Annotated in this window: 80 protein-coding genes and 2 riboswitches (1 of these 82 running past the window's edge); of the genes, 47 read left to right on the top strand and 33 right to left on the bottom strand. The window is 44.3% G+C overall.

Going from position 1 to position 115,343, the window contains the following annotated elements:
* From AC07NA_RS14915 to AC07NA_RS14905, 3 genes are all read left to right on the top strand, one after another.
* Positions 1–1,153, top strand: the 3' portion of a protein-coding gene (locus AC07NA_RS14915; protein WP_494898365.1) for a MutS-related protein. Its footprint begins 173 nt before the window's first position; only the last 1,153 of its 1,326 coding nucleotides appear in the window; the start codon falls outside the window, past its left edge; it ends in the stop codon at positions 1,151–1,153.
* A gap of 36 nt (positions 1,154–1,189) precedes the next feature.
* Positions 1,190–3,991, top strand: a complete 2,802-nt coding sequence (locus AC07NA_RS14910; RefSeq protein WP_494898364.1) for a M16 family metallopeptidase — start codon at positions 1,190–1,192, stop codon at positions 3,989–3,991.
* Positions 3,992–4,621: 630 nt separating this feature from the next.
* Complete coding sequence (locus AC07NA_RS14905) at positions 4,622–7,399, top strand: PAS domain S-box protein (protein WP_494898363.1); 2,778 nt, start codon at positions 4,622–4,624, stop codon at positions 7,397–7,399.
* 190 nt (positions 7,400–7,589) lie between these two features.
* On the opposite strand, the gene AC07NA_RS14900 is transcribed toward AC07NA_RS14905, so the two are convergent.
* Entirely contained in the window at positions 7,590–8,552 is a 963-nt protein-coding gene (locus AC07NA_RS14900) for a GlxA family transcriptional regulator (protein ID WP_494898362.1), read from the bottom strand.
* A gap of 110 nt (positions 8,553–8,662) precedes the next feature.
* On the opposite strand from AC07NA_RS14900, the gene AC07NA_RS14895 reads away from it, so the two are divergent.
* Positions 8,663–9,274 (top strand): DinB family protein, encoded by a 612-nt coding sequence (locus AC07NA_RS14895; RefSeq protein WP_494898361.1) that lies wholly within the window; start codon positions 8,663–8,665, stop codon positions 9,272–9,274.
* 126 nt (positions 9,275–9,400) lie between these two features.
* Here the strand turns inward: AC07NA_RS14895 and AC07NA_RS14890 are convergent, their stop codons facing one another.
* Positions 9,401–11,785, bottom strand: coding sequence for an alpha-L-rhamnosidase-related protein (locus tag AC07NA_RS14890; RefSeq protein ID WP_494898360.1), 2,385 nt, complete (start codon positions 11,783–11,785; stop codon positions 9,401–9,403).
* A 357-nt stretch (positions 11,786–12,142) separates the two neighbouring features.
* Between AC07NA_RS14890 and AC07NA_RS14885 the strand changes: the two genes are divergently transcribed.
* From AC07NA_RS14885 to AC07NA_RS14860, 6 genes are all read left to right on the top strand, one after another.
* On the top strand, positions 12,143–12,742 hold the full coding sequence (locus AC07NA_RS14885; protein ID WP_494898359.1) for an RNA polymerase sigma factor: 600 nt from the start codon (positions 12,143–12,145) through the stop codon (positions 12,740–12,742).
* Positions 12,743–12,814: 72 nt separating this feature from the next.
* Entirely contained in the window at positions 12,815–13,750 is a 936-nt protein-coding gene (locus tag AC07NA_RS14880; RefSeq protein WP_494898358.1) for a FecR family protein, read from the top strand.
* 157 nt (positions 13,751–13,907) lie between these two features.
* Positions 13,908–17,216 (top strand): SusC/RagA family TonB-linked outer membrane protein, encoded by a 3,309-nt coding sequence (locus AC07NA_RS14875; protein ID WP_494898356.1) that lies wholly within the window; start codon positions 13,908–13,910, stop codon positions 17,214–17,216.
* Between the two features lie 24 nt (positions 17,217–17,240).
* Entirely contained in the window at positions 17,241–18,779 is a 1,539-nt protein-coding gene (locus AC07NA_RS14870) for a RagB/SusD family nutrient uptake outer membrane protein (RefSeq protein WP_494898355.1), read from the top strand.
* 71 nt (positions 18,780–18,850) lie between these two features.
* Positions 18,851–19,903, top strand: a complete 1,053-nt coding sequence (locus AC07NA_RS14865) for a metallophosphoesterase (protein ID WP_494898354.1) — start codon at positions 18,851–18,853, stop codon at positions 19,901–19,903.
* Positions 19,904–19,918: 15 nt separating this feature from the next.
* A complete protein-coding gene (locus AC07NA_RS14860) occupies positions 19,919–21,283 on the top strand; it encodes an alkaline phosphatase family protein (RefSeq protein WP_494898353.1) in 1,365 nt (454 codons plus the stop codon).
* Between the two features lie 189 nt (positions 21,284–21,472).
* On the opposite strand, the gene AC07NA_RS14855 is transcribed toward AC07NA_RS14860, so the two are convergent.
* From AC07NA_RS14855 to AC07NA_RS14840, 4 genes are read right to left on the bottom strand one after another with little or no spacing between them, the layout of a single operon-like run.
* Positions 21,473–22,564, bottom strand: coding sequence for a sensor histidine kinase (locus AC07NA_RS14855; RefSeq protein WP_494898352.1), 1,092 nt, complete (start codon positions 22,562–22,564; stop codon positions 21,473–21,475).
* Positions 22,565–22,591: 27 nt separating this feature from the next.
* Positions 22,592–24,748, bottom strand: a complete 2,157-nt coding sequence (locus AC07NA_RS14850; RefSeq protein ID WP_494898351.1) for a sensor histidine kinase — start codon at positions 24,746–24,748, stop codon at positions 22,592–22,594.
* Between the two features lie 57 nt (positions 24,749–24,805).
* Positions 24,806–25,915: an Rv1355c family protein gene (locus AC07NA_RS14845; protein WP_494898349.1), complete on the bottom strand. Its 1,110-nt coding sequence runs from the start codon at positions 25,913–25,915 to the stop codon at positions 24,806–24,808.
* Positions 25,916–25,917: 2 nt separating this feature from the next.
* On the bottom strand, positions 25,918–26,718 hold the full coding sequence (locus tag AC07NA_RS14840) for a hypothetical protein (RefSeq protein WP_494898347.1): 801 nt from the start codon (positions 26,716–26,718) through the stop codon (positions 25,918–25,920).
* A gap of 176 nt (positions 26,719–26,894) precedes the next feature.
* Between AC07NA_RS14840 and AC07NA_RS14835 the strand changes: the two genes are divergently transcribed.
* Entirely contained in the window at positions 26,895–27,359 is a 465-nt protein-coding gene (locus AC07NA_RS14835) for a response regulator (protein WP_494898345.1), read from the top strand.
* Positions 27,360–27,476: 117 nt separating this feature from the next.
* Here the strand turns inward: AC07NA_RS14835 and AC07NA_RS14830 are convergent, their stop codons facing one another.
* From AC07NA_RS14830 to AC07NA_RS14795, 8 genes are all read right to left on the bottom strand, one after another.
* Complete coding sequence (locus AC07NA_RS14830; protein WP_494898343.1) at positions 27,477–28,601, bottom strand: FAD-dependent monooxygenase; 1,125 nt, start codon at positions 28,599–28,601, stop codon at positions 27,477–27,479.
* Between the two features lie 60 nt (positions 28,602–28,661).
* Positions 28,662–29,519: a helix-turn-helix domain-containing protein gene (locus AC07NA_RS14825; protein ID WP_494898341.1), complete on the bottom strand. Its 858-nt coding sequence runs from the start codon at positions 29,517–29,519 to the stop codon at positions 28,662–28,664.
* 295 nt (positions 29,520–29,814) lie between these two features.
* The gene (locus tag AC07NA_RS14820; RefSeq protein WP_494898339.1) at positions 29,815–30,990 is read right to left on the bottom strand and encodes a carboxymuconolactone decarboxylase family protein; all 1,176 of its coding nucleotides are present in this window, start codon (positions 30,988–30,990) and stop codon (positions 29,815–29,817) included.
* On the bottom strand, positions 30,990–31,565 hold the full coding sequence (locus tag AC07NA_RS14815) for a flavodoxin family protein (protein WP_494898337.1): 576 nt from the start codon (positions 31,563–31,565) through the stop codon (positions 30,990–30,992). The genes AC07NA_RS14820 and AC07NA_RS14815 overlap by 1 nt, the downstream gene beginning before the upstream one ends.
* 123 nt (positions 31,566–31,688) lie before the next feature.
* Positions 31,689–32,195: a nuclear transport factor 2 family protein gene (locus AC07NA_RS14810; protein ID WP_494898336.1), complete on the bottom strand. Its 507-nt coding sequence runs from the start codon at positions 32,193–32,195 to the stop codon at positions 31,689–31,691.
* Between the two features lie 59 nt (positions 32,196–32,254).
* On the bottom strand, positions 32,255–33,238 hold the full coding sequence (locus tag AC07NA_RS14805) for an aldo/keto reductase (RefSeq protein WP_494898335.1): 984 nt from the start codon (positions 33,236–33,238) through the stop codon (positions 32,255–32,257).
* A 10-nt stretch (positions 33,239–33,248) separates the two neighbouring features.
* Positions 33,249–33,644 carry a (R)-mandelonitrile lyase gene (locus AC07NA_RS14800; protein ID WP_494898334.1) on the bottom strand — a complete coding sequence of 132 codons (396 nt, stop codon included), beginning with the start codon at positions 33,642–33,644 and terminating at the stop codon, positions 33,249–33,251.
* 12 nt (positions 33,645–33,656) lie between these two features.
* The gene (locus AC07NA_RS14795; protein ID WP_494898332.1) at positions 33,657–34,508 is read right to left on the bottom strand and encodes an aldo/keto reductase; all 852 of its coding nucleotides are present in this window, start codon (positions 34,506–34,508) and stop codon (positions 33,657–33,659) included.
* Positions 34,509–34,658: 150 nt separating this feature from the next.
* Here AC07NA_RS14795 and AC07NA_RS14790 point away from each other — a divergent pair, with 150 nt between their 5' ends.
* The 24 genes from AC07NA_RS14790 (at position 34,659) to AC07NA_RS14675 (ending at position 69,047) form a co-directional block, all read left to right on the top strand.
* Positions 34,659–35,555 carry a helix-turn-helix domain-containing protein gene (locus AC07NA_RS14790; protein ID WP_494898331.1) on the top strand — a complete coding sequence of 299 codons (897 nt, stop codon included), beginning with the start codon at positions 34,659–34,661 and terminating at the stop codon, positions 35,553–35,555.
* Positions 35,556–35,654: 99 nt separating this feature from the next.
* Complete coding sequence (locus AC07NA_RS14785; RefSeq protein WP_494898330.1) at positions 35,655–36,128, top strand: (2Fe-2S)-binding protein; 474 nt, start codon at positions 35,655–35,657, stop codon at positions 36,126–36,128.
* Positions 36,125–36,760, top strand: a complete 636-nt coding sequence (locus AC07NA_RS14780) for a cytochrome c family protein (RefSeq protein WP_494898329.1) — start codon at positions 36,125–36,127, stop codon at positions 36,758–36,760. Before AC07NA_RS14785 ends, AC07NA_RS14780 begins: the two co-directional genes overlap by 4 nt.
* Positions 36,761–36,794: 34 nt before the next feature.
* Positions 36,795–38,966, top strand: coding sequence for a xanthine dehydrogenase family protein molybdopterin-binding subunit (locus AC07NA_RS14775; protein ID WP_494898327.1), 2,172 nt, complete (start codon positions 36,795–36,797; stop codon positions 38,964–38,966).
* 10 nt (positions 38,967–38,976) lie between these two features.
* Complete coding sequence (locus AC07NA_RS14770; protein ID WP_494898325.1) at positions 38,977–40,113, top strand: XdhC family protein; 1,137 nt, start codon at positions 38,977–38,979, stop codon at positions 40,111–40,113.
* A 3-nt stretch (positions 40,114–40,116) separates the two neighbouring features.
* A complete protein-coding gene (locus tag AC07NA_RS14765; protein WP_494898324.1) occupies positions 40,117–40,692 on the top strand; it encodes a nucleotidyltransferase family protein in 576 nt (191 codons plus the stop codon).
* 97 nt (positions 40,693–40,789) lie between these two features.
* Positions 40,790–44,074 (top strand): glycosyl hydrolase, encoded by a 3,285-nt coding sequence (locus tag AC07NA_RS14760; RefSeq protein ID WP_494898322.1) that lies wholly within the window; start codon positions 40,790–40,792, stop codon positions 44,072–44,074.
* 415 nt (positions 44,075–44,489) lie between these two features.
* Entirely contained in the window at positions 44,490–44,819 is a 330-nt protein-coding gene (locus AC07NA_RS14755) for a transcriptional repressor (RefSeq protein ID WP_494898320.1), read from the top strand.
* Between the two features lie 120 nt (positions 44,820–44,939).
* A complete protein-coding gene (locus AC07NA_RS14750; protein WP_494898319.1) occupies positions 44,940–45,860 on the top strand; it encodes a M28 family peptidase in 921 nt (306 codons plus the stop codon).
* 123 nt (positions 45,861–45,983) lie between these two features.
* Positions 45,984–46,871 (top strand): bestrophin family protein, encoded by an 888-nt coding sequence (locus AC07NA_RS14745; protein WP_494898317.1) that lies wholly within the window; start codon positions 45,984–45,986, stop codon positions 46,869–46,871.
* A 485-nt stretch (positions 46,872–47,356) separates the two neighbouring features.
* A complete protein-coding gene (locus AC07NA_RS14740; RefSeq protein WP_494898316.1) occupies positions 47,357–47,956 on the top strand; it encodes an RNA polymerase sigma factor in 600 nt (199 codons plus the stop codon).
* Between the two features lie 95 nt (positions 47,957–48,051).
* Positions 48,052–49,305 carry a FecR family protein gene (locus tag AC07NA_RS14735; protein ID WP_494898315.1) on the top strand — a complete coding sequence of 418 codons (1,254 nt, stop codon included), beginning with the start codon at positions 48,052–48,054 and terminating at the stop codon, positions 49,303–49,305.
* A gap of 534 nt (positions 49,306–49,839) precedes the next feature.
* Positions 49,840–53,226, top strand: coding sequence for a TonB-dependent receptor (locus AC07NA_RS14730; protein ID WP_494898314.1), 3,387 nt, complete (start codon positions 49,840–49,842; stop codon positions 53,224–53,226).
* A gap of 49 nt (positions 53,227–53,275) precedes the next feature.
* Positions 53,276–55,165, top strand: a complete 1,890-nt coding sequence (locus AC07NA_RS14725) for a RagB/SusD family nutrient uptake outer membrane protein (RefSeq protein WP_494898313.1) — start codon at positions 53,276–53,278, stop codon at positions 55,163–55,165.
* Positions 55,166–55,202: 37 nt separating this feature from the next.
* Entirely contained in the window at positions 55,203–56,387 is a 1,185-nt protein-coding gene (locus AC07NA_RS14720) for a DUF5000 domain-containing lipoprotein (protein ID WP_494898312.1), read from the top strand.
* Between the two features lie 30 nt (positions 56,388–56,417).
* The gene (locus AC07NA_RS14715) at positions 56,418–57,533 is read left to right on the top strand and encodes a DUF4998 domain-containing protein (RefSeq protein WP_494898311.1); all 1,116 of its coding nucleotides are present in this window, start codon (positions 56,418–56,420) and stop codon (positions 57,531–57,533) included.
* Between the two features lie 165 nt (positions 57,534–57,698).
* A riboswitch (SAM riboswitch) is annotated at positions 57,699–57,812 on the top strand.
* Positions 57,813–57,908: 96 nt separating this feature from the next.
* Positions 57,909–58,355, top strand: coding sequence for a protein-disulfide reductase DsbD N-terminal domain-containing protein (locus AC07NA_RS14710; protein WP_494898309.1), 447 nt, complete (start codon positions 57,909–57,911; stop codon positions 58,353–58,355).
* A gap of 538 nt (positions 58,356–58,893) precedes the next feature.
* A riboswitch (SAM riboswitch) is annotated at positions 58,894–59,009 on the top strand.
* 249 nt (positions 59,010–59,258) lie between these two features.
* On the top strand, positions 59,259–60,581 hold the full coding sequence (locus tag AC07NA_RS14705) for a peroxiredoxin family protein (RefSeq protein WP_494898307.1): 1,323 nt from the start codon (positions 59,259–59,261) through the stop codon (positions 60,579–60,581).
* Positions 60,582–60,608: 27 nt separating this feature from the next.
* Complete coding sequence (locus AC07NA_RS14700; RefSeq protein ID WP_345209059.1) at positions 60,609–61,928, top strand: peroxiredoxin family protein; 1,320 nt, start codon at positions 60,609–60,611, stop codon at positions 61,926–61,928.
* 81 nt (positions 61,929–62,009) lie between these two features.
* Positions 62,010–62,675 (top strand): YceI family protein, encoded by a 666-nt coding sequence (locus AC07NA_RS14695; protein WP_494898305.1) that lies wholly within the window; start codon positions 62,010–62,012, stop codon positions 62,673–62,675.
* Between the two features lie 147 nt (positions 62,676–62,822).
* Entirely contained in the window at positions 62,823–63,788 is a 966-nt protein-coding gene (locus AC07NA_RS14690) for a cytochrome-c peroxidase (protein WP_494898303.1), read from the top strand.
* A gap of 99 nt (positions 63,789–63,887) precedes the next feature.
* Positions 63,888–66,656, top strand: a complete 2,769-nt coding sequence (locus AC07NA_RS14685; RefSeq protein WP_494898302.1) for a TonB-dependent receptor — start codon at positions 63,888–63,890, stop codon at positions 66,654–66,656.
* A gap of 20 nt (positions 66,657–66,676) precedes the next feature.
* Entirely contained in the window at positions 66,677–67,582 is a 906-nt protein-coding gene (locus AC07NA_RS14680; RefSeq protein ID WP_494898301.1) for a hypothetical protein, read from the top strand.
* A gap of 106 nt (positions 67,583–67,688) precedes the next feature.
* A complete protein-coding gene (locus AC07NA_RS14675; protein WP_494898300.1) occupies positions 67,689–69,047 on the top strand; it encodes a hypothetical protein in 1,359 nt (452 codons plus the stop codon).
* A gap of 68 nt (positions 69,048–69,115) precedes the next feature.
* Here AC07NA_RS14675 and AC07NA_RS14670 read toward each other — a convergent pair whose 3' ends face one another.
* Positions 69,116–69,808 carry an OmpW/AlkL family protein gene (locus tag AC07NA_RS14670; RefSeq protein ID WP_494898299.1) on the bottom strand — a complete coding sequence of 231 codons (693 nt, stop codon included), beginning with the start codon at positions 69,806–69,808 and terminating at the stop codon, positions 69,116–69,118.
* A 240-nt stretch (positions 69,809–70,048) separates the two neighbouring features.
* Between AC07NA_RS14670 and queD the strand changes: the two genes are divergently transcribed.
* Positions 70,049–70,420: a 6-carboxytetrahydropterin synthase QueD gene (queD, locus tag AC07NA_RS14665; protein ID WP_494898298.1), complete on the top strand. Its 372-nt coding sequence runs from the start codon at positions 70,049–70,051 to the stop codon at positions 70,418–70,420.
* Between the two features lie 151 nt (positions 70,421–70,571).
* Here the strand turns inward: queD and AC07NA_RS14660 are convergent, their stop codons facing one another.
* The 11 genes from AC07NA_RS14660 to AC07NA_RS14610 all read right to left on the bottom strand — a co-directional run bounded on the left by AC07NA_RS14660 (position 70,572) and on the right by AC07NA_RS14610 (position 89,502).
* Positions 70,572–71,885, bottom strand: a complete 1,314-nt coding sequence (locus tag AC07NA_RS14660) for a DUF4302 domain-containing protein (RefSeq protein WP_494898297.1) — start codon at positions 71,883–71,885, stop codon at positions 70,572–70,574.
* Positions 71,886–71,902: 17 nt separating this feature from the next.
* Positions 71,903–73,252 carry a zinc-binding metallopeptidase gene (locus AC07NA_RS14655; RefSeq protein ID WP_494898295.1) on the bottom strand — a complete coding sequence of 450 codons (1,350 nt, stop codon included), beginning with the start codon at positions 73,250–73,252 and terminating at the stop codon, positions 71,903–71,905.
* Between the two features lie 20 nt (positions 73,253–73,272).
* Positions 73,273–74,745: a RagB/SusD family nutrient uptake outer membrane protein gene (locus tag AC07NA_RS14650; RefSeq protein WP_345211349.1), complete on the bottom strand. Its 1,473-nt coding sequence runs from the start codon at positions 74,743–74,745 to the stop codon at positions 73,273–73,275.
* Between the two features lie 12 nt (positions 74,746–74,757).
* The gene (locus AC07NA_RS14645) at positions 74,758–78,339 is read right to left on the bottom strand and encodes a SusC/RagA family TonB-linked outer membrane protein (protein ID WP_494898293.1); all 3,582 of its coding nucleotides are present in this window, start codon (positions 78,337–78,339) and stop codon (positions 74,758–74,760) included.
* Between the two features lie 110 nt (positions 78,340–78,449).
* Entirely contained in the window at positions 78,450–79,436 is a 987-nt protein-coding gene (locus AC07NA_RS14640; RefSeq protein WP_494898291.1) for a FecR family protein, read from the bottom strand.
* A 156-nt stretch (positions 79,437–79,592) separates the two neighbouring features.
* Positions 79,593–80,186, bottom strand: coding sequence for an RNA polymerase sigma-70 factor (locus tag AC07NA_RS14635; protein ID WP_494898289.1), 594 nt, complete (start codon positions 80,184–80,186; stop codon positions 79,593–79,595).
* Between the two features lie 144 nt (positions 80,187–80,330).
* Positions 80,331–82,325: a TlpA family protein disulfide reductase gene (locus tag AC07NA_RS14630; protein ID WP_494898288.1), complete on the bottom strand. Its 1,995-nt coding sequence runs from the start codon at positions 82,323–82,325 to the stop codon at positions 80,331–80,333.
* A 212-nt stretch (positions 82,326–82,537) separates the two neighbouring features.
* Positions 82,538–84,880, bottom strand: coding sequence for a M56 family metallopeptidase (locus AC07NA_RS14625; RefSeq protein ID WP_494898287.1), 2,343 nt, complete (start codon positions 84,878–84,880; stop codon positions 82,538–82,540).
* Positions 84,880–85,239 (bottom strand): BlaI/MecI/CopY family transcriptional regulator, encoded by a 360-nt coding sequence (locus AC07NA_RS14620; RefSeq protein ID WP_494898285.1) that lies wholly within the window; start codon positions 85,237–85,239, stop codon positions 84,880–84,882. Before AC07NA_RS14620 ends, AC07NA_RS14625 begins: the two co-directional genes overlap by 1 nt.
* Positions 85,240–85,414: 175 nt before the next feature.
* On the bottom strand, positions 85,415–87,358 hold the full coding sequence (locus AC07NA_RS14615; protein WP_494898284.1) for a sigma 54-interacting transcriptional regulator: 1,944 nt from the start codon (positions 87,356–87,358) through the stop codon (positions 85,415–85,417).
* Between the two features lie 20 nt (positions 87,359–87,378).
* Entirely contained in the window at positions 87,379–89,502 is a 2,124-nt protein-coding gene (locus tag AC07NA_RS14610; RefSeq protein WP_494898283.1) for a histidine kinase dimerization/phosphoacceptor domain -containing protein, read from the bottom strand.
* 313 nt (positions 89,503–89,815) lie between these two features.
* On the opposite strand from AC07NA_RS14610, the gene AC07NA_RS14605 reads away from it, so the two are divergent.
* Complete coding sequence (locus tag AC07NA_RS14605) at positions 89,816–90,619, top strand: alpha/beta hydrolase (protein ID WP_494898282.1); 804 nt, start codon at positions 89,816–89,818, stop codon at positions 90,617–90,619.
* Between the two features lie 66 nt (positions 90,620–90,685).
* On the top strand, positions 90,686–91,618 hold the full coding sequence (locus tag AC07NA_RS14600; RefSeq protein WP_494898281.1) for an alpha/beta fold hydrolase: 933 nt from the start codon (positions 90,686–90,688) through the stop codon (positions 91,616–91,618).
* A 71-nt stretch (positions 91,619–91,689) separates the two neighbouring features.
* On the opposite strand, the gene AC07NA_RS14595 is transcribed toward AC07NA_RS14600, so the two are convergent.
* Genes AC07NA_RS14595 through AC07NA_RS14585 form a run of 3 tightly spaced genes read right to left on the bottom strand, consistent with a single transcriptional unit; the run spans position 91,690 to position 96,957 of the window.
* Positions 91,690–93,048: a hypothetical protein gene (locus tag AC07NA_RS14595; RefSeq protein WP_494898280.1), complete on the bottom strand. Its 1,359-nt coding sequence runs from the start codon at positions 93,046–93,048 to the stop codon at positions 91,690–91,692.
* A 23-nt stretch (positions 93,049–93,071) separates the two neighbouring features.
* Positions 93,072–94,976: a hypothetical protein gene (locus AC07NA_RS14590; protein ID WP_494898279.1), complete on the bottom strand. Its 1,905-nt coding sequence runs from the start codon at positions 94,974–94,976 to the stop codon at positions 93,072–93,074.
* A 10-nt stretch (positions 94,977–94,986) separates the two neighbouring features.
* Complete coding sequence (locus AC07NA_RS14585) at positions 94,987–96,957, bottom strand: hypothetical protein (protein WP_494898278.1); 1,971 nt, start codon at positions 96,955–96,957, stop codon at positions 94,987–94,989.
* A 165-nt stretch (positions 96,958–97,122) separates the two neighbouring features.
* Here AC07NA_RS14585 and AC07NA_RS14580 point away from each other — a divergent pair, with 165 nt between their 5' ends.
* The 8 genes from AC07NA_RS14580 (at position 97,123) to AC07NA_RS14545 (ending at position 108,632) form a co-directional block, all read left to right on the top strand.
* A complete protein-coding gene (locus AC07NA_RS14580; RefSeq protein WP_494898277.1) occupies positions 97,123–99,081 on the top strand; it encodes a tetratricopeptide repeat protein in 1,959 nt (652 codons plus the stop codon).
* Between the two features lie 2 nt (positions 99,082–99,083).
* Entirely contained in the window at positions 99,084–99,704 is a 621-nt protein-coding gene (locus AC07NA_RS14575) for a response regulator (RefSeq protein WP_494898276.1), read from the top strand.
* A gap of 357 nt (positions 99,705–100,061) precedes the next feature.
* Entirely contained in the window at positions 100,062–101,072 is a 1,011-nt protein-coding gene (locus AC07NA_RS14570) for a sensor histidine kinase (RefSeq protein WP_494898275.1), read from the top strand.
* Entirely contained in the window at positions 101,069–101,830 is a 762-nt protein-coding gene (locus AC07NA_RS14565) for a LytR/AlgR family response regulator transcription factor (protein ID WP_494898274.1), read from the top strand. The genes AC07NA_RS14570 and AC07NA_RS14565 overlap by 4 nt, the downstream gene beginning before the upstream one ends.
* Before the next feature lie 159 nt (positions 101,831–101,989).
* Complete coding sequence (locus AC07NA_RS14560) at positions 101,990–103,324, top strand: TolC family protein (RefSeq protein ID WP_494898273.1); 1,335 nt, start codon at positions 101,990–101,992, stop codon at positions 103,322–103,324.
* A 3-nt stretch (positions 103,325–103,327) separates the two neighbouring features.
* On the top strand, positions 103,328–104,386 hold the full coding sequence (locus tag AC07NA_RS14555) for an efflux RND transporter periplasmic adaptor subunit (protein ID WP_494898272.1): 1,059 nt from the start codon (positions 103,328–103,330) through the stop codon (positions 104,384–104,386).
* 10 nt (positions 104,387–104,396) lie between these two features.
* Positions 104,397–107,525, top strand: coding sequence for an efflux RND transporter permease subunit (locus AC07NA_RS14550; protein WP_494898270.1), 3,129 nt, complete (start codon positions 104,397–104,399; stop codon positions 107,523–107,525).
* A 189-nt stretch (positions 107,526–107,714) separates the two neighbouring features.
* Positions 107,715–108,632, top strand: a complete 918-nt coding sequence (locus tag AC07NA_RS14545; RefSeq protein ID WP_494898269.1) for a hypothetical protein — start codon at positions 107,715–107,717, stop codon at positions 108,630–108,632.
* Positions 108,633–108,889: 257 nt separating this feature from the next.
* Here the strand turns inward: AC07NA_RS14545 and AC07NA_RS14540 are convergent, their stop codons facing one another.
* From AC07NA_RS14540 to AC07NA_RS14525, 4 genes are read right to left on the bottom strand one after another with little or no spacing between them, the layout of a single operon-like run.
* Positions 108,890–109,852, bottom strand: coding sequence for a helix-turn-helix transcriptional regulator (locus tag AC07NA_RS14540; RefSeq protein ID WP_345211270.1), 963 nt, complete (start codon positions 109,850–109,852; stop codon positions 108,890–108,892).
* Positions 109,853–109,857: 5 nt separating this feature from the next.
* Positions 109,858–110,658, bottom strand: a complete 801-nt coding sequence (locus tag AC07NA_RS14535) for a heme ABC transporter ATP-binding protein (RefSeq protein WP_494898268.1) — start codon at positions 110,656–110,658, stop codon at positions 109,858–109,860.
* On the bottom strand, positions 110,658–111,695 hold the full coding sequence (locus AC07NA_RS14530) for a FecCD family ABC transporter permease (protein ID WP_494898267.1): 1,038 nt from the start codon (positions 111,693–111,695) through the stop codon (positions 110,658–110,660). Before AC07NA_RS14530 ends, AC07NA_RS14535 begins: the two co-directional genes overlap by 1 nt.
* On the bottom strand, positions 111,695–112,528 hold the full coding sequence (locus AC07NA_RS14525) for a heme/hemin ABC transporter substrate-binding protein (RefSeq protein ID WP_494898266.1): 834 nt from the start codon (positions 112,526–112,528) through the stop codon (positions 111,695–111,697). The genes AC07NA_RS14530 and AC07NA_RS14525 overlap by 1 nt, the downstream gene beginning before the upstream one ends.
* A 400-nt stretch (positions 112,529–112,928) precedes the next feature.
* Between AC07NA_RS14525 and AC07NA_RS14520 the strand changes: the two genes are divergently transcribed.
* On the top strand, positions 112,929–115,271 hold the full coding sequence (locus tag AC07NA_RS14520; RefSeq protein ID WP_494898265.1) for a TonB-dependent receptor: 2,343 nt from the start codon (positions 112,929–112,931) through the stop codon (positions 115,269–115,271).
* The last annotated feature ends 72 nt before the right edge of the window (positions 115,272–115,343 follow it).

Here is a 115,343-nt window from a genome sequence, read left to right as displayed (position 1 = left end):
CGAAACCTTTCAATATTTTCAAAGCAGGCATACCGCTTTTCCGTTCAGCAATGAGCAGTTCGGCGCTATGGAAAATTACCTTAGCGGCACCAGCGGTAAATATTTTCCGGGGATATTGCTTTCCCTTGCCTATAAAAAAATGCTGGCCACCATAGTAAGAGATGAAGAGTATCCAAAGATACAAAGCGGCTTAAAGCAAACGATAGCCGTGCTTTACCAATGCAAAACATTCATCAGCCAATTGGAAGAAGCACAACAGCAGCATCCCTTTTATGATGAATTGCAAACCGTAAAAAATATATTGAACCAGCCTAAACTGCAATGGCTGGAAAAAGCGCAAATTGGCAACGCCCCATATTCCATTCAAATAACAGCGAGGTATAATCACCTGTTGCAGTATACGCTGCGTTCAGCATTGCAAACGGTAATGAATACATTTTATATGTTGGATGTGTATCTGGCTGTAGCTAATTTGGCAAAAGATAAAAGTTTTAGTTATGCAAAGGCTTTGCCCAATGCAGCCAACATCTTCTCTGCAACCGGCCTCAGGCACCCTAATATTAATAAAGCAGTAGCCAACCCGGTATCATTTCATAAAGATAGCAACCTCATTTTTTTAACCGGGGCGAACATGGCAGGCAAATCCACCTTCATGAAAGCCTTTGGTATCAACCTTTATCTGGCGCACATGGGGTTCCCTGTGGCGGCAAGCGATATGGAATTTTCAGTTAAACAAGGGATTTATACATCCATTAATGTGCCTGATAACCTTGATATGGGTTTAAGTCATTTTTATGCAGAAGTATTAAGGGTAAAAAAGGTGGCTGAAGAGGTGAGCAACGGGAAGGACTTGGTGATCATATTCGACGAGTTGTTTAAGGGGACTAATGTAAAGGATGCTTATGATGCCACACTGGCGGTAACGGCTGCCTTCAGCGAATATCGAAATTGCTTATTCATTGTATCTACCCATATTATTGAAGCCGGAGAAATATTAAAACAGCAAAGCAATATTCAGTCGCTTTACCTGCCTACCATAATGAACGGTTCTGTTCCTACTTACACTTATCAATTGCAACCGGGCATTTCCGCCGACCGTCATGGTATGATGATCATTGAAAATGAGGGGATTTTGGAGCTGCTTGAAAACTAATTTATTACCTAACGTCCTGATTAAATTAAAATAATTATGCCTTTAAAATTTAATAATAAGCCTTATATGCTGGCGCTTACATGTATTTTATTTTCTTCATTACATACAAATGCGCAAACCATTCCCTTTGATGCCGCGGTGCGCACGGGTAAACTGCCCAACGGCTTTACCTATTACATCCGGCATAACGAGGAACCTAAAAACCGGGTAACTTTTTACTTGGCAAACAAGGTAGGTTCGCTGCTGGAAACCGACGACCAGCAAGGATTGGCTCACTTTATGGAACACATGAGCTTTAATGGTACGGTGCATTTTCCTAAAAACGAACTGGTGAATTACCTCCAAAAAGCAGGTGTACGCTTTGGCGCCGATATAAACGCTTATACCGGTTTTGATGAAACGGTGTACCAGTTGCCATTGCCGTCAGATGATCCTGCAATATTGAAGAACGGTATCGAAATTATGCACGACTGGGCACATGGCGCAACGCTGGATGTAGCCGAGATCAATAAGGAACGCGGCGTGGTGCTGGAAGAAAAGCGTTTAGGCAAAGGTGCCGGCGACCGCATGCGCACCAAATATTTCCCGGTTATACTCAACAATTCGAGGTATGCCAACCGCCTCCCGATAGGAACGGAAGAGGTATTGAAGAATTTTAAACCCGAAGCTATTAAACGTTATTACCGGGATTGGTACCGCCCTAATCTGCAAGCACTCATTATAGTGGGCGATATTGACGTAGCTAAGATGGAGCAGCTGATTAAAGCGAAATTTGCCGACCTGAAAAATCCGCTTAAAGAAAAACCCCGAACCAAATATACCGTTCCCCTTACCGGGAAGAACCAGTTCATCGCGGTAACTGATGCTGAAATGCCGGTGACAAGTTTGGAACTGATGATCAAACAACCTGAACTTCCACTGCATACGGTTGCGCAGTACCGGCAAAATATCGTTCGTCAATTATTCAACACAATGCTTGGCGAACGTTACGGTGAGTTAACACGCCAGGCAGATCCACCTTTTTTAAACGGCGGCGCGGGCATCAATAGCTTTATTGGCGGGCTCGACGCGTACAGCATATCGGTAACCGCTAAACCCGGCGAACTGGAAAAAGGCTTTAAGGCCGTTTGGCGCGAGAACGAACGTATAAAACGTTTTGGTTTTACAGCTACTGAACTGGAACGCGCCAAAACCAGCTATTACAATCAGGTTGAATCGATACAAAAGGAAAAGAATAAAACACCATCAGACAGTTACGTGAACGAGTACCTGCAATACTTTTTGCATGGCACCGCCGCACCGGGTATTGATTACGAATTTAACCTCGTGAAAAAGGAGCTGGCAGGCATCACACTTACCGAACTGAACAGCCTGGCAAAAACCGTATCTAAAACAACCGACCGTGATATCTTATTGATGGCACCGGAAAAAGATAAAGCAAGCTTGCCAACAGAAGCAACTGTAAAAAACTGGATGAAGGATATTCAGAACGAGGGAATTACAGCTTACAAAGATGAAACCAGCACCGAAAGCATATTAAAGAACGAACCGGTAGCAGGTAAGATCGTGAGCAAGCAAAGGGACGGTAAATCAGGTATTACCACCCTCATGCTGAGCAATGGCATCAGGGTTTTGTTAAAGCCGACTGATTTTAAGAACAACGAAATATCTTTCAGTGGTTTCGCACCGGGCGGCACATCCTTGTACAAGGATGCCGATTATCAGTCGGCTTCCGCTGCCAACATGATTCCGTCTTACGGCGTGGGTAATTACAATACTACGGCCATGGAAAAATACCTGTCGGGAAAGCAACTGGGGGTTCAGGTATTTGTTACTGAATGCACACAAAGCATAAACGGTGGCAGTGTTAATAATGACCTGGAGGCGGCGCTGCAATTAATGTACGGCTACATCACCGAGCCACGCAAAGATTCGCTGATGTTCCAGGGGATGATAGCACGTTCAAAGGCAAGCCTGGCTAATCGCCAAAACGACCCGAACAGTGTTTTCCAGGATACCATTAGCGCGGTATTGGGTAATTACAGTGTACGCCGAACCGCGCCTTCTATCGAAAAGATCAGCCAGATGAACCTGGACAGGGCATATGCCATATACAAAGAGCGTTTTGCCAGTGAGCGTGGTTTTACGTTTGTATTTGTAGGCAGTATTGATACCGTAACTATTATGCCCTTGTTAGAGAAATATATTGGCGGTCTGCCGGCCACAGGTAACGTGGAAGAGGCTAAGGATCTGAACATCAACATCCCGGCAGGGAAAATAGAAAAGATAGTGTACAAGGGTACCGAGCCAAAAGCTTCAGTTAATCTCGTATTCTCGGGTGCGTTCGATTACAGTTTTGCCGGCAAACTGAAAATGGATGCCCTTAAGGAAACCTTACAGATACGGCTGTTGGAGCGCCTGCGTGAAGATGAAGGCGGCGTGTATTCGCCGGGCGTACGTTTGAATACAACTAAATTGCCGCAAGGCAGGTTCAGCATGACCGTAAGCTTCGGTTGCGCGCCAGAAAATGTGGATAAGCTGATCGCTTCATCTTTAGATGAGATAGAGAAGATAAAAACAGCAGGCCCGGCACAAGTGAATGTAGATAAGTTTAAGGCTGAAACGCAGCGTTCTATAGAAACTGCGATAAAAACAAATGGCTTTTGGCTGGGTTATTTGAGCAGCCAATTACAGAACAAGGAGGATCTGAACCAAATAGACACCTATATTCAACAGTTAAACACGATTACCCCTGCGGATGTAAAAGATGTGGCAGGCAAATACCTGAACGGAAAAAACTATATCAAGCTGGTGTTACTACCTCAAAAAAGACAATAAATACCAATTTAAACCTCTTCGTTCTTTATATCAGTTAATAACTACAGTTAATTACCATTAAGTGCCCCCGACTGAGAAACGAGGGCGCTTTTTTTATGAATAGAAAATTTGAGGCTAACTTATCCTTTTGGGCACTTTTAAGAGCCGTTAATTGTCATGAGAGTGGATGCGCTTTCTACCACCCTTTTATCGCTCGGTTGTTGAAGGTCTTAATGGCGGTCTGATTCACTTCTTCTGATTGGTAAGCTTTCACAAATTTCTTCACCTTTTCTTCGTTCTTATTATTCTCAAGGGAGCGTTGAGCCCAACCAGTGTGGCAAAGGTGACGTTAATAATAGCTATCGTTATATTTTGGTCGTCCAAAGCATGCGGCAATTGGGGGGCTTGATACATGTTTGCTACAAAAAAATGTTCTTTGTCGCCCGGCCTTAATTTTATAAGATTCGCAGATCAGCATCCAGTGCTCGTATTTACTTACGCAAATAGTAGTCAATATCCTTGCCGAAATTCGGGTAGGAGGGATAAGGTTATTCAAAACTGAGTGACGTCGTAATTGCTCAGGTAGCATACCTTTAAACAAAACCATAATTTTTTGGTTATTTTGCTGACTTAATAACTGCTACGCCGCCTATGCAATTAACCGATGGAGAAGACTTACGCAATATCGTGCTCAATGCGCCTATCGGTATTTGCATAATTGATGCAGATACCCTGATCGCGGAGATCGTCAACGATAAATTTCTGGAAGTGGCCGGCAAACCTTACGAGGCCATATTCGGCAAATTCTATTGGGACGCTTTCGCTGAAGCGCGTACAGATTATGAGGCTGCGATGGCCGGAGTTATTGAAACAGGTGAAGCCTACCATGCTAATGAGGTGGAACTGATGCTGATTCGCCGGGGCCGTGAGGAGAAGGTGTTTGTTACATTTGTTTATGCGCCGGTGATTAACGCGGCCAATAAGGTGACTAAGGTTGCTGTATGGGTGATGGAAAACACAAGGCAGGTGAATGAAAGGCGAACTCTTACCGCACACGAAGAGCGCCTGCGCGCGTTGGTTACCGCTACATCTGATGTGATATATAGCTTAAGCGCGGATTGGGAAGTGATGCGGGAACTGGATGGGCGCGGTTTTTTAAAAGATACCGATAAGCCTATAACAGGATGGCGCAAGCAAAACGTGCACCCTGATGACCTGGAAAAGGTAAACGCGAACATCAAAGAGGCTATCCGTACTAAAAAGATATTTCAGTTAGAGCACAGGGTTTTACGTGCCGATGGTTCCCCGGGCTGGACATTTTCGCGGGCGGTTCCTATTTTGGATAATCGGGGCGAAATTGTTGAATGGTTCGGTATGGCCAGCGATATTACCGAGCGTAAGCAAATTGAAGAAGATTTGCAGGCAGTTAGGGAGCAAACCGATCAGCAAAAACGGGTTTACGAAACGATAACTTCCGGCACGCCCGACCTGATGTATGTATGGGATTTGGATTACCGTTTTACTTACGCCAACAGCGCTTTGCTGACCATGTGGGGAAAAACATGGGATACTGCCATTGGAAAAGGCTTGCGTGAAAACGGTTATGAAGAGTGGCATGCCGCGATGCACGAAAGGGAGATTGACCAGGTTAAGGAAACGAAGCAGTCTGTACGCGGGGAAGTTTCTTTTCCGCATGCAGTATTGGGCAGACGTATCTATGATTATATTTTAATACCAGTACTCAACGATAAAGGTGAGGTGGAAGCTGTAGCCGGTACCACCCGCGATGTTACCGAGCGAAAACAGATGGAACAGGCTTTGGCGCAAAGCACCGAAGAATTACAGGCCATCAATGAAGAAATGGTTGCTACCAACGAGGAGCAAGCCGCATCTAACGAAGAACTGACCGCGACCAACAATGAACTCGCTATTGTTAACCAACAACTGCGGGAGGCCCGGCAAAAGATTGAGGAAAGCGAAATTGCCTTACGTTTAGCCATTGATGCCGCCAATTTTGGCACCTGGTTTATCAATTCGGGCACTCGTGAATTTATTACCGATGCCCGTTTGAAAGAGTTATTCGGCTATTATCCTCATGAGGAACTTTCGATAGAACAAGCCATAGCACAGATCACCGAAGAATACCGCAGCTATGTGGCAAATAAACTGGAGAATGCTATCTATCATAACGGCGACTATGATGTTACTTATCCTGTAATTGGTTTGCACGATAACAGGTTGCGCTGGTTACGTGCCATAGGAAACCTGAAGGCCGATCCTTCAGGTGCTTTCTCAGCGTTTACGGGTGTAGTAATGGATATTACCGAGCAACACCTGGCCGCGCAAAAAATAGAAGAAAGTGAAAAGCATTTCCGTTACCTGGCCGACCTGGTGCCCGCCAAGATCAGTAACGCGCTGCCCAGCGGTGAGCTTACTTTTTTTAATAAGCAATGGCTGGATTATGCAGGTATGAGTTTTGAAGACCTGCGTGATTTTGGTTATCTCCAAATGATGCATCCTGATGAGATTCCGCTTTTTCAGGTACAACTAACTGAAGCCGCGGCAAAAGGTATGGCGCTTGAAAGCGAAATGCGGTTTAAAGATATAAACGGTAATTACCGCTGGCACCTCAATATCGCTTCACCTATACTGAACGAAAAAGGGGAGATCACTATGTGGGTTGGCTCAACAACCGATATACAGCGTATTAAAGAGGAAGACCAGCGCAAGAATGATTTTATAGGAATGGTGAGTCACGAGCTAAAAACACCACTAACCTCACTCAGTGCTTACATCCAGGTAATGCAGGCCAAGTTAGGTAAGTCAGAGGATCAGTTTAGCCAACGCTCATTGGAACAATCTATGAAGCAGGTGAAAAAGATGACCTCGATGATCAACGGTTTTCTTAACGTTTCAAGGCTGGAGTCGGGCCAAATCCCTATTACCAAGACTTATTTTGATGTACAGGAGCTTTTTACCGAGACAGCAGCCGAAGTTGGCCCGATGAATACGACACACCGTATCGAATTTACCTGTAACACATCCACGCAGTTATTTGCCGACCGGGATAAAATTGGTCAGGTGCTGAATAATTTGATCAGTAACGCGGTAAAATACTCCGTTTCGGGCTCAAAAATTTCCGTGAATTGCAGTGCCGAAAAAAATCAGGTAATTATTGCGGTAAGCGATGAGGGGATAGGCATTAAACCTGATGACATGAAGCATGTGTTTGACCGGTATTTCCGAGCAGAAATTCAGGGACATATTTCCGGTTTTGGAATCGGTCTGTACCTCTGTGCCGAGATCATCAAACGCCATGAAGGGAAAATATGGGCTGAAAGCGAACCCGGGCAAGGTTCTACCTTTTATTTTAGCTTGCCGGTGACTGTTGGACATACCGAAGTGATTGATCGCCTTACTCAAAAATAGCGCGCAATTTGTTTCATAACACGTTAACCATATCAGGTATTTGATACGCAATTGGCATTTCTAAAAAGAATGATATTAAGCGATGCCATGTAGTTCTTCGAATTACATGGTTAGGTTTTCCGGAATATCAAACTAGCCGTATTACAGGAGCAGGCTCTCAGCTATGGCAAACGAAAAGAGGATTTTCTTTTTAAACAGCGTCTTTATTATAGCGATTACGGTATTCCAATGGTGAAAGTCCGGTGATCTTCCTAAATACTTCTCTAAAAGCTTTCAGGTCGGTATAACCAACTTCGTACATAACTTCATGGATGGTTTTGCGGCTGGTTTCAAAAGCTTTTTTGGCAGCCTCTATTTTTACACGTTGCGCGTATTCAGTAGGAGTGTTACCAGTGGCTTTAATGAAACGGCGGTCGAAGTTGCGTCTTCCAATGGCCAATGTATTGGCCAGGTGCTCGGTGGAAACCCTTTCCTGAATACTGTTCTCGATCAAACCCTGCGCTTTTTTGATCAGTTCATCGTTATGCGTTTTTTGTCCTTTAAAAACAATGAAGGAAGACTGGCTGTTGCGGTCAATTTCTATTTGGAAAACTTTGGCGCAATAGATAGCGGTTTCACGGTCGTAATATTTTTCTACCAGGTATATAACGAGGTTTAGGAATGAGTATGCGCCGCCGTTGGTGTAAATGCCCTGCTCATCGGTGATGAGCTGATCGGTTTGCAGATTGATTTTAGGGTATAATATTTTTAAGCGATCAGCTGCCGACCAGTGCGTAGAACACCTTTTACCATCAAGTAAGCCCGCTGCCGCCAGTAAATAAGCGCCGGTACAGATACTTGCTACCGCCGCACCCTGCTTGTACTGTTGATCGATCCAGGCTATCAATTCGCCATTAACGGCAGTAGATTGCTCATAATTATGGTTCAGCGAGGGAATGATAACGAGATCCGTTTTTTTGATCTCGGAGATATGCTTATGAGGCTTTGCCGTGAACAGCCCACCGTAAAAATCTACACTTGCTGAAATACCGGCCAGTTCGACCTGGAAAACCGGTTTACGATAGGCATTGGCCCGGCTGAATATTTTATAAGCGCCTACAATACTGCTCAGATTATTTTCGCCGTTGGGCACCAGGATGGTCAGGTGTTTCATAATAAACTTGTTAATCGTATAAAGATAAGGTGTTTATAATGTCCAAATCAACCCGTTAGAATGTCTAAATACCACCCTGTCTGTATGTTTTATGGTCGGTACATTTGGTTATGAAAAAGATAACCATCTGTTTACTATATGCATTAATACACTTTAATGCCAGGGCGCAGCAAAAAATAACCACTATGCTTACCTCACAAGAAAGGGAAAAGGCAATCCTATTATTGACACAGACCGACTCTGCCGTTTTTGATGCGGTGAAGGGATTGAGCGAAACGCAACTAAACTATAAACCGGCTGCCGATAAGTGGAGCGTGGCCGAATGTATCAAACACATTGCCGCAGCTGAAAAAGAACTTTGGGCCATGGCCGAACCGATATTAACACAGGCACCCAATCCCGGGAAACGGATCGATATTAAATTTAGTGATGATGAGCTGATTAAGGCCGTGGAAGACCGCACCCATAAATCAAAAACCTTTACCGCGTTGGAGCCCGCTAATTCGCCCTATAAAACCGTTGCGGAGGCTTTAACCGCATTTAAGGCCAACCGTGCAAAATTGATCGCTTTTGTAAAAAACACAAAGATTGATCTGCGCAATCACGTGGTGGTGCTGCCTGTTGGTACTTATGATAGTTATCAGTTTATTTTACTAATTGCTGCGCACAGTGATCGCCATAGGCAGCAAATAGAAGAAATAAAAGCAAATGGTGGGTTTTAAAGCTTATGGCACAAGTTTATTGACTATATACAGCGTTTTAAAATCCTATCAGGCGTTAATTGCTTTTTTTGAGACGAAAAAACTTTGCTGCGTTGTTATAGAAAAACTTGGCAATGTAGCCTTTACTCAAATCGTAAACGTGTTTTTGCCGGCTTTTAACTGATGCTTTTTCCCCTTCCAGATAAATGTCCCGGACGTCTCTTCAGGAAGGCAGATCTTGATCTCCCATTTACTTTCTTTCATTGTATAAAACACATCTATTTTACCATTCGGATGTGGCATTGAACCGCTAATGTTTTTTATTTCACCTAAATGCGGCGTTATCCGGATGCTTTGAAAGCCGGGAGAATCGCTGTCAATTCCAAGGATTGTGCGATAAACTTCAATGTTTGGACTGGCTCCCCAGGCATGACAATCTGATCGGCTAACCTGTGGATCGGGTTCTTCAGCCCAGGTGCTCAAGCCAAGTTTCATATCATCCCGCCACACGTCAAGCCAGGAAAGGTATTGGTCTCCTAAGCCTGCTTTCGCTAAAGCGAGGTGCAAATAATATTTAAAGTAGATGGAACATTGGGCAAGTGTGGTATCATGCAGCATTTTATTTGCTAATACAGCCCAACTTTTTTCAGGTGCAGCGCCGGTTAATATAGCCAGGCTATTGGCATGCTGGGAAAATGAGTTTTTCGCCGACGTTTCTGCAAAAAGTTGTTTCTGTTCGTCCCAATATTTTTTTCGGATGGTTTGTGTGAGTTGCTCCGCTTTTTTATGGTATTGATCAGCATAGGCTGGCATACCCAGTTTAGCTTCCATTTGCGCGGCCCACTGGTAGGCCCATAAAAACTGTAAATCTAATACCGAAGAACAGCCGTCGGTTCCTTTGGGCGCGTTACCACCGTCCCATCCATGGCCGTTTACCCAATCAGCATATGTCCAGAAGGGTACATCTTTTAGTGATCCGTCTGCCTGCTGGTATTGTTCAAAGAAACCGAGAACAGCCCGTTCCCCGGCAAGCTTGCTTTTGATGAAATTTTCATCGTTACGGTACATCCAGTAATCATGCAACATACCAATATACCACAATGAAAAACCCGGTATTATCTGGTTGCCATTGCTTGGCCATCGGCTTTGTGTTATGCCTTCGGGTAAACGGGAATTATCGATCTGATTGATGGCATTGCGGGCAAGTGTATCGTTACCTGCATTGTAATAGGATACCATGGCCTGTATGCGTGTATCACCAATGTATTGCAACTGTTCATAGTAAGGGCAGTCAAAATAAGTTTCCCCTGCGCATAAACGGGCTGTACGCCAGCCTATACTCAAAATCTCTTTTAATTCTTTATCATCAGTGTTTAATGTAGCTTTCAATTTAAAAGGATACCCGGTAAAGGTTCCATAAATATCATCGATAGTTAGGGGTGTATTGCCGGTTCTGATAGTCACCTGAAGATAGCGGAAGGTACGCCAGTTTAGCGTTGTATACGTTTGCCCGGCCTCGCCGTTAGAGATAAGACTGTCTGCACGACCGGAGAAGTCTTTTCCCTCTACTTCATTCCGGTTGCCTTTCCGTCTTCGGCCTGTTGTACGCTTTTCATATAATGTTTCCGCATACCTCACTGTAATACTTGCGGCTTTACCTTCGCTAAAAGCAAGGTTCAGGTAGGCATTAGTTAATGTATCCTGATCCAATAGTAACCTAACAACTGTATTCGCCGGAATGGTCAGCGGAACTTTCACTTTAGGAAATCCGGAAGGTACTTCCATACCGGTTGCCTTTCGCAAGGTCGAAATTCGCTGATTAATCAGTTCCATCTGCGGTAATGGCGAAGGTACCAGCATCCAGCCAAATCCATCACCGCGGCCTTTGGGCTGCGCCTCAAAAAGCTCTTCGGGGGTACTCCATTTACTGTCATCAAAGTCAGCTGTTTTCCAGGCCGTGATGAGCTTGTTCATATCTACTATTTCGCCTTTGCTGGCAGCAATCGGGAACCAGCCCGGGAACGGCTGGTAGGCTTTTTCCTGTATACATTTCCAGGTTTTATTGGTATTAATAATATCTTCGTTCTTACCTTCTCCCTGAACCATAAAGGCACTTCGGAAACTGATTTGCGCTACCGGGCGAAATTGTGCTTCATTGAAAACCAGCGCAGCAACCGTGTTCTTCCCCTGTTTAAGGTAAGGTGCCAGGTCAACTGTTTCATAATTCCATGAGTACATGTCACCACGGGTTGGCCCCAGTGAAACCAGTTTTTCGTTAACATACAATTTGTATCGGTTGTCGGCAGAAACATATACCTTAAAAGTGGCGGGCCTTGAATCTAAGGTGATATTTTTGCGGAAGTAGTAAATGCCATACTCTGTTCCCGTGTTGCCAGCCACCGCTATCCAGTTTGCCGACCACGCATGAGCCGGATAAGTTGGAATCTGCGCATTTGATTTCACTGTAAGCAAAATAAACAACAGTGCGATCATCCCTAAACGGAGATATGATCTGTTAAATAAATTTGACATATGGATTTTTCTATTGCAATGATAACTTCTTTTATTACCAAATCTGCAATAACTGATCTTTAAATAGTGTTCAGGCTGGCCTGAGCATGCTGATTATGTTATTAAGAATTTCCTGTAGGATGCGAAAAATGATCAGGTTGTGTCTCTTGATTTTTCTCCGACAGGAAAATATCTTCAACTTTGCAGGAAATGTATAATCACTAATTCCGCATTTACGGGTTTGGGTTGACATGAAGTTCTTTCGGTATTTTTTACGTTCCGCGTCCTGATTTTAAGCGGACAGACGTTAAACCGCCCGAACAATATGTGTATTTCTTAAAATTAACTTAACATTGGCGTGGTAAATTTGGCGTTGATATGTTTCAGGAGCCACAATCAGATACTACATTATTATACTTGATTAAGGATGGCGACCACGCTGCATTCGATCTCCTGTTTGATCGCTATTGGGAACGGCTGTATAACGCTGCCTTTGCGCGTGTTGGCGATGATGCTGTAGCCCAGGATATTGTGCAGGAGCTCTTTATTAATATATGGCAACGCAGAGATGTTTTAACTGTACAACTTTCGCTGGAAAGTTATTTGTTTAGCGCGGTGCGCTTAAGTGTGATCAGCCACTTTCGCTCACGTAAGGTTAACGAGGTAAGGCTTGAAGATGCCATGCACCGTGTAGAATACCTCGAAAGCGCTGTAGACACTACAGCTGATTATCTTGAACTGGAAAAGACCCTTGCCGAAGCAGTTGACCGCATGCCCGAAATGTTACAGAAAGTATACAGCCTGCGCAGCGAAAATAAAACGGTAAAAGCTATAGCCGGCGAATTGGGCATAGCCGAACAAACTGTAAAAAACTACACGGCCGAAGTATCCCGCAGGTTGCGGAAAACGATCATCGAAAGGCATCCCGAAAAGCAGGCTACTTATTTGGCCATCATTATTGCTCTGCTTCACAATTAATTAATATAAGTTTAACGGTAATTATAAGTACTTCCGGCGGTTTTCAGCGACATGTAACTGAAACACCACAGGATGAACATAGATAATTTTAAAGAAAAACTGCAAAGATATGAAGCCGGTACAGCCAGCGAGGCCGACCGCGCGATCATTGAAGCGTGGTACCGCTCCTATCAGCCCGAAGAAAACCAGGTAAGTGACCCGGTAAAATCAGCTGCCATAAAACAGGCTATTCAGCTAAATATACACAAGCAAACCGCTGCAAAAACCATACGCCTAAACTTCTTCTACCGTATTGCCGCAAGCGTTGTGCTCCTTATCGGCGCGGCATGGCTGGGTTATTCGGTTTTTAAACCGGCGGCTCCCGAAAAATTCAACATGGTAAAAACGGGCACAGGCGAACTGAAAGAAGTAATGCTTCCGGATAGTTCGGTGATGTGGGTAAATGCTATGAGCCGCGTAAGGATAAGCGAAGACTTTAGCGGCCGTTTCCGTAAAGTATATATTGATAACGGCGAAGCATTTTTCAAAGTAAAACATGATGTGCAACGCCCCTTTAGGGTTTATGTACCCGGCTTGCAGGTTCAGGTATTAGGTACGTCCTTTAATATCAGTGCCTATTCGGGTATGCCCGAGGTGCGGGTAGGGGTGGCCACCGGTAAGGTAGCGGTAATGTTTAACGATAGTACCATTGCTATGCTCACACCCGCTAAAGAACTTTCGTTCAACCGCGACAACCATATTTACAATCAACACAATGCCGACGTTGGCCAAAGCCAGGGCTGGCGCGATGGCCGTACTTACCTTAACCAGGCCAGCTTTGCCGAGCTGGCGGTTGTGGTGAGCAATCTTTATAATATCAAATTAAAGCCCGCCAATCAAAAAGTAAATCATTACCAGTTTACGCTTCGCTTACAACGCGGTATGCAAACAAGCGAGGTGCTCAATGCCATCAGCATTATTCATAACACGCATTTCAGAAAGGAGGGGAATGAAGTAGTGCTCTATTAAGAGAATTAACCGGCTTCCGTTGCTCCGGAAACCGGTATTAAAATTTACGCAGGTACAGGTTTGCCGACCTTGCCTGCAATGCTTAGCAACTCATTTAGTATTAATTACAAAGCCATTCAAAAATATGATTTTTTATACAAAAACGTGGAGACAGTTTATGCGTATCACCTGTTTATTACTTTCCATATCTATAACAGCGCTGCTATCCGTAAGGGCAACCGACCTTAGTGCCCAGGGCGTTAAACAACGTGTGGATATCTCCGTTCAAAACGAGAACCTGTTATCTGTTATTAAAAAACTGGAGAATAAAACCGGTTTAACCTTTGCTTATGACAACAATTACCTGAAGCTGTCTGAAATACCGGCAAACCCGAGGAATTACAGTAACCAATCGCTCGAAACCATTTTGTCGGCCATATTTAGCGGACATAACATTGGCTTTAAAGAACAGGCCGGTAACATACTGTTGTTCAAACAGGAATCGGGCAAGGTAACCGGTAAGGTGACCGACGAAAACGGGTTATCGCTGCCCGGTGCATCGGTAAAATTAAAGGGTACCACTTACGGTATAAGTACTGATGTTAACGGAAACTTCAGCCTTACCGTGCCCGAGGGCGAATACACAGTCACAGCAAGCTTTATTGGTTATAATCCAAGCGAGAGCCGCATAACCGTTAAGGGCAACCAAACCACCGTTGTAAACCTGAGGCTGAACGCAGGCAACCAGTTAAAAGAAGTAACCGTAAGTTACGGTAAGCAACGCGCACGTGAAGTAACCGGCTCCATCGCGCAGCTGGACTCCCGTCAGTTAGAGGACATGCCTGTTAACCAGTTCGCGCAGCAATTACAAGGCAAAATTGCGGGCGTACACGTGGCGCAAACCAGCGGACAGCCCGGCCGTGGTGTAGAATTCAGGATACGTGGCGCGGCATCATTTTATGCCAGTAATCAGCCGCTTTTTGTGGTAGATGGTAACCCTATAACAGGGAGTATCAATAACATCAATCCGTCTGAAATTGAAAGCTACAGTGTACTGAAAGATGCTTCTGCAACAGCGCTTTATGGCTCACGTGCGGCAAACGGTGTTATTTTGATCACCACTAAACGCGCTAAACCCGGCGATGCCAAGATAGAATTTAACGCCAACTACGGCGTGCAGAAAATACCGTCAGAACGTGTACCAAAAATGATGGATGCCCAGGGTTTTGCTCAATACATGAAAGAGAAATTTGAGGATGCCCGCAAATATGAAACCAATTATACCACCCCAACTCCGGAAGAATATCTTAACCCAGAACAATATGGCAAGGGTACAGATTGGTATAAACTGCTCACACGTACGGCACCTATCCAAAACTATGATCTTACTGTGCGTTCGGCAGGTGAGCGCTCTTCAACATCGGTTATATTGGGTTACCAGGAGCAGCAGGGTGTTTTGATCAACACGGGCACCAAGCTGTATTCGCTGCGCATCAATCACGATCTTAGCCTTGCCAATAACAAAATGAAGGTGGGCTTTAACGTTGCGCCAAGCTATCGCCTTGATCATAACAACCGCCTGAATACCGATGGTGTAGGTGGTTTGTTCGAGCGTATATTTGAGGCAAGTCCTCTAAAAACGCCGTATAATGAAGATGGTACTTATAACCGCGATACTTACTCACCGGGTATGGTGGCCTACATTAACCCGCTGGCGCAGTTCAATCTTACGCAAGATGATTATAAAACTACCCGTATTTTAGGTAACGCGTACCTTAATTACGAGTTTTTGAAAGGCCTTAGCCTTAAAACCAATTTTGCTGTTGATAAGGGTGCCGAAACACGTAAGTACTTTCAATCGGGCGTGGTAACATCTACACCGGGTAAAGCTACCGGCACAAGCAGTTCAATTGATAACGGTTCGTACACTGCGGAAGGAAACCTTGTATATAACAGAAGCTTTGGCGATCATAACCTCGAAGCGCTGGCAGGTTATTCGGTACAAAAATTCAGTAGCAGCAGCAACTCGCTAACCGGTGAAGGTTTTCCGGATGATGAGATCCCTTACCTTTCTGCCGCCTCAACCATCACCGCGGGTACAAGCGGCTATACTGCCTATTCCTTGTTATCAAGCATAGCCCGTATCAACTACAATTATAAAGGCCGTTACTTATTGCAGGGAGCTGTTCGCCGCGATGGTTCTTCGCGCTTTGGCGATAATCAAAAATATGGCACATTCCCATCGGTATCAGCGGGCTGGATTGTTAGCGATGAGAACTTTATGAAAGATTACTCTTTTATCGACTTGTTTAAAATTCGCGCCAGCTATGGTATAACTGGTAACAACTTCTTTGGCAACTACGAGGCGCAGGCTACCATTGGTAAATATTACTATGTAAACGGCGGTTCATCTGTTCAGGGGCAAACCATCAACCGTTTGCAAAATACCGAGCTAAGCTGGGAACGCAATAAGCAGTTCGATATAGGTTTTGACTTATCACTGTTAAAAGATCGCCTGCATATTACGTATGATTACTACCGCAAAACCTCGGACGACCTGATCATGAACCGTCCGATACCAAAGGCATCGGGCTTTGTAAGTATACTGGATAATGTTGGTGTGATCTCGTTATGGGGCCATGAGATATCAGTAAACAGTACCAACCTTACCGGTGAACTGAAATGGACCAGCAGTTTCAATATTTCTTTCGACAGGAACATCATCAAAAAATTGGTTAACCCAGGCTTTATCCGCCGTAACAACACGGTATCGTCTGATTATTTCCGCCAGCAGGAAGGTCATCACCTCGGTGAGTTTTATGGCTTCGTGTTTGAGGGATTATATAAAGACGCGGAAGACCTGGCCAACTCGCCGAAATATGGTACAGCATCTGATGTGGGCACTATCAAAGTTAAAGACATTAACGGCGATGGTAAAATTGATGATGTGAACGACCGTACTTTTATCGGCGACCCTACGCCAACTTTCACCGGCGGTTTTACCAATAACTTCGTTTACAAAAATTTCGATCTGAATATTCATACTTCGTTTTCGGTAGGCAGCAAAATATTAAATGCAGCCAAATGGGCGTACCAAACCAATATGGATGGCTCACGTGTAATGCTGGCCGCCGCAGCCGACAGATGGCGTTCGCCTGAAGACCCGGGTTCGGGTATTTATCCGCGTACCAAAACAGGTACTACCGCTATGGGGCGCCAGGTGAATTCGCAATGGGTTGAAAATGGTTCGTACTTCACCATTAAAAATATATCGCTGGGCTACCGCTTTAATATGAATAATTCGGTATTAAGCAGCTTGCGTGTTTATGGTTCGGTACAACAGGCATTTGTGTTTACCAGTTACAGCGGTTTAAACCCCGAGATCAACTTCGCGGGCCAGGATCCAACGCTGGGTATAGGTATTGATGAAAACGCTTACCCTATTCCCAGAACCCTGTCGTTCGGTTTAACAGCAACTTTTAAATAACAGCCACCTAATTAAACATACAACATGAAAAAAGTATATATACTGCTCGCGACGCTTGTAATATCGGTTTCGTCATGCAAAAAGGATTTCATTAACCTAACCCCCGAAGATTCGTACAACGGCAATACATTTTATAAAACTGAAGACCAGTTTAAGCAAGCGGTAATAGCCGCGTATGCGCCGTTACGTAACGTGTTGCTGAACGACTACTTCACCTCCGAAATGCACTCGGATAATACCATTTACCAGCCATACCCAAGCAACCGTGGTACTGCTTATTTGCAGCGCGAAAACCTGTCGGACTTTACCAATAACTCAAGTAATGACTATGCAAACGCCGTTTGGGAACATTGCTACAATGGTATTTCACGTACCAATATCGTTATTGAAAGATTAGCGCCTATGAGCTTTGACCCGGCCGTGAAAGCGCCTATAGACGGTGAGGCCAAATTTTTACGTGCGCTGTATTATTTCAAATTGGTACGTTTGTTTGGCGCGTTGCCGCTGTTTTTGAAGGAGGTTAAAAGTCCGGAAGAGGCTTTTATTAACCGCACGCCTGTTGACGCGGTTTACCAGCAGATAATTGCAGATGCTACCGACGCTATCAATGAATTAGCAGCACCGGCTAAGTTTCCGCAAACAGGCGCGGCCACTAAAGGCTCGGCTACTATGCTGCTGGCTGAAGTATATGCTACGCAGAAGAAATGGGCCGAAGCCGAAAAACTGCTTAACACACTGGCCGGTATGGGTTATGACCTGAACGAAAAATACGCCGATGCCTTCTCACCGACCAATAAAAACAGCAAGGAATCGTTATTTGAAGTGCAATATTTGCAGGGTAACGCGCTGGGTACTACACCAAACCCGCTTACTGCGCAGTTTTTGCCACGTACTACCAATGCCTCCGTGTTAACCGGCATTACTGTTAACAACAGCGGCAACGCAGGCTGGAACACCCCCACCCAAGACCTTATTGATAGTTACGAGGCCGGTGACCAACGCCTGGATGCCTCTATAGGCATAGTTGAAGGCACGTACACCGCCAGTAACCTCTTTACCTATTCGGCTAATAAAAGCGTGGTTAACTATGTGCCTACAGCCGGTAAGGTTGGCGTGCCTTATATCAAAAAATATTTGCACGCGCCGCTCCTTACTTCTGATGGTTCAAACGATAATTTCCCGATCTACCGCTATTCCGACGCGTTGTTATTATTGGCCGAAGCGCAGAACGAGCAAGGCAAATCGCCAATGGAAGCATTGAGCAAGGTACGCCGCAGGGCCGGGCTTGATCCGGTGACAACTACAGGTCAGGCCGCGCTTCGCGATGCCATCATCCACGAACGCCGTGTTGAACTGGCATTTGAAAACCACCGCTGGCACGATCTGGTACGCACAGATAAAGCGATAAGCGTTATCAATGCCTTCGGCGCGAAGCTGAAACAACAGGTATCGTACCTTTCGTCTGACGCTTACAATGTACAGCCATATATGCTGATACTACCATTGCCGCAGTACGAAGTAGAGCTTAACCCATCGGGCATTATCCAAAACCCGGGTTACTAATTTATTTTTCCCTCTGATCCGGCAGGAGCGTTTTCCTGCCGGATTACCATACACTGCCTCAAAACATGGATATGAAAAATATTAAAAGAACATTATTAGCAGGCGTAAGCGGCGCATTAATGATAGCCAACGCGCATGCCGCCGCAATACATATCGACAGGGCAGATCATTCCTTTGTGTTTATCGATACGGTTTTAAATACACCGGGGAAACCCGCCGTGGTTAAACCGGGCGACTTTAGCATAGCGGTGATACCCGATACGCAATACTACCTGGCACAGGCGCAATTGGGCGGTAACTTTGATATGTTTAAAGCACAGATAGCCTGGATCCAAAAAAATCAGGTGAAGGAGAACATTGCTTATGTAGCCCACATGGGCGATATCACCGAACATGGCGATAACCCGGTTACGGCACGTTCGGAATGGTATTTGGCCAAGACCGCGTTATACGGACTTGAAAACCCGGTGAGCATCCCTTATGGTTTAGCGGTTGGTAATCATGATCAGCATCCTTCGCAATACCCGGTTAAAGGCACTACCAATTTTTACAATAAATATTTTGGCGTGCCGCATTTTGAAGGTCGCCCTTATTATGGTGGTCATTACGGTAATAACAACGACAGCCATTACGACCTGTTTAGCGCAGGCGGCGTAGATTTTATCGTTGTGTTTTTGGAGTATGATGTATTCAACGAAGATCAGGCCGGTATGTATGCCTGGGCTAATGAAATACTAAAAAAAAATGCCAACCGCAAGGCCATTGTGGTAAGCCATTCCATACTGCATTTTAACCCGGTTAAGGGGAGTAATGAGTCACCTGCGCCGTTTAACAGCTCGGGCAAAGCCATTTATGAGGCTTTGAAGGGTAATGCTAATTTGTTTATGATGCTGTGCGGCCACGTGGGCGATAACGGCGAAGGCTACCGTACCGATGTATATAACGGACATACCATAAAAACTTTTTTAAACGATTACCAAAGCCGTCCCAATGGCGGTAACGGGTTGATGCGTTTATATAAATTCTCGATAAAAAAGAATGAACTAAGCGTAAAAACCTTTTCGGCCTACACCAACGAAAACGAAACAGATGGCGACAGCCAGTTTACCGTACCGCTATTTTAATAAAACATATACATAATGAAAAGAATATTTAAAAGCCTTGCTATCATTTGCCTGTTGACCACTTCAATGGCCAAAGCGCAGGAAAAACATGTAGTATTGATCAGTATTGACGGCCTTCGCCCGGAGTTTTACCTCGACCCGGCATGGGGAATGGTGAACATTCGCCAGGGCATGCATACGGGTGCTTATGCCGAGGGTGTCCGCGGAAGTTTCCCTACAGTAACATACCCCTCACATACCACCATTATAAGCGGGGTGTTACCTGCCAAACATGGTATTTATTACAATACCCCGGTTGAGCCTTTAGGTATTACGGGCAAATGGTTTTGGTATTATAAGGATATCAAAGTACCTACCTTATGGACAGCTGCTAAAGATGCCGGTTTAACTACAGCCGGTGTAAGTTGGCCGGTTACCGTTGGTGCACCGATAGATTATAACCTGCCCGAATATGTCATTCTGCCAAAAAATAAGGGTGAAAAGAAAGACGAGATTAAGGCGCTGTACGATGAATCGAACCCCAAATCGTTATTTGATGAAGTGCAGGAAAATGCCATAGGCAAAATCAGCGAATATGGCGCGGCGCTTAACGATTATACTAACGACCAGAACAAGGCACGCATGGCTGCTTACATTCTGCGTAAATACAAACCCGCGTTTTTGGCCATCCATATCGGGCTTACCGATCATTTTCAGCACGAACAGGGTCGCGATGGCGATAAAGTTCGTTCGGCGGTGGTTGGTGTTGATGTGGCTGTTAAAACCATTATGGATGCCGTAGAAATGGCCGGATTAAACGATAATACCACTTTTATCATTACCGGCGACCATGGATTTGTTGATATCCATACACAGTTTAACCCTAATGTAATGCTGGCGAAGCTGGGGCTGTATGATAATGCGAACAAAGATGGCTGGAAAGCCTACTTCCAGGCCAGCGGCGGCTCGGCATTTTTGCACCTGCGCGACCCTAAAGACAAAGCAACGCTTGAAAAAGTTAACAAAGCTTTAAATGAGTTGCCTTTATCTGTAAAAAAATTATTTCACGTTGTTGACAAGAAAGCACTTACCGAAGCTCAAGGCGACCCCAACGCGGCACTGGCACTTGCAGCTTACCAGGGTATTAGCTTTGGCGCTACAGCCGGTGGCGAATTATTAACCGCGGCAAAAGGCGGTACACATGGCTATATGCCTACCGACTTTAAAGAGATACAAACCGGTTTTGTAGCTTTCGGCAAGGGTATTAAACAAGGTGTTGTATTACCACTGATAGGCCAGGAAGATGTAGCGCCTTTGATCTCGCACTTGTTAGGTCTTAACCTGAAAGCCGATGGCGTATTATATCCCGGTATATTGATACCTGTGAAGGCGGGCAAATAGTAGTGAGAGAAGGATTATAATAGTTTTAAAATATTGAACAGGAGGGCCTGGGTTTTGAACTTGGCCTTTCTGTTTTTTTAGCCCGGTTATCAGGGATTAATGATGGCGTACATCGCTTTGCACAGTAGATGGGGGCACGAGCCTGAATGAATTTCTACAAACAACTTACCTGTTAGGTCTTATCACCCTCTAAGACCCAATTGATGGAATAGTTACCACGAAAGTGGAACCTTGTTCTAAAACAGAATCTACCTCTATTTTTCCGTTTAGTTTTACCAATGCGCTTTTAACGTTGTATAAACCCAGACCCGATCCAACCTCCAGTGAATTAGATCTGTAGAACAGTTTAAATATTTCAGTAACGTGGTTGGATATGATGCCTATCCCGGTATCTTTTATAGAAATTTTCGCGACATTATTGTTCACCTCGATGATCACCTCTACAGATTTATGGTTACTGTTCCTGTCCTGGTACTTAAAGGCATTGGATAGCAGGTTACTAAAGATAAGCCTCAACAACGCATAATCGCTTCTGAATACCTCACATATTTTGGTTGTGATTGTAAAGCTTACGCCGTTTACTTTCGCCAATACCGAGTAGATCGCGTTTAGTTCGCCGACGATCTGGTCAAAATCGATAGCTGTTATCTTTAACTCGCCACGTTGCAGGCTATAATAATCGTGCATGCTTAATACATAAGCCTCCATTTTATTAACCGATTTTTTCACCAGCGAAAGCATTTCCCTGATCTCGGTGATATCGTCTATCTCATTAGCCAAGTCTATGGCCCCGATAATGCCGGATAAGGGGCCCCTGATATCGTGACTAACACTATAGGCAAACTTGTTTAGTTCGGTATACGCCCGCTGTAGTTCTTTGTTTTTAAGAATGAGCATGGAGTTGGCCAGGTAAAACTTGTCGGCCTCGGCAATGGCGCCGCGGATATCCGTTTCTGTCCATGGCTTTTTTACAAACCTGAATATGTTTCCTTTATTTATCGCGCCTATAATGGCCTCTACATCGGTAAATGCCGTCAGCATGATGCGTACGGGCAGGGGATACTTTATCCTGATCTCCTCAAAAAAGTCGACCCCGGTAAAGCCGGGCATCCGTTGGTCGCAAAAAACAACACGTATTTCCGGATGGTTTTCCAAATGTTCCAAAGCACCGGGCATGTCTACGGCAGTCAGTATCTGGTAATCCAGCCTGAAAGATGCTTTGAAGCCCATAAGATTATTAGGCTCATCATCGAGGTAAAGGATAGTTATTTTTTCCGGCACGTTATTAAATTAAAAAAGTGTTATCAACTATTGGTTTATTGGTACTGGTCCAGAAAAAATGGGGATTTCCAGGATAAATTCGGTGCCTTCACCTATAGTACTGGAAACACTGATTTTTCCATTGTGTTTTTTTATAATATTGTATACGATAGACATGCCCAAACCGGTTCCTTCACCAACCTCTTTTGTGGTGAAAAACGGTTCAAAAACTTTCTGTTGTGTTGCCGCGTCCATTCCCACTCCGTTATCTTTTATAGCTATCTGTATATAATCGTTATTAACGGCGGTAGTGATGGTTATTTCACCGCCATCCTGATCGCCGAATCTTTTTTGAATAGCATAAATGGCGTTGGAAATGATATTGAGGAAAGCCTGGTTCAATTTACCCGGGTAGCATTCGGCATTAGGCAGTTCGCCGTAAACCTTAACTATCTTTATTTTGTTGTGCAACAGGTGTTTGGCCAAGAATATGGTAGAATCCAAGCCCTCGTTAATATCCGCGCTCTTAAAATCATCCTCATCCAGCCGCGAAAAAAAGCGCAGCCCTTTCACGATCTCCGCGGTTCGTTGCGCGCCTTCGTTGATACCATTGATCAGGTGTTTGATCTCCTCGGTTAAGTAATCAAGATCAAGCTCTTCTTTATAGGCCTTGATCTTTTTTTCCTTCTCGGCAGATGTCAGGTCCGACAGGCCTACCGATTCAATGGTTATCAACGCGTCCATCATCATATCGATATCCCGTTTTAAAGGGTTTACGTTTGATGTGACGAAATTGATAGGGTTATTGATCTCATGCGCGATACCCGCGGTCAACTGGCCAAGCGATGCCATTTTTTCGGCTTCTACCAGTTGAGCTTGTGTTTGCTTCAGGTCTTTAAGTGTGCTGTTCAATTCCAGGTTCGCTTTGCTTAAAGCGGTTGTACGTTCGGTTACTTTTAGTTCCAAAACTACATTTTGCTCCCGTACTATCTGCTCATTGTGCTGAACCACCCGGAGAACTTCGGCCTGGGTTTTTTCTTTTTCAGCCTTCAGTATATTTATCCTGTCGGCAAGAGCTAACGACAGCAGGATCACTTCCATCGCAGCACCTATAGGCATGGTGTAATTGGTATAACTGTTATAAGGCAGTACACCCAGGTTACGCATTACAAACAGTACCACGCCGGTAAAAAACATCGTCCAGGCCAGTAAAAAGAATTTTGCGGGCCTGTAGCCTTTGAACGAAAGCCTGATGATTACGATATAAATGCTTACCGTTACAACCAGGGCGCTCACATCCGTCATCCGGTAACTAATGAGGGAGTAACCCATCAACCGCACTACAATGGTGGCCGCGTATAACAAGGCAATGAATATAAATACATTAGCCATTCGCGGCATCTTTTCTTTTATCCCCAAAAATGACTGCGCAAACAACGCAAAGCTGATACCACCCAAAGCGTTGAAAACGATAATGCCCATGTTAAATAGGGCAGGAGAATTTGGAAAGAGGAAACGGTAGGTATAGCCCGAAAGGGAAGTTTGCGTTAACGCGATAAAAAAGGCGTAAAGCACATAATACAGGTAACTAATGTCTTTTGTAGAAATAAAAACAAAAGTGTTGTAAAAGATCATCACCAGCAATACCCCTACAAGCAGGCCCCAAAGCAAGTCGCGTGTTAATTTGGTTTCGGCTATATGCTGTGGTGTACCTAACACAAGCGGCAACACCATCTGTTCGTTACTCCTCACTTTTAGATAGAATGTAGCGGTGCTGTCTTTTGGGATATGGATATCGAAAATGAAATCCTGGTGCTTATATTTTCGTTGGTCAAATCTATTTCTGTCGCTCAACGCGGTAATGCCAAAGCCGTCTTTCAACGGATAATAAAACTCGCATACTTCGAGGGTAGGGTACTCCAAACTGAGCAGTAATTGTTTTGCATCGCTTTCGTTCTTAATAGTAAACCGCAGCCAAAACACCGATGTGCTGAGCTGCATATTAGGAACTTGCGTTTGCGATTGAATGAATTTGGATGAGCCGCGTACCAATTTAAGATCCATACGCCCGGTACTATCTTCTAAAATGGATACCTGTTTTCCGATTACCTCATTTTCTCCTTTAAAAACTATGGTTTGCTGTGCTATTGCCTGGTGCAGGCATATCATAGGAAGAAATAACAGGCAAAGCCAGAACTTAGTCATAATTGCAGAACTTTAGGTATTACAAGGTTTAAACGGGTAGCGGGTGCCTTAGGTTGGCTATTGATCGCTTATTATTTCATCAAGGTCGATATAGTACCTGCCTGAATCGTGGAATTGGTTAAGCAGGATACGTCTGCTAACGTCGGTTGTAGCTGCACCACCCAGTGTAACGGATGATGCTAACTGCGGCCAGGTATTTATGGTTTTTCTGATCTCCAGCATAGATGATTTCAGCCGGGCCGACATCGTATCGGCACCTACTATTTTCAACACATAAGGAATTTTTTCCTGGTTGCTGAGGTTTTTAATGCTTTCAGGATCAAGACCATCGGCAAGCCCGTGCAATACGGCCCTATTCGGTTCCAAATCAAAACGCTCAATATCCAGCATGCCCCGGTCGTTCGTATCCATAATTACCGGTATCTGCAAATCACGGGCTTTATAACGACTGATTATTTTAATATCCAGGCCGTCGCAAACCTCCACGAAAAGATCCAATTTTCCGCCTCCCAGAAAAAAGTCATCCATGTTATCTTCCTGTAAACCATCGCTGAAGATCTTCACATTAAAAAATGGATCCAACTCCAGTATCTCCCTTGCCGCTATAACGGTTTTATTCACACCCAGATGATGGGTGCCTGTCCTGATGCGGTTAAGGTTACTCAATTCGGCGGTATCGAAATCTGCCAGCCTGAGCTCTCCACAGGTACGTTCCATGGCAATAGTTAAAGCTATCGACTGGCCTACTGACAAGCCTACAATACCGATCTTTTTTGTTTTGAGGATGTTCTGCTCCTCTGAGGTGATCTTATTCCGGTTGCGGTTGGTGCGCACTTCAATAAATTCGTCTTCATCTAACAGGTGCACCAGCCTGCGGCTCCAGGGGTAATACACCCAAACGCCGTATTCCGATATGTCTTTTCCGGATAGGTGCTGATTGATCAACGCCGGGTATTCTTCATCGCTGATCATTAAAGAAGGATTCTTGCTTTTTACCAGTTCCTGAAGCTGCCCGTAAATTTCGTCGCAAACAAAATAAACCGATTGATTTTCGAACAACAGATCGAAGTTTTGCTTATCAAGAGGATCGCCCAACCTGAATAGGAGCGGTTGATAATCGTTCTTTGTATCCTTGAACGTCTTCAAAAAATCTGGTATATTGTTCATGTTTATCCTTGGTTAATAACGGCTCCGAAATGTGATGTAGCCCCTATGGCCGATTCAATGGCCCAGGCTAAATTCCATTGATCAAGTTTAGGGATTTGAATTTTAAAATCAATACTGATTTCCCGATTTTTTAATTCGTTTATGCTTAGGTTATTGGGGCCAATTCTGAGTCTTTCTATCATCTCTCGATCCTCCTGCTGTGCCTTACGCAGGTCATTCGTATCTTTCAGGATCATCGCGGTAGCTATCAAATCCAATTTTGGATAATAAAAGGTACCCCTGTTGCCAATGCTTTCAACCAGTTCCATCCCGCAGTTCACTACAGGTTTAACGGTATACGGCGCGCACAATGCAAAGAGCGAACGGATACCCAGTTGTGAGGCCATCGCTATCAGTGTTCTGATCAGTAAAGGTGTGCCTATACCGTAGCCGGCCAGCGTTTGTGAATTCCACAAACCGCATATTTCCCCGGTGCCATGAAGCGCCTGTTTTTTAACCAGTTCGTAAATACTTGGGTCCATTGCACCTGTGGCCTGTTCAATGGGTAAAGCCTCCGTACCACCGGCTACCTGCACTCTTCCGCCGCCGAATACCTCACTGCCGTCCAAAGATTCAACGATGATGACAAATGAATTTGGATTTATAGCCCAGGCGTTTTTAGAGGAGGTAACTTTGGTAACACCAATGCTGGTTAAAACCTGGGTATGGCCGGTGATAAACCGTTCGCAGGTTTCCGGTTCGTCAATTGCCCTGAATGCCCTGATCCTTACGTTGGGGCCTTGTTTTGTTCCTTTATCTGTCATTAATAAACGTTCAATGGATATCTTAAATAACTGCAAAATTATCCATTATGGCAAAGCTACGGGGTAATGAGTACAAAAAACAACTTTACAGTAACAATACGGTAAAAATAAGACGACACGCTGACCAAATAACTTACAATGCTTAACTTTACAGCAAGTAAAATGAACGATGCCGTATGACAGAAAAGAAGATCACTGTGCTTTATGTGGATGATGAGGAGAATAACCTCTTTTCTTTTAAAGCGACGTTCCGGATCAAATACAATGTACTAACCGCGTTGAGCGGAGATGAGGCGCTAAAAATACTTGCCGAAAAAGCCGTAGATATTGTGATTACCGACCAACGCATGCCGGAAATGACAGGCGTAGAGTTTTTAGAAAAAGTGCTTCAACAGTTTCCGGACCCTATGCGGATACTGCTTACCGGGTATGCCGACATGACCGCCGTGATAGATGCGGTAAACAAAGGGAAAATATTTCATTACCTGGCCAAACCATGGAATGAAGCAGAACTTGACGAAACCATCAACTCGGCATATGCCAAATACCTCGAAAAGGCCGAGCTTAAAGACATCAACGAAAAACTGGAAGTATCAAATGATCAGCTTGAATTTTTGTTGAGGCAAAAATTGCTTTCCTGAACGGTTGTTTCTGCTTGTGCTTGTTTGTAAGCACAACATCCACAAAACTAAAATATATGAAGAGGAAAACCCTGAAAGGAGTTTTCCTCTTCATATATTTTATTCACTACCTGGGATTTAAAAACCAAACCCATCTTTATATCTTTTAAGAATGACTTCTTCCGTTTTCGGAATCAACATATCTATGCCGAAATTTACCACACTGGCCTGCACTTCTTCAACAAAAGGGCGGAAACTCTTGTTATATTCATCGAACGCCAATTCATAGTCGCCATTACATTTCTCAAAAGCATCGGCAAGAGCGGCTGCCCCGTCTATGGCCAATGAGCCACCACGACCGGCGGCCGGCGACGGACAATACCCGGCATCGCCTACAAGTGCTACTCTGCCTTTTGTCCAGGATGGCATCTTTATCTGGCAGAGCTTATCAAAGTAAAACCCGGTGGTTTGCTGAACTTCTTCCAGCAATTCAGGGGTTCGCCAGCCGGTTCCCTTAAACTGATTCAAAATGATATCCCGCATCTGTTGTTCGTTACGGTAGTCATAAGGAAATTCCTTTTCCGAAGAAAAGGCGAGGCAGATATCAGTTTTGTTATTGTAGGCGTTCAGCATTACCGTTTTACCCGGTTCGCTGTACATTTGGGTAGTGTTCTCCGCAATCAGCAGCTTATTTACAATGCTGATAGAAAAATAGGCTTGAAGAAAATGAGAGAACTCAGCTTCATCTCCAAACCAATGCTTCCTTACGGCAGAATGAATACCATCACAGCCGAATACAAGGTCAAAGGTCTGTGTTGAACCGTTTTTAAAGCTGACCTCTACATGGTTAGTTGCTTCCTTCAAGCCGGTGATGCTGTCGCCGAAAACGAACGTAGTATGGTCTTTAACCGAATCGTACAAAAGATGCAGGAGAAAATCGCGTTCTACTTCATATTCTATTTCACCACGCTCAACTTGATTTTTTTGATGATAATCAATTCGTTCTGTTATATCGTCCGCGTTTTTTAACGACATGCATTCCATGGTTAGTTTATTGGCCACTATCTGATCTAACAGCCCCATGCGTTTTACTATGTCGATAGTGTTTTCAAGGATATTTACCGGCGTACCACCTTTTTTAAGACCGGCGGCAATTTCAACTATGGTAACCTGATACCCTAACCTGTTCATCCAGTAAGCGGTACATAGCCCGGCGAAGCTGGCACCGGATATCAGTATTTTTTTGTGATTCGCTGTTTTCATTGATACAAAGTAACAGCGAATACAGAGGAGAGGGTAGGCTGTAACAATGTAAGTATTGCACTAATCGCGGTTTTTATGCCGGAAAACCAAAGGCGATACACCCGCCACTTTGGTGAACAACCGGGAGAAATAAGGGTAATCATCATAACCTAACGCAGCAGCGATCTCTTTAAGCGATTGGTTGGAATGGTAAAGTAAACGTTTAGCTTCTAAAATAACGCGTTGCTGGATATGATGAGAAACCGGGTGCCCGGTAGTTTTTTTAACACATTCGTTCAGGTAAGCGGCGGATAGATGCAGTTTTTCGGCATATTCTACAGGCCTTTTAAGCCGGGTATAATGCTGCTCCAAATGCTCCCGAAAGGCCTTTGTTACAAGTTCTGACCGGGATAGCTTGTCTGCCGGTTTGGTTTGCTCCACATAGGTTGCCAGGATCAAACCAACGAGGGCATTGCCATGATCTCGCAGCAGGGATGTGTAAAGTTGGTCTTTTTTTCGTTCGGCCATTTTAATGCAAAGTGCCGCCGATTCGCACAGTAGTCCGAATATTTCCGGGTTTAGTTGTATCGGGGCGGCAGGGCTGATGCTTTCAAGCAAGGTTATGTAATCGGGCTTCAGAACTTCATTAGTAATGGCCCAGGCACTAACGGTCACATTATCATAGCCGATAATGCGGTGTACCTGATCGGGGTGCATATAAATAGCAGCCGGCGACAGGATCTGATAACGTTCAAAATCGATTTCCATAGTTACGCTTCCTTTTTCAAGGAGGAAAAAAGAATGACGGTCATGGCGCTCCGGTTGTTGCCACTCGCCAAGATCAGGAAGGTTTTCAAAAGCCAGCTTTTCAATGCTAAAACCCGAGCCTGTTTCGTCGCCGAACTGATTGACTGGTATAGGGGCTGTTTTTCTGGGCATTGTTCCGGATATTACGGAGTAAGATAGTTTTTTTAATTTAATCAGGCAGTGTGCAGGCTATGCTGATGAAATTAGTTGATGCAATCTGTATACAAGATCTATATTCAAGTAGAATAATAATAGTCGCTTTCTGCCGTATAATCTTGAACGGCTCGCAATATTTTTCACTTCATAAATGCATTGACCAGCGCGTTCCGTGCGTTTCAGATCATCGATTTTTGTAATCAGATTCCATGCTCATTTTATTAAGTTAATAAATTGGACTGGTCAGTGTGTAGTAACAAACTACTTTACACTATTTTGGAACGCTGTGGTCAATGACACCTGAATTTCCGGCGTACTCTTCGTCTGTCACTTTCTCCAGCCAAACTACCGGACCCTTTCCGTTATTGGGGCCCAGGGTGATATGCGACATCGAACTATCCGGCGATGCGCCGTGCCAATGAGCAACATTAGCCGGGCATTTGATCACGTCACCTTTGCGGATCAATCGAACAGGCTGGCCTTTTTCCTGGTAATAGCCTGTACCATCTGTAATTAATAGTATTTGTCCTGATGGATGTTTGTGCCAGTTTGAGCGTGCTTTGGGAGCGAAAGTTACATTACCGACTGAGGTGCTGGTGGCGGTATCAACGCTCGTTAGCATATTTACCCATACCTCACCCGCAAAATTATTGCCCGAAACTTTATTTCCCTTTGAAAAAGTAGGCTCATGAATTTTAGTTTGTGTGGAAGATACCATGTCTGTTTTCACGGTACCAAACATGGCATCGATGAAACGTGTAGCAGCATGCCCGGCATCCAAACTGATAACGGTTGACAATTGGGTAGCTATGCCCCGCAACTGGCTTTCAGTTAAACCAGTATGTCGCCCCACACCTAAATGACTCCGAAGCTGGTTTTCGGCGCCGCCTATTGTGGCCAATATTGAAATGGTTGCTATTTCGCGGCTTTGATAGTCAATATTATCCCTCCCAAAAATATCGCCGAACAGATGTTCCTTTAAAAAGGTATCAATTACCGGAACAAACTCCTGCGTAGAGTTGGCCGACCTCCCGGTAAGTTTCGCCTGCACATCTTTGCCAAACCGGTATTTATTGCCATTGTAGTTTATTTTTGCAGGCACCTTACCTGTTATATCGGTTTTGCCTGATAGCTTCCGGTCGTTAACAACGGTTTGAAAGGTACTTATGGCGTTCAGGCTTCTTGGAAAACCTGCATAAGCGTATAACTGTACCAAAATTTCCTTGATCTCGTTAACGGCCAATCCTTCGTCAAGCCCCTTAGCCAAGGCTGCTTTCAAACCAACCTGATCGCCTTTGGCGGCGTATGCGGAAATTGTAACGATGGCTTCCTGTTTGGGCGATAACTGTAGTTCGCCTTCATTTATCTGCTGGCCATATACTATTGACCCCATGTTTACAGCCAATGCCAGGCAAATGGAAACGATTGTTTTTATGATGGTGTTCATTACTTAATAATTTTTAACTTTTTTAACCATGTTTTAACCTCTTCCTGTGCCTGTTTTTCTTTAGCGCCATTAATTGCGAGGAGAATACCATCTCTTTCTACGCCACCTTTTGTGGTATAGCCATCAAGCACGGTGCTATTTGGGCAAAGCTGTTTTACGGTTTCAAAACTACTGCCAACTCCATAGCCTGCATTGGTATTAAAAGGAATAACTGTTTTGCCACTGAGGTTATATTGCTTTAAAAAGCTTTTCATTGGCGGCGGCAGCTGCATTCCCCAGGTTGGAAAACCAACAAATATTATATCATATTTTTCTATGCTATCGATCTTTGTTTTTAATGGCGGGGAAAAACCTGTTTCATTTTCATGGGCTACCTGTGCTACAATGGCCTGGTAATTTTCGGGGTAAGGCTTAACCAATTCCAAAGCCACCAGCTTACCGCCAACCTCTTTTTGAATAATCTGTGCGATTACCTGCGTGTTTTTGGTTCTGCTTAAATAAACGATCAGCACGTTTTTTTGCGGGGTAAGTAATGGTTGAGCTTTTGAGTATCCTGCTATGATACTAAACGCCATCGTTATGAGTAGATAACAAGCTGCTTTTCTTTTCATAATGGTTTCAATGATAACTTAAGTAAGCTGTATGTTTGGGCGTAATTGTCACGCTCGATTTTCATTATTACTCAGCAAATTTTAACGTTAATGTTGCGGAGTTTGAGGGATGTTAGTTTTCATTTTAACCGGCCGGGTCAATGTTGAAAAGGTGAGGGAGCCCATTTTCCATTTGCCGTTTTCTTTAAGGTAGACTTCTGTTACCATAAAGGCATGCACAACCTCGTTACCGCCCACTACCGCCAGCAAATCAATGTCATTTAGCAGAATGGCAGTATTACCGAACATGTTTACCGATGCGCCGTAAACTTCCGCTTTTTTATACCAGATGAAGCCACCTTTTATCGTGTTCAGTTCCTGCGTTTTCCCCCAGCTGCCGCCCATGTGGACAAATACACAATTTTCGGCAAACAGTCCGCTTAATGAATCTACATTCTTATCTGCCATCCATGTCCATTTCGTTTTAGAGAGGTTGAGTATTTCCTGCTCTTCTTTGTTTGTGCTTGTTGTTGAGGCTGTAGGTAACTTAGCCTGGGCATAAGATATTTGAGCGCAAACTATGCACAGGAACATTCCGATAATTGCTTTTTTCATAACATTGATTTAAGGTATACGTTGGGGAATTATTAACACGATGGTATAGCCCATCCGGATTAACGGTTGATCATTTTTTGTGCTTGTTCAGAGTAACGATGGCCCTGAATTTCGATATGAGCCAGTCCGTCTCTGATCTGTTTCAGGTCTTGCTCAGATAGCTGAACATCGGCAGCGCCCGCGTTTTCTTCCAGCCGGTGCAGTTTTGTTGTGCCCGGTATTGGTACTATCCACGGTTTTTGCGAAAGCAACCAGGCCAGCGCTATTTGCGCGGGTGTAGCGTTTTTATCAGCGGCAATTTGCCCAAGTACATCCACTAATGCCTGGTTGGCTTTCCGGTTCTCTTCAGAAAAACGCGGAACGGTATTGCGGAAATCTGAACTGTCGAACTTGGTATCTTCATTTATGGCTCCGGTTAAAAACCCCTTACCTAACGGACTGAAAGGTACAAACCCGATGCCCAGCTCTTCCAGTGTAGGCAGTATATCCTGTTCGGGCTCTCTCCACCACAAAGAGTATTCACTTTGTAATGCGGCTACCGGTTGTACTGCGTGCGCTTTACGGATTGAGCCTGCACCGGCTTCTGAAAGGCCGAAGTGTTTCACTTTTCCTTCACTTATGAGGTCTTTAACCGTGCCTGCTACATCTTCTATCGGTACGTTAGGATCAACACGGTGCTGATAGAATAGGTCTATGCGATCTGTTCTCAATCGCTTTAATGCTGCTTCTGCAACCTCACGTATGCGCTCCGGGCGGCTGTCTGTACCAAGCGGCGTTTTGCCCTCTTTAAACCCAAACTTAGTAGCTATCACTACCTCGTTACGAAACGGCTCCAAAGCCTCTCCTAATAGCTCTTCATTGGTAAATGGTCCGTAAGCTTCGGCAGTATCAAAAAAAGTAATGCCGCGCTCAAACGCCGCCCTTATCAGTTTAATGGCATCTTGTTTTTCGGTAGCCGGTCCGTAACCAAAGCTCAAGCCCATACAACCTAAACCCAATGCTGATACTTCCAGTCCGCTATTTCCTAATCGTCTCTTGTTCATGTTTTAATGTTTAACTGTTGTATTGTTCATCAGTAACCTGCTCCATCCAATCTACAGGGGAGCCATTTTCTTTTTCCTGTACGGCAATATGGCTCATGGCGGTGGTAGCCGTTGCGCCGTGCCAGTGTTTTTCATTCGGTTCAAAATAAACCACGTCGCCGGGGAATATATTTTCTTTGCTGTCACCTTCACGCTGTACCCAACCTGCTCCGGCTGTAACAATGAGTGTTTGCCCGTACGGGTGCGTATGCCAGGCTGTGCGGGCGCCCGGTTCAAAGGTGACCAATGCCATGGCTACCCGTGCGGGTGCAGGCGGTTCGTTCAACGGGTCAATTCTTACAGTGCCTGTAAAATATTCGGCAGGCCCTTTTCCCGAAGGACGTAAGCCAATACGGTGAATTTTCATAGTGTTTGATGTTTAACTGTTTAATTTTCGTTCGCCAAGCCATTTCACCATCACCGGATCGCGGTGATCAAAAAAGCTGCTGGCATTGGTATCAAGCGTTTTAATTTTCTCCATCTCTTCGCTGGTCAGTTCAAAATCAAGGCTGTTCAGGTTCTCGGCCATCCGTTCTTTACGTACCGATTTAGGAATGGCGACAACTCCTCTTTGTGTAAGCCAGCGCAGTACTACCTGGGCAATTGATTTACCGTATTTATCACCGATAGATTGCAGCAACCCGTTCTTAAACATATCATTCTTACCTTCAGCAAATGGCCCCCACGATTCTATCTGTACGTTGTTATCTGCCATAAATTGCTGCGTTTCAATTTGCTGATGAAAAGGGTGCGTTTCAATTTGGTTAACAGCCGGAACTATCTCGTTATGAATGATGAGGTCGATCAGGCGGTCGGGGTGAAAATTACTTACGCCGATAGCCCTTACTTTTCCTTCTTTATACAATTCTTCCATTGCCCGCCATTCACCGTAAACATCACCATAAGGCTGGTGAATCAGGTACAAGTCAAGATATTCCAGTTGCAGTTTCTTTAACGAAGCTTCAAAAGCTTTCTTTGTTCCTTTATAACCGTCAGATTGTATCCAAAGTTTGGTGGTAACAAAAAGCTCTTCCCTGGCTATGCCGCTCCGTTTTATCGCCTTGCCTACGGCTTCTTCGTTCATGTATGATTGTGCGGTATCTATCAGCCTGTAACCGGTTGCTATGGCATCCGCTACACTTCTTTCACATTCTGCCAAATCGGTCACCTGGAATACGCCGAAACCTAAAACAGGCATCTCAACACCGTTATTTAATTTTACTGTTTGCATTATTCTTTTATTAAACAATACAAAGGTCATACCCATGAGTTTTTAAAACAGTATACATATTACGGATGTTTCTACCATTATTACTGATTTGGCTGTACTTATTAACTACGCGTGATTTATTAGTGTAAATTAGATTTAAAAGGAAGATTTATGGATACCATGCACCGCTTTAACACCATCAGTGAATACAACGCGTTTAATAATAATGAAACCAAACACCCATTGGTAAGTGTGGTCGATCTTTCAAAGGCCGACCCAAGACAAGGTTCGCAAATGTACTTTGGCTTTTATGTGGTTTTTTTAAAGGATGTTAAGTGCGGCGATCTTGTATATGGCAGAAACGTGTATGATTACCAGGAAGGGACTTTGGTAATGATGGCACCCGGCCAGGTAGCAGGTGTAAGAGGCAATGGCGATTACTATCAACCCAAAGGTTACGCGCTTGTATTTCACCCCGACCTGATACATGGTACATCGCTTGGTCGCCGTATTCAGGAATATTCTTTTTTCGGTTACCAGTCAAACGAGGCGTTACACTTATCTGAACGGGAGAGGAGTATCGTTCTGGACTGCCTCGCCAAGATCGAGTATGAACTGGACCGCGGTATCGATAAGCATAGCAAAGGCCTCATTGTATCCAACATCGAACTTTTTTTAGATTACAGTGTTCGTTTCTATGAAAGGCAGTTCATCACCCGCGATCATGTATTGCAGGGCGTTTTAGAGCGGTTTGAGAATTTACTGAACAAATATTTTGAGTCGGATAAACCGCAGACCATTGGATTGCCATCTGTTAACTATTGCGCGGAACAATTGAATTTATCTGCCAATTACTTTGGCGATCTGATTAAGAAGGAAACAGGCAAATCGGCTCAGGAGTATATACAAGCCAAGTTGATAGATGTGGCCAAAGAGAAAGTTTTTGACGAAAGCAAGTCTATCAATCAAATTGCTTTAGAACTGGGGTTTAAATACCCTCAGCATTTTACACGGGTTTTTAAAAAGCGGGTTGGGCACACGCCTAATGAGTACCGTTCTTTAAATTAATATTTGGCACGAACAGGTTCCGGTTGAATCCGTTCTAAATATCACATAACATAAATAAGAATTAACATTAAGCAAACAGAACCACCAAAGCATAAAAATATGATTTCACTAAATGTTAATGAAAAAGTCTACAATGTCGATGCCGATCCCAACATGCCATTGTTGTGGGTTATTCGCGACATTATAGGCCTTACCGGCACTAAGTACGGTTGCGGCGTAGCCCAATGCGGTGCCTGTACCGTGCATGTGAACGGCGAAGCGGTACGGTCATGTGTAACTAAGGTGAGCCGCGCCGAAGGACAAAAAGTAGTAACCATTGAAGGGCTGTCGCAGAACAATAATCACCCTGCTCAAATTGCCTGGAACGAGGCAGATGTGCCGCAATGCGGTTACTGCCATTCCGGGCAGATCATGTCTGCTGCGGTATTGCTGCGCGAAAATCCAAACCCTAACGATGCTGATATCGATTCGGCCATGGCGGGTAATATTTGTCGTTGCGGTACATATCAGCGCATCCGCAAAGCTATCCACTTAGCTGCCGAATTGCAGAGGAAGGAGAGCGCCAGTAAATGAAACAGCAAATAAAAATTCCGGTAAAGGCACTGGCTGTAATTACGGTATTGCTAACTATGGTTGGCATTATGGCGTTTACCGTCAACAGCGATAATTATAAAAAGGAGCGTATCACAGAATCGCCTTTGACGGTGGTGAAGAAAGACAGCGTAGCATCTGTAAAAGCATTTAAGCAGGTTTATTCGGTGTTGATGAGCCCCCGCTGCATGAACTGCCACCCATCCGGCGATGTGCCGTTACAGGGTGACGATAGCCACTTGCACACCATGTCGCCAAAAAGGGGTGTTGATGGCAAAGGGATTTACGCCATGAAATGTGCTAACTGCCATCAGCCAACTAACACACCCGGATTACACACCCCTCCGGGCAACCCCAACTGGCATTTGCCGCCTGCTGATATGAAAATGGTTTTCCAGGGCAAAACGCCGCGCCAGTTAGCCCAGCAGCTAATCGACCCGAAACGCAACGGGCATAAAGATTTGAAGAAGCTGATAGAGCATGCCGATGACGGCCTGGTACTATCCGGCTGGAACCCGGGCGAGGGGCGTAAACAACCTCCGATGAGCCATGCCGCTTTCAAAAAAGCCTGGCTAACCTGGTTAAACACGGGGGCTTATGCGCCAAAAAAATAAGTTTAAAGTTCAATTGATGCTTAAAAAATAAAATATGTCAGTATCTGAAGAAGTTGAGAGTCTTTCGAGGAGAAGTTTTCTCAGGATAGCGGGCTTGGGCAGTACCGCTCTTTGCCTGGGCTTGTACATGTCGGGCAATGCAGAAGCGAAAGTGATTAATGCGACACAAGAAGTTGCAGGGGACGAAAGTATTGAACTGGCGGCCTGGATCATTATCAATACCGATGGTAAGGTAACACTCATTAGTCACCGCTCGGAGATGGGGCAGGGCGTATACCATTCTGTGGCGCAGATTATAGCCGAAGAACTTGAGGTAGACCTGTATGGCGTAGATATTAAATTTGCGCAGGGCGATGAAAAAAAATACGGCAGCCAGCTTACCGGTGGTAGTTCAACTATCAGGGGTAGTTATAAAAACCTGTTAAAACTAAGTGCTACCGCGCGTGAGGTTTTGATAATGGCCGCTGCTGCCCGCTGGAATGTACCGGCAACCGAGTGCCATGCCGAATTAGGGCATGTGATTCATAACACATCCGGTAAGAAATTTCATTACGGCGAACTGGTAGTGGAGGCTTCTAAAATAGCCGCGCCAAAGGATATCAAAATCAAACCCCGCTCGGCCTATAAGGTGATCGGAAAGCCGCTTCACCGCCGCGATTCACCCTTGAAAACCAATGGTGAAGCCATCTTCGGAATCGATAAGCGGATCCCTAACCTGCATTTTGCCGCTGTGGAGCGCAACCCGCGCCTGCGTGGTAAGGTTAAAAGTTTTGATGCTTCGGCTGCCTTAAAAGTTCCGGGTGTGAGCCATGTGTTTAAGGTGGTGATGGGCATTTGGGAAACCGACCGCGAAGGTGTGGCTGTTGTGGCCAATTCAACCTGGGCTGCCATGCAGGGTAAAAAAGCGTTACGTGTAGAGTGGGACGATACCGGCTTTGAGCATGTAAATACACCTGAAATATATAGTCGTCAGCGCGAACTATTGCAAACCAGCGAGGGCTTGTCGTTAAAAACTCAAGGCGACCCTACGGGTATTATCGCGCAGGCGAAAGATAAGTTAGATGTGATCTACGAAACGCCCTATCAATCGCATAGCTGCATGGAGCCGGTAAACTGCGTTGCTCATTTTCAGGGCGATAAGGTGGAGATATGGGGGCCTGTACAGGCACCCAACTGGATACAGGATTACCTGAGTAAAAAAATGGGACTGGCAAAGGAGAATGTCATCGTTAACATGACTTTTTTAGGCGGTGGGTTCGGCCGTAAAGCCATGCCCGATTATCCGCATGAGGCCGCGGTGATCTCCAAAGAAATTGGCGCTCCGGTGCAGGTGGTTTGGTCGCGGGAGGATGATGCCACGCAAGGCCCTTACCGTCCCGGTATTTCATACCGTTGCGAAGGCGTTATAGAGAACGGCGGTATCAGCGCGGTTAAGTTCCGGATGGCCGGCCAAAACAATGATCACTGGCGGGGCGGCGATAATGGCAGGCCGAACCGCAGCACTTCGGAAGGTTTTTTAAAGCCTTATTACGATACCATCAAGAACCTCAGTTTTGCCGATGTGCCGTTTAAAACACCAATACCAACCAGTTTTTGGCGCTCGGTTTATGCATCAACCAATGGTTTTGCCTACGAAAGTTTTTTAGATGAACTGGCCCATAAAGCCGTGAAAGACCCGCTCGACTTCAGAAGACAATATTTGACAGATGAACGCAGCCGTAAGCTGATTGACAAGATGGAAGAAGTTTCCGGCTGGAAAAGCAGGCAGAAGAACCAGGGCTATGGCGTAGCCATCACCGAGTGTTTTGCCAGTACTGTTGGGCATATTGTTAAAGTATCTAAAAAACCTGCCGGGGGCATTCACATCGATAAGGTTTGGGTTGTGGTTGATTGCGGCTGGTACGTAAACCCCGATATTATTAAAGCGCAGGTAGAAGGCAGTGTGCTGATGGCCTTGGGGGCTGCAACAGTACATGAGATCACCTTTAAAGATGGCATGGTAGAGCAGCGGAACTTTTACGATTATAAAATGCCGAGGATAACCGATATGCCGCTCACCGAAGTGCACATTATGGATAATGACGAAGACGCAGGCGGCATGGGTGAACCGGGTTTACCGGCATTTGCCCCGGCATTAACCAACGCCATATTTGACCTGACCGGAAAACGGATAAGGAAGTTGCCTTTTGATTTGGCCACCGTTTAAATTAAACCATTTGAAAGAGCTCAATGAAATTGTAAAAGCTTACGAACTTGCGGTAAGTGCCGGAAAGCAAACGGCATTGGCCACAGTAGTACATGTCGAAGGCTCTTCGTATCGCAGGGCCGGTGCCCGTATGCTGATTACGGAAGACGGACAGCTAACCGGTGCTATCAGCGGCGGCTGCCTGGAAGGTGATGCCCTGCGAAAAGCACGCCTGGTAATGGCAGAGCGAAAAACTATGCTGGTTACCTATGATACCACCGATGAGGACGATGCGAAACTTGGTGTAGGTCTGGGCTGCAACGGTATTATTCAGATCTTGATAGAACCGATCATTGCTGAGCATCCGGCCAATCCTATCAATTTATTCCGCTCCTTTTTAAGCAAGCGTGATGCTGCCGTGTTGATCACCCTATTTAATATGGACGACCGGCAAAGGGAACAGTATGGTACCTGCATGCTGATTGAAAAAAACGGACAATACACCGGCAAATTAGCCGATGAAATTATTGCTGAAGAGATAGTGACCGACGCGTTACAGGTGCTTGAACACGGTAACCGCGATAATAAAAAGTACCTCTACCAAAACGGGTATACCTGTTTTATAGAACTGCTTGAACCTGCAATAGCATTGGTTATTGCAGGTGCCGGAAACGATGCGCTGCCACTGGTGCAGATGGCCGGTGTACTGGGATGGCACATCACGCTTGTTGACGGGCGGGCCAACTATGTTACAACAGAACGGTTCCCTTTAGCCCACAAACGGATTGTTGCACGCCCGGATGAAGTGTTGAACCACCTCACTCCCGATGCCCGCACGGTGTTTATGTTGATGACGCATAATTATAACTACGATAACGCGCTGTTGAAAAACCTGTTGCCGCTACAATTACTATACATCGGGGTATTAGGCCCCAAAAAGCGCCTCAACCGGATGCTTGAAGAATTTGAAGGTATAGAGCGTTTCTTGCTTGATCCTGAAATTTTACACGGCCCGGCCGGGTTGGATATCGGGTCAGAAAATGCCGAAGAGATCGCGTTAGCGATACTTGCCGAAATACAGGCGGTTATAAAGCAACGCGACGGCAAACCTTTAAAAGATAAAACGGTAGTTCATGAACGGAACCATATTGTAAGGGCATTATCCTGAGCGATGATAACAGTAGTGATACTGGCCGCGGGTTCATCAAGCAGGATGGGCAGGCCCAAACAAAACCTGGCAGTAAACGGAAAAACATTGCTGCAACAGGCTATAACTGATGCGCAAAATATTACCGAACATGTTGTAGTAGTGCTGGGGGCAAACATTGATGTTGTTGAGCCTACAGTTAGCGGGCTTGGGGTTACTATTTTACATAACGTAGAATGGAATGAAGGGATGGCTTCGTCCATAAGAAAAGCCATCGTTCATATCCATAAAAATAAAACCATAAATAAAGCCCTATTTATGGTTTGCGACCAGCCTTTCGCCGGGAAGCAAATACATCTGTTAGATGAAACGGCAACGGCATCAGCCCATGGCATTATCGCGAGCGGGTACAGCGGAACATTTGGTGTGCCAATGGTTTTCGAAAGGCGATACTTTGAACAATTAAGCAGTCTGACGGGAAACGAAGGCGCAAAAAAGATAGCGGCCGCCAACCCAGATGATCTGCTCATTGTTCCATTTCCTGAAGGGAGTATTGATATCGATACCGAACAGGATTACCGGTCATTTACTGAAAATTGATTGCATTTATTGCAGCCTGTGCTTAATACTGCACAATAAGGACAGATAGGGATGGTTAGGTAATAATTTATGATAGCTTTGGCAAAAACCTGAAGTAATGAGCCTGAAAAATCTATTCGTCCGTATTTGGGCCGGATGTGCCTTGTTAGCTATAAATACTTTTTCGTTGCTGGCTCAAACTGCACCTATTGTGCCTCCGCATGATGAATTGAGCCGCAGCTTTGGCGATTACGATAAAACAGCCTTCGCGTCGCCTGCTAAGGTATATTATCCCGAAACCTGGTTCCATTTGATTGGCGGTAATGTTTCTAAAGCAGGTCTGACGGCTGATCTCGAAGCCATTCAGCGTTCGGGTATCTCGGGTATACAGCTTTTTCACGGGCAGTTTGGCGGACCATGGCCGGGTGTTACGCCCCAAATAGCCTGTCTTAGTCCGCTATGGGAAGATGCCATACACCATGCTGCCGAAGAATGCAAGCGTTTAGGTTTACGATTTACTATGCAAAATTGCCCGGGCTGGGCTATGTCGGGCGGGCCATGGATCACTCCGGCTAATGCCATGCGACATTTGGCCTGGAGTCGTACCGATGTAAGCGGCGGCAAAGTGATCAGCATTCATCTGGAAAAACCACAGCCCAGCAACGAGCCCTGGCGCGATTATAAAGATGTTACCGTACTTGCTTTCCCTACACTTGCGGGCGATTCTGGCAAACCGCTTATGCCACAGGCTGCTAAAGGCAGCGGCAACATCGCCTGGGCCGATGTGTTAACCAGTAGTACCGAAAAACCTGTACGGCTTGCAGCGGCTACAAGTGGCGCACCCTATTTGGCCGAAGCCACATTTGCCGACACCGTAACTATACGTACCATCGAGTTGCCCAGTGTAAACAGCATGAGCCACGCCTGGAACTACGAGCCCGGTGTAAAAATAAGGGTAGAGGCACTTTTGGCAAACGGCAAAACAAAAGAGATACTGAATACCAATGTGCCGGCAGCAAACTTTCAGGACGGGCAACCGGTTACGCTGGCATGCCCGGAAACCAAGGGCGTAAAAAGCATTAAGCTATGGATAGAAAATAAGCACGATATGACGCTTCGTTATATCCGTTTCTATTCGGCGGCACGCAAAAACAATTGGGAGGCCGAAGCCGGGTGGACACTGCGCAATATTGACCGAGCCGGTGTAAAATATGATCAGTCGAAAAACGCGTCTATCGACCCCGCGCAGATAGTTGATATCACTAAAATGACCGATGCCGATGGCAACCTGAAATGGAAAGCCCCGGCAGGCCGGTGGACAATTTTGCGCATAGGCCATGTTAACAGTGGCAAGCAAAATGGTCCGGCTCCGCCGGAAGGTACCGGCTGGGAATGTAATAAACTATCAGAAGCAGGTGCCGATGCGCACTTTGCTGGCTATATCGGTCGCCTTTCGGGGGCCAATGGCGTAGTAGGTGGCGGCTTATTAAAAGGTATGCTGATGGATAGCTGGGAATGTGAAACACAAACCTGGACAGACAATATGGAAGCCGAGTTCGGCCGTGTATCGGGCTACCCGCTGCGCAAGTGGCTGCCTGCTATTTTCGGTTATGTGTTAAAAGACCAGGAAACCACCTTCCGCTTTTTGCACGACTGGCGGTATACTATTAATGATCTGTACACCAATAAATTTTATGGACGCATGGCTCAGCTGGCCAAAGCGAACAACTTAGCGGTATCTTACGAAACAGCAGCAGGGGATGTTTTTCCGGCTGATATTTTAGAGTATTACAAATTTGCCGATGTACCGATGTGCGAATTCTGGCAGCCGTTTAACAACTATTTTGTGGGTTCATTAAATTTTAAGCCGATAAAACCGGCGGCATCGGCAGCGCGCCTGTATGGCAAACCACGCTTAGGGGCCGAAGCGTTTACCTCTTTCGAGCTTACGTGGGATGAACAATGGCCCATGCTTAAAGAAGTGGCTAACCTCAATATGGTTGAAGGCGTAACGCATTTGGTATACCATACGTACACGCACAATCCCAAAGCCGATTCGCTGAAACCCGGAACTTCCTTCGGCTCCAACATTGGTACGCCATTTTTGAGGCAGCAAACCTGGTGGCAACATATGCCGCAGCTAAACGGTTACTTTGCCCGGTGCAGCTATATGCAGGAGAGGGGCAAACCCGTATCGGATGTACTTTGGTACCTGGGCGACGAGATAGGCCACAAGCCCGATCAAAACGCGCCATTTCCCGAAGGGTTTAAATATGATTACTGTAACCCCGATGTTTTGCTGCACAGGCTAACGATAGATAACGGCATGTTAGTTACTCCCGAAGGGATACAATACCGGGTATTGTGGCTGCCCGAAACCACGCACATGCTGCCTCAAACTCTTGAAAAGCTAAATGCGCTGATCCGTGCCGGGGCTACGGTTATTGGCAACGCGCCAAAAGAATTGGTTACGCTTAGCGGCGGTACTAACGCGCAGCTGCGTTTTAATGCAGCTGTGAAAAACATTTGGGGCAATACAGCAACAACCGGTATGCGCAAACTTGGTAAAGGTGTTTTATTATCGGGTATCAGTTTAAATGATGCCTTAACAAAACTCCAAATAGCCCCTGATGTTACCGGCGGCAACGCGCTTTGGACACACCGCCGCGCCAATGGTGCCGACTGGTATTTTGTTACCGCGGCCAAAGGCGGCCCGTTCAATGGCACTCTTGATTTTAGGAATACCGGTAATATCGAAATTTGGGATCCGGTTACAGGTAAGGTAACGCCTGTAGCAGGCACAACCAATGGCAACCGTACATCACTGCAATTCAATTTGCCGCAGGCAGGCTCGTGCTTTGTGGTATTTAATCATAACAAAAAAACAGGCGGGCCTATCAAAACATTGCAGGTGGCTTCGGTGATTAACCTTACCACTCCGTGGAATCTTGCTTTCCCCGAAGGATGGGGCGCGCCGAAGACTATGCAGATCAACGAACTTAAACCGTGGAAGGACCTGGATATGCCTGCCGAAGCAAAAGCTTTTTCGGGTACGGCTACTTACACTACGACTTTCACTGTTGATAAGGCTCAGCCGGATACGCGTTATTTACTTAACCTGGGTACGGTAAGCATGATAGCCAAGGTAACGCTTAACGGAAAAGAGGTAGGTACAGTATGGTGCGCGCCTTACCAGGTAGATATAAGCAACGCGGTTGTTGCCGGCAGTAATGCATTGAAAATAGAAACTACTGGTACCTGGTTCAACAGGTTAGTATATGATGCCGGGCAGCCCGAAGATCAGCGAAAAACCTGGACAATAGCAGGGCCACCAAAAGAAGTCCCCTTGCGGAACAGTGGTTTGCTTGGGCCGGTAACGGTATCAGTTCAAAAAGAGCTGTAGCGCCCCCATTTTCTGTGAGCTTTGGGAAAACTACGTGTCATCTCGAAATGAAGTGAGAGATCTTCTTCGCCCTGCATATTTTCGATTTGCTTGATGAAGAAGATTTCTCCTCGTACCTCGTTCGAAATGACAAAAAATGGCCTGCACTGTGACTTTACCGGGTGTACCTGCTGTTTATGTAAATAACTAAAGTGTTAAGCGATCAACATGGAACCATCGTCAACTTCGATTTCATCAGGAAAAATTGAAAATTAATAGAAAACACAGATTTCCTACAGAATTGAAAACGAATTTAGTCTGCAAAATTGGTTTCATTTTATGTCATTTGATATTATCCCGCTAAAAATCGTCGCTATTCAAGCCCAAACATATTGTCCTTTGTATTGATGCCCTTTGCAACCTCTATCACAAATAAATGAAAAACACGGTTTCAAAAGCAGGCAGCAAGCAAGATCTGAAAAATGAAATTTTAACTGGTCTGCTAAAAGAAGGGTTAATCAAAGCACATAGTAAGCACAGCTTTATTGCCGAGCGGATAGTAAAAGTATATAAAGAGCTTAAATCATTCAATGATTACATCAGCGCCGATGATCTTTGGGCAAAGCTCCATAAGCGTGGCAATGCTTTTTCAATAGCCACAGTATACAAGTATTTAAACTTCCTTACCTTACTGGGTTATGTAGAACGTACAAGGAATTCCTATAAGCCTGATCTGTTTCGAATGATAGCCAATATTAACCCTTAGCCTGCCCCAATTTTCGGTTCTATCAGCTTAAACTATTTGTAATGTAATTGCGTAAATTGCAACAGGCTGTGTTCAATATACATGGCCGGATTCTTCGCTTGCAATTTATTAGCTAATTTGATGAGGATAAAAAAGATCGTATCTGTCTTATGGTTTACGCTCGTAACGTATGGTTGTTTTGCGGCTTCAACGGTGGATACGGCAATAATAAGATCGCACTTAAAAGCCATTTCAAAAACCGGGCAATACCGTACGCATAAAAATATTGATCAGCTTAACAGTACGGCCGCGTATATTAAAACGATATTTGAGCAATACGCAGATAGTGTTAACCTGCAAGAGTACACAGTAGATGGAAAGACCTACAAAAATGTGATCTGTTCCTTCGGTACCAACCATCAAAAGAGAATAATTGTAGGTGCGCATTACGATGTTTGCGGTAATCAGGAAGGCGCGGATGACAATGCCAGCGGCGTAGTTGGTTTATTGGAGCTGGCCCGGCTTTTAAAAGGGCAAAAACTGAATCACCGTATTGATCTGGTAGCGTATACACTGGAGGAACCTCCGTACTTTCGTACCGAATATATGGGCAGCTACATCCATGCAAAATCACTTGCCGATAGCGGTGTCGCCGTCTATGGCATGATCTCGTTGGAAATGATAGGTTATTTCAAGGATGAAAAAAAGTCGCAAAGTTATCCTTTGGGTCCGCTCTCCCTATTTTATGGTAGTAAGGGAAACTATATAACGCTGGTTAAGAAGTTTGGAGCAGGAAAATTCGTTAATGAATTTTGCAAAACGTTCAAGTCATCCAAAACTATTTTAACCAAAAAGTTCAGCGGTCCGCCGTCATTGCCGGGGATTGACTTTTCAGACCATCTTAATTACTGGAAGTTCGGTTTTAGCGCGTTAATGATCACTGATACCTCTTTTTACAGAAACAAGAACTATCATCAACTTACCGATACGATGGAGACTTTAGATATATTTAGAATGGCAAAGGTAATTGACGGTGTTTTCCGAACATTAGTTATGCTATGATCAATCAATTGCTGTTAATGCGGTCTTTTACTGAAGGGTAAAACTTTCTGATACACTTGTTGTTTCACTATCGTTTTGGCATATATTTAGAATGCCGGATTAACCCTTATAAAATTTGATACTATGCTGCTTGCTAAACAAATTTCCATTGTCTATTTCTTAAAATTAATAAAGTGGGATGTGTTGGCCGTGTTTTTATACGCCTGTTTAGTAGGGGCAATGGATTACCTTACATTTTTTAAGGAACTCTCTATTCCACTAAGCGTTTCCGCCATGATTGGAACGCTGTTATCTCTGCTGTTAGCTTTTCGTACTTCGCAATCATACGAACGGTGGTGGGAAGCCCGCGTTGTTTGGGGGGCTATTGTTAATGATAGTCGCACGCTGATCAGGCAGTTAGTACAGTTTCTGCCAAATGACGATCAAAAGGCAGGTTATATTAAAGATTTCGCGGTAAGGCAGTCAGTTTGGTGTTTTGCCCTGGCAGAGGGGTTAAGGAAATGTCCGGCTACACAAAAAGTTGAAGAATATATGCAGCAACTTGGTGCCGATAGTGATAACAGACCCAATTTATTGCTTTCAAAACATGCGGAACAACTGGCCTTATTGAGCGACCGCTACGATCTTAACCCAAACAAACAGGTACAGCTGGATAGTACAATTCAGCGGTTAACAGATTCTATGGGTAGGTGCGAACGCATTAAGAATACCGTGTTCCCGCGTTCTTACAGCGTTTTGATCCACTTTTTAATATACGTGCTAACTACTATATTCCCTTTTGGGCTTGATGACCACCATTGGGCAATTGAAATATGTTTGGCTACCATGGTGCCTGTTTTGTTCATTGCCATTGAACGGACCGCTATTTTAATGCAGGATCCTTTCGAAAATAAGCCGACAGATACCCCCATGACCGCGCTTTCTAAAACAATAGAACGTAACCTGATGGAAATGGCTAATATGCCGGCACCGGTACAAGCAAGCCCAAAAGCTACATTCTACCTGATGTAAACACGTCATGCCTTTCAAAGTAAAACGATGCTGACCACCTATAATCAGCATTGGGCATTATTTGATTACCTGAAGGGGATACCCCCATCGGGAAAACACAGCTATGTTTTTTAATACACTATAACCAATACAATACGGATTACTGCACTCGCAGTAAACAAGTTGGCAGCAAGAGGGTTCAGGAGGGTTGTTAAAAAAAATAAAATGATTTTTGAAATAACCAATTAAAATTAACCATTGTAAAGAACAGCTTCATTAATAACCATATGAAGTTGTTACCTGTAAGGGGTTCTTAGTTTTGTGCAAATACGGGCATTACGTAAGTAATGGCAGGCGCTTTAATTGGTAAATATTGTTATCGCATTTATTTAAGTTTCATTAACCAATTAATAATTAACCTATCAACAAAAGATGGACCCATTAGTTGCCACCACCGCAATTTGTAAGCAAGATCAGCTAATTCACCATATTTAAATGTTTGGCCAATGATGATCTCTTGTAACAGCAAATCTGATTTCGAACTGACCGACTTAATGAAGCAGGGCAATGTGCTTGCTTTTACCCTGCTTTACAAAAAGTACAGTGGTAAAATGTATGCCAATATGTTTAAAATGGTTAAAGACGAGCAAGTGGTAGAAGAAATGATACAGATTCTGTTTTCGCGAATCTGGCAGCAACGGGCAACCATCTCTTATGAAACTGATTTTTCAGCTTACCTTTACCGTGCGGCATCAAATTTGGTTTGCGATTTTTACCGGAGGCTGGAGAGCGACAAGAAAATGCGTGCCCATTTTAAATCAACCATTACCGAAGAATACTCGCATATAGAAGAATCAATTTACTATCGTGAAAGTAAAGACCTCTTAGAACAAGCCCTTGCATGCTTATCGCCGCAACAACGGCACGTTTACCAGTTATGCAAAATTGATGGCTGTAGCTATAAAGAAACAGCGGCCCAACTGGGCATTTCTCCCTATACGGTTAAAGAATATCTTTGCAAGGCAAAATACCTGGTTAAAGCCTTCATGTCGAAAAAAATGGAATCAGTTGCCAGTTTAATTGTTTTCATTCTATATTTATATTAGCTAAAGCGATGCCGGCCAGGTAACAAAAATGATGGATACGGACAAGCATCCCCCCATATTGCTTAGCCGTACGTCTTTAGGTAAAGCATTGATGAATGAACGACCAGGAACTATCTGCATTATTTGAAAAACTGTTAAAAAACGAATGTTCGGAAGAAGAAGCTGACCGTATTTTAGCCCTTTTTGCAGATAAGGATCTCGATAACGATCTGAAATCCTTAATTATAACCCAGTTACAGAAACAGCCTGCCGCGAATTTAAAAAACGCTGTGAGCGATGATGTGCAAAAATCGCTCGATTTAGGGTTAGATGAAATCTTAAGATCAAACCCTTCTCAAATTCCGCCCAAACGCAATATATTATTCACCAAACGCATATTGTATGCCGCTGCTGTTACATTCGTATTTATTTCGGTGGTGTTTTATTATTTCACAAAACAAACGCATAACCCAACACTTGCTGCCAAGCCCCAAAAGCAATTGATAGTACCCGGCAGCAATAAGGCTATTTTAACTTTAAGCAACGGGGTACAGATAAACCTGGCAGATGCCTCAAACGGTGAAATTGCCAAACAAGCCGACATCTCCATTAAAAAAACGAAAAGCGGGGTACTTGTTTACGAGGATAGAGTAAAAGCGGATGGTAAAACGGTTAATACTGCCGGGCCGCTGCTTAATACCATTACCACCCCTAAAGGTGGCCAATATGAACTTGTATTGCCCGATGGATCAAAGGTTTGGCTCAACGCGGCATCATCACTTAAATATCCCGCGCAATTTACCGGTAATGAACGCGTAGTTGAATTAAATGGCGAAGGCTACTTTGAAATTATGTCTATTCAGCGGCTAAATACCAAATCGGGTAAGGCAGAGAAAATGCCTTTTATAGTGATGAACAACAACCAACGGATCGAGGTTGTGGGCACAAAGTTTAATGTAAACGCCTATACCGACGAAGAGGATATTAAAACAACTTTGCTTACAGGGGCGGTAAAAGTGAGTGTTTTACAACAGGGTGAAAAACGGGAGGGAAATGCACCTGTAATGTTATCACCCGGTCAGCAATCAACAGTGGCAGATAATAATCTTAACATAAAGGCAGTTAACACCGAACTTGCCGTGGCCTGGAAAAACGGAGTTTTTCAATTTGATAATGAAGACATAAAAACTGTAATGCGAAAGATTGCACGGTGGTACGATGTTGAGGTGACCTACCAGGGTAATATGGACGGCAAAGTGTTTTCAGGTACCATATCCAAATATAAAAACGTAAATGATGTGCTAAAGATGCTCCAATTTACCGGCAGCGTTTCCTTCACCATAAAAGACCGAAAGATCATCGTATTCTAACCGCTGTATCCGCAGCCCGAATTAATAATTAAACCGTCAGTTCGGTATCGGAAAAATCCCCTCCAGCTCGTATCGTAGAATTGGTTTTAACCTCTAATTACCATCGCGTTACAGCAGTATGCCATAAAATGATGGTATTGATACTTATTATTTAAAAATATTAAATAAAGTTCGGCAATTACTCCCCCCGTTTTTTTCTGTCAACCGTCTTTATAATAACCGTGCCTAAATAATACGAGCCCGGCTGTGGTTTGCCATGCTTAAGCTATGGCAAAAGAACATAGCCCGTTGCTCTGTTTATAATATGAACCGAAATAATACTTGTTTTTAAATAATAAAAAGGAGAGATGCTTATGGCTTAAATATTACTTACTCAGCTTCAGTAAAAACAAAACCAGGAGCGGTTGCGACGCCCCTGGCCAATGCTGGCTTACACAAGTCATCACGTTACTTCAACAGTTATCACTTCATAAACCAAACACTCAAATGTATAAAACTTATACGGCATTTTGTTGTGGCCTAAATTCCCGCGTAATGCTCAAATCCATCAAGATAATGAAGCTTACCATTATTTTATTAATTGCTACACTTTTACAGGCCAGCGCTGCCAGTTACGGGCAAAAGGTGAGCCTTACGGTAAAGGAGGCGAAGCTCGAAAGTATTTTGAAAGAAATTAAAGCGCAAACCGGCTTTAATATTCTTTACAACCCAAATTCGCTGAAGGGGGCCAAGCTCATCAGCCTCGATATTAAAAACGCCTCTGTTGATTACGCTTTGCAAAAGTGTTTTGAGGGGCAGCCGGTTACTTACCTTGTTGAGGAACAAACCATTATTGTTAAAAAGAAGCCCGCGCCTGTAGTGGCGAAAGATTTGAGGGCGCCCATTCAAAAAATTACCATAACGGGTACTGTACGAGATTCTATAGGTACGCTGCCAAGTGTAAGCGTGGTTATTAAAGGTACCGTAATCGGTACAAAAACCGATGATAACGGAAAGTTCGTTTTGGATGTGCCCAATGAGAACGCGGTGCTGGTGTTTTCTTTTCTTAGCTATGTTACGCAGGAGGTACCTGTAAAAGGGCGAACTGTTATAGATGTGGTTTTGAAACCCGATAATAAGGTTTTAACAGAGGTAGTTGTTGTGGGTTTCGGTACACAAAAACGTACGGACCTGGTTGGTTCGGTAACTTCTATTAAAACATCCGACCTGAAAATCCCATCAAGTAACCTTACAACGGCTTTGGCGGGTCGTGCCGCGGGGCTTATCGCTTTTCAACGTGGCGGTGAGCCGGGGCGTGACAATGCCGATTTCTTTATTCGCGGGGTTACCACATTTGGTTACAAAAACAATCCGCTCATATTGATCGACGGTATGGAACTAAGCACCACCGACCTTGCCCGTTTACAGCCCGACGATATCGCCAGTTTTTCTATCCTGAAAGATGCCACCTCAACCGCGGTATATGGCGCGCGCGGAGCGAATGGCGTAATATTGGTAACCACCAAACAAGGTAAGGTAGGCAAAGCGCAAATTTCAGTGCGTTTAGAAAACTCTGTATCGGCACCGGTAAGAGACATTGAAATGGCGGATCCGGTTACTTACATGCGCCAATCAAACGAAGCCATATTAACCCGTAACCCGCTGGGGCAAACACTATATAGCGACGAGAAGATAGCCAATACCGCAGCAGGAGCAAATCCGATCATTTTCCCGGCGAACAACTGGAAGAAGCAAATTTTTAAGGATTATACCCTGAACCAGCGTGCAAACTTAAATGTAAGTGGGGGCGGTGAAGTTGCAAAGTACTTTATATCGGGCGCTATCAACCGGGATAACGGTATGCTAAAGGTAGATCACCGCAATAATTTCAACAACAATATCGATCTGAAAAGCTATTCTCTTCGCTCAAACATTACTGTAAACCTAACCAAATCAACAGAAATGATCGTCCGTTTAAGCGGAAACTTTGACGATTATACAGGGCCTTTAGATGGTGGTGCCGAAATGTACCGCAAAGTAATGCGCTCAAACCCGGTACTGTTTCCGCAGGCTTACCCGGTAGATGCTAATCACGCCTTTGTAAAACACATTATGTACGGCAATTTTGACCAGGGCCAGTATACCAACCCTTATGCCGATATGACACGGGGGTACATGAACTATTCCAGATCGTTGATGCTGGCGCAGTTAGAGGCCAAGCAAGATCTGTCGGGTTTGGTGAAGGGGCTTAATTTGAGTGCCATGATGAATGTTAACCGTACCTCATTCTTTGATGTAAGGCGGGCATACAACCCATACTTTTATACGCTTACCGGGTACGATCCGCAGGATAATGCCTATTTCATAAAAAACATTAACGAAACCACGGCGACAGAATATCTGGATTATAACCAGAACCCCAACAACAGGCAGCTGAACTCTACTTTTTACACACAAGCCATGTTAAACTACAGCAACCAGTTTGGCAAGCATGGGTTTAGCGGTTTGCTTGTATACATGATGCAAAATAACATCAACGCCAGCGCTACCGATCTTCAGCAATCGCTGCCGTTCAGAAACGTGGGCTTATCAGGCAGGGCGACCTACAATTATGATAGCCGCTATTTTATTGAGTATAACTTTGGTTATAATGGTTCGGAGCGGTTTGCTCAGAAAAACCGTTTCGGCTATTTCCCGTCTGCCGGTATCGCGTGGAGCATATTTAACGAGAAGTTTTTTGCAGATCTGAAACCAATTATCAATAACCTGCGCTTACGTGCTACTTACGGTTTTATCGGTAACGATGCGATAGGCTCACCAGCCGACAGGTTCTTTTACCTCTCAAATGTTAATATGAACGCGGGTAACAGGGGCGCTACCTTTGGTAATGGTCAGGGTGGTTCAACATTTTTAAATGGTGTTGATATTACCCGTTATGCCAACGAAGATATAACCTGGGAAAGATCTGCAAAGACCAATCTGGCATTGGAGATCGGGCTTTTCAATAAGTTTAAGATGACTGCCGAGGTATATACCGAAAAGCGCAAGAACATCCTGATGTCGCGTGCCTCTATTCCCGTTACCATGGGTTTAACGGCAGATGTACGGTCGAATGTGGGTGAAGCTTCCGGAAAAGGGGTGGATATTTCTATGGAATACCTGCAAAATATCACTAAAGACTTTTGGTTCCAGGCAACCGGTAACTTTACTTATGCCCGCAGCAAGTTTACCGTGTACGAAGAACCTGTGTACAAAGAGGCCTATCGCAGCCGTATAGGTAACCCCATTTTTCAGGAATACGGATACCTTGCCGAGCGTTTATTTGTTGACGATGCCGAAGCTGCCAACTCACCAAAACAAAATTTTGGCCCGTATGGCGGTGGCGATATAAAGTATACCGATGTAAACCGCGACGGGCAGATCACTGAGGCCGACCGCGTACCGATCGGTAACCCGCGCTTACCGGAAATTGTTTACGGATTTGGATTTTCAAGCGGTTACAAAAACTTCGATTTTTCTGCTTTCTTCCAGGGCCTGTCAAACGAATCTTTCTGGATCGATGCCAACAGCACTTCACCGTTTAACAACCAAACCCAGTTATTAAAGGCCTATGCCGATAGTCACTGGTCGGAAGATTCGCGTAATGTTTACGCGCTTTGGCCAAGGTTAAGCCCGGATATCAATAATAACAATAACCAAACAAGTACATGGTTTATGCGCGATGGTTCCTTTTTGCGGTTGAAGCAAGTTGAACTGGGCTACAGGATTCCGCAAGCTGTACAAAAGGCATTGCACCTGTCAAGCTTCCGCATTTACGTAAACGCGAGTAACCTGCTCAACTTCAGCAATTTTAAGCTATGGGATGTTGAAATGGGTGGCGATGGCCTTGGTTATCCTATTCAGCGGGTGTTCAACCTTGGTTTAAATGTGTCAATAAGGTAATTGTTAGAGGCAAAAATTTATATCTGATAAATTCATAAACATACATATTATGAGAAAATATATTAAGATCGGAGCTTTCGCATTGTGCTGCTTGCTGGCAGTATTAACTTCTTGCAGGAAGTTTCTTGATGTGGTTCCTGATAACGTGGCTACTATAGATAACGCCTTTACAATGCGTACCCAGGCCATGAAATTTTTATTTACCTGTTATTCCTTTATGCCCCGTAACGGACAATTAGGAGATGACCCGGCTATGGTAGGCGGCGATGAACTGTGGGAAATACCGGAGCGAGGAGCCTATTTGGATATGGCCAAAGGCTTTCAAAGTAAAGTTGGCCCGTTAGGCGATAGGTTTCAGTCGATGTACCAGGGCATCAGGGATTGTAATATTTTCCTCGAAAACATTGCGAAAGTGCCTGATATGCAGGAAGAGGAAAAGATCCGCTGGATCTCTGAAGTGAAATTTCTTAAGGCCTACTATCATTTTATATTGGTAAGAATGTACGGCCCTATTCCTGTTATCAAAAACAACCTGCCAATTTCGGCCGATGTTAACCAGGTAAAGGTGGTGCGCGATCCGGTGGATTCTTGCTTTCATTATATAGCGCAACTGCTTAACGAGGCAGCGCCGGGCTTGCCATTAAATATTATTAGTCCTGCTACCGAAGCCGGTCGTATTACCCGCCCTATAGCTTTATCATTAAGGGCAAAGGTGTTGGTTACAGCAGCCAGCCCTTTATTTAATGGAAATACAGATCAGGGTAGTTTGAAAAACCACGATGGAACGCAGCTGTTTAACACTACTTTTTCAAAAACTAAATGGGATACGGCAGCTACGGCTTGTAAAAGGGCTATAGATGTTTGTGATGAGGCCGGTATAAAATTGTATATATACAACCCGGCATTTCAGCAATATAAGCTTACCGATACTATTAATACGCAGCTAAGTATCAGAAACGCTGTAGCCGAAAAGTGGAACAGCGAGATCATTTGGGCGAATACACAATCTAACACCGCCGATCTGCAAAGGCTGATCTCCAATTGGTGGGATCCTCGCTACCTTGACGGTGTAATTACGAGGGGCGAACTATCGCCGCCTTTAAAAATTGCTGAGATGTTTTACACCGGCCATGGTGTGCCAATCAATGAAGATAAAACCTGGAATTATAGCGGGCGTTATGCCTTACGCACCGCAGAGGAGGCTGATAAATTGTATATACGTAAAGGCTATACCACGGTAGGGCTACACTTTGACAGGGAGCCGAGATTTTACGCCGATCTTGGTTTTGATGGTGCCGTTTATTACGGGCAGGGACGCTTTGATGACAGCAAAAACCTTGATCTGTTTTACCTCGAAGGCAAATTTAAACAACGCAATGGTAAAGGTAAATACGGTTATAATACCGTAACCGGGTATAATCTTAAAAAGCTGATCAATTTCCAAAATACCATTAACTCCAATAATGATTATTCTGTTGTTGACTACCCGTACCCAATAATGCGTCTGGCCGATCTTTATTTATTATATGCCGAAGCGGTGAACGAATCGGCAGGGCCGTCGGCTGAAGCGAATAAGTATATCGATTTGGTTAGGAAACGTGCAGGCTTAGGCACTGTAGCGTCATCTTGGACAAATTTTTCTACCAACCCGGTGAAATATCTTAACCAGGACGGTTTGCGCGAGATCATTCAACAGGAACGCCTGATTGAGCTGTCTTTCGAATCGCAGCGATTGTGGGATCTTCGCCGCTGGAAAAAATCGGCAGATGTGTTAAATGACCAGATCAGGGGTTGGGATATGTCGCAAACCACGCCCGAATCCTATTATCGTATCACGGTACTCTACAACCAAACATTTGGTATAAAAGATTATTTCTGGCCAATTTCTGAAGGCAACATGACAGCTAATACAAACCTGGTTCAAAACTTAGGCTGGTAGCCCGTCATCTCAATTGATCAATAATTAAAGAGCAAAAATGAAAAAGATATATTTTATAGGAGGATTGATAGCCGCGCTGATATGGTACGGTTGTTCAAAAGAAGGCAGGTTAGATTTTGTTGATGCCGATTTGCCTGCTCCGGGCCAGGTAGTTGACGTAAAGGTTAATGCAACCCCGGGTGGTGGTATATTAACTTATAAACTCCCGGCAGATGCCAACTTATCATACGTTAAAGCCATATATGAAATACAGCCCGGTGTATTCAGGGAAGCGAAATCATCGAGGTATACAGATACATTAAAACTGGTAGGCTTCGGCGATTCGTTAACACATGCCGTAAAGATATACAGCGTAGGCAGCAACGAAAAGGAATCGGAGCCGCTTTTGGTGAATGTTACCCCCAAAACACCGCCGGTTAAGTCGGTACTTAAGGCTGCGGTTTTTGAAGAAACTTTCGGCGGTGTAAGCATCGCTTTTAAAAACCCGAACAAGGCCGACTTTTCCGTGGTGATACTGCGCGATACTACCGGCAACAACGACTGGGTAACCGTACGTACTTTTTATACAGCAGCTGTTACCGGCAACTTTGCAGCCCGTGGTTTCGAATCTAAGCCTCAAAAGTTCGCGGTGTTTTTCCGCGACCGCTGGAATAATAAGTCGGATACTTTAATCAAAACACTTACACCTAAGTTTGAAATTGAAATCCCTAAAAATACCTTCAGCAAACTGGTGCTCCCTACAGATCAGACCCAACTTGCCGATCCGGGTTATAATATCGAGAATATTTGGAATGGCTTGGCCGACAGGAGACTTTACGCGTCGTCAAACGCTTCATCACTTCCGCAATGGATCACTATTGATCTGGGTAAAAAGGTGCTGTTGAGCCGGTTTAAGCAATGGATGGAATCAAACGACCATTGTTATACAGGTTCAGGTTTAAAGATCTTCGAGTTATGGGGCTCAAATTCTCCCGACCCCGATGGAGGTTGGACACAATGGACCTTGCTGGGTAAATTTGAAACCTTAAAACCATCGGGCCTGCCACTGGGGCAAAAAACGAGTGAAGATGTCAACTATGCAACCAACCTTGGCTGCGATTTTAACTTTGATATTCAACCGCCTGCTGTACGGTACCTCCGCTTAAAATCATTAGAAACGTATAGCAGTCCCGGCCAGGTGGTAATAATGGAGATGGCTTTCTTTGGCCAAATTGTACAATAGCTATTTAATTAATTATCATAAAATAATATTATGAAAAGGATATTCTATGTCGGGATCATACTGATCTTTACGATGTGCATTGTTTCAGCTTGCCGTAAAATGGAAGAAAGCTACAAGCAATATGTAGTTCCGGGAGGGTTAACTTATGCCGGGAAAGCGACCTCACCTAAGGCCTATTCGGGCTTGAACAGGGTAAAGATAGCCTGGCTCAGAGGGTCTGATCCATCTGTAATAAAGGCTAAAGTTTACTGGAACAATTTTGCTGATTCCCTGTCTGTTGATATTCCGCCATCGGGCGATACCATAAGTGTTACTATTGAAAATCTGCTTGAAAAAAAGTATACATTCACAATTCGTACTTACGACGGTAAAGGCAATTCATCAATACCGGTTGAAGTAGTAGGCGGATCGTATGGCGAAAAGTACCAGGCACAATTGCTGACAAGGCCCGTAAACTCTAATGTGTTAAACGCTAACGGAACGCTTACCATTGGTTGGGGCGGTGCAGATGAATCCAACGGGGCTTATGCATCAGAAGTTAAATACACGGATGTATCCGGTAAGGAACAACACAAAATATTTTCGGTGAAATCTTTAGTTTCAGAAATACCGGACATGAAACCCAATACCAATTACCAGTTCAGAACCATATTCAGGCCTGATACGTTGAGTATCGATAATTTTTACACTTCATATACCGATGGCAGCGGCCTGTTTTCCTTCAACAAAAAAAGCTGGAAAATAATCAGTTACTCAACCCAGCATTCTGATGGTGATAACGCGGTGATCAATTTTATTGACGGGAACGAAGCAACCCGCTGGCATACATGCGCAGGCTGTTCAAGCTACCCGCACTTTGCTACCATAGATATGGGGGTAGAACGAACCATTACCCAGTTTGGCGTTTGGCGCACCACATTTGAAACAGGCGGAGACGACCGCGGGCCGGATAAATTTGATTTTTTAACCAGTGTGGATAATGTAACATGGGTAAACCAGGGTTCATTCAATTTTAACCGTTTAATAAATGGCGAACAAAAATATTTACTTCCTAATAAACCAAAGGCAAGGTACTTTAAGTTTGTAGGCACCCAAGGCCCGCAAAGCTATATGGTGATGGGGGAGATAAGCACTTACGGATTGTAACACCACTTAAAAATTAGCATAAAAAGCTCCGCTGAGATTCTTCTTCGCGGGGCTTTTTTTATTGGTTATTATGTGCTTTTGATATTAATTATAAAAAATTCTATAAATTCTATGGATATTATAGTTTATATCATATATTTGTATCAGATAACACGTTCTTTATAGTACTTATCCAGAAAGACAGAGGGAAAGGCCCTATGATGTCTTAGCAACCTGTACATCCTCATATATGTAAAAGGTGCTAACTCCTGCTTCGCGATATGCGGAGATAGATAAGATAAAAAGATTTCCAGATACATAGCTGTCTCTTTTTGCCTCTCAGGATAAGTCAAATACCAGGAACATTAATTTGACATACAAAGCAGCTATACAAGCATGAAAAAAATATACTTATTATCATTTATACTCTTACTAAGCTTTGGCGCTTACAGCCAGATACAGGAACCTGTTAAATGGGCTTACGCAGCGAAAAAAACGGGCAATAACGAGGCCGTAATATTTGTTAAGGCTACTATTGATAAAGGCTGGCACATTTACTCGCAAAACATTGCCGAAGGCGGGCCAACTAAAACAGAACTGAAGTTCGCCGCGTCGGCAGATATTTCGCTGGTAGGTAAACCATCCGAGCCAAAACCCATTAAAAAGTTTGAAAAGTACTTTGGGGTGAACGTTGCCTATTTTGAAAAGCAGGTAATATTTCAGCAAAAAATAAAGCTTAATAAAAGTAACCCGGTAGTAAAAGGCACTATCACATTTTTAGCGTGCAGCAATAAAGAGTGCCTGCCGCCTGAGGATATTGAATTTACCGTAGCGGTAAAATAATACACCCGTAATAAAAAAAAATACTGCTATAATAATTATAGCTAAACCTTACACATATATCAATATACCACCGATTGATTTATAAATAGGAGGGAACAGTGCAACACCCGTGAAGCTGACCGAACAGGAAAGGCAGTGGGTTTAAATCTGATCCTGACAAACTGAAATTAAATTTATAAAGAAATGAAGAACGGTATTTTTGATGGCCAAACCGCATTGCGCAACTTAAACAGCTATTGCTTAGCAGTTTTACCCGGTTGCTGCTGTTGTAATTAAAGATTTTTTACCTGTCTGTTAACCCGGATACCGCCTTGAAAAACAAGACCGGCATCCTGGCTGTAAAGAGGTATTGCTTTATGCAATGGTGGTAATTTCATTCAGCTTGCTTTTCCGAACAGTCCAGGATGCCAGTCATCCATATTTAAACAATATATCAAACTAAATAAAAATAAATACTACTAATTCTATAGATAAACTTGTATTATTGATTTTTATTGTTACCTTTACGCCATCTAATTAACCCCACCATTAATTAGTTGATTTATAAAGAAGAAGGGAGAGGAAGTCTCGATGATCTTCTAGCAACTTTTCATTCAGTAATGAAATAAGTGCTTTACTTTTTTCCGAAGGGATGTTCCTCCGGAAATATAAATTAACTAGTGTTATGCAAAATTTGAATTATCTCTTTTTAGCCAAACAATCAAGCGCAACCACCGTGCGATGTTGTTGTATGTGCATGTAGTTCCCCGGGGTTTCTCCGCATAAAATTTATCGGAATTATTTACCGTGAGCTGTAGCTGTTTAGCTGCGGGTAAGGGATTGCTTATGCCTCAAATTTAAGCACACTACTTAATGTTCAATTAAGCAGTAAACAAAATTTAACAACTATAAATCACACAAAAAATGAACTTCAAAAATTATCTATCTAAAGCAAAATACCTTTCATTGGGATTGTTGCTAAGTGGCGCAGCGTTAGCCGGCGATAAAAATCCGCCTGCAAAATTTATTAAAGAAGGTGTTTGGCGCGGTGTATTCACCGTGAGCGAATCGCAAGTGCCCTTCAACTTCGAGCTGAAAGGTAAAGATGCCGAGCATGCCGTATTTACCTTGTTAAACGGTTCACGCCGCGATAACTTCCACGTGCAGCTGCTGGGTAAAGATTCGGTATTTATCAAAATGAATACTTATGACGCGGCCCTCGTTGCCAAAATAAATGATGACGGTACCTTAAGCGGCGAATACCGCAGCCTGGTGCCTAACTTCCGTGGTAACGCGTTGCCTTTTACAGCCGAGCATGGTAAAACTTATCGCTTTGTAGAGCCAGGTAAAGATGTAGCCCCTACAGCAGATCTTACCGGTAAATGGGAGCTTAAATTATACAGTAAAGAGGCTGTACCTGCTTCAATAGCCCTGTTAAAACAAAAAGGCAACAAACTTACCGGTGTGGTAATGACGGTGGTAGGCGATAGCCGCGAAATTGAAGGTACTATACAAGGTAACGAGTTCGCGCTATCGGGCTTTACCGGCCCAAGCCCTTTTATTATTAAAGGAAAAATAAACGATGACGGTACATTATCTGGCGAAGAAGGCTTCGGGATATACAAAAACCTGAAGTTTGACGCTACCAAAAACAACGATGTTGAACTGCCCGATCCTTATAAACTTACTTTTTTAAAAGAAGGCTACAAAAAGCTTGATTTTACCTTCCCCGATCTGAACGGTAAGCAGGTATCGTTAAGCGATAATAAATACAAAGGCAAGGTAGTGATTGTTGAAATTATTGGCACCTGGTGCCCTAACTGTACAGATCAAACCGTGTTTTTGTCGCCATGGTTCAACAAAAATAAAAAACGTGGTGTAGAAGCTATCGCTATCGGCTTTGAGCAAAAAGACAGCCTGGAGTATGCAAAATATACTTTAGGTAAGCTGCGCGATAAGTACAATATCGGTTACGATATTCTGTTTGGTGGCCTGGCCGATAAAAAACTGGTAGCTCAAAAACTGCCTGCGCTTAACAAATTCATCGCTTTCCCTACCACAATAATTATTGACCGTAAGGGCGATGTACGTGAAATATACACAGGCTACACCGGCACGGTAACAGGCAAATACTTTGACGATTACGAAAAGAAATTCAACAAAGTACTGGATGCCTTAATAGCCGAACCGGCACCGGAAAACGCGGCCAATACGCAGGATGCAGGTAACACAGTACAAGGTAAATAACAAACCGACCTCATATAAACAACCATTATGAAAACAATTAAATTTTTAAAAGGCACCGCGCTGCTGTCGGCAGGTTTACTGTTCAGCGGGGCTGTACTGGCCGGTGACAAGGAACCGGCTGCAAAAGTGATTAAGGAAGGTGTATGGCGGGGCGTATTTAACGTGAGCGAAACACAGGTGCCCTTCAACTTCGAGTTTAAGGGGAAAGATCTGGAGCACGGCACTTTCACGTTGCTGAACGGTACCCGTCGTGATGATTTTCATGTGCAGCGCCTGGGTAAAGATTCGGTATTCATCAAAATGAATACTTATGATGCCGCCCTGGTAGCTAAAATTGAAGACAACGGTACCCTGAACGGCGAATACCGTAGCTTGGTACCCGGCAAACGCGGCAACGCTTTGCCTTTTACAGCCGAGTATGGCAAAAAATACCGCTTTGTTGAACCGGGTAAAGATGTTGCCCCTGCTGCCAATTTAAGCGGTAAATGGGAGCTTAAGTTTTACTCAAAGGAGCAGGTGCCTAACAAAGTAGCTATCCTTAAACAGAACGGTAACAAACTAACCGGCGTAATTATGCAGGTAACAGGCGATAGCCGCGAACTGGAAGGTACCGTACAGGGAGATGAATTTGTGCTGTCGGGCTTTACCGGCCCAAGCCCTAAGATCTACAAAGGCAAGATCAATGCCGACGGTACTTTAAGCGGCGTAACCTCACAAGGTATTTATGATAATACCAAGTTTGATGGCGTAAAAGATGATAAAGCCGAACTGCCCGATCCCTACAAGCTTACCTATTTAAAAGAAGGCTACAAAAAGCTCGATTTCACTTTCCCTGACCTTACCGGCAAAGCGGTATCGTTAAGCGATGATAAGTACAAGGGCAAAGTAGTAATTATTGAAATTGTAGGTACCTGGTGCCCTAACTGTACAGACCAAACCGTATTCCTGTCACCATGGTTCAATAAAAACCAAAAGCGCGGTGTTGAAGCCATTGCCATTGGTTTTGAGCAAAAGGACAGCTTAGCTTATGCCCAATACACTTTAGGTAAGCTGCGCGATAAATACAATATCAAATACGATATTCTGTTTGGTGGCCTGGCCGATAAAAAACTGGTTTCGCAAAAGCTGCCGGCCTTAAACAAGTTTGTTGCTTTCCCTACCACCATTATTATCGACCGTAAAGGTGATGTACGTGAAATATACACCGGCTACACCGGCACCGTAACAGGTAAATACTACAAAGACTACGAAAAGAAATTTAATACCCTGCTCGATCAGCTTTTGGCTGAAGAGGCACCTTCAACCGCGGCTGTAAAAACAGATGAGCCTGCGCAAAAAGGCAAATAAATAATAAACTAAACCAACTCATTCCGGTGCGGACTAAGGTTCGTGCCGGAAATTTTAACCACAAAAAAACAAACCACGATCATGAAATTCACATTAGCGCTTTCAGTTATTACAGTAGCATCATTAGCGGCATTTACAGGCCCTCTAACCATTCCGAAACCACACGCTAAAAAAGCTGATGTAGCCAAAGCGGCATCAAACTACACCGGTGTATCAAAACCGCAGGTATTTAAGGTTGATAACGAGGGCAGTAAGCTAACCTGGCTGGCTAAAAAAGCGACAGGCGAGCACAGCGGAAATGTTAAGGTAAGCGACGGTAACTTTACTGTTGACAACAACACACTTAAAGCCGGTTCATTTGATATTGATACCCGCACCATTACCGATGTTGATATTACCGACGAAGCTTCGAACGCCAAACTGGTAGGTCACCTTAAAAGCGACGACTTTTTCAGCTCGGAGAAATTTCCGAAAGCGAACTTTGTGATCACATCGGCCACAAAAGCTACCGGTAACCAATACAATGTAAAAGGCAAGCTTACCATTAAAGGCATTACCAACGAGGTTGAGTTTCCGGCTACCGTAGCGGTAAGCGGCAAAAAACTAACAGCCAACGCCAAAATCACTATCGACCGTACAAAATACGATATCAAATTCCGCTCGAAAAATTTCTTTGAAAACCTGGGCGACAAGGTGATATACGATGATTTTGACATTAACGTAGCCCTGGTAGCCAACGCTCAATAAGCGCGAAAAAAGAAAAAAGTTTTAGTAGGTGTAATCAATATAACTGTCCCTGTTCGGGGGCGGACAGGGCAGTTATTATCTTTTTTATCGCCCCTGATACTAACAGAACAGCAGTGTTAATAGCTTGATAGCTGCATGGATATGGTCATGAAAAAAAGCAACGTTATAATTGTACTTACAGGTTTAATTGCCTTATTGGTAACCCAGCAAAGCTTTGTTGGCGGTAGCGATGAGGTACAAACCAAAGAGCAGCTGGGTAGTAAACTGTTTTTCGATAATATTTTATCAAAAGACCGCACTATCAATTGCTCATCATGCCACAAGCCCGAATTTGCCTTTGCCGATACAGCAACATTCAGTAAAGGAATTGATAACAAACTCACCGCGCGTAACTCGCCGGGCCTCACCAATCTATCCGGCCGCACCCAGTTTTTTTGGGATGGCCGTGCCGCCTCACTGGAGGAACAGGCCCTTGGGCCAATCACATCGCCTGATGAAATGGGCCTAACCATTGAAGAGGCGGTTAAACGACTTAACGACGATGAATTTTATGCAACCGCTTTTAAAAAAATATATAAAACAGCGCCGAATAAAGATAATTTGTTGAAAGCACTCGCGGCTTTTGAACGGACGCTTGAAACCAATAACAGCCCTTATGACCGTTATATTAACGGCGATGATAACGCGCTTTCGGCAGCGGCCGCGCGTGGCAGGTTGTTATTTATAGGCCGTGGCAATTGTAATAATTGCCACTCCGGAGAGGATTTTACGGCAGACAGATTCAAGAGTATTGGCCTTTATAATGGTAAAAACCTTAACGACCAGGGCCGTTTCAAAATTACAAAGGACAGTACCGTACTCGGCGAATTTAAAATACCCGGTTTGCGCAACGTGGCTGTAACAGCGCCATACATGCACAACGGGCAATTTAAAACATTACGCCAGGTGGTTGAATATTACAATAACCCATCGGCGGTGGTAAGTGATGGCATTAACCGCGACCTATCATTAGATAAGCCGCTGAATTTATCAACCCAGGATATTGACGATATAGTGGTCTTTTTAAAAGCGCTTACCGATGATCGTTTTGCCGGTAACATACCTAAAAACTGATCCTTTAATTAAATAATCCTTACAGCATTTTATACTACGTGGTGCAGGCCGTTTTGGCCCGCAGGCAATCCCCTTGTGTTTAAACTAAACTCGACAACAATGAAAAAAATTATACAATTAGTACTATTGCTGAGCCTCTTTCTGGGGCAAAGCCTTTATGCCCAAAAGCGGGTAATAACGGGCGTGGTCACGTCGGCAGATGATAACCAGCCTGTACCGGGCGTATCGGTACGCGTAAAAGGCCTTAACGAAGGCGCGGTTACCAAAAGCGACGGCTCTTATGAAATTAGCATCCGCAACGGTAAATACCTTGTTTTTTCTTTTGTAGGTTACGAAAATCAGGAAGAATTTGTTGATGGCAAAACCAAGATCAACGTAAGCCTTAAACCTTCAACCGGTTTATTGAATGAAGTGAGCATAGTAGGTTCGCACAATGCCAACCGTACCAAGCTAAACTCGGCCAACCCGGTAGATATCATTGATATTAAAGCCTTGCAGGAAACTACTCCGCAGGTGAGCGTTACCCAGTTATTGCAATATGTATCACCATCATTTCACTCCTCTGTATCAGGTGGTGGTGATGCGGCTTCGGCTACGTCAACAGCGCAGTTGCGTGGTTTAGGGGTAGATCAGTTGCTGGTGCTCATCAACGGTAAGCGCAGGCACAAAAGCTCCAACATCAGCTGGGGCGGTTTGGGCAACGGCGCTACCGGGTACGATCTGAACTCCATCCCGACAGGTTCAATTGAACGTATCGAGATACTGCGTGACGGCGCGGCGGCGCAATATGGTTCGGACGCGATAGCGGGTGTGATAAACATCGTACTAAAGAAAAATACCGACCAATTATCACTTACCTCAACAGCCAGCACCCGCAGGCGTGGCGATGGTTTAACTACCCGTACCAGCAGCAATTACGGTGTTAAACTGGGCGAAAAAGGCGGTTATTTAAACGTAACCGGTGAATTTGCCACACAGGCGGTATCCTTGCCAACAGGTAATGACGATGCCGGTTTATACATTGGTCCGGCTTATGGCGGCGGTGCCAATACCCGTGGGTTCGACCAGATTTACACCAAAGAAATTGACGATGCCATTATTAAAAGCCGTGGTATTGATCGCCATTACTTTGATCAGCGTGGCAGTACCAATAAGGCTATCGATGGTTTGCTGTTTTTTAACGCCGGTGTGCCGTTAAAGCAGGATGTTGAGCTGTATGCCTTTGGTGGTATCAGTCACCGTAACTCACAGTTTACCGCGGTATACCGTTTACCGGGATGGACAGAGCGTAACAACACCTTCATTTATCCCGACGGTTTTTTACCAGCCATGGATAATATCATCACCGATAAATCATTCGCTGTAGGTTTAAAAGCCAAAGTGAAAAACTGGAACGTTGATATATCAAATGTGTATGGTACCAACGGTTTCGGTAACGAGATCAGTAATTCGCTTAACGCCAGCTATGGCCAGCGTACCCCGCGTAAGTTTAACGCAGGTAGCTACAATGCAAGCCAAAACACCGGGAGCATAGATTTTAGCCGGTATTTTGACAAGGTACTTAAAGGTATCAACGTGGCATTTGGTGGTCAGTACCGTGTAGAAACCTACCAGATAATAGCAGGAGAGGAGGCATCGTATGCTAAGGCAGATCTGCGGGCTATTTACGGGGTGGATACTACATCGGGTGGTATACCTTATACCACTTCATTGGGTTACACGCCGCTTAATGGCTTATCACCGGGTTCGCAAATCCACGCGGGTTTCAGGCCATCTAACGAGGTTGATGTAAACAGGGCAATCTCTGCCGCTTATGCCGATGTGGAGTTGAACGTAACGTCAAAATGGTTATTATCAGGTGCGTTAAGGGTGGAGCATTATTCTGATTTTGGAAGTGTGTTTACCTACAAGGGCGCTACACGATATAGCTTTGCCGATTGGCTGGGTGTAAGGGGATCTATCAATACCGGTTTCCGCGCGCCCGATCTGGCACAGTTCTATTATACCGAAACTTCAACAACCTTTCAAAACGGTGTAGCTATTGACCAGGTAACGGCCAATAACGTAAACCCGGCTACCAAAGCGCTGGGCATACCAAGCTTAACGCCCGAGCGGTCAAAAGGATATACTGCCGGTTTAACCTCATCGCCAATACCTAACGTGGAGTTTACGGTAGATGCTTACCAGATTGATATTAAGGATAGGGTAGGTAATACAGGTCGTTTTTCGGCTACGGATACCAACCTGCCGGCAGACGTAAGAGCTTTGTTTGTGCAAACCGGGACAGTACAGGCAAAGTTCTTTTACAACTCTTTTAGCACCACTACAAAAGGTATAGAGTTTACGGGCAGCTACAGGTTCTTGTTCGAAAATGGCGCTAATGCGACATTCCTGGCAGGCGGTAACTTCTTAGAAACCAAGCTGACCAAGGTAAACACCCCGAAAGGTTTGGAAGCGTACCGTTACATCATCTTTGATGAGTCGGAGAAAACAAGGGTAACCAGCAACATCCCGTCGAAAAAGATCACCTTGCAGGGTACTTATAACATCAACAAGTTCAACTTTTTACTGCGCACGGTATACTTTGGTTCGGTTACGCTGGCTACACAGCTGAATGCCACCTTCCCAAAACCTGATTATTACTATCAAACATTTAGCCCTATTTGGGTAACTGATATAGCCGCCGGTTATAAAATAACACCAAACATACAAGCTACAGTAGGTGCCAACAACCTGTTCAATATATTGGGCGATTATACCATACCTGCACCGGGCAGCAACATTACCCGCAACCCGGGACCGGGTGCTACACAGGCAGGTACAACAACAGGCGTACAGCCATTTGTAAGATTTACAGCTAAGTTTTAATGTTAAAAAATAAAAAGATCATGAAAATATTCTATCATAAAACCACGCAGCTTATTTTTAACACAAAGCTATCGAGGTATCAATACTTACTATTCGCAGGTTTACTGGCTATAGGCTTCACTTCCTGCAAAAAGACCGATTATTTAGACACCGACAATGCCGATCGTCCGCCGCTAAGCGCGAAGGTAAAGCTGGTTAACGCGTTATCAATAACAGCCCCTGTAAACTTTTTAGATTTTACCAGGCAAATAAACGCCGCTATTGTAACCCATAACGTAGCTACCGATTACCTGGATACGCAATATGGTAAAGTACAGTACAATACTACCGAGGGCAATAACACCAGCTACAAATCATCTTATGTATTTGGCGGCAGCGCCACCTTTGCGCAGGAGAATGATAAAGCATCATTCGCAGGGCCTAACGGACCGATAGCAAGTTATTACCATACCTTATTTACCGTGGCTAAACGCAAGCCAAGTAAAGCAAACCCCGGTAACAGGGACAGCCTGATATTGGTGTATGACGATTTGGAAGCGCCTGCGGCAGGTAAAGCCAAGGTAAGGTTCGCTAATTTTTCGCCCGATGCACCTGATTTGAGTTTTGGATTGGCAGGCGGATCGGCTGTATTCACCAATGTGGCTTATGGCAACTTCGCAGGCCAAACCGTTATCACTTATGATGCCAACGGCAAAGCACCTGCCACTATTGAAGGCTTAACCTGGAAAACATTAGGCCCATTCAAAGAAATTGATGCCGCAAGCGCAAAAGATTTTACTATACGCAATGCGGCAACCAATACCGTTATCCCGGTAAACGGCTTAAGCAATATCAGCTTTGAGGCCGGTAAAATATATACCGTATTTATAAACGGTACAGTAAGTGGCTCAACCATCACTGCAACAGTGATCAGTCACGCTAAATAATATAAGTACGAATGGTGGTTATTTGTGCTTTAAGGAGCCAACCCGGTTTAGGCCGGGTGGCTTCTTTTTTTTAACATTTTTTTCTGCCAATACCTCACACTTTACAATGACAACTATAAACCATCAGCCATTTACCAAATGGAAGCCTTATGAAAAGATAGTATTACGCACCTTTTTTATATACGCCGCCATTACAATTATCCCTTTAACGGTTTCTTTTTACAAGCAAGATTTTGATGCCGGGTTCTCGGTTAAAAATTACCCCTTCCGCTGGCTGGATGTGGTAAGCCAAAACAATCCATGGTTTTTTAGCAGCCAGGGCGGTAAAAACTATCTGGGCTGGGCAATTACCTTGCTGGCAAGTTTTGTGGCAGGCCTTGTATGGACTTTAATAGCCACGCAAATAAACAAGAACAAAAATATACTGGAAGAAAACGGCGAAGCCGACAACAAACTCTATAACTGGTTCTTCATATTGGTGAGGTACCAGATAGCCTTGCGGATGTCGTGGTTTGCCATTGCCAAGGTATTTCCGGTGCAGATGCCTTTCCCTACCATCAGCCAGTTAAATACCAACCTGGGCGATTTTACTCCCGGAAAATTATATTGGTTAACAACGGGCGTATCGCCATTTTTTGAAGTATTCGCCGGGATATTTGAACTGGTCGCAACTATCCTCATTTTGTTCAGGCGTACAGCTACGCTTGGCGCGTTGATGATGATCGCTATTTTGCTGCCTATTTGGTTTGTAAATATAGGGTACGATGCCGGGGTAGAACTGGCCAGTTTACATTTGCTATTGTTATCGTTACTGTTGTTAGCCAGGGATGCCGGTAAGTTTTACGATATCCTCATTAAACACCAGCAGGCAGCCATCAGTTATATAGCCGCTCCGGCTTTTAAGCAGCGCTGGCAACGCATAGCGCGTTTGGCATTAAAGGTTGCATTTATATTTCTGTTTTTGCTATACCGTGGATACCAGTACGGGCAGCTTTATGCCAATGGCAAAACATTTAAATTACCATTAGATAATGGTGTGCAAAGCTTTGCCGGTTTTTATAATGTAGAAGAGTTTAGGCTCAACAACAAGGTTATTCCGTATTCACCTACAGATACCCTGCGCTGGCAAAATGTGGTGTTCGAAAAATTTAATACCATCAGTATCCGGGTGGCAAAACCATTTGTAGCCAACACCAAAAACAACATTCGCACTACTGAATATTATGGTAACATAGGCAGGTTGTTTTATGGCTATGAGGCAGATACGATAAAGCACCGGTTCAATTTAGCTAACCGTGCAGATACATCGGCCAAAATAATACTCAACTATAGCCGCCCTAACGATTCTACCTTTATTGTGACAGGCATTAATGAGCATAAAGATTCGGTTTATGCAGTATTAACCAAAATAAACAAGAAATATCCGCTCCAACTGAAACGGAAAAGCAGCACTGCTTCAGAGTAGTTTCATCATAAAAGTATTTTCCTTCGCGGCATAAACAAATAGTTACGTCCGCGAAGGAAAGTATTTTTTTACTTAATGCGATAACCAATACCAATACCCACCACCCATGGGTTTAGCTTAACATCGGCATTAATGTTTTGTAATACCGGGGCAAGTGCCGGGCTGCCGGCCGGTGTTAAATTAGCCGCGTTTACTGTAGCGGTGGTAGATAACAACAGCTTTTTAAGATCGATGTTGATGAATACTGTTTTACTGATATCATAATCTATCCCCGCCTGGGCAGCAAACGCGAATTTGTTTTTATACTTAATGTCCTGTACAACCGGACCCTGATCGGCACTGTAAAAAATGGTATAGTTAACGCCTGCTCCTAAATAAGGTTTAAATGCGGTGCCGGTAGGTAAATGATATTGCATGGTAAGCGTTGGCGGCAATAGCCATACTTTACCAAGGTCAACATCTGCCGCGGCGCTGCCGCCAATAGCTGTTAGGTTTGATCCCTGTGTTTTTACCTTGTGTTTTGAGGTCCCCAATATCAATTCGGCAGAAAAGTTTTTGGCGAAGAAATAGGTAATATCCAGCTCGGGCACGTACGCGTTGCTTATATTAACATCGCCGCCGATAACACCTATGGCAGCGCTTTCCTTGGGTAATATGCCTATAGCGCGTAAACGAATATTCCATTCGTTTTTTTGTTGGGCAAAGCTGTTAAAGCCACTGAACAAGCATAAGGCCAATACATAAAGTTTTAAATTTTTCATATTCTGTTGTTTTAATATGCATCAAATGTATTGGCAGTTACGGCCCGCTTCCGTGACGATAGGCAGGACGATTATTGATATGTATCATTGCGCAGGCAGTACAAAAGCATAAAATTTCAATGCGGTTTACAAAGCGTAATTACTACCCACAAACAATGCTAAAAGCCGCAAATAACATTGATAGTGATCATTTTTAAACAGGGTAGAATCGCTTAAACTTGGCGATTAAAATAGGGCAGGATGCCCGCTACTATTATGATCATCTATCAACACTTTACGTTCGACTCGGCTCATTTTCTGCCGCATGTACCCGAAGGCCACAAATGCCGAAACCTGCATGGGCACACTTATCATCTTACCATACATATTTCGGGCAAAGTGCAAGAACCGGAAGGATGGATACTGGATTTTTCGGACCTCAAAACTATAATGACACCGGTACTGCACCTGCTTGATCACCGGCTGCTAAATGAAATAGATGGATTGGAAAACCCAACTGCCGAAAACCTGACCGTATGGCTGTGGCGGAAAGTAAAGCCGCTATTACCCGGGCTAACCAGGATAGAGCTGAAAGAAACACCCGGAACGGGAGTGGTATATGAGGGGGAATGAGATCATTGTTTTCTTCCCAAAATGTTAAACAACAAAACCGGGGGAAATAATTGGTATTACAAAACCGCTGTATTTATTTGCCTGTAAAAGCAAAACGGGACTGCCTTTAAGACAGCCCCGCTTGCTAATTAACTATATAAATAAAGGAGTTTTAGTTTAACGTTCCTGTAAATGTAAATTCAGGATGTTCAACACTTTTAAACTGGCCTAATACCTGGCCACTTGCCGAATCAAAGAAATAATCTAACGTAAACGTATCTACACTCAGGCGTTGCGTGGTAAGCGGTGCCATATTATCACGTATCAATGAGGCATTGCCCGATAAATTACCTGCTGTGAATTTGTATACGCCATCAGCTGTTTTGCTGTAGGTGTATGGGAAATCGGCAAGGAATTTATTACCACCCTGGTAAATATCGGCGGTGATGGTAAGCCTGCTGCTTAATACATCAAACTGGAACTGCATTCTATCCAAACGTAAACCATAAGGGCCTGCCAGCATAGTGGCCGCGGCTGCCGCACGCCTGCTCACAAAATCTGCCGACCAACCCGGATAGCTGCTTGCGTAAGGTACAATTATATTTGAGTAGCTAACGCCGATGAGTAAATGCAATGGCAATATTGGGGTAGGCGATACCTGCACAATTACCTTTTCGCCGCCTACCGTGGTGTATAACTGCTTATTGGCAGCATCCCAGGTAAGTTCGGTGATCTGCTTGCCTTCGTACTCAACAGGTTCTTTCAACACAATCCCCGTTAACGTAAACGCGAATGCCGATGAACTGGTTGATATTACATTATCTTTTAACCAGTTAAGGGTGAAAATTTTGTTAGAAGCATTAATGGTAGCCTGTACCTGCGTGGCATCGCCTAAGTTTACAAACAGGTACTGGTTTTCGGCAGTATAGCCTAATATATCGTTTACGAGTGTGTTTAGGCCTTTATTGCTATACGATTCTGCTTGCGCGGCGGTGGCTTTTATTAGTATCAGTTTACTATCAAGCAAGTTACCGCGCAGGGTAATGGTATCGCCGGATACCTTATCAAACGAAAACTCAAAATCAGAGTACAATCCCCAACCGGCCACGCCTCCGTTTACTTCGGGGGCAGGGTCGGCGAGTATGTGCATATAGTTATAGGTATCAAACAAAAGTGAAGGTGCCAGTACCGATTTTAGGCGATAGCTGCTCTCGTGCACGTCCTGGGTTGATTGCTCGCTGATATCAGCCAGCATGGTCACCCTGTTATTGGTAGAAAATTTCATGTAGAACGAAAACCCGCTGCCGCCATCAGGGTACAGGTAAGCTACCCAGCCATTGGTACTGCCGGTAAGCGCATCGTTATATTCTTTTAGTTTTGCTTCCGTGCGTTCCTCGGGCCTTTCGCCCGGTGCCGGGTCAACGCCTTTTTTACAGCTGGCTAACAAGCCTACCGAAAGCAGGGTATATATGATATATTTTTTCATGTTTTGCTTGTTGTGTATTAATTCAATGTTCCGATCATATACGAGCTGTTATCGTCAATTTTGTAAAACGCGCCGAATGCACCCTTGGCACCTTTTGAACCCGGTACCAGGTTTGGCGCCCAGTCAAACCTGAACTCGTTGTTTTTAATATAGTTGTCAACAGCGGTCATGCTGGCTTTTATAAAGTCCATATTGCCGTAGGTAACGCCGCTTGGTTGCGGGTTAAGCGGTACCAGTTTAACACGACCAATATCGATAGGGTCAAAATTCATCTGGTAATCGGTATCGGCATAATAGGTAGTGGTACCACGGATGAAGTAATAACGCAGCGTCATTTTGTTATTGGCCGTGAAGAACATGTCGTAACTGTCGAGCGTAAAACCCTGTCCATTCAACGCGGTTTTAGCGGTATTCCATACCCCTAAAAAATCGGCCGACTGCGGCGTTTCTGTTGTAGGGCTGGCGCTAAATGAGCTGTAAGTGTTGTTTGGCCCTATTGAGTTGGTTAAAATAACCGGGGCTGTTTTATCAACAGCATCAGCAACGGCTTGTTGCAGGGCGTAGAAGTCGATATTCCAGGCGGTTTTAAAATACTCAACTACCAGTTGCTCTTTTTTACGCAGTTTGGTACGCGGGTCAATCGGCAAAGCGTTTACAATATTATTGTATTCGTAGCTGCCCATCATCAGCATGTTTGATACCATTTCGGCAAAATCCTCAATAGGATTACTGCGCGAGTACTGGGTAATAAAGCCCAGTGAACGCGCTTCATCCAGCGATGGAATGTTCCAGTTAGCGGTGTAGTCTGATTTGGTTACCAGTATAAAAGCCTGATCGAACGCTATTTTTTGATTTAAAATGTGCGTAAACTCATGCTGTATAACCTGAATCATTTGCTTTACATTCTGCGTGTTGGTTTTGTTGAAATTATTGATCACGTAGAGCACAATTTTACGGCCGCCTTCGGCTGTACCCAAAGTAATGGTGCCATCGCCGTTAAACTGCGGACTGCCCACCAGTACAAACTGTTTCGGGGTGTTGATCTTCATAAAATCGGCACCGCCTACTACTTCGTAAGGCTTTATCCATACATCGGTTACCGTTTGCATGGCAGGTATTACCTTGCTTTCTTCGGGCGGGGTCATATCTTTTGAAAGGTTAAGCTCAAAAGCGTCCCAACGGTATTTTACCTCGATGTTGTAGGGGGTAACAAAATTGTCGTCAATCCACCTGTCCAGATCGGTTTTGGCAGTCTGGTTCCTGTCAATGGCATCGAGGTTGGCATTTAAGGTGCCTTCTTTTTTACACGCGCTTGTTGCCGCTAAAAGCAGTACAATAAGCAGGTTTATAAAATATCTCTTTTTCATGTGTTAATGTTTAGGTTCAATTATCTTGGATTTAATGGCACGCCCGATAATGCTACCTCTGATGGCAACTGGAATAATCTTCGCGGATCATCTGCCGGTAGGGTAACATAGGTATCGGTGTTGTTAACTGCTTTAATGTTATGCACAACAGGTATCTTCAACCTGATGAGGTCGAACCATCTTAAACCTTCCTGTATAAACTCTGATTTTTTAAAGTCGAGCGCTGTTTGAATTAACCCGGCTTCCGGGTCATCGGTTCCGTAAAAATCTGCCACTTTTGCAAGGGTGATGCTTTGCGATGCAGCGTCGTAATTTCTGATCCGGGTGCTGGCAAACGTATTCAGATCGGCAAGCGCTTCGGTGTATTTGCCGGTACTGGCATAAGCTTCAGCTCTGTTCAGTAACAACTCATCAGCAGTAAATTGCGGCATAATGGTGTAGGGGATACCAATGTTAGCATTAGGGCTCGAGCGGATGAACAACTCTTTAAACTTAAGGTAGCTGTAGTTTGGCACACCATAATTGTACATTTTACGGCCGCTAAAAGTAGTACCGGTTACGTTAGGCTGCGATTGCTCAGTGTTTAAATATAAACCCATCGCGTAGCGAAAGAAAGAATAGTTACGTGCCCAGCCCGATGGTGCTTCTGTTAACAGCAGGTTTGAATTTTCGGCTGCCTGGGTAAACATAATTTCCATTTCGTTGGCCGATGCATCATAATACTTGGTGCTCCATGGCCTGATGTTGGCTGCAAAGCTGTTACCCGGAAACGCGGAAGTAGCGTACTGAATCACTTTATCATACTGTTGTTTAAAAAGGTAGAAACGTGCCGCGAAAGCGTAAGCCGCTGCCTGGTTAAAATGGTACTTAGGTACACGGTAAACGCTGTTTTTAATAAGCGGCAGGCCTTCGAGCAGGTCTTTCTCTATTTTTTCGTAGGTAGATGCCACTGTACCACGGTCGTATTGTTGAAATACAACTTTTTCGGGCGTAGTAACATACGGTATCCCCGGCGAATCGTTAGCGCCGTTAGGCTCATATACCTTGGCATACAGTAAGGCCAGCATAAAGTGCGCGTAAGCACGGGCTACCAAAGCTTCGCCTTTGTAAGGTAAGTATGGGGTTTGATCGGGTGCTTTAGCGATGGCATCAAGGGCTGCATTAGCGGCGGCTATAGCTGCATAACTGGCATTCCAAAAGAAGGTTGGCGTACCGGTATCGCGGCTGTCCACATCCTGCCACTGGTATGGGTTTTGGTTGGTAGGGTTAAGGTTACCTACGTTTACGCCCTTGTCTTCAGCATTATCTGATGCAGCCTCGGTAAAAGTAGCATAATCTGCCTGGGTGTAAGCTGTAGCTAAAATTTCGCTCACCTTTTCAACTGTATTCAGTTGGGTTCGCTGATCGGGCACCTGTTCCAGGAACTTCTTACACGATGAAGAAGAAAGTACAAGGAGGGCCGATGTGAATATGATAGTGTATTTTTTTGTCATGACGTGGAGAAATTAAAATCCGACCTTAAGTGAAAGTGTGAATTGGCGCGGGATTGGCAAAGCGACACCACCCGATCCGAAAAATTCAGGATCTTGTCCGTTCAGTGCTTTATCCGAGTAGATCAGCCAAACGTTGTTGGCAACCATGGTAAGGGAAGCGTTTTTGAAACCGAATTTCTTCACGAAATCCTGCGACAGAAAATACCCGAACGATACTTGTTTCAACCGCACAAAACCACCATCGGCAACACGGGCTGATGAGTAATTGTAATTGTTATACGGATAGCCGTCTAACTGGCCAACTTCACGCGCACTTAAAATAGAAGGTACATTGGTCCTGGTTTCATCGCCCGGCATTACCCACCTGTTTAAAAAGGTTGATGATACGGCATCCATATCGCTGTAGCTTGATTTAAATACAGGGTTTAACCTAACCTTGTTACCTGCGCTGTAAGTAATTAATGCCGATAGGGTGAAGTTTTTAAACTTAACCGAGTTAAAGTAACCGCCATTGATGGTAGGGTCAACAGGGCCTTCGTATTTTAGGTATTTGGTTACATCGCTTTGCAGGTATACATTGGTGCTTCTTTCGCCATTTTCGTTGGTAAAGTAAGGCACGCCTGTGTTGTGGTCTAAGCCCACAAAATCAATGGAGAACAAGCCACGCTGCGGATAACCTTCCTGCGCGCCGCCATCGGGATTTACCAGGTTGAATATCAGTGGCTGATTTTTCAGGTTGGTAATTTTGCTGGTATTGTGGGCGAAGGTAAGTTGGGTGGTCCAGGTCCAGTCTTTCTTTTTAATGATAGACGCGCCAAGGGTAACCTCAATACCTTTCGAGCGCATATCGGCATAGTTGGCTACTTTGGTTTCTTCGCCGCCTATACCCGAGGTTCTGATCAAACCTATCAGGTCAAATCCGCGCCTGTCGTAAACATCTACTGTTAAAGTGATCCTGTTGTTCAGGAATGCCAGATCGGCGCCAATGTTCAGCTCTTTTTGTTTTTCAAATGTTAGTTCTGAGTTCTCTAAACCGGCTATATATAGTACGGTTTCTTTTTCGGTAGCGTAAGGCCTGTTGGTATTACGTGCCTGTAAAAACAAGCTGGAGTTGGTTGCAGGGCCCATGCTGGCCGTTAAGCCGTAGGTAGCACGCAACGTAGCACGACTTAATATTTTGCTGATGGCATTGTTCTGCATAAACTCTTCGGTATCGATATTCCACGCGCCCGATACGTTCCAGGTAGGTAACCATCTGGCCGTGCGCGATTCACCTAATAAGTTTGAGCCATCATAACGGCCGGTTGCGTTAAAGCTATACTTGCCTTTGTAGGAGTAGGCCGCGCGCATCTGGTAGTTAAGATAGCGCTCGTAGCTATAGTTCATGCTGTAATAGTTGAAGTTTGATTCAACGTTTTGCTTAACTATGTTAGGATCAATAAATGGCACGCCACCCTGATCATACTGATAACCGTAGCCATCAAATGTTTTGTGCTGGCGGTTAATGTAACGCAACTCTTGTGCCGCGTAAATATTTACAAGGTGATCCTGGTTAATGGTTTTGTTCCACTCCAACGCGTTACGGAAGTAGTAGTTGGTAATATTGTCATCAACCGTATTATAAAAACCACCATAAGGCAATACCGATACCGGCAGCGCGTTCGGGTCATCCGGGTTACGGTACAAGAACCTGTTTGAATTAATGATGGTAGAATTTTGCTCGGCAATACCTGCCCTGTAGGCCATGGCCTGGTTCGAGTTTTCAGTTACCTTATGCTCCTGGTTGGTTTTGGCAAAGCGGTAAGCGCCGTCAAATGAGTATTGCAAAGCTGGTGTTATTTTATATTTCACACCCGCCTGGCCTTTAAAATCAATCTGGGTTAAACCCAAAGTATTGTTTTGCAACTCATGAATGATGTTGAAAGGAGCGTAATCCCTGTTAAAGTATTCGAGATTGCCATTGGCATCATACGGAGTAAGCACACGGCTGGTATTGATGGCGTAGCTGAAAGGGTTAATGTCGAAATCCCTGTCGTACTGACCAAAAACCGGGTTACTGATACGGCCCAAAGTACCCGGGGCCACCTGGTCGCGAACCGATCCCTGGGTTAAGAGTTCGAAAGATAGTTTATCGCTTATCTTGAATGTTCCTCTTAAGTTACCGGTAAAGCGTTTTACGTTATCGCCTATGGTCCAGCCGTTATCCTGCAAAAAGCTGGTTGAAGCATAGTACTGCGATTTTTCGGTACCTGATGATACGCTTAGCGAGTGCTCCATCATCAGCGAATTTTTGAACAATACGTCAAACCAATCGGTGTTTGCATTGGCATAGCGTTGCAGGTAAGCTTTTTGGCTTGGTACGTTGTTGGTTAACGCGTAAGTTTGAGTGGCAGGGTCAAACTTGTACATTTCGTTATACATTTTGGTAAACACGCCGCCACTTGGGTTATTAGCTGTAGATGAGTGGTTTAACCAGCCCTTATTCTGCATTTCGAGGTACACGTTCATCTGGTCGGCCGAATTTAAAATGTCGTAATTGCTGTACGACGGTTTTAAATAGCTGGAGAAGTTACCCGTATACGATACGATAGGCGCGCCCGATGTGTTTTTACCCTTTTTGGTGGTTACTACTACCACACCGTTCATGGCGCGTGCACCATACTGGGCTGTTGCAGCAGCATCTTTCAGGATAACGAAGCTCTCAATGTCATCAGGGTTTAAACCCGCTACCGATGAACCTACCAGTGTATTAGGATCACCTGTTGATAGCTGCTCGTTTGATATGTTTACCACATCTTCAAGTATCACACCATCAACAACCCATAGCGGCTTGTTATCACCATTAATAGAGGTAGCGCCACGTACACGTATTTTAGGCGCGGCACCAAACGTACCTGATACGTTTTGTACCGATACACCCGCTACGCGGCCTTCCAGCATACGGCTTACGTCGGTAATACCATCTCGCTTTACATCTGATGCCTTTAAGGTGGTAGCGGCACCGGTAAATAATTTACGGTCGAGATTTTGGTAACCTGTGGCTACTACGCTCACTTCGTTAAGGGCTGTGCTTTCTGCCTCGAGGGTAATGTTGATGGTAGTATTGGCAGGTGATACAGTGATCTCCTGGGCTTTATAACCCATCATGCTGAAAACCAATACCGCGTTTTGCTTAACCCTGATGGTGAAGTCGCCTTTTGCATCGGTTGATACGCCATTTTTTGTGCCTTTTTCAAATACGTTTACACCCGGCAAAGCCTCAACGCTGTTGTTTTCCTTTGATGTTACATGGCCCTTTACGGTAATGTATTCATCGGCTTTTTTAACAGCGGCTGTTTTTTTCAGGATGATGTTGTTGCCTACAATGGTATAGCTGATGCCGGCCTTGGCAGGCAGTTCTTCCAAAGCATCTTTTAACGATGATGGCTTGGTGTTGGCGGCAACAACCTGGCCTTTGTTAATTTCGGCAGCATCATAAATAAAGTTTACGTGGTAGGCATCTTCCAGTTTTTTAAGGTAGGGTTCCAGCTTTACATTGCCGGGGGTTAAGCTTTGTGCAACCAAGTCGGCTCTTGCATTTATTGCAAGGCACATACCGGTCAAAAAAACTTTGCAGAACGTTAAAGTTCGCTTTTTGTAGAAATTTTTGATCATACGTGTCAGTTAGTTAAAGAAAAGATGAGGGGTTTATGGGTTTGTTTTTGTTATTTTTTTCGGATGATGAGCCTGTCTGCCTTGTGCGATATTTTGATAGGGTAGGTTTGTTCAAGCACGGCAATTACTTCATCAATATTGTTATTAATAAAGCTGGCGTTCAGTTTACCCAGGCGCGAGAGGTTGCTGTCCAGGTCAATATTGATCTTGTAGTGTTGTTCCAGTTTCTTCACCACATCGGCCATCGGCTCATCAACAAAATGCAACTGACCGGTTAGCCAGGCATCACTGTTTTGATTTATGCTGGCATAAGTAGTTAGCTTATTGGTACTCAGGTTATAGTTGGCGGCAGTGCCCGCGGTAAGTATGCCTTTGGTTTCCCGGTTGGCAATAAACATTACGCGGCCGGTTTTTACATCGATATTGATGTGATAGGTTGTTTTGTTGATGTTGAACGAGGTACCCAGTACACGCACCGCTGTATTATCCATGTGGATAAAGAAAGGCTTTGAGGCATCTTTAGCTATTTTAAAAAATGCATTGCCCGATACGAAGTAGATAGGCCTTGTATCGCCACTGAATTTTTCGGGGTACCTCACGGTAGAATGCGCATCAAGATAAACTTTTGAGCCGTCTGCCAGTAAAACAGAATCCTTTGCAGCCAATGTGGTTTTGGTGATGTACGCCGGCTTTTGCGGCTGCATATAATTATATACCAAAACAGCGATAGTCAGCATGGCTGCCACACCCGCGGCCCATTTAAGTGCCCTGAAGCGGGAGCGTAACGGAATAACTTCAGCTTCTGCCGGGTTATACCCGATTTTGGCTGAAAGTTTATCTACAGCTATGGCTACATTAACCTGCTCAAGCGGCGCGCTTTCAGCAGCCCGCTGCCATATTTTATAAATGTCCTGATAGTATCTTTCGTTCTCTGAGTTTAATAAACGCCATTCGTTAATGGTGTTTTCGAGCGCCTTGTCTTCAGGATTATTTAGAAATAGAATTATTTGTTGTAGGTAGAGGTCTTTTTCGGCCATCTGTTTTCGTTTATTTATGTATTAGACAAACGAAAATGGTATTTACCCCTAATAGATTTTAAAGTATTTTTAAAAAATTAAAACTTTTTTTGATAATAGAGTATTTTAAATGGTTAAACCATTTACTTAGGCTGTTTTGTGTGTTCGTAATACGGCCTAATTTAGTCCAAAAGCAAATATTATGGCTTTGTATTTTAATAAATCTATCCCGAGTTCGTTTTTTATAGCATAAAGTCGCTTTCTGAGGGTTTTTAACGCGTTAGAAATGTGGTTTTCCACTGTTCTTTCGCTAATGTTTAACATTTCAGCTATCTCCCGGTACTTTAGCCCTTCAAAGCGGTTCATTTTAAAAACCCGTTTACATTGTTCGGGCAGCAGTTCTATTTCTTTGTAAAGTATAACTTTTAATTCGGTTTCGTGCAGTTTGGCGTAAGCATCCTGTTCGGTAATTTCCTGGCCTATTTGGTCGTGGTGGCGTTGTATATTCTTTTCGCGCTTGAGGTAATTGAGCGAGTTATTAATAACAATTTTGCCGAAGTACGATTTGATAGCCTGCGGGTTATCCATATTAAAAGGCGCTTCCCAAAACTTTATAAATACATCCTGTACTATGTCCTCGGCCACGTCGGTATCTTTAACATACTGAAATGCCAGCAGGGTATAAGTTTGAAAATGCCGGGCGTAAAACTCAGTAAACGCCTTCTTTTCAATTGGTGCCGTGTTAAATATATCGAAGTCGGTAGACTGCATTATTAAAAATGGGGTACTTTTTAATTAGGTCGCGACAATATAGTGTGTTATTTTCAAACAAACTATTTTCTTAAAATTAACATTTAGGCTTTATAAAATAATATAAGGAATTTAATGTGCCGAAAAATAACTGATGGTTATTTATTAGTTAAGCAGGTTTTTAATGTCGTTCATCAAGCCGGTTTTGTCGCTCGGGCGTTTCGCGTTCGCGTCAACTATTTTACCTTCTTTATTCATCAACATATAACGTGGTATACCCGTAATTTGAAATTTGCTTTTTAAAACAGTATACTCATCTTTACTTAACAGGTAATGCTCGCCTGCAATGCCATTGAGTTTAATCGTCTTGCTCCACGAGTCCTCTTTGCAATCCACACCTAAGTAAAGAAATACCACATCTTTATCCGCGAGTTCTTTTCTCATAATTTCGCTGTCGGGCATCTCGCCCATGCAAGGTCCGCACCACGGTGCCCAAAAATCTACATAAACAATTTTTCCATAGTATTTTTGAGCCAGTGTTTCCAGTAAATCATCATGCGGATGATTAATGCGATCAATTACATGCGAGCCTTTAGGCAAATTACCTTTGCTTTTGGCCAGCAGATCGTCATTCGCTTTTTTTAGTTCTTTTAAAAGCTCGGGGTGCTTAATAATGGCAGTAGAATTTTCAAATGCTGCCGAATCAATCCCCTTGCTTTCATTCACCTTATTGTAAACCTCTTTTGCCTGTAATATGTCGGCACCAAGTGTGTTGTTAAATTTAATGCGTTCAAATAACCGTTGCCTGCTTTTTTCCTTTTGCTGATCTATCGCCTTGCGTGCGCCTGCAAAAAGTGCTTCGCTTATTGCATTTGATATACTGTCTGATTCGCTGATAAATGTAGTTTGATAAGAAAGCGAATCGGGACCGTTTGCCGTAAATACGATATTGTTTTTGATGAATTCTTCCTGATCGGGTGTAAACTTATAATTGCTTTCTTTAGCAAATTTCAAAACTTCTTGAATACCAGGTGATTTTATTTCGGAATCGCCGCCTGAAGGTAAAACAGATAGTTCGTATAGCGTACTCGCGTATTCTTTTGTTACTGCGCTTACTTCATTATTAAAGTCGAGCGAAGCAAGAAAGTCAAAGTAGCCGATGCTCAGTTTTTTTCGACCGTTAAGCCATCCGTACCTAAGCAGTTCGTTCGCCGTACCGAATTTGATAGTCTGCTCAAAGTATTGCCTGAATCTTGAACCCGTATTATGCTGTTTACTGTAGCTTGAAAGTGTATCAAGCATGGTTTGCGCTATTGCAAGCCGGTATGTTTTGTAAGCCGTCGGATCGAGCTTTGTTTGGTTATCGTAGTTATGCGATGAATAAAGTATGTGCCTCAGCCTGAAATTAAAATCATTGAAGGCCGTGTTTAACAGTGCATCCTCACCCATAAAAATAATTTTCGGGCGACTTGTCATGTACGCTATGGCGTCCTCCATTGTTGCCAGTTTGTTCTCGCGGTTTAGCTCTATGCATAAGGTAGTATGGTGGCCGGGGATAGCAAAAAACTCAGCCATTTCTTCCCCAAATCTTATTAAAATCTCATGAGGGGTATTTAGCTCTAAATCAAGGCTAAAACGGCCAAGGCTATCAACCTCAATGGCCTGCGTTTTTTGCGATGGTGAAATTAACGTCTCATAGTTTACATCTATGTAACGGTAGTTGTCGCGTTTTCTGTCGTAATCTTTTAATATGCCTTTCAAATGCGTAATTCCGTCCTTTATCAGCGGTGCTTGAAACCCGGCATCGTCATGCCTACCGTAATTAGAATGCTCATTGAATTTTGCACTGTATTTAACCTGCGAGTTGGTTTTGTAACCTATTTTGGCGGTATTTTCGTCAATAGGGGTAACATATAATGTTTTCTTTAAGCCGCTGTTTTGTTCAAGCGCTAATTGATATTGCTTGTTTTTGGCGCTTATAATTTTATAGTTCCAATAGCTGCCGTTAGTAAATACGTATTTATTTGTAATGCCAAATACCCATTCATTAGTGTTTGGTGCGAGCCAGTTGCGGAGTAGGGTAGGCGTAAGTTTTTGTTGAGCCGCGACTTTTAGTACCGATAGTATAATGATTGTTAAAAGGAATAATTGCTTTTTCATTTGTAGTGTAAGGTGGTTGATGGTTTTTTGTAACGCGTTTTAACAAGCTGGATATATGAAAAAACGTTTTACCAATTTATATAAATGCTTTGTTATTTTACAAGGTTTATTGGGATAACACGCTTTGTTTTAAACTGAAATATTCTGCGGAGCAAAAAAACAAGAAGATGCTTAAGCCTGAAAGGAAAGGGCATCTTCTTGTTATATAAATATTATTGGTCGTCGGTTGGCTTTTGTTTGTACGGCGTATTTAAGCCGTCGCTTAATTTTTTCATGTAAAGTTCAAATTGCTCACGTTCTTCATCACTCATGTTTTGAACTTTAGCTAAAAATGCGGGACTTGCAGCATAGGCGGTAATTTTTTCAAGTATTTCAGCAAATGCCATGTACTCCTTTTTAATGTTAGGATATTCGTCAAACTCGGTTTTGGTTGTTTTTAGCTTTTTGAGCAAATCGGGGTTGTAAGTAAGTTTGGCCTTTGCCAGTTTTTTGTCGAGCAAAACCAGGTCGGGCTTTATAGCAGGGTCGCCAAACTTGAGGTTATGGAAAATTGGCCTTAAAATAATGGCATGTTTTTCCAACTGCTTGTATAGTTTTTCAATCTGCGCGTCGCGTACCCTATCGCTTACCGCTACGCTTGGCTGTCCGCCGCTCAATGATTGTATTTTATCGGCAGATAATCCTTTATAGTTATTCAAGCCTTTAACGTATGAAGAGGTAACTCCCGTATTGATAAACTTTTGAAGCGCGTTAACTGATAGATCTTTGTAACCGATATCCATAAATCCTTTAATATATGATGGAGTTACTCCCCACGAACTAAAGGCTTGCAGGGTAGGTAACGACACATCTTTGTAACCGATGTTTTTAAAGCCATTGATATAATCGGGCGTTATATTCCATGAGGTTAATGCTTGCAGGGTTGGTAAAGAAACATCATAATTGATATCCTGTAAGCTTTTAATATACGACGGCGTTATATTCCATGAGGTTAGTGCCTGCAAAGTAGGTAATGACACATCATATTTGATATCCTTTATGGCTTGAATGTATGATGGCGTTATATTCCATGAGGTTAACGCCTGTAAGGTAGGTAAGGAGGTATCGTATTTGATATCCTGTAAGCTTTTAATGTACGATGGCGTTATGCTCCAAGATGTTAATGACTGTAAGGTTGGTAATGATACATCGTATTTGATATCCATCAAAGATTTAACATATCCCGGAGTTATACCCCATGAGCTAAGTGCCTGTAAATCATTTACGCTTAAATTTTTATAGCCAATATCTTTAAATCCTTTTACATAACCGGCAGTTATGCCCCATCCTGCAAAGGCCTGTAATGTTTGGGGTGACAGATCAGCGTAGCCGATATCAGTAAAGCTTTTTATATAAGCCGGTGTAATTTCAATAGGCTCTGTATCTACAGGTTTTTCGGGCGTTATTTTAGCTGCTAATTGCACTTCACTTTCTTGTGCATCTGCCGCTTTCTTTTTTATAATGGTATCTTTTTTAAGATTGATCACCGGGGCAGTGCGCGGCAAAGCAATGGCATCACGTTTTGTGTGCTTACTTAGCGGACTGCTGGTGGCAGCCTGTTCGTTTAAACCGCACACCAGTATTACCAATACAGGTACCAGCATAAAGTACTTCCAGCTGGTGTGGATGTTTGATCGTTTAGCGTTCATCATAAGTATACGTTTTTTAAGGAGTGATTGATTATAGTTGGTAGTAACATGCATTGAATAGTTTGGCACCGATACCTTCAGAAGGCTCATCTGGTAACTTTCGGGCTCTACTTTATATTTGTTAACGAGGGCATCATCAGTTAAAAACTCAATATTGGTTTCCACCTCTTTGCGGTAAAGCCAGGCAAAGGGGTTAAACCACTGCATCACCAGCATCAGCTCGGCTGCTATCAAATCAAAACTATGGCCTTGTTGTATATGCACTTTTTCGTGCATCAGTATTTGCTTGTAAGTTTCCCAATCGTATTTGGCAGGGTTTATAAAAATGTTATTCCCGAACGAGCAAGGGGCTTTATCGCCATCAAGTTCCACTATCCTGTAAAAGCCATCGAGGATAACCGGTTTTCTGTAGGCCTGGTAAAGCAGCACAATAAGCTGCAATAAAAAGTTAGCCCCAAACACAGCTACCCCGCACCAGTATAGCCAAATTACCCATTTGATAACGTTATCCCGGTTAATGCTGTAAGCGCTTTCTGACTCGGCAACAGGTACAGTGTTTTGTATTTTGGCAGTATTCTGCTTTAAGTTTTTTGGCGGAGCCGGGAGAGGTATGGTGTTTATTATCTTACTCTCTTTTGCTAATTCGTTACCGATAGGCGTTACAGCTACAGTATTATTTGCAGCAGGCGCTTTTCTTAACGACAGGCTTTGCGGCACCGAAATAAAGGGCAATGCAAAGGCCATCCCTAAACAAGCCAACAGCACCACGCGGTTTAAGTTATAGTAGGTTTCCTTTTGTAATAGCAGTTTATAAAACAACAGGCAAACGGCCAGCAGCAGGGCTACATGTAAACTATATGGTATCATTAGTTTTGTTTTTTAATGATGTTCAGGATGTCGTTAAGCTCTTGCTCGGTCAGTTTTTGCTCTTTGGCAAAAAAAGCGAGCATATTGGGGTAAGAGTTATCAAAATACTGGCTCACAATATCTTTCATGGCATGTTTTTGATACTCTTCTTTTGATATCAGCGGGAAATACTGATAGATATTACCTACCGCTTCGTGGCCCAAAAATCCTTTATCTTCCAGTATTTTAACCATGGTTGCCAATGAGTTATAATGGGGTTTAGGATCGGGCATTGCAGGCATTACCTCCTTGATAAAGGCGCGTTCCATCGTCCAGAATACCTGCATAATTTGTTCTTCTCGTTTTGCCAGCTTTTGCATAATTGTGATTTATAAATCTAACATACTACTAATTGATTAGTATTTAAACTAATTTATTAGTATTTTTTATATAGTACTGATTATAAGTATATTAATTATTGACTGTATAAAAGAAAAGCGCCAAATTACTGTTGCTTGTAATTTGGCGCCCTGTAAAAGAGAATAATGTAACCGCTTAGTCTGTCGCGTGCTTGCGGGTAATGCCCAGCCGTTTCATTTTTGAATTTAAGGTAGTTGAGGGAACGTCGAGCAGTTCGGCCGCGCCGCCCGGACCGGAAATGCGCCCGTTACATTTTTTAAGTATGCTCAAAATATACTCCCGTTCGTTATCATCAATGGTTTTTACCCTGGCGCCATCAACCGGGGGGGCTTCCTGGTCAACTTTTGCCGATGGTAAATTTACCTTCTCAATCACATTGCCACGGTTTAACAATACGTTTCGCTCAATAAGGTGCTCCAGTTCGCGCACATTACCGGGCCAGTGATAGTAGGACAGATCGCTCAAGGCCTGCGACGATAAGGTCATGCCTTCTTTGCCTGCCCGTTCCGCGTACTTTCGCACAAAAAATTCGGCCAGTTCGGGTATGTCTTCCTTCCGTTCCCTAAGAGAGGGTAGCACTATCGGGAAAATGTTCAGGCGATAATAAAGATCGAGCCTGAATTTACCGGCCGCCACCTCTTTTTCCAAATTGCAGTTGGTAGCGGCAATTACGCGTACATCAACCTTAACGGTTTCTTTGCCGCCAAGCCTTTCTATCTCTTTTTCCTGTAATACGCGCAATAGTTTTGACTGCGCTTCTAAAGGGAGTTCACCTATTTCATCCAAAAAAATGGTTCCGCCCGATGCCTGTTCAAACTTGCCTATGCGCTTTTCAACCGCGCCGGTAAAAGCGCCTTTTTCATGCCCGAACAGTTCCGACTCTATCAGATGTGTAGGCAGTGCCGCGCAATTAACCACAACGAGTTGTTTTTTGCTGCGCGATGATCTTGAATGGATAGACCGTGCAAACCGTTCCTTACCCGTACCGCTTTCGCCGAGTATTAAAACGGAGGTTTCCATGGGGGCAACCAGTGTGAGGTGGTCAAGGGCGGTGAGCAAAAGATGGCTGCTGCCTATCATGCCGTCAAAGCCTTTTTGCAGCATTTGCTGCGTGGTTGCTCTTGCTTTTATTGCAGGTTCGGCGGGCTTGGTTATTTTGTGGTTTGCCAGCAAACCGTCAAAGGTAAGTGAGAGCGATCTTTGCAATTTGTTTACAAGCGCGAGGTGCCGGTTAGTATAAATATCACTTTTGCGGCTGTAGAACGAGAAGGTAAAGCCCGGCCGCCCGGTAACGGGTATATACATCACCAGGTTTGATCGCATTTGAAACACGCGCGATACAAACCGTTTGGCTGCATTCTCTTTGCAGCGGGCCACAAAGTCGTCGTCATTATACAATGCCGAAAAGGTATCGTCGGTAGTGGGTTCCTGCAACTTCAGCAGTTCGGCCTTTTTCATACCCGAAATGGTCATCAGCTCGTCAAACCCGATCACCTGGTAATCGTTAAAACTGGTGCGCAAAAAACTGATGCCATCATACGGCAGGCTATCCAGGTTTTTCATCCCTACGGCCAAATAATCAAAGGGCACGTAAGGTTGTATCGTCTTTGCAATTTTCAAAAATTTATGGCTCCATTCGGTGGGTTCGGCCAGTATATCGGCAAGCGCGCTTTGCAGTAATTGCTCGTTGGCGCGTTTAGTCAGCATGCTTTGCTCGTGCAGGTATTGGGCAATTTCAAGGCTTACCAGTACATCCTTTTCGCGAAAAGGCTTAACCATAAAGCCGTAGGGCTGCGTGGCTTTGGCTTCCTCCAAAATCTTCTGGTTTGAATTGGCCGACAGGTAAACAAAGGCTATTTGCTCATCAACCAATTGTTTAGCCAGGTCGATACCCGTTAGCGTGCCTTTTAAATGGATATCGAGCAATACCAGTTGCGGTTTTTGGCGGGCTATGATCTCGCGGGCTTCTTCTACCGAATCGGCAATGTCGCAAACATCATAACCGGCTTTCTCCAGCATAATAGCAAGATCGTTGGCTACAATAAATTCGTCTTCTACAATTAGTATCTTTTTAGTCATGATAATAGGTTGATCAATGTTTATGCTATAAGGCGTTTTTCGTTGGTAAAATTGATAATGATGGCTATCCCATCATCGTTTTTTACAGCGAAGGTGCCGCTTAGTTGTTTGCTCAGGCCGCGCATAAGGCTCATGCCCAAGGTTCTGCTTTTTGACAGATCGATGTTTTCGGTAAGCCCTCTGCCGTTATCGCGTATGGTTAATTCGTAATTATTCTCGCTGCATTCGCGCAGGGCGATGTATATAATTCCGTCGCCATTTTCGGTAAAAGCGTACTTTATTGAATTGGTAATAGCCTCATTTAAAATAAGGCCCAGCGGAACAGATTTGGTTACATCCAGCTCAACAGGAGCTATATCCATCTCGAACCTGATGCGTGGGGCAATATCGAAACTGTCGCTTAAGTACTGAATAAGGTCGCTGATGTAAGCGGGCATACTTACCAATGCCATATTTTCAGACTGGTAGAGCTTTTGATGAATAAGCGAGATGGATTGCATGCGGTGCTGACTTTCCCTGATGGCTTTATAAGCCACATCATCGTTAAGGTAGGATGATTGGGTGTTAAGCAGGCTGATCACGATTTGCAAATTGTTCTTTACCCGGTGATGGATCTCTTTCATCAGCCATTCCTTTTCTTCAAGCAAACCATCCTTCTCGGTGATCAGGTTGGTTAATGAGCGGTTTTTAAGATTGATCTCTGATTGCTGTACCTGCAACTGCCTGTTTACCCTTTGCTTCAGTAAATAGCGGTTGTAACTAAGCCCAAGTAATAAGGCAAGTAGTACCAGGCCGCCTACACTTAGTTTTTGCAGGGTGGCCTGTTGCTTTATATTGGTGTTTTGTAGCGTTGTTTGTTTTTGTAGTGCCTGTATATTGGTTTCTTTGGCTTTTAATTCCTGGTTCTTCTTTTCTATGTTATATGAAATCTCTAACTGGGCTATTCGCTGGCTTGCTTTTTCATTATATAGCTTATTTTTCAGATCAGTATATTTTCTGAAGTTTTTCAACTCATTCACCTCGTCACCGGCCAAAGAATCAATTTGATACTGGGTTCTGTAAGCATTGATCAGGTCGTCATTATTTGATGATCTGATACCCATTTGCTCATAATTATTGGCATGTACCCTGGCTTGCTTAAAATCTTTCACGGCCATAAAATACAGGGCGATTGTTTGCTGTATCAGCCCCTGGTTTCTATCATTACTATCAATTAATAATGAAAGGTTAAGCAGGGTATCACAAAGCTGGCGGGCCTGTGTAAACCGCTTTGAAGCCACCAGCATATTCAGGTATGATATATTTACAAGCGCCCTGTTCACAAATTCTTTTGGCTTGTATAATCGCTCCATCTCCTTCATCAGCCTGTAACCTTCCTGTGGCCTGTGGAGCACTTTTAACACATTGGCTATGTTGTAAGCAAGGGGTATCACATAATCAGGATCATGATTTTTTTTGGCTATAGCTAAGGATTTATGAAAATATATCAGCGCCTTATCAAACTGTTTCAGGGTGTAATAAGTGCCCCCCAGGCGATTAAATGTAGTGCTCAATTGTAACGATTCCGTATCGCCGGCTGCATCTGCCGCCCTAACCGCCAGCAGTCCGTATTTTAAAGCATCATCGTAATTGCCCAACCGCGAGTTAACGATGCCCATGAGGTCGTACAAACCTTGCAGGTCATCTTGCTTTTTAACCGATTCATATAAATGCAAGGAGTTTTTTAATGCCAGTATCGATTTTAAATAGTTGCCCTCTATCTGGTAAAAATCGCCCAGTATTTTAAGTGTAGCGGCAGCCCTGTCATTAACCTGTATGCTTGTAAACAGTGCCAGCGCTTTTTCATAATAGGCTATCCTCGGGCCGTAACCGGGGCCATGAAAAAAGTTATAATACTCTTCTAATTTAAGGTAGGCTTCGGCGGCATCACGTGTTTGTCCGTTCTTCAAATATGCTGCTATAGCTTTGCGCACATCGGCGTTGCATTTAACGCTGTCATTTTTAAGTGTCCATGCTTTGGCCGATGCCATATACCCGTCACCTATACTCTTTACGGCAGTTTGCGGCGCCTGTGAAAAAGCAGGTAAATACAATAATGATAAAAGGGAAAATACGAATAATAGGGTATAGCTTATCTTATTCATTATCGCGTTACTTGCATGCGTGGTATAGGTCAAAATATGTTCCTTAAATATAAGGTGTTGTTAATTAATGAATTACGTGTATTCCGAAACAGGTCATTACTTTATATCATAATTGATGACGATATATCGTCATCAGCTAAATAAGGGCACCTTATTGTATAATTTTCCCGGTTGCTTTATTTCGTCCCTTTTTAGCGTAAGATAACGACATAAAGTAAGCTGGATATGAGTTCGTAAATTAATTGTCTGTATATCAGTTATTTGCAAAAATGGTATCCCTGTTGTTTATGGTGGTCATACCAAATTTACGAATATGTACACACAAAATAAACAAACAGCAGCTACCGCTTCTAAAACTATAGTATTTATTACGGGAGCATTTGTAGGCGCATCAAGCTGGGATAACTGGAAACTATTTTTTGGAGCCAATGGGTATAAAACCATCGCCCCTGCATGGCCTCATAAAAACGCGGATGCATGTACGCTCAGAAAAAGGCATCCCGATGCCGCTATAGCAAGCCAGCGCCTGGCCGACCTGGCCGAGTATTTCGCCAACATTGTACAGCAATTACCCGAAAAGCCGATACTGATAGGCCATTCAATGGGCGGCCTTATTACACAATTATTGGTACAACGCGGACTTGCCGAAGCGGGCATAGCTATCCATTCGCTGCAACCACAAGGGGTGATGACTTTTAAATACTCCTTTTATAAAGCAGGCTGGGGGCCGTTAGGCTTTTTTACATCTGCCAAAAAATCATACCTCATGTCGTTCCGCGAGTGGCAATACGCTTTTACCAACGGCATGGAGTACGAAGAGCAGAAAGAGGCCTACTATAACCTGCTTACTCCCGAATCAAAACTGGTTGTGCGCGACGCGATCACTAAAGCAGCCAAAATAGATTTCAGCCTTCCGCATGTGCCGCTTTTATTTTTGGCGGGGGGCAAGGATAATTTTATACCTGCTTCGCTCAATTACTCCAATTTCAAAAAATACAGTGATGCCGATTCGGTAACGGATTATAAGGAATTTGATAACGCTAACCACTTTGTATTGGGCCAACCCGAATGGGAAGAAAAGGCAGCCTACATCTTAAACTGGATCAGCACCCTTTAATGCTTAGCCACTATATCACCAACAATAACAACATTAATTACACATCATAACAAACAAATCAAAATCATGAAAACAATAAAACAAATCACCCAACTGGCATTAATTGCCCTGTTCACTTTATTAACTACCCTAAGTTTCGCGGCTACTGTTAAACCTGCAACGCCACCCGCAGGCTTTAAAGATCAATATGCCGTGGTTAACAATGTAAAGATCCATTACGTTATTGGCGGCAAAGGCGAGCCTTTATTATTAGTACACGGCTTTGGCCAAAACTGGTATATGTGGAACCGCTTATTGCCGGAGCTTTCTAAACATTTTACCGTGATAGCACCTGACCTGCGTGGTGTTGGCGAATCGGGCAAACCGGCCGGTGGTTACGGTAAAAAGAATATGGCAGTAGATATGCACGAACTGATGAAAAAGCTGGGCTATCAGCATATCAACCTCGCAGGGCATGATATAGGCCTGATGGTTGCTTACGCTTATGCCGCTCAATTCCCAACGGAAGTAAAAAAACTTGCCTTAATGGATGCCCTGCTGCCGGGTATTGAGCCGGTTTGGAGCCAGGTGAAATCACAAGCCTGGTGGTTCGGTTTTTTTGCACAACCTCATTCAGGCGAATTGGTATCGGGCAAAGTAGGTTTATTCTTTACTGATTTTTGGCCAACCGTTGGGTTTAAAAATAACTCTTTTACCCAGGCCGAAAAGAACGAGTTCATCAGGGCTTACTCGGTACCCGGCGCTACAACCGGCGCGTTCCATTGGTTTGGCGAATTTAATAACGATGCTAAAGACAATGTGCTATTTGCCAAACATAAACTGCCAATGCCATTGCTGGCCATGGGATCTGACCATTTCGCGGGAGCATTTTTGGCGGCACATTCTAACCTGGTGGCCAACAACGTGCAGGAATCTATCATAAAAGACTCGGGCCACTGGGTTGTGCAGGAACAAACCGCGCAAGTGCAGAAAGCGCTGCTGGGTTTCTTTTTTAAATAAGCATAACAAGCGGGCGGCGACTCATGGCTGGGTGCCGCCCGCTTGTTAATAATGATTATCAGTTCGATCCACTATTGTTTGCTGAACGGACTACCATCCAGGATAAGCAACCTGCCGCCCTTTACCGCGCAAAACTGCGCGTTGTAGTTTTTGGGTTTGCCTTCAATGTCTGAAAAATAAACATGCCAGTTATCGGGTACATTAAAGCTACCGCTGCCCTTGCCTTGTGCTATACTCGAGGCCCCGCCGTATGAATTTGCAGCTATAATGCGCCATGAATAGCTTTTACCCGAAAAGCGATATTCCTGGTTAGATGTATACGTGCTCATGCCCGCGCTTAAGCCGGTGTATATGTTAGCGTAATAGGTGTTGCCGCCAAAATTATTAGTCCAGTTGCCGGTAAGGTCTGCCGCGGCAATGGCGAATTTATTGTAGCCGGCCATTTTTTGCATCGTTTCCCATAGTTTATCCTCGGTATAATAGGTCACCTTATCTACATCCACACCAAAATATTGAACAAACGTATTTTTATCCGGACAAATAAACTCCAGCCAGCCTGTTTTGCCCTTGCTGAATAATACCACGTAGTTGGTTTTACCATTAGTGTTGCCGGTAACAGTGGCCGCCGCGAAATATGCCCGTTGCGAGGTTAGGGTATTAGGCGCGGTTTTATAGCCATTAATATTACGGTAACGGGGAACGATAAAGTGGTTCCAGGCCGCGTCGTTCATTACTTTAGGGTCGGTATTGGCGGCATTTATATTTACGGGGTAGTGTAAAAGTATTTTGATGTTTCCTTTGCTTACATCAACCCAATCCGGCTGTACGGTGCTGACCCAGCCATCGTCCCAATTGGTGGTGTTGAACTTAAATCCGTCGTTCACAGCCGTAGTGTTGGTCACTGTGGTTTGACTGATGTTATTCGCGTTTGCCGGTTTTTGCAGATCGATAGCATTTAAAAAGGAATAAATGGTATTGGTCATATCCCGGCTGTTTGTTTTTGCCAGTATGCTGAGGCAATGATCGTACCCGCTGAAGGTAGTGAGCAATGCCATGGCCGTTGCCCCCTCAAAAGTAAAATTGGCTGCTCCAGAAATAATTTGCCAGCCATTAGCTTGTTCGGTCTTGCTTTTGTTAGGCGCGGCTTCAATATTATTGGGGGTGCGGGCCAGTTTATCCCATTCGCTGTCAAAGTCAGCATCTATTGATCCTTTTGAGGGCACGCTTTTATACATCACCAACTGGCACCACTCACCCTTGGCTTTATCTATTTTGGTGTAGGCTATGTAGGTTTGCTTAGTTTCTTTTGTCCACCCGGCAGGTGCTTTATAGCTAAACAGATCGAACCTTTCGGTTTGCGCGAAAAGGCTTTGCGAAAATATAAGCATCAAAACGGTGACGCCTATAGAGAAGATGCTGTAGTTTTTCATGGTAGAAAGGGATAAATGATGTGTTACTCTTTAGTTACCTTAACATTGCCGAGATATACTTTTACGGCTTTGTCATTCTGCGAACGGTTCTCGAACGAAAGTTTTTCGTACTGCAAACCCGGGGCTATACGGCAATCACCGCAGGGCTTGCCATATTTGCTTTTAAACTCGGTTGATGTGGTTATTGGTTTACCGTTGAGATATAAGCTTATATCGGCACCTTTTTTTTGCAGCTTTACGTGTACCAGCTTCCTGGTATTGGTAAAGTCGCCTATGGGTATGGTAATTTCGCCGCCCTGGTTATTATAATCCATTTGCGAAGGCTGGTTGTAAAGGCGTATGAGCACATTGCCGCGGTAATTGCTGGCATTATCAAAATCGGTTTGATTGCCCGCGGTAACTTCTACATGCAGCCACGATTGGTTTTTGCCTTGTTTTCCTTGCAGTTCAAGCCATACCGAACCACCTGTGCGTTCGCTAAAATCAGAGGTGAGCACATCATACTCCAGCGAGAAGTTTTCGGGCATCTGCCTGAAATTGGTTGGATATACCGGCGAGTTATAACCCATTTGAAGCCATTTACCCGTAGCCTCCGCGGGGGTAGCTATTACCGATCTGTTCCCCGCGTTTTTTACATACCAGCCGGTGGGTGCGGCGCCAATCGAATTTGATGAAAAATCATCGGCGAACACGGTATTGCCCGATAGCTTTACAGCGGCTTTCGCCCGGCCAGCGGCATCCGCTTTACTGCTGTTTCTGTATTTCGTGAGCCTTGCCTGTAACTCAGCTGCATTATTGGGCTGATAGGCAATGCCCTTTACTTTCTGCGGATCGAAAAAGTAGTTATAGATATAATCGTAATTGAGGTTTTCGGTTAGGGCACGGTACATTTCGTAATGTCCGTTACCGTTTTCGGGTGTTTTATACAAAAAGGTTATGGCGATAAACTGCGGCTGGTCTGTTTTAGCGGGAGCGTAAACCGCCGGGTTATACTTACATACGTAACCGCCGATGTGGTGTATCTTTCCAAATTCATCCTGCTCGAACGGGTCAATACCTCCATCGAGCGATTGTAATGTTGGTTGTGTGGTGTTCAGTAACGCGGGCTCGTTCCAATCGCCCTGGTGTTTGACTTTTAGTTTTTTAATAGAAGCGCGAATCTTATCGGTGAATGCTACCTCGGCATTATAAAAAACGGATATATCGGCTGTTTTGCTTCCGCTGGCTTGTTGAAAATCCTTCTTTTTTTGAGCTAAATACCTGTCAATGGAGTTTTCGGCAAGGGTAAGGTATTCGCCTTTGGTGAGCTTAATTATCGGCAGGTTATTGCCGGGTACCAGGTAAACGGTTTGCCAGTAGTTTGAAACAGAGGTAAGGTATTTATGTACGTTGGGGTGCACCTGCGGATCGGTCTTTTCCATGTCGCGCAGTGTTTGGTTATTTTCGGCGGCACGCTCCTCGGGCAGGGTAAAATAAAATTCGTTATCGGTGTTCAGAAAACCGATGCCCTGCGTGTAGCTTACCGAATTTACGTTGATGTAAAAGGGGATCCACTCTTCGGGTACGGGTAAAAAGTGCCCTTTCTTATCTAAAAATCCGTAACTCACATTGTAAACCGGGAACATTACCCCGTAGCTATGCGGAAAATATTCTTTCTTATTGAAATAGTATTTTTTTACGAAACGACCGGTACTGCCTACGGGCGTATAGCTTTGCTGTACCCAATCTACAAAAAGGTTATTGATCTGTTGCTGACGAACGGAAAAGGTTTCGCTGCCGTAAGTTACTGGTTTCAATGGTTTATCGGCCGGGTTAAACTTATCGTACCAGCCTACCACACTGTCTTTAAGCCTTTCTTCTTTGGTAAGCTGCGCGTAGCCATTGAGGCAACAAAAAAGACCGGTAAAGAATGCTATTATTGTTTTCATATGTTAAATATTATTCGCTTGGGTCGAGGGTAAATATGTTGATGCTATTGCCGTTGTTTACGGCTTCTACATTAATGCCGCTGGTGAGGCCCATGGTGGCGGTCACTTTATTTTCAATTATTACAGGGCCAACCATGGCATCGGCACCCGCCTCGAATTTCATTCCGCAATCAATGGGCATGTAATCGGCACCTACCTTAAAAAAGAACTGGCCTTTGGCACCGGGGTTTATCGCCACAAGGTCGAGCTCGCCGCCTAAACCGAATGAAATGGTAAGCTCGCCCTCTTTAAGGTCTTTTTCAATGCCGAATACCAGCAGTTCGCCGCCCTCAATTTCAAAGCTTTTGCAATCGCTTTTAATGGAGGCACCACCCAACGGTATGCCTATCTTTACCGGGCAATCAGCATCCGGGTTATCCTCAACTTGCTGTTTTTTAGGTGGATTTTGCAGTATCTTTTCGCAGCTCACCATGATGCCCTCCGGGGTAGGGTATAACACCTGGAATTTATTGTACTCGGCAATATTGCGCATCAGCCAGTCGGCCTGCGCGTAATACAGCACCTTGTACTCATCGGCACTGAACAAATAGCGCGACCAATGCAGCATTCCGTTCACAAAATCGTATCGTTTGTGCAGTGTTTTGCGCACGTAGCTTTCATGAATGGCCGATGATGTGGCGAGGTACTTTTCGAGGATCTCTTTTTCGAGCCTGCAACTTTCGTAAACGGTTTCGCCTTGCCCGCTTTTGCGCATCTTATCTATCTCCTGGTCGAAGTTTTTGTAAGCGCTTTTAGCCCGGTTAAGGGCATCTTCATTTACTTTTACCAGATCCACCTGCCAGTCGGTCATGGCATTAAGCGTGTGCATAAACATAAACCTCGCTTTGCGGCTAAAAGGACTGCCGGGTACAAAGCCGTAGATACGAGCACCCCATTGAGCGGGACCCTCGTTTTGCATTTTACCCTCGCGCTCATCAGTATTTTTGAGCATTTTATCGTTCCATTTTTGCGATAGATCTTCAACTTCCAGTCGTTTGGTAAGTACCGGGCCAATATCCCCGAGCTTGTAGGCAGCGGGTACAGGCTGGTACTTTTGCGGGTTGAAATATTCGGGCACTACAGGCTTAATGGCATCATAATCAAGCTTAATATTCTTGCTTTCAATAATGTCTTCCAGTATTTCCGAATAGCCGTTCTTCATGGCTTTTTGAATGTAGGGAGTAGCCTCAGTTATCAGGCCCTCGTTACTTAGTATGAATGCTGTACCGCAATTAGCTTCCACGTGAGCGGCATCAACCCGCAGGCAACCCATAAAATAGGTTTTAGCTTTTTGCATATCGCCAAGCGATAAATAGCATTGCCCTATGTTGTTAAGCAGCGTGGCGTTCTGCGGCTTTTGTGTGTTCAGGTACTCCAATATCGGCAGCGCGTGCTGCGGATATCCGGCCTGATGCAATATTACCGCAAGGTTGTTTTTCAGGGTGATATTGCCGGGATCACTTTGCTCGCTTTTTAAGGCGACATATACAGCGGCGGCCCTGCTTTTGTGCAGCAATAGGGTTGGCCCCAGGTTTATAATGGCCGCTTTATTGTTTTGGTATTTACTGATTAGGGCATCTACCCGCTGCCGTGTAAGCACCGCTATTTTAATACTCGCTTTTGCTTTTAACTTTTGAATATAGCTTTCGCAGGCACCGGCTGTAACCAATTTGGGGATGTGCGCTAAAAGCGTGGCTTGCCGTGCGATTTTTTTTGTTGAACTACCCGGCTTAACGGTTGACGGCATACCTGCCGTGCCTGTTTTTGCCATTTGCTTTATCTGCGCCTTTTGCTCGGCGGTAAGGCCCTGCTTATCCAGCATGTCATCCAGCATCTTATCAATCTGGCTTTTTGACGGCACGCTTGCTACCGGTTTCTTTTTCTGCGCAAACAGCGGCGATAAGCAGGTTAACATGCAAATAATCAGTATTGATCTTTTCATAATTATGTACATTTAGCTGCAACCAAATTTCTGATATTTACATACCGGGTATCAATCCTATAAAAAGAGGATATTTAAGCCGGGGGCAGAATAAATCCTACAAAAAGAGGATATAAAAGAGGGAGCTTCCTTTGTTTCTTTGTTAGCAGTATTTAAAACAATTTTATGCGCACAATAGCCGCGGTAATTATTCTTCTGCTTTGCGTAACTACGCTTTGGGCGCAGCAAACCCGCTATGCCGATAGCCTTGTAAAGCAGCTGCAACAGGCTAAAGAAGATACCAACAAGGTATTATTGTACATCAAAACAGGGCAGGCTTTTGAAGACAGAGATACAGAAAAGGCAAAGCAGTATTACCAGCTTGCAGGCCAACTGAGCCGTAAGATCAACTATCCGGAAGGTGTTGTTAAATACATTTTTAACTATACCTATATCCTCAATAATATGGATGGCGATTATGAAACCTCTGTGCGGTTAAATTTGCAGGCGGTGGACATGTCGCGCCATATTAAAGACCAGGTGTACCTGGCTAAAGCCCTATTCAATACCGGTAATGCTTACCGCCAGCAGGGCGACTATGAGAATGCCGTTAAATACTATCAGGAAGGGAAAAAGGTATTTCATAAAATAGGCGATACAAGTACTGATGCCCTTGGCGATGATATGCTGCAACTGTTATATTGGCAAATGCACCAGTATGAAAAAGGCATTAGCTATGGTGTAAGATCTGTTAAGGGATTAAGGAATGCTGACAATAAGGACGCGCTGGGCATAGCGCTGAGTAACCTCGGGCTCAATTACTCATCGGCCGGGCAGTTTGAACCGGCACGTAAGGTTTATAAAGAGGCACTTGCTATTTCAAAGGTCACTGGCGATAAATACCTCGAACTTACCCAATACCTTAACCTTGCCGATATTGGCATAAACCTCGAGCTGGTTACCGATTTAGATGTTTACTGCCGTAAAGCGTTGAAACTGGCCCGCGAAATAGGCTCCAATCAAAGTGTAATTGTGGCTTTGCGCGGGTTATCATATTATCATCTGTATAAAAAGGAATTTCAGCAGTCGAAATTATATGGCGATAGCGCCCTCAGTTTATCCAATCGTTACGGGCAGCGGCTCGAACGGCAAAAAACGCTGGTGCACCTTTCAAACCTGGCCTATGCAATGAGCAACCTGCCGCTCGGCAAAAAATACGCCCGCCAAAGTGAACTGCTTAACGACAGTTTATTGAATGAAAAGATAACCCTGAGCACCACCGCCCTTGAAAAAAAGTATGAGTTTGAAAAAAAAGAGAACCGTATAAAACAGCTGCAAACCGAGCAAAAGATACAAAGCCTGGCGATCAGCAAAAAAAGCTTGCTTAACCAGTTACTCATTGCCGGGGTGGCGCTAACGCTGATCATCGCGCTGTTAACCTACCGTACTTACAGGCAAAAGCAAAAGCTACAGCAATCGCGCATTAGCGAACTGGAGGCCGAAAAGCAACTGGGGAACGCCGAGGCAGTACTAAAAGGAGAGGAGCAGGAAAGGGCACGCATGGCCAAAGACTTGCACGACGGGCTTGGCGGTATGCTTTCGGGTGTTAAATTTTCGTTGAATAACGTACGCGGCAACCTTGTGATGACAGCCGACGATGCCCGCGCTTTTGAACGAAGCCTTGATATGCTTGATAGCTCGATAGGTGAAATGCGCCGTGTGGCACATAATATGCTGCCCGAAGCACTTATACGATATGGCCTGGATACCGCGCTTGAAGGCTTTTGCCAGGATATTAACAACAGTTGGGCATTGCGTGTCAACTACCAATCTATAGGGCTCGAAAAAACGGAACCGGATCAAAGCCGGGCGATCACCATTTACCGTATTGTGCAGGAGCTGTTGAATAATATACTGAAACATGCCGCAGCCAAAAATGTAATAGTACAGCTTACCCAAACCGATGATACGTTAAGCATCACCGTTGAGGATGATGGTATTGGTTTTGATATAGCTAACCTGCCGACTAACAAGGGTATAGGCCTCAATAATATTCAAAACCGGGTTAACTTTTTAAACGGCAGGCTGGATATTGATTCGCAAAAGGGCAAGGGCACATCCACATTAATTGAGATACCCTTATAAGCATGGCTACAAAAATATTTATAGTTGACGACCATTATATGGTGATAGAGGGTATCCGTTCGATGCTGCAAAATGAGAGCGGTATAGAATGGGGCGGGCATGCCATGAACGCCGAATCGTGCATGGCTTACCTGGAGCGGCAGCAACCCGATATTATTTTAATGGACATCCACCTGCCCGATGTGAACGGGATTGATCTGTGCCGCACGGTAAAACTAAAGTACCCCGGCATATTTATCATCGGCCTGAGTACTTTTAACCAGCATACGTTTATTCAAAAAATGTTAGACCAGGGCGCTTCGGGCTATTTGCTGAAGAATGCCACAAGGCAGGAGTTGCTGGAGGCCTTTCAAACTGTTTTAAGAGGTCGTCGCTATTTTAGCCAGGAAGCCTCACATTCCCTGCATCAGCCACCACCCAATGGCAGCCCGCTGCTTACCCGCCGCGAACTGGAAGTGCTCGGCCTTATTGCCGAGGGCATGACCAACCAGCAAATCGCCGATAAATTATTTATAAGCAGTACCACCGTTAATACCCATCGCAAAAACCTGCTGGCCAAATTCAGCGCTAAAAATACGGCTACACTCATTAAAATGGCCACACAGTTTAAGCTGATACAATAGAGGAAGCTTATTAAGCGGCATGCACTTCATCCATTTTGTGCATTCTTTTCTTAATTGGTAATTTAATCGCCTGAGTATTTTAAATATGGTATATTTGATTGTAGTTTATTGAAAGCGATGCCGTAAAATGCCTCTGCTGATAATAAATTGATAATTTGTCTTCTCAATATTAGGTTTATAATTGGTTTGAAAAGAGTCCCTGCTCAACAGGGGCTCTTTCTATTTTAACCTTTTTCGCCGAAATATTTACTATCATTTATGCTTTTATCCAAAAGCTATTATGTCCGTTTCATTGGCTTATTTGTCCAACTATGTGGGCTTATTACGGTAGTCTGTTTTTTTGAGATACATTTGTAAATGTTTAAAGCCTATCAGATCAAGTGGTATTTTATTTTAACCGGGATACTTGCAGTAAGCAGCTTATTACTAAGGCAAATAAGTTTAAGGCAGGTTGAATTATGGGAGTATTTTGACTTTTTCTTCCGTTTGTTAACCACCACCATCGTCTGTTGGCTTATTCACGGATATTTTTTGCTGCACAAGTTTTCATTTAATAATACCATCAAGCAATTCCTGAGTAACGCGTCGGCCATTGTAGCTACTATGATCTTAGGGTATTTGTTCACCCGGTATTTACCTACTACGCATTTAAACGATCCGCCTATGTCGCCTAATATCGGCGCTGTGTATATGATACATTTTATGAGGGCGTTCTTTTTGAGTATTATCTGTTACATCGTTTTTTACAGCATTCATGCCAATACAGCCCTGCAATCTTCAAAACTGGAGAACGAGATATTGGAGCAGGCCCATTTGCGGGCGCAATTGTTATCGCTGCAACAGCAAATAAGTCCGCATTTTTTATTTAACTCTTTAAGTACCTTAAAAACCATAGCGGCAGATCAGCCAACCAAAAACTACGTTGTTCAGCTGGCTGCTGTATACCGTTACGTTTTGAATTTTAACGAGCAATATTTAACCGAACTGCAAGACGAACTTACCTTCATCCGCTCGTATCTGTATATTATGGGCGAACGCTACGAGGATGCCTTGCAGGTGAAGATAGACATACCCGATAGCCATTTCAGGTACCAGATACCGCCGCTCTCGTTACAGTTGCTGGTTGAAAATGCCATTAAGCACAATACCATAGCGCCCGATCAGCCTTTGCATATCTTAATAACCACTAATGATAGTCCGGCGCTTATAGTGGAAAATAACTTTCAACCCAAAAAAATCCCTGATGAAAGTACGGGTACAGGTTTAAAGAACATTCGCGAACGATATAAGTTGTTATTTCATCAGCCCATTCAGGTACTAAATGAGGGGGGCAAGTTTTCGGTTACTTTACCATTATCAATAAAATGAGAGTAGTTATTATTGAAGATGAAAGCAAAACGGCCAAGGAGCTGAAAAGCATGCTGGAGGAAATAGATGGAGACATTCGTGTTGAAATTGTGCTGCCCTCTGTAGCTACGGCAATAAAATGGCTTAAGGAAAACCCTGCACCCGAGCTTATTTTTTCTGACATTCAGTTGGGCGATGGTTTAAGTTTTGAAATATTCAGAGATGTACAAACAGAAGCTCCCGTTATATTTTGCACCGCTTTTGACGAATACGCCATCAGGGCATTTGAATCAAACAGTATTGATTATTTACTGAAGCCCGTTACCGAGGATATGCTGCAACGTAGTCTTGAAAAATACCTGCGGTTTAAAGAGCACCTCATCAGCAGTAACCAGTATTTGTTAAACCTCAATAAAGTACTGGTACAAATGGATACCAGTTACAAGCAGAATATATTGGTTCACTACCGCGAAAAGATAATACCGATACGGGTAGCCGATATCTATTTCATATACGCCTCAAACGGAGTTGTGTATGTTTACACGGGTAACAACAAGAGCTATCCGGTTCAGTATACCATTGAGCAAATGGAAACCATGCTTAACCCACAGCAATTCTTCCGGGCCAACCGTAAGTTTATTCTCAACCGGGATATAATCAGCAATATAGAGCATTATTTTAACCGTAAATTGGTGGTGGTCACCAGTTACGAATCGCCCGAAAAGATCATCATCAGCAAGGTGAGGGCGCCCGCCTTTTTAAAGTGGATGGAGCAATAAGCCGCCGTTTTACTGTATAATGCGGATCAGTACCTTCAACTCTTTGTCCGTTTCATTACTCATTTTGTCCCGTTCATTTTAATATCCCGGTAGCGGTAGCCCTGCCGAGATAGTTTTGCGCCATTAAGTAACCCAAAGTATTGGCACTTATAGCAAAACATGAAAAAGAACATAGCACTGGCCATCATTTGCTTTCTGCCTTTCCAACTGTTTGCCCAGCAACAATGGAATTTAAAGGAATGCATTGATTACGGCTTAAAAAATAACCGCAGCAACACGGTTTACGAAAACGAAAAGAAGGCTGCCGACGCAAAGGCCAAGGAGGCGCTTGCCGATTACCTGCCCAAGGTAAACGTTACCGGCACATTTGACGACAATTTAAAGGTTCAGCAATCAGTTATCCCGGCTGGCGTGTTCGGCCCCGACCCCGTGAAGGTGGCCTTTACCCAAAAGTTTAACACCAATGGTACCGTTCAGCTCGATCAAACTATTTACGATCAATCCTTACTGAACGGCTTAAAGGCAAACAAATTCAGCAAGCAACAGGCCGATCTGAACATTAAGCAAAACGAAGAAACCATTATTTACAACATCAGCAATGCTTATTACCAGATCTATGTATACCGCGAGCAGCTGCGCTTGCTGAAGGAGAACCTGGAAACCTATCATAAGCAAATGGACATTTCGAAATTGCAGGTACAAAAGGGCGTTACCCTGCAAAAAGACCTGGATAAGGTTACGGTAGACTACAACAACGCGTCATCGCAGATCCGCGTAGCCGAAAGCAACTTAACCCTGTCAGAAAATCAGCTTAAATATGAAATGGGCTATCCTATCAATACGGTTTTGCCGGTTGATAGCGCGGCGCAGCAGGATGTGGCCATGCCCGCGGCGGTTAATACTAACAGCAGCTCATTTTCGGCATTTAACCGTACCGATTACCAGCTATCCGAAGTAAACTCCAAACTGCTGCAAATAGATCAGAGCCGCATAAAGGCTGGCGCTTTACCTAAGCTAACAGGTTATGTACGCTACGGCGCTGTTGGCTTCGGTAATACATTAGGCCCGGCATTTAGTGATCTTAACCCTTTCTCTGCCGTTGGTTTAAAACTGACCATACCGCTTTTCGATATGTTTAAACGTAACGCGCAGTATAACCAGGCCAAATACAAAAGCCTCAACGCCATAGAAAATCTCAAGCTTGATGCCGGTAAATACCAGCTGGAATATGAAAACTCACGTACCAAGCTGATAAAAGCGCAAACCAACCTGGATAACGACAGACGCAACATAGCCCTGGCCGAGTCGGTTTTTAAAACTACCGACCTGCAATACAAAAAAGGGGTTACAGATTTGATAGACTGGCTTACCGCCCGCAACTCCATCAAAGACGCTCAAAACAATTACCTCAACTCGCTTTACAGCTTTTACCAGGCCAAACTGGATCTTGAAAAAGCCGGCGGCAGCCTTAAAACATTCTATAGCTCACTTTAAAATATGAAACGCAAATATATAATCAGCCTCATCGTAGTGGTGTTACTGGCCCTGATCATCTTCAGGCTTGCTGCTAACAAAAGCACTTTAGATAAAAAGAAAGAACCGGCCAAAGATTCGGTAGTAAGCATACCTGTAAAGGTTGCCACTGCAAAGGAGCAGTTGCAGGAAGTAAGCCTGATAAAAACAGGTAACCTGGCTCCGTTTAAAGAGGCCAAGGTGCTGTCAACCACCGGCGGGACCATACAGCAATTACGGTTTAACCTGGGCGACCACGTAACCGAAGGCCAGGTACTGGCTATAATGGATACCCGTTTGGCGCAGCTCGATCTGCAAAAGGCCGAAACCAATGCCGCCAAGTTAAAACGCGATCTGCAAAACTACACTGAATTATTGCAGGGGCAGGCCGCCACGCAGGAAAAGGTAAATGAGATCAATCAAAATTACCTGGACGCCGCCAACCAGGTGAGCCAGATCAAAAAGCAGATTAGCGACGCCGCCATTAAAGCCCCAACCAGCGGAACCATATCTGAAAGACCGGTAGAGCAGGGCGTTTTTGCCAATGCCGGTACGCAAATAGCAACCATAGTTAATCTGTCGCAAGCCAAGGTTCAGCTTAACCTTACCGAGATGGAGGTTTACCAGGTTAAACAGGGCCAGCAGGTAAAAATTACTACAGATGTTTACCCGGGACAGATTTTTAACGGCAGCATCAGCTTTATCAGTCCGCAGGCTGATGAAACCCATAATTATAAGATAGAGATTATGGCCGATAATAAAGAAAGCGCGCTGCTGCGTTCGGGCACGTTCGTTTACGCCGATTTTTCGCGGAAGACGACACAAAATATATTGCTTATACCACGCGAGGCATTAACGGAGAGTATTAAAGATGCCAGCGTGTATGTGGTGCAAAACAATGTAGTTCGCCAAAAGCCCATAAAAACAGGTATTGAAATGGGCGGCATGATACAGGTGACCTCCGGTTTAAAACCGGGCGAAGTGGTGGTAACATCCGGACAGATTAATCTGAAGGATGGCGCACAGGTAAGTATTTCTAAATAAACGAGCAGCCATGTCAATAACAGAAATTGCCGTTAAGCGGCCCCTTTTAATCATAGTAATTTTTACGGTGCTGTTCATCTTTGGCGCACGATCTTACTTCAGCCTTAATTATAATCTGCTGCCAAAAATAGAGGTGCCTACGGTATCGGTAAGTACGGTTTACCCAGGTGCTGCCGCCGCCGAGGTGGAAACATCGGTAACTAAAAAGCTGGAAGATGCTTTTTCATCTGTAGAAGGTTTGGATAAGATCACCTCTACCTCGCAGGAGGGTATATCAAGTGTTGTAGTACAATTAAAAAGCGGAACCGACATTGACCAGGCCGAGCGAGACATTCAGCGTAAGGCCGATCAGGTACAGAACGACCTGCCCGATGATATTGATAAGCCTGTTGTAAACAAGATCAACCTTGAAGAAACGCCGGTAATTAAAGCGGGGGTAACCTCGCAGCGGTCGCCGCGCGATCTGTATGATTTTGTTGATAAGCAATTGCTGCCCTTGCTGCAAAACGTGGCGGGCGTAGGTCAGGTAAATATTATTGGCGGCGATGAACGCGAAATTCAGGTAAACATAGATCAGGACAAGCTGAAAGCCTACGGTTTAGGAATAGGCCAGGTAACCGATGCTTTAAGCAAAGCCAATCAATCGTTCCCGGCGGGTAGTATTGAAACACGTAACCAGCAAATGTCTATCCGTTTTGATGCCAATGTAACATCGGTAGCTCAAATTCGCGGCCTTATTGTACAGCAAAGGCCAAAAGCGGGCAGTGTTTACCTTAAAGATATTGCCGAGGTGGTAGATGCTACGGCGAAAACCACGGCTATTAACCATATTAACGGCATACCATCAATAGGTGTACAAATTATTAAGCAAACCGATGCCAACGCGGTAGATGTAACCAATCTGGTGAAAAAGAAGTTCACCGAAATAGAATCGCAATACAAAGGTGAAAATTTAAAATTCAGCGTCTCGTCCGATCAGAGTATTTACACGCTTAAATCGGCAAATGCCGTAATGGAAGATCTTGGCCTTGCTGTGGTGATAGTAGGTATAGTGATGCTGGCCTTTTTGCATAGCTTTCGCAGTTCTATGTTTGTATTGGTAGCGCTGCCGTCGTCCATTATCCCAACTTTTATCGCCATGTATTTTATGGGGTTTTCGCTCAACCTCATGACGCTGATGGCCATGTCGCTGGTGGTAGGTATTTTGGTGGATGACTCCATTGTGGTGCTCGAAAATATTTACCGTCACCTCGAAATGGGATCGGATAAAGAGAAAGCCGCCCTGGAAGGCCGTAGTGAAATTGGCTTTACCGCATTGGCCATCACCCTGGTGGACGTGGTGGTATTTCTGCCTATTGCGTTTGCAGGCGGTATTATAGGCAACCTTTTGCAAGAGTTCTCGTTAGTGGTTGTTTTTTCTACCCTGATGAGTTTGTTCGTATCCTTTACGGTTACGCCTATGCTGGCCAGTAAATTCGGTAAGATAGAAGAGCTGAACAAGAACAGCTTATGGGGCAAGCTCAACCTTGGTTTCGAACGTTTTTTAGATACCCTGAAGGAAGACTATGGAAAAATGCTGGCCGTTGTGCTGCATAAAAAGCGATGGTTATTGGGGGGCGTTATCCTGCTCATTATAGGCTCTATCGCTTTGGTGCCATTCGGTTTTATAGGCGCTTCATTTATACCCAGTGCTGATCAGGGAGAGTTGTTGCTTACACTGGAGTTAACCCCTTCGGCCTCAATTTATCAAACCAATATGGTTACCCAGCAGGCCGAAAAGCTGATCATGAAACAACCCGAAGTAACCAAGGTGTTTTCGAGCGTTGGCTTTGTAAGCGGAAGCGTGGCCGGTACCACCAATAACAGTAACCGCGCCGAGATTACTGTTACACTGGTTGATAAAAAGGAAAGGAACATTTCATCAGAAGATTTTGGCGGCCGCATGCAAAAGCAACTGAACGCGGTGATACCGGGAGTGAAGATCACCTCGGCGCCTACATCTATAACAGGCGGGGCAAACCAGGCGCCTATACAAATAGCCGTTAAAGGTATCGACCTGAAAGCCGTACGTGAAACTGCCGAAGCATACAAGAAAATTGTGGCCTCGGTACCCGGTGCCCGCTTTGTGGAACTATCTGTTAAAGACCAGAAGCCACAGGTTGAGGTAAACCTGAACCGAGAAAAAATGACCTTGTTAGGTATTGATGCCAGCCAGGTAGGAGCGGCATTGCAAAACGCGTTCAGCGGTAACGATAAAAGCAAATTTAAGCAGGCCGGTAACGAGTATGATATATTGATAGGTTTGGATAGTTATGACCGCTCGGATATCAACAACGTACGCAACCTGTCTTTTACCAACAGCGACGGCCAAAGCTTTGTGCTAAGCCAGTTTGCCGATGTTACCGAAGGCTTGGGCGAAAGTGTATTACAACGCAGCGATCGCCTTGGAGCAATTACGGTTAACGCCTACGTTGCCGGCAGGCCCAGCGGTTCGGTTACCAACGATATTAAACTGAAACTGCCCCAGGTAAAATTGCCCGAAGGTATTTCGGTAGAGTTTTTGGGTGATGCCAAGAACCAGGCCGATGCCTTTGGCAGCTTGTTTTTCGCGCTGGGGGTAGCTATTGTATTGGTTTACCTCATTATGGTGGCCTTGTACGAAAATGCCATTTATCCTTTCGTGGTATTGTTCTCTATCCCGGTTGCGCTTGTGGGGGCATTGCTTGCCTTGGCGCTTACCATGCAAACGCTCAATATATTCTCGCTGATAGGGGTGATCATGTTACTGGGGCTGGTATCCAAGAACGCTATCCTGATAGTAGATTTTACCAATCACTTAAAAAGCGAAGGCCATTCGGTTACCCACGCGCTGGTTGAGGCTGGTAAAGAAAGGCTGCGCCCTATATTGATGACTACCCTCGCCATGATATTGGGTATGCTCCCCATAGCTATTGCCAGCGGCGCCGGTGCCGAAATGAAGAATGGTATGGCATGGGTAATTATCGGCGGCTTAACCAGCTCTATGATATTAACGCTGTTTGTTGTGCCATCCATGTACCTCATTATCGAAAACCTGATGTTGAAGTTCAAAAAGAAGAAGGTAGATGACACCCAGTTACGCTTAGAAGCCCATCATTAACAATTAATATATAACAGCCAGGGCCGGTTTTAATCGAATATCCCTATTCCGGTTTAATCGGTTCCTGGTTTATGCTCCATCCCTAACTCCCCATGTATTATGAAGATCCGCTATCAATTAACCTGCTTATTGTTATTAGTTTCCTTTACTACTATTGCACAAACAGACAAGCAAGCTACTATAAAAAAAATGACCGATTCCATTAAATTGGCCACGCTGTCGGAGTTGGCTGTTAAAAATCCTGCTTTACGGCAAATAAACATCTCTACCGATATCATCAGCAGGGGCAACATCAGCAGCAAGCTTTACAACGACCCGCTGTTTAAAGGTAAGGCCAGTACGGTGCGTACAAACTTGCTGTTCAACGTGCCCGTTAAATCGTGGGGTAAAAACTCGCTTTCCGCATCAGTAAGTTATTTTCAACAGCACATACAAATAAGGGAAGTGCAAAGCTTTAGCCCCATGCTCAATAATAACGACTTTGTTTCTGATAAATCAACCGTAGGCCTTTCGTTCGGTATTCAGCGCAGGGATTCCATATTCGGCAGGCCGGTGTTTTTAATGGCAAGTGTGCTGGGCGTAACCAATGATGCCAGTTCCATAAAAAAGCTAAGTTACCTTGGTACGGCCATTTTTCCGCTTAAGCAAACCGCCACTACCAGATATTCTGTCGGGATCATCCTCAATATCGATCCGTCGCTTAAAGTGCCGGTTGTGCCGTTGTTTACTTACTGGCATAAGTTTAGTAACGATATTGAATTGAATTTTAACCTGCCGCAGCAAGCCGGGTTACGCAAAGCCTTTTCCGACAGGCTTTCGGGAACATTGGGTACATCGCTGTCGGGCTCAATCGCGTTCTTCAACCTTACCCAGCCAAACTTGCCGCACGATGCCAACTATACCACTATCGACCTGAAAACAGGGCCGGGTATAGAATATCGTTTAGGCAAAAAGTTTATGGTAGGTGTAAACGGTGGCATACTAACCCCGCTATCGGCACGTGCATTTGACCGCGACAAAACCTCAAGCGAGTATTTTATAAGCAATAAGCTAAGTAATGTGCTGTACATGAACTTTACTTTTTCTGTGTTGCCGTTTCTGAAATAGTAGGTTAGATAGCTTGAGGGGAACCCACAGATTTTTGGGAAAGATCTAAAAAGTCATGCTGAATTTATTTCAGCATCTCATGAGCAGGGTAAACACTTTGCTTATTTAAGACTTTTAAATGGGGTGCCGAAATAAATTCGGCATGACGGATCAGGCATATTAGTCTTCCAACACCCGTGAAGTGAACAGGCAAATTTTAATGTGATAAGGTTTAGGCGTAGAAGAGTGCGGGTGACGTGTTTACTATGTTTAAACCATCACGTTAGTTCGCTTGGCGATATGCCGAAGTACTTTTTAAAGGCAATGCTGAAGTTGGTTTGATGTTTAAAGCCTGTCATTTCGGCTACATCGAAAATGGTGCGGCGGTCTTCAATGAGGAGTTGCTTGGCCATTTCCATGCGTAAGCGTGTTACATAATCATAAATGGTGCAGCCAAAGTACTCTTTAAAACCCTTCCGCAGCTTTGATTCGTTGATGGACACCGATAGTGCCAGTTCGCGCTGCATGGGTGGGTTAATGAAGTTGTTTTCCAGTATATCCCTCGCCATTTCCAGCTTGGCTATGTCTTCGTGCCGGAGTAATTTTTCGTTGGACAGATGTTCGTTGTTGAACTGTTCTATCTGGTAAATGAGCAGCTCCAGTACCTTTGCTTCCGTGTGCAGGCGTTTGAACTCGCCAGTCTTTTTGTTTTCGAGGATCTCGTCTATGATCCGGTGCATCTCGGGTGTGGCACGCATGTCCACCTCCGAAAACTTGGCCGAAATCCCTTTGTCAATCTCCTGCACAAAATCCTCGTGCAAAACGGAGTGGCGATCGATCAAACGGTAATAAAAATCTTTGCTGATCACGATCAGGAAATAAGTGTATTCCACACCCGATTTTAGTTCATAACTCGACTCGGAGTTAGGAATAAAACGGATATTATGCCTGCTTGCTCCCTGGTAAGGCAGCTTTGAACCCGGTACCTGGTAGGCGATAAACTGGCTTACAATGCTTTCGCCTTCAATGCCTGTATCAATGATCACATTTTCAGCAAATTTCATACGCGAGTGCATCAGGAAAAGACCGCTGCTGCATAACAGATAATTCTGCATATCGATAGGGGCATCGGTAATATCGATACGTCTTTCGGTAACCTTACTAAGAGGGTCATAAGTATCCGGGATGTTCTCTACGAACAACCAGTCGGGCAATCGATCTATTCTGCTTCGAACTATCATGATACTCAGTTTAACTCCGAATGATTTATTTTTATGGGTTTGGTTAAAACAAGAGGTGATAAGGTTTTGGGGTTTATTTTTATCTCGGTTTCCACATCAAAAACATGGTAAATATCGAGTGTATTGAGTACTTCTACCGGTGTGCCGTACTTCCAGCGACGGCCATCCTTGAGCATCAGCACCCTGTCGGCATAGTCGGCTACCAGGTTAAGGTCGTGCAGTACGGCAATCACCATCATGCCTTTTTTACATAAGGCTTTGGCAATAGCCAAGGTTTGCTGCTGATAGCGCATATCCAAACCGGCAACAGGTTCATCTAAAAAAAGTACAGCTTCGGGCTGATCCCATATCTGGGCCAGTACACGAGCTAAATGCACCCGTTGCTGCTCGCCGCCGGAGAGTTGCAGGTAAGAGCGTTCGCCAAAATCCTTTAAGCCGCAAATGCGCAGGGTTTCTGAAACAATGCGCTGATCCTGCTCACGTGCCTGCTGTTTTTCGTGCGGGTAACGACCCATCATCACTATCTCTTCAACCGAAAAGGCGAGGTTTACATGATGGCTTTGTGCCAGCGTTGCCCGCTTTTGCGCCAGTTCGAGCGTGTCAAAATCCGACATTGATCTGCCATCAAGCGTAACGATCCCCGAGGATGGTTTGTTCTCCGCGTTGAGCAAGCTTAATAGCGTTGATTTTCCGGCGCCGTTAGCTCCTACAATAGCCAGCATTTGGCCCCGCTTGGCAAATAAAGATACGTTCTTGATGATCTTTCGGCCATTTACCTCATAACAAATTTCCTTAACTTCAAGCATCAGGATGATATTTTATTCTTGTCTCTTAAAAGGATGAATATAAAAACAGGACTGCCAATGAGTGCTGTTATTACGCCTATAGGCTGCTCAATAGGGGCGGTTACAATGCGAGCCAGCAGGTCGGCAAGGCAAAGTGTGGTAGCACCCAAAATAGCGCTGGCCAGTAATACAAAACGGTTGTTTACACCGCCCATCAGCCTCACCAAATGAGGCACTATAAGCCCCACAAAACCGATAATGCCCGAAACCGCCACACAGGCACCCACTGCCATGGTGGATAGCATGATGACCGTTCGCTTAACACTTTTAGTTTTTACGCCTAACTGTTCGGCCTGCCGCTCGCCCAATACAAAGGCATTAAGCTTTTTGCCCTGCAAGGGCAGCAAAATAAGCGAGGCCATTACAAACGGAAAAATAGCGTAGATCAATTCCCAGGTTGCGCCCGAAAGGCTTCCCAGCATCCAGAAGGTGATATTGCGCAGTTCGCTTTCTTCGGCGTTGGCGGTAATTAAGCCCGTTACTGCCGTACAGAGCGCGTTTACCGCAATACCCATCAGCAGCATGGTAGCAATTTGCGGCCTGCCGTTGGTGCTGGAGAGTTGATAGATAAGAAAGGCCGTTAACATTGCGCCCGTAAGTGCGCCAATGGCAATTACATAATAACCGAATATGCCGCCTAATACAGTAAAAAAACTCGCTTGCAGCACAATTACAAATACTGCTGCCAATGATGCTCCTGCGGAGATACCGAGCAAACCGGGTTCGGCGAGCGGGTTACGAAAAATGGCCTGTACAGCGGCCCCCGATATACCGAGCGCCGCGCCAACCAGTAAACTTAATACTACCCTTGGCATGCGCACAACAAACAAAATGGTTTCAAATTGCGAACCCGCTGCCGGTTTGGTTATGCCTGTTTTGCTCAATAACAGTTCAATAAGGATAGGCAGTGGAATATGCACCGCGCCAATGGCCAGCGCAAGCAGCATGGCAATTACCAATGCGCCTGTCATCAAAGTATATATCAGCGGCTTTTTCATTATTTAATTGCCGCGAGCTTTTGATGCAGGGTGCCTATAGCCTCGCCCAAACGTGAACTGAAATTAACCATCAGTGGGCCATCAACCTGTACAATGGCGTTGTTCTTACCCGCTTTGGTGGCCATTACGCCCGGCATTTGCAATACCGATTTTGTACCGCCCAGGCTGTTCAGGCCAAAATCGAATAGCAGTATCACATCGGGATCAGTCCGCACGAGGGTTTCGGTGCTGTAGGGCTTAAACTCGTTGAACTCCTTAATGGCGTTGGTGCCACCGGCCAATTCAATAATTTCGGCCATTTGGCTTCCGTTCCCGGCAACGGTCATGGTGCCTGCGCCGCGCGCGTAAATAAAGAGTACCTTTTTAGGTTTTGTTTTATCGGCCTTTACTTTAGCAATTTCTTCGTTTATCTGTTGTTTGGTGGTTGCTGCCAGTTGCTCGCCTTTTTCAGGGTCGCCAATGGCTTTGGCTACTTTCTTTATAAAATCTACCGCACCGGCAGCGCTATAGGTTTGGTTTATGGTTACCAGCTTAATGCCTGCGTTTTTTAACTGGTAACGTAATGTGCTGCTTACTTCTTTTTCGGGTGCCAAAACAAGGTCAGGGGAGAAGGACAGTAATACTTCTGACGATACACTCCTGTTTTTGCTCACCTTTGGCAAATTTTTTACCTGCACCGGGTACTGGCTGGTTACATCGGTAGCCACAATGGCGTTGCCATAACCCAGCGCCCACACGGTTTCGCTAAGCGCGTTACTCAACGTGATGATTCGCTTAGGAGGGCCATCGGCTTTTGCCGCCATTGCAACAAACAACAGCACCAAAGTTGCCAAAAGGGCAGAGGTAGCTCTTGTTCGAAGGGTAAATAACTTGTTTAGAATCATTCTAATCATTCTGCAAAACAAGCACAATTTTTCGGTAGTGCAAAAGAGCTCTCGCTACGGTGCGATGCATTTCATTGTTCCTCATTCGGGAGGTGAGTACTTGTGTTTGTTGATTAATTATCTGTATATCAGTTTTTTGTGTTTAGTTATGGTCGATTGGTACTCTTATAGTGAGGTGTATCAGGCACATACAAGCCGCCATTTCAGCGCAAAATAAATCGGATTGCATACGAAATAAATCGGATTGCATACAAGGATTTCAATTGTAGATGCGAGATTTGCGCTGTTTTTATTTAGAATGATTAAAAATAATACGAGCTTGTATAATCTACCCCGCATATTACTGACGATGTTCGCCGTCCTCTTTTTAGCATCAGGTGCTTACAGTCAGGATATGGTTTCGATAAAGGGGAGGGTGCTCAACGAAAATGGCGAGCCTGTTGCCCGTGCCACCGTTTCACTTTCGCCGGATAACCACCTTACGGAAACAGACAGCAAAGGCGGGTTCAGCATGAAAAGGGTTTATACCGGCTTGTACCGTGTACAGATCAGCTGCGTAGGGTACGAAATGTATTCCGGCGAGATCAATATAAAAGGGCAAGAGGCAGTATTGGAATATACCCTTAAGGCAAGCAATGATGAATTGCAGCAGGTAGACATAGTAGCCAAGGGCCAAAATGCGCCTGATAATCTCATTAAAGCGGAAAACAGTGCCATGCCGGTAACGGTGATCACCCGCGAAACCATTGAAAAAATGGGCAGCCGTCGTTTGGATGAAGTGCTGAAAGAGCAAACAGGCATGGCCATTGTGAATAACATAGCCGGCGGGGCACGCTCGGTAGGTGTGCAAATGCAGGGTTTCAGCAGCGATTATATTATGGTGCTTATTGATGGCCAGCCCATGCTGGGCCGCAACAACGGGAGTTTAGATCTTTCGCGTATCAGTGTATCAAACATTGAGCGAATAGAAATTATAAAGGGAGCTTCATCGTGCCTGTACGGTAGCGAGGCTTTGGGCGGCGCCATCAACATTATTACCCGTTACGGCGCAACGCAGCCGCAGGCATCGATCAATTATCAGTACGGCAGCCTCAATATCAGCGATGCCACACTGGAAGCCGAAACCCCGTTTGCCGATAACCGTGGCTATGTAAATATTTCGGGCAATTTTTATCATAGCGATGGTTTCAATACTAACCCCCAATACATACTGAACGGTACTACCGCTCCGCCTTATGATAATTATAGCTTTCAGGGCAGGGGTAAGTTTCAGGTGAGTAAAAATTCCAGCATCGGGCTTACGGGAAGGTACGGTTTACGGAAATCTTTCATGACCAAAGATTTTGGCCTGGGCATCATATCAAGCGATACGCAGGATGAAGCGGAAATAAACCTCTCTGCAAGTTTCGACCACCGGTTTAACGATAAGCTACGGGGTTTAACACGCTACTACTTCACCAATTTTGATTCGAACGTTAACCTCTCATGGCTACAGGGAGGCACCGGCATTACCGATAATACCTTTGTGCAGCGCCTGCACCGTTTTGAACAGCAGTTTTCGTACCAGCCAAATACCTTGCTTAACTTAACCGGCGGAGTGGGATACGGCATAGAGCAAATGTCGAACATGGGCGAAACTTCACCTAATGACGTGCAAACAGGATTTGTCTTTGCACAGGCTAACTGGCGCACAACAGATAAGCTGACCACCACAGCAGGCCTCCGATATGATTTTACCAATAGCTTTGGCGGTAGTGTTAACCCAAGCCTGGGTTTCAATTACCAGCTCACCCATAGCCTGAAACTAAAGGCGGGAGTAGGCACGGGCTTTAAAGCCCCCGATTTTAAGAGCAGGTATTTAGTATTCTTTAACCCGGTTGCCAATTATTTTGTAGTGGGCAATGAGGTGTTGCGTCAAACTATCGAAACGCTTAGTGCCCAGGGGGAGATCAGCGAGATTCGGAGCTATCTGTATAACCAGCTCACTGGCAATTTGAAAGCCGAACAAAATACCTCGTACAATGCAGGTACGGAATGGCAGCTATCAAAAAACTTCAAGGTGGAAACCGGTGTGTTTTACCACCGTTTGCGCAACCAGATAAACGCTATACAGGTAGCTACCGGCAACGGCAACCGCCCTATATACACCTACCAAAACTTGCCCGAAGCTGTTAACAAGGGTATAGAGGCATCCTTTTCAATAAGGCCGCTAAAGGATGTGGAAATATCAGCAGGTTACCAATACCTGATTGCGAAAGATTTGAGCGTGGTAGACAGTATTAAAAAAGGTAACTATCCTTATAACCAAAACATTCACGATCCTAAAACGGGTAACTCATACCCGCCAACGCCGTCATCCTATTTCGGTATAGAGAACCGCTCGCGTCACATGGCAAACCTTAAGGTGTTTTATGTATACGCGCCCTGGGATATGAGCATCAACAGCAGGCTCACCTATCGCAGTAAATACCCGTTTGCCGACGCTAACGGCAACCAGTTTATTGACAGGTATGACACCTTTGTAGGCGGTTTCGCGCTATGGAATATGGCTGTTGAAAAACGCCTGATGAAAGAGCACCTTACCCTTCGTATTACTGCCGATAACATTATGGGTTATACCGATCCGCTTATTCCTGGACAGCCGGGCAGGGTAATTCTTGCAGGTATTAATTACCGTTTTTTTAAGGATTAAGGCGAAAATAAATCGGATTGCATACGAAATAAATCGGATTGCATACCTGTATTTCCAAAAGGGATACGATAT

The organism is Mucilaginibacter sp. GW821-FHT07G05, from assembly GCF_059418565.1.
This window is presented reverse-complemented; position numbering and strand designations above follow the sequence as displayed.

What these genes read in the sequence shown, in the direction of transcription:
- AC07NA_RS14910 (WP_494898364.1), top strand. Translation starts at nt 1,190, where the DNA reads ATGCCTTTAAAATTTAATAATAAGCCTTATATGCTGGCGCTTACATGT.
- AC07NA_RS14905 (WP_494898363.1), top strand. Translation starts at nt 4,622, where the DNA reads ATGCAATTAACCGATGGAGAAGACTTACGCAATATCGTGCTCAATGCG.
- AC07NA_RS14900 (WP_494898362.1), bottom strand. Translation starts at nt 8,552, where the DNA reads ATGAAACACCTGACCATCCTGGTGCCCAACGGCGAAAATAATCTGAGC.
- AC07NA_RS14895 (WP_494898361.1), top strand. Translation starts at nt 8,663, where the DNA reads ATGAAAAAGATAACCATCTGTTTACTATATGCATTAATACACTTTAAT.
- AC07NA_RS14890 (WP_494898360.1), bottom strand. Translation starts at nt 11,785, where the DNA reads ATGTCAAATTTATTTAACAGATCATATCTCCGTTTAGGGATGATCGCA.
- AC07NA_RS14885 (WP_494898359.1), top strand. Translation starts at nt 12,143, where the DNA reads ATGTTTCAGGAGCCACAATCAGATACTACATTATTATACTTGATTAAG.
- AC07NA_RS14880 (WP_494898358.1), top strand. Translation starts at nt 12,815, where the DNA reads ATGAACATAGATAATTTTAAAGAAAAACTGCAAAGATATGAAGCCGGT.
- AC07NA_RS14875 (WP_494898356.1), top strand. Translation starts at nt 13,908, where the DNA reads ATGCGTATCACCTGTTTATTACTTTCCATATCTATAACAGCGCTGCTA.
- AC07NA_RS14870 (WP_494898355.1), top strand. Translation starts at nt 17,241, where the DNA reads ATGAAAAAAGTATATATACTGCTCGCGACGCTTGTAATATCGGTTTCG.
- AC07NA_RS14865 (WP_494898354.1), top strand. Translation starts at nt 18,851, where the DNA reads ATGAAAAATATTAAAAGAACATTATTAGCAGGCGTAAGCGGCGCATTA.
- AC07NA_RS14860 (WP_494898353.1), top strand. Translation starts at nt 19,919, where the DNA reads ATGAAAAGAATATTTAAAAGCCTTGCTATCATTTGCCTGTTGACCACT.
- AC07NA_RS14850 (WP_494898351.1), bottom strand. Translation starts at nt 24,748, where the DNA reads ATGACTAAGTTCTGGCTTTGCCTGTTATTTCTTCCTATGATATGCCTG.
- AC07NA_RS14845 (WP_494898349.1), bottom strand. Translation starts at nt 25,915, where the DNA reads ATGAACAATATACCAGATTTTTTGAAGACGTTCAAGGATACAAAGAAC.
- AC07NA_RS14840 (WP_494898347.1), bottom strand. Translation starts at nt 26,718, where the DNA reads ATGACAGATAAAGGAACAAAACAAGGCCCCAACGTAAGGATCAGGGCA.
- AC07NA_RS14835 (WP_494898345.1), top strand. Translation starts at nt 26,895, where the DNA reads ATGACAGAAAAGAAGATCACTGTGCTTTATGTGGATGATGAGGAGAAT.
- AC07NA_RS14830 (WP_494898343.1), bottom strand. Translation starts at nt 28,601, where the DNA reads ATGAAAACAGCGAATCACAAAAAAATACTGATATCCGGTGCCAGCTTC.
- AC07NA_RS14825 (WP_494898341.1), bottom strand. Translation starts at nt 29,519, where the DNA reads ATGCCCAGAAAAACAGCCCCTATACCAGTCAATCAGTTCGGCGACGAA.
- AC07NA_RS14820 (WP_494898339.1), bottom strand. Translation starts at nt 30,990, where the DNA reads ATGAACACCATCATAAAAACAATCGTTTCCATTTGCCTGGCATTGGCT.
- AC07NA_RS14815 (WP_494898337.1), bottom strand. Translation starts at nt 31,565, where the DNA reads ATGGCGTTTAGTATCATAGCAGGATACTCAAAAGCTCAACCATTACTT.
- AC07NA_RS14810 (WP_494898336.1), bottom strand. Translation starts at nt 32,195, where the DNA reads ATGAAAAAAGCAATTATCGGAATGTTCCTGTGCATAGTTTGCGCTCAA.
- AC07NA_RS14805 (WP_494898335.1), bottom strand. Translation starts at nt 33,238, where the DNA reads ATGAACAAGAGACGATTAGGAAATAGCGGACTGGAAGTATCAGCATTG.
- AC07NA_RS14800 (WP_494898334.1), bottom strand. Translation starts at nt 33,644, where the DNA reads ATGAAAATTCACCGTATTGGCTTACGTCCTTCGGGAAAAGGGCCTGCC.
- AC07NA_RS14795 (WP_494898332.1), bottom strand. Translation starts at nt 34,508, where the DNA reads ATGCAAACAGTAAAATTAAATAACGGTGTTGAGATGCCTGTTTTAGGT.
- AC07NA_RS14790 (WP_494898331.1), top strand. Translation starts at nt 34,659, where the DNA reads ATGGATACCATGCACCGCTTTAACACCATCAGTGAATACAACGCGTTT.
- AC07NA_RS14785 (WP_494898330.1), top strand. Translation starts at nt 35,655, where the DNA reads ATGATTTCACTAAATGTTAATGAAAAAGTCTACAATGTCGATGCCGAT.
- AC07NA_RS14780 (WP_494898329.1), top strand. Translation starts at nt 36,125, where the DNA reads ATGAAACAGCAAATAAAAATTCCGGTAAAGGCACTGGCTGTAATTACG.
- AC07NA_RS14775 (WP_494898327.1), top strand. Translation starts at nt 36,795, where the DNA reads ATGTCAGTATCTGAAGAAGTTGAGAGTCTTTCGAGGAGAAGTTTTCTC.
- AC07NA_RS14765 (WP_494898324.1), top strand. Translation starts at nt 40,117, where the DNA reads ATGATAACAGTAGTGATACTGGCCGCGGGTTCATCAAGCAGGATGGGC.
- AC07NA_RS14760 (WP_494898322.1), top strand. Translation starts at nt 40,790, where the DNA reads ATGAGCCTGAAAAATCTATTCGTCCGTATTTGGGCCGGATGTGCCTTG.
- AC07NA_RS14755 (WP_494898320.1), top strand. Translation starts at nt 44,490, where the DNA reads ATGAAAAACACGGTTTCAAAAGCAGGCAGCAAGCAAGATCTGAAAAAT.
- AC07NA_RS14750 (WP_494898319.1), top strand. Translation starts at nt 44,940, where the DNA reads ATGAGGATAAAAAAGATCGTATCTGTCTTATGGTTTACGCTCGTAACG.
- AC07NA_RS14745 (WP_494898317.1), top strand. Translation starts at nt 45,984, where the DNA reads ATGCTGCTTGCTAAACAAATTTCCATTGTCTATTTCTTAAAATTAATA.
- AC07NA_RS14740 (WP_494898316.1), top strand. Translation starts at nt 47,357, where the DNA reads ATGATGATCTCTTGTAACAGCAAATCTGATTTCGAACTGACCGACTTA.
- AC07NA_RS14735 (WP_494898315.1), top strand. Translation starts at nt 48,052, where the DNA reads ATGAACGACCAGGAACTATCTGCATTATTTGAAAAACTGTTAAAAAAC.
- AC07NA_RS14730 (WP_494898314.1), top strand. Translation starts at nt 49,840, where the DNA reads ATGCTCAAATCCATCAAGATAATGAAGCTTACCATTATTTTATTAATT.
- AC07NA_RS14725 (WP_494898313.1), top strand. Translation starts at nt 53,276, where the DNA reads ATGAGAAAATATATTAAGATCGGAGCTTTCGCATTGTGCTGCTTGCTG.
- AC07NA_RS14720 (WP_494898312.1), top strand. Translation starts at nt 55,203, where the DNA reads ATGAAAAAGATATATTTTATAGGAGGATTGATAGCCGCGCTGATATGG.
- AC07NA_RS14715 (WP_494898311.1), top strand. Translation starts at nt 56,418, where the DNA reads ATGAAAAGGATATTCTATGTCGGGATCATACTGATCTTTACGATGTGC.
- AC07NA_RS14710 (WP_494898309.1), top strand. Translation starts at nt 57,909, where the DNA reads ATGAAAAAAATATACTTATTATCATTTATACTCTTACTAAGCTTTGGC.
- AC07NA_RS14705 (WP_494898307.1), top strand. Translation starts at nt 59,259, where the DNA reads ATGAACTTCAAAAATTATCTATCTAAAGCAAAATACCTTTCATTGGGA.
- AC07NA_RS14700 (WP_345209059.1), top strand. Translation starts at nt 60,609, where the DNA reads ATGAAAACAATTAAATTTTTAAAAGGCACCGCGCTGCTGTCGGCAGGT.
- AC07NA_RS14695 (WP_494898305.1), top strand. Translation starts at nt 62,010, where the DNA reads ATGAAATTCACATTAGCGCTTTCAGTTATTACAGTAGCATCATTAGCG.
- AC07NA_RS14690 (WP_494898303.1), top strand. Translation starts at nt 62,823, where the DNA reads ATGAAAAAAAGCAACGTTATAATTGTACTTACAGGTTTAATTGCCTTA.
- AC07NA_RS14685 (WP_494898302.1), top strand. Translation starts at nt 63,888, where the DNA reads ATGAAAAAAATTATACAATTAGTACTATTGCTGAGCCTCTTTCTGGGG.
- AC07NA_RS14680 (WP_494898301.1), top strand. Translation starts at nt 66,677, where the DNA reads ATGAAAATATTCTATCATAAAACCACGCAGCTTATTTTTAACACAAAG.
- AC07NA_RS14675 (WP_494898300.1), top strand. Translation starts at nt 67,689, where the DNA reads ATGACAACTATAAACCATCAGCCATTTACCAAATGGAAGCCTTATGAA.
- AC07NA_RS14670 (WP_494898299.1), bottom strand. Translation starts at nt 69,808, where the DNA reads ATGAAAAATTTAAAACTTTATGTATTGGCCTTATGCTTGTTCAGTGGC.
- queD (WP_494898298.1), top strand. Translation starts at nt 70,049, where the DNA reads ATGCCCGCTACTATTATGATCATCTATCAACACTTTACGTTCGACTCG.
- AC07NA_RS14660 (WP_494898297.1), bottom strand. Translation starts at nt 71,885, where the DNA reads ATGAAAAAATATATCATATATACCCTGCTTTCGGTAGGCTTGTTAGCC.
- AC07NA_RS14655 (WP_494898295.1), bottom strand. Translation starts at nt 73,252, where the DNA reads ATGAAAAAGAGATATTTTATAAACCTGCTTATTGTACTGCTTTTAGCG.
- AC07NA_RS14650 (WP_345211349.1), bottom strand. Translation starts at nt 74,745, where the DNA reads ATGACAAAAAAATACACTATCATATTCACATCGGCCCTCCTTGTACTT.
- AC07NA_RS14645 (WP_494898293.1), bottom strand. Translation starts at nt 78,339, where the DNA reads ATGTGCCTTGCAATAAATGCAAGAGCCGACTTGGTTGCACAAAGCTTA.
- AC07NA_RS14640 (WP_494898291.1), bottom strand. Translation starts at nt 79,436, where the DNA reads ATGGCCGAAAAAGACCTCTACCTACAACAAATAATTCTATTTCTAAAT.
- AC07NA_RS14635 (WP_494898289.1), bottom strand. Translation starts at nt 80,186, where the DNA reads ATGCAGTCTACCGACTTCGATATATTTAACACGGCACCAATTGAAAAG.
- AC07NA_RS14630 (WP_494898288.1), bottom strand. Translation starts at nt 82,325, where the DNA reads ATGAAAAAGCAATTATTCCTTTTAACAATCATTATACTATCGGTACTA.
- AC07NA_RS14625 (WP_494898287.1), bottom strand. Translation starts at nt 84,880, where the DNA reads ATGATACCATATAGTTTACATGTAGCCCTGCTGCTGGCCGTTTGCCTG.
- AC07NA_RS14620 (WP_494898285.1), bottom strand. Translation starts at nt 85,239, where the DNA reads ATGCAAAAGCTGGCAAAACGAGAAGAACAAATTATGCAGGTATTCTGG.
- AC07NA_RS14615 (WP_494898284.1), bottom strand. Translation starts at nt 87,358, where the DNA reads ATGACTAAAAAGATACTAATTGTAGAAGACGAATTTATTGTAGCCAAC.
- AC07NA_RS14610 (WP_494898283.1), bottom strand. Translation starts at nt 89,502, where the DNA reads ATGAATAAGATAAGCTATACCCTATTATTCGTATTTTCCCTTTTATCA.
- AC07NA_RS14605 (WP_494898282.1), top strand. Translation starts at nt 89,816, where the DNA reads ATGTACACACAAAATAAACAAACAGCAGCTACCGCTTCTAAAACTATA.
- AC07NA_RS14600 (WP_494898281.1), top strand. Translation starts at nt 90,686, where the DNA reads ATGAAAACAATAAAACAAATCACCCAACTGGCATTAATTGCCCTGTTC.
- AC07NA_RS14595 (WP_494898280.1), bottom strand. Translation starts at nt 93,048, where the DNA reads ATGAAAAACTACAGCATCTTCTCTATAGGCGTCACCGTTTTGATGCTT.
- AC07NA_RS14590 (WP_494898279.1), bottom strand. Translation starts at nt 94,976, where the DNA reads ATGAAAACAATAATAGCATTCTTTACCGGTCTTTTTTGTTGCCTCAAT.
- AC07NA_RS14585 (WP_494898278.1), bottom strand. Translation starts at nt 96,957, where the DNA reads ATGAAAAGATCAATACTGATTATTTGCATGTTAACCTGCTTATCGCCG.
- AC07NA_RS14580 (WP_494898277.1), top strand. Translation starts at nt 97,123, where the DNA reads ATGCGCACAATAGCCGCGGTAATTATTCTTCTGCTTTGCGTAACTACG.
- AC07NA_RS14575 (WP_494898276.1), top strand. Translation starts at nt 99,084, where the DNA reads ATGGCTACAAAAATATTTATAGTTGACGACCATTATATGGTGATAGAG.
- AC07NA_RS14570 (WP_494898275.1), top strand. Translation starts at nt 100,062, where the DNA reads ATGTTTAAAGCCTATCAGATCAAGTGGTATTTTATTTTAACCGGGATA.
- AC07NA_RS14565 (WP_494898274.1), top strand. Translation starts at nt 101,069, where the DNA reads ATGAGAGTAGTTATTATTGAAGATGAAAGCAAAACGGCCAAGGAGCTG.
- AC07NA_RS14560 (WP_494898273.1), top strand. Translation starts at nt 101,990, where the DNA reads ATGAAAAAGAACATAGCACTGGCCATCATTTGCTTTCTGCCTTTCCAA.
- AC07NA_RS14555 (WP_494898272.1), top strand. Translation starts at nt 103,328, where the DNA reads ATGAAACGCAAATATATAATCAGCCTCATCGTAGTGGTGTTACTGGCC.
- AC07NA_RS14550 (WP_494898270.1), top strand. Translation starts at nt 104,397, where the DNA reads ATGTCAATAACAGAAATTGCCGTTAAGCGGCCCCTTTTAATCATAGTA.
- AC07NA_RS14545 (WP_494898269.1), top strand. Translation starts at nt 107,715, where the DNA reads ATGACCGATTCCATTAAATTGGCCACGCTGTCGGAGTTGGCTGTTAAA.
- AC07NA_RS14540 (WP_345211270.1), bottom strand. Translation starts at nt 109,852, where the DNA reads ATGATAGTTCGAAGCAGAATAGATCGATTGCCCGACTGGTTGTTCGTA.
- AC07NA_RS14535 (WP_494898268.1), bottom strand. Translation starts at nt 110,658, where the DNA reads ATGCTTGAAGTTAAGGAAATTTGTTATGAGGTAAATGGCCGAAAGATC.
- AC07NA_RS14530 (WP_494898267.1), bottom strand. Translation starts at nt 111,695, where the DNA reads ATGAAAAAGCCGCTGATATATACTTTGATGACAGGCGCATTGGTAATT.
- AC07NA_RS14520 (WP_494898265.1), top strand. Translation starts at nt 112,929, where the DNA reads ATGTTCGCCGTCCTCTTTTTAGCATCAGGTGCTTACAGTCAGGATATG.